Consider the following 115,343-nt stretch of genomic DNA (forward strand, 5'->3'; position numbering starts at 1 on the left):
AGGCGGTCCTTCATCTTGCCGCTCGGGTCCAGTTGCCACATGGTGTACTTGGCGTCGAAGTAGGTGCAGGCGCCGTCGTAGTAGCCGGACTGGATGAACACTTTCAGGTACGGATTGGCCGCCATCGCCAGGCGCAGGTTTTCACCCGTCTTCTCGTTCTTGAAGTCCCACGGATGAACGTCGCCGAACAGGTTGTATTTGACGTCGGTCTTGTAGCCGAGGTCATTGCGCAGGTACTGGTTGATGGCCGGCGTGAACGAGTGCAGCCACGAAGTCAGCTCGGCGTTGTAGTCCACCTTGTCGCCCGATTCGGTCTTGTCGATGCCGAGGTAGCGCGAGTCCAGGCGGCCCACGGTCTTGCCCTGCTTGCGCAGCAGCTCTTTCCAGAACTGCTCCGGCTGCACCGCCAGATTGTTCTGCACCACGTAGTCCACCGACAGGCCCGAATAGCGCGCCACCTTGGCGGCGATCTTTGCCTTCGTGGCCGCGTCGATAAAGCCGCCCTTGGCCAGCGCCGGCAGGAATTCATCGGTGGTGAAGGCTTCCACTTCCGGCAGCACGTCCTTCAGGTCCTTGGCTTGCAGGTCGGCCGGCAGCACTTTCTGATACCACGCGGTGGCCGCGTAGTACGGCAGCTTGAGCGCATCGTCCACGTTACCGTCGCGCTTCAGGCCCAGCTCCGTCGGCGACACCAGCACCACGCCGTTCAGATACATCCACTGCGCGTTCTGCAGTTCCAGCGCCAGGCCGGCCACGCGCGAGGTGCCGTAGCTTTCGCCGATCAGGTACTTCGGCGAAGTCCAGCGGCCTTCGCGCGACACGAAGGTGCTGACCCATTCGGCCAGGTACTGGATGTCCGCGTTCACACCGAAGAAGCGCGCACGGTCAGCCTTGCCGTCCAAAACGCGCGAGAAGCCGGTATTGACCGGGTCGATATAAATGATGTCGGCCACGTCGAGGATGGAATGCGGATTGTCCTTCACACCGTATGGCTGCACTGGATAACCTTCCGCATCCAGGTTCAGGACTTTAGGGCCGGTGTAGGCGATGTGCATCCACACCGAGGCCGAACCGGGACCGCCGTTGAACGAAATCACCAGCGGACGCTTGCCCTTGTCGCTCACGTCGCTGCGCTGGTAGTAGGTGTAGAACAGCGACGCCGACACCTTGCCGTCCTTGTCCCACACCGGCTGCGTACCGGCGGTGACTTTGTACGGCACAACCTTGCCTTTGATGGTGACCTGGCCGGTCTTGGTCACTTGTGAATCTGCTTTCAGCAAACGCTCGCTGGCCTGCAATTCTGCGGTGCGTTCTTTGCTGAGGGCAGGCGCCTTGTCGGCGTCTTGTGCGTAAGCGGCTGTGCTTATGGCCAGCAGCATAGCAAGGGCAAGCTTGGATTTCATGGCATCTCTCAAGGTTGAAAGAGCTTATAGTAAGGACCAAGTGCTATGGCGTCCAGTCCAGAACTGTAACTGCGGAAGGCGGCACAGAAGCCTGTCCTTCTCCATCAACTTGTTGAACTTTTTGGACGAATAAACTCAGTATTCCGTCGCGTCGCCACAACTCGGTGTCGTAACTCGGCTCCCATGCGCCGACCGAAGATGCGGTCAGATCCTGCACCTGCCAGACGCCATGCGCAACGTCGCGCACCTGCGCGACGGAGACCTTGCTGCCGCGTTCTTCGTCGCGGAACACCAGCAGCGCGCCGGCCTTGCCCACCATGATCTGCGGCCGCGCAATCGGGATCCGCTTGGTGCCCTGCCCGCCCAGCGTGAATGGCGTCTTGCGGAAGTCCAGCGCGCGCACCTGCCATGCTGCGCCGGTGTGATAGATGACGTGGTACTGCGGCACCATCGAACCGGCATCGCGCCAGTAGCTGGCGATGTAGGGACGGCCTTCGCTGTCGGCCGCCATCGAGGTCTGGTTAATCAACTCGCTGTTCTGCGGAATGCGCAGCGCATACTCGGCGCTGGCCGCGTTGATCGGCAGCGTGTACGGCGTGCCGTCCGAACGCTCCCACGTCACGCCGCCGTCGCGCGAGCGCGCGTAGGCCATGTCGTGATTGCTCGCCACGTCCGGCGACTCGCGCCACACCCACGACACATGCAGCGTGCCGCGATGATCGAGGAAAGCCTGCCAGTACGCATTGCGCTTGCCCTCGCCGCTGATCAGGTTGGTGTGCAGGCGCGTCCAGCGCTGCGTGGCGACGTCGTAGCGGTTGATGATCAAGTCGCCGCGCCCCGATCCGCCCAGGCGGTAGAAGAACAGCAGGTTCCCGTTTGGCAGGCGATGGAACTCCGGATACGAGACCTCGTTTTCATCGGCGCCCGTCATCGCGAGTTTGTCGCCCAGTTCCAGCGATCCCGGCGCCACGCTGCGCGCGTAGCGCAGCGGATTGTTGTGATGGTCCCACGACACGTGCAGGTAACCGGCGCCGTCCACCATGATGCTGATGGCGTTGTGCGCATCGGCCGCATTGCCCTGCCACGGCGTGCGGCGCGTGGTCCACTGGGTGCTGTCCAAGGCGCGCTTGCCCAGCACCAGATAGCGCTCGGCGTCGTAGTAGGCCACGTACTGCGTGTCGCCCTGCGTCACCAGCGAATTCTTGCGGAACACCACCGCGTTGACCGAGTTATTGGCCCAGCCCTCGCCCACCGTCGATGTAACAGGGGAAGCCCCTGCATGGAACGCTGTGGCCAGCAAAGCCGCCGAGATTAAACGTTTTATCATCCGCCCATGATATGCCAAAAAACATGTCACAGATCAATGCGGACGCAATTTCCATGCGGCAAACTATGCGATAATGCCTCCCGCAATACAAGGCGCCCAACAATCTTGACGCTATGACCACGCAACACGACCACACACCCTATCTCGACCAACTGAACGACGATCCGCACGCCTTCTGGGAATCGCGGATCAAGGCCAGCCGCTGGATGATCACCAAGACCTTCGCGCTAGGCGCGATGGCGGCCGCGCTCGGCGCGCTGGGACAGGGCTGGCTGGAAGACGGGGCGCCGCTGCTGCCCATCATCAGCCAGAACTACGGCCTGTGGCAGACCGCCTACGTGCTGGCGCTGCTGGTGATCTTCCTGCTGTGGGCCGCCGCCATGCGGCAGAAACTCGGCCTGCTGCACAACAGCAAGCAAGGCCTGGCCACGCAATATCGCATCGACGAGCAAAACGCCCGCCGCGAAGAGCGCATCCGCGCCGAGCGCGAGCGCCGCGAACAGCTGCGCGAAGAACGCGCCGAGCACACCATCTACCACAAGGCCGGCGGCCGCAGTAACAAGTTCGACTACTGAATTACTGACTTTCCCAATATCCGCGCCGCACCGCAATCGTCACCGCGTGCGTGCGGTCGCGCGCATCGAGTTTTTGCAGGATGGTTTTCATATGCGCCTTGATCGTATCTTCGCGCAGGCCCAGCTGCTCGCCCACGCGCAGATTGGAGTGGCCTTCGGCCACGTGGCGCAGCACTTCAATCTCGCGCTTGCTCAAGGCATCGCCGGCAAAATTGTTCACGATGGAGCAGGCCAGCTGCGGCGACAGCGAACGCTGGCCGGCGTGCACCGAGACGATGCAATTGGCCAGTTCAGTGCGCGCCATGTTCTTCAGGACATAGCCGTTGGCGCCCGCCTTCAAACCACGCGCCACCTGCACATCGCCGCCGAAGGTGGTCAGGATAATGATGCGCGCCTGCGGATTGTGCTCCAGGATGCGCCGGGTCGCGCTGATGCCGTCCAGTCCTGGCATCTGTAAATCCATCAGGGTGATATCGGGGCGGAAGCGCTGGTACAGTTGCAGCGCCGCATCGCCGTCGCCGGCTTCCGCCACCACCGAGAACCTCGGGTCATTTTCCAGCACGGCGCAGATACCGCTGCGCAGCAAGGCATGGTCGTCCGCAATCATCACGCTGATGGTGTCATCACGTTGGATTTCCATCATCGGGCTCCTTTTAAGAGAGTGTTTCACGCGAGCGTATCACCGCCAGCGCAGCCCGCCATCCCTCGATCCGGGTATACGCCATCGAGGCAGGCAACACCAGTTGCCACTCGGTACCGCTGCCGGCGCCGCTGCTCAGGTCCAGTCTGGCGTGGATCCGTGCCGCGCGCTCCGCCATGCCGCGCATGCCCCAGTGATTGGGGCGGCCGCCGTCGGCCAGGATGGCGTCGGCGATGCCGCTGCCGTCATCCCGGATCGTGCAGCGGAACTCGCGCGTTCCGTATTCCAGCACGACTTCAATGCGGCTCGCATTGGCGTGACTGTAGGCGTTGGCGACGGCCTCGCCGACGATGGCCAGGCTCTCGTCGAAAACAGCGGGATCGAGCTGCCGCTCGGCGCCTGTGATCGTCAGCTCCAACGGCGCCGCATCATCGGGCTGCAAGCGGGCAGCGGCGGCTCTCACTGCATCCGCCAAACTGCATGGTCCGGCATCATGCCGGCGCAGTTCGCCGATCCTGTCGCGGCCTTCGCCCACCACATCGTCCGCCTGCTGCAAAACGCGTTCAAGCTGCAGGCGGTTGGCATCCCTGGGCGGCAGCTTCGTCACCGCCGCATGCACGTGCAGGATCAAGCCCTGCACCGATTGCAGCAAGGTGTCATGCAGCTCGCGCGCAATGCGATCACGCTCGCCGGCCCGTTCCTGCAAACGCTCGGCCATGTGGCGGGCCATGCGCCGCATGTGCCAGCGGTATGCCAGTGCGGCAAGCGACAGCAGCAGCGCGCCGCACAGCGCCCGGAACCACCACGTTTCCGTCAGTGCCGGGGCGATGGCGAAATGCGCCGTGCTCTCCTGTCCGGACCAGTTGCCGTTGTAGTCCGATGCCGTCACCCGGAACACATAGTCGCCGGCGGCCAGATTGTTGTAGTAGGCGCTGCGGCGCGCACCCGCCTCCTGCCATGCCGTATCGACCGGATCGAGGCGATAGCGGAAGCGGATTTTTTCCGGCATCGACAACGACGGAATCGCGTAGTCGATCTGCAGCGCCGAGCTGCCGGCGGCAAAGCGCAACGCCGGCGCACGCAGCTGCTCCTCTCCCGCCGTACCAATGCGCTTGATGAGGACCGGCTGCAGCGGCGCGGGCGGCAGCGCTTCCGCCGGATTAAAGCGAAACACCCCGGTCGACCTGACCACCCACAGCCAGCCATCGGACGCCAGCACCATCGATGGCGACGGCGCCACGCGCGGTGCGCTGCCCTCCATGCCGTCGTGCTGGTCCAGCACGTCATAGCGCACGCGATAATCGGGCAGGCTGTTGAAGCGGGCGATTTCCGCAGCCGGAATGCGGAACAGGCCGGACAAGGCGTTGAGCCAGAGATCGCCGTTGTCCAGTTCGACGATGCCGGAAATGCCGTCGAAGTTCTCGCCATTGACGCCGCCGATGCGCCTGAAGCGGTCCCGGTCGCGGTCGAACCAGGCCAGTCCGTTATCGCCGCCGGCCCACAGGTGCTGGCCGTGCAGATGCAGCGCCATCACCAGGCCGATGTTCAGTCCCGCTTCCGCGCCGTAGCTGCGCCAATTGCTCCCATCCAGATGCGCGACCTGCGCCGGATAGCTGCCCAGCCACAGCCCTGCCGCATCGGAGCGCGCCATCACGCTGACTTCGCCCGGATAGACGTTGCGCTGCCATTCGCCATTCGGCTTCCGCCGGTACAGGCCGGGCCCGCGCGAGGCCACCAGCACACTGCCGTCGGGCTCGGCCAGCACGCCTTGCGCGACCACGCCGCCGGCCTCGGTAGGCAGAGCGATCTTGCGGCTGTCCTGGCCCTGCACGCGGCGCAGGGAACCGAAGGCCGCGCCCCACAGCACGCCGTCGCGGCCACGGCTCAAGCCGCTCAACAGATTCTCCCAGCCTTCGCCACCGGCAGGCCAGAGCGGCGTCAGCCGGGCTTGACCGCTGGCGTCGACGCTCACGTGATAGCCGCCGATCCACGCGCCACCGCTGTCGTCGGCCGCAATCGCCGCGCCTATGGCCGACTGCGGCAATACGATCCCGCGCAGCCGGCTGCGGCGGAAGCGGTCGATGCCGCTGAAGGTCGCGGCCCAGATATTGCCTTCCCGGTCCTGGAACATGGCGCTGACCGAGCGTCCGCTCAACCCCTGCGGCGACGCGGTCCTGGCCACGCCCTGCGCGCCGTGGTATTCCAGGCCTTCCTTGAAGCCGGCCCAGAGATGGCCGTCGCGGTCGAACAGCAAGCTGGTGGGATCGCCGAGGTGCTGCGGCAACTGCGCCGAGGCATCCGGCCCGGCGCCGGCCAACTGATGGAAGCGGCCCTTGGCGGCGTTCCAGCTCACCACGCTGCCATTGGGCAGATTGAACAGCACGCCGGTGCCGCTTTCGACCGGCGCCTTGCTGAAGTGCGTAGCGCCCGGCCGCAGCGCATACACGCCGGCGTCGCCCTGCGCCCACAGCACGCCCTGGCGGTCGCGCATCAGCGTCTTGTACCAGCCGCTGGCCAGTCCCCATGACGGCGCCGGTGCATGCCAGCGCTCGTTCTCCAGATAAAACATGCCCTGCGCGGTGGCGGCCCAGGTGCGCCCGTTGCCGTCCTGCTCCACGCTCCAGACGGCGCGGCCCGGCAAGCCGTCGCGCGCGTCGTAGTTGCGGATGCGTCCGCCCTGCAGCAAGCTGGCGCCGCCGGTGCGGTAGCCGATCCACAAGCCGCCGTCGGCGTGTGCGTTGACCACGCTGACGTTACGGCTCAGCAAAGGCGCATTGGCGGGTGTGAATTGCTCGAACTGGATGCCGTCGAAGCGATACAAGCCGGTGGGTCCGCCCAGCCATAGCCAGCCGTCGCGGTCCTGGGTCATCGCCAGGATCATGGCCGGGGCGCCGTCGCGGGCGGTCCAGCTGGTGTGCTGCAGATCGATGCCTGCGGCCCGGCCAAGCTCGGGGAGCAGGCCGCAGGCAACCATCAGCAAGGACAGCAAAAAATTATTCATGGAAACCGCGATTCTGAATTTTCCTGATGCGACGAATATTGTATAGAAATTAATCACCCGATAGTGTGTATATTCGGGGCCGGCACTGGCATATCCTGTTTTCTCTACCACAGGAGATCATCATGCAAGGGAAACTCACCAAGTTACTGTCACTGGCCGCACTGCTGTTTTGCACCGCACTGGGCGCGGCGCAGGCCGAGGCGCCGAAGAGCCAGTTTGCCGAAGCCAACGGCGTGCGCCTGCACTACCTGACCGCCGGCAAAGGCGATCCCATCATCCTGATGCACGGCTATGCCGAGACCAGCCACATGTGGCTGCCGCTGATCGCCGAGCTGTCGAAAGACCATCTGGTGATCGCGCCGGACCTGCGCGGCTTCGGCAAATCCGGGCTGCCGGCCGGCCCCTATACCAAATCGGTGATGGCGCAGGACGTGCATGCACTGGCGGTCAGCCTGGGCATCAAATCGGCCAAGATCGTCGGCCACGACATCGGCCTGATGGTGGCGTATGCCTATGCCGCGCAGTATCCGAAAGAAGTCAGCAAGATCGCGCTGATGGACGCCTTCCTGCCCGGCGTGGGCAACTGGAAAGACGTCTGGCTGCTGCGCGACCTGTGGCACTTCCACTTCTACGGCGAGACCCCGCTGGCACTGGTCAAAGGCCGTGAGCGCACCTACTTCGAACACTTCTGGAACGACTTCGCGGCCGACAAAACCAAATCGCTGAGCGAGGCCGACCGCAAGTTCTACGCCAACGAATACGCACAGGAAGGCCGCATGCGCGCCGGCTTCGAAGTGTTCCGCGCCTTTGAAAAAGATGCGGTAGACTTTGCCGGCTACGCCAAAACCCCGCTGACCATGCCGATGCTGGTGCTCACCGGCGAAAAAGCCTCGGGCGAATTCCTGATCCAGCAGGCGCGCCTGGTCGACAGCAACGTCGAAGGCGTGGTCATCAAGAACAGCGGCCACTGGCTGATGGAAGAAGCCACCGCGCAAGTGGTGCCAAAGCTGGTGCAATTCCTGAAATAAGGAGATCGGACATGGACCTGCAACTCAAGGACAAACTGGCGCTGGTGAGCGGCAGCACGGCCGGCATCGGCTACGCCATCGCCCACACGCTGGCGCGGGAAGGCGCCAGCGTCATCGTCAACGGCAGGACCCAGGCCGCCGTCGACGAGGCGGTGGAGCGCATCCGCGCTGATACTCAGGGCACGGTGCTGGGCTATGCCGGCGACCTGGGCAAGGCCGAGGCGGCGCAGGAAGTGGTGCGGCGCCATCCTGGGATCAACATCCTGGTCAACAACCTCGGCATCTTCGAGCCCAAGGCGTTTGAGGATATCCCCGACGAGGATTGGCTGCGCTTCTTTGACGTCAACGTCTTGAGCGGCGTACGCCTGGCGCGGCTGGTGCTGCCGGAAATGAAACGGGCGAACTGGGGCCGCATCATTTTCATCTCGAGCGAGAGCGCGGTGCAGATCCCCACCGAGATGATCCACTACGGCATGACCAAGACCGCGCAACTGGCGGTATCGCGCGGACTGGCAGAATCCGTGGCCGGCACCGGCATCACCGTCAACAGCGTGCTGCCGGGGCCGACGAAATCGCGCGGCGTCGGCGACTTCGTCGAAGACATGGCGCGCGCCGGCGGCAAGAGCTTCGAGCAGGTGGAAGCGGAGTTCTTCGACCACGTGCGTCCGACCTCGCTGATCAAGCGATTCGGCACCCCGCAGGAAGTCGCGTCGCTGGTGGCGTATGTCGCCAGCCCCCTCGCCTCCGCCACCACCGGCGCCGCGCTGCGGGTTGACGGCGGCGTGGTCAAGAGCGCGTTCTGAGGCAAGCTCAGGCAGCGCGGCGTTACCGCCCCAAAGCCGTCATTCCGGCGGAGGCCGGAATCCATAGGTCAGAAGTGTGCAGCCGAAGTATGGGCGAACAGGGGGCGGCCCCCAACCTTTTTTTTTGGGGGGGGGAGCCCGGCTCAATCCACCGGCACGGATTTCTTTGACCAAGGTCCGCTAAGGGCCTCAACCAGCCAACCTGGAGCTTCGCGCGTGTTTACTGATGTGCACTGCTCGAGTCATCGAGAGTCCAACGTCGTGAGCGATAATCAAGTGTGATGACACTTCCCATTAAGTCACGTAGGCCCAGCAGACCTGCGATTCTTTGCTTCGTGCTGAAATCGGGATGCTGGCAATAGGAAACCCGGAATTTTTTCAACTCATGGTGCAAGCCGATGACCAAGGGCCCCGGCTTTTCTGTCTCGAAACAGCTAATTTGTTTGCCCCAACTGTTGACTTTGTACTCGACAACGCCAGGACCAGCAACTGGAGGTTGGCCCACCAAATCTACCCATGCAGCCGCTGAAAGCGGACTTAGTCCGAAGCTTGTTGCCCCCGTATCCAGCATAGCGTACTTGATTTCACCGGACGGGACTCTCACTTCCACTAAAAGGTGGCCACCAACTTCATACCACTGAGCATAGATAAGCGGTTGGGCTTTTAATGATGAAGCCAGGACTGCGGCTTGTTCGAATTTGTATCGAGAATTACGTAAATCGAGAATGAGGCTCCCATTTTCGAAGAAGGCATTGCCAACCGAGGCAATTGTTTCGCAGTCGCCCTTACGGATTTGTTCCATATGCCGTTTGTCGGCAATGTATTCTTTGGCCACTCCCGCCACTTCAAATATTACCTGAGTCGACTCTCCGCTCGCATCACCATGCCATTGAAACGCTCCGTTCATGCCAGTGTCCAATTGCACGGTGCAGGGATATCCGTCAAATTTCGCAGGCAACGTTAGCGCAACGCGTTCCTTCGGACGCTCAGGAGTCACTTTGTCATATTCCCAGACGAAAGAACGCCAGTCCGCATCGGCATGCACTTGAATTGGAACCAGGCACAACGTGAGTAGCAATAAAATCAGCTGCATGAATTGCCCTATTATCGGGAAGTGATGTACTTGCTGTCCATGTCTGCCTCCGGTGCAGGAACTTATGCTTTTATTCTAATCTCCAGACCTATTTCTTGTGCGTCCAGGGCTCGATGGGCTTGCCGGATTTGCTCATCCTCGATACGCACTTTTCTCCAAAATTTCGGACGGATTTTGGAACTCGAGCAATTGGCGGATGGCGGTGCGCTTGTCCGGCGCGCGCTTCACGTAGGCTTCGGCGATTCGCATTCCGATCCAGTAACCGGCTTCATATGGCCATCCTTCCGGGGCGGCGCCGCAGTTGACAAACCATCTTTTGAATCGCGCGCTGCCCAGCGGATTTTGCTGCTCTGCGCTGCCTGCCTGCATCGCCTGCCGGTCGCGCTTGAATTCCTGCCATAGCCTCGCCTCCTGGCCGCGCGCCCATGCGTCGCGATTCGGATTGGGAATTTCACCGGTCACCAAGGTCGCAAGATAGTCCGCGACGCCTTCTCTGAGCGCCTGGTTCAGCAGGGGGTCGGCCAGTGCTTCCGGTGACTCGTCTCCCTGCCAGGTATGCACTGTCTCGTGCGCAAAGAAACCGCGCATGGTGGTCCGAAATTGCGCGAAGCTTGTGCCAGGGGGACAAGTGACTTCCAGTCCGATGACCTGCGTTTCGGGACTGGCCGTCCCCCGGGGTTAAGTGCGCCAAACTTCACGCCCACACTAGCGCCGTCGAGATACCCGCGCTGTGAGCGGATCGGTGCCGGCAAAAACGGCACTATTCCATACCGCAGTAATCGCTAGAACAAATTTTTAAGTTTCATGTTGTTTACTTGTAGGCATCGGGGCCAAGTCCCCCATGCCGGCCCCTGATACCCCAGTAGTGCAAACGGCACTCGGGGGCTACCGCACGTTGAAGATCAGACCTTCGCTTTACGAAGTGCATCTGCGATCGCCAGTTTGCAAATTGGTGGTGTGTCCGGGTTGAACGAAACGGAGAGCGATGACGACGTAGAGTTGAGAATTTGCATCCCCGCCCCATTCAGCTTACTCATACCATCTACAGCAATCGAGAATTTCTTGTCGCCGCCAGGTGAGGAAAAATCAAGCCTCAGTCCTACCATGCATGCACGATAATCGGACCGGCTATCCTTCTGTGACTTCAGTTTCAGCTTCTCAACGTAAACGTCCACGTAAAAATCAGGAGACGCGGCGGTTGATACACCATTTTCCGACAGGAGTTCGGATAACCAGGTTTTTACTGAGTTATTCGGATCTTTGTATGGCAGCTTCCTGAATCCCTGATATCGCCCCTCGTAGAACCCATGCCAAGAGTAATTGCTGAATTCTCCGTAGTTTTGATAGCCACCATCCGTAACCGTGCGCAACGAATATTTGGCGGACTTGTCGAACACCTTTCCTGCCTGTGGCAACGAGAAGTCAACAGCCGACTCCTGCATAAAATGCATTTGCTGAGTAGCCATACAGCCTGAGAGCACTATTGATGCGACCAACACGAATTTTAAGTTCTTCATCATTTATACAAGTGGTTAGTGAAAGTGAAATTACCAGAAGCCCAGCATTTACTCGTAGCGCAGGCAGTCCACCGGCAGCAGCCGCGACGCCCTGCGCGCCGGGTAGAAGCCGAAGAACACGCCCACCAGGCTGGAGAATCCGCACGCCACGATCACCGCACGCATGGTGATGATGACGTCGAATTTTCCGGTCGCCGTAATCGCCGCCGCCGCGCCGCTGGCGAACAGGATGCCGAACACCCCGCCCACCAGGCAGATCACCACCGCCTCGGTCAGGAACTGCAGCAGCACGTCGCGCGGCTTGGCGCCGATCGCCATGCGGATGCCGATCTCGCGCGTACGCTCGGTCACCGACACCAGCATGATGTTCATGATGCCGATGCCGCCCACCACCAGCGAGATCGCGCCGATCAAGCCAAGCAGCAGCGCGATGCCGGCGCTGATCTTCTGCGCCGTCTCGGCGAACGAGGCCAGGTTATCGATGCGGAAGTCGTCCGGCTGGTCGATCTTGATGTGGTGCCGGTCGCGCAGCGTTTCGCTGATGTCCAGGATCGCGTCCTGCAGGTTGCCGCCCGATTTACCCTGCGCCACCACGTAGTGCACATTGCCGGGGAAGGCGGTCTTGACCAGCCCCGCCGCTGCCGCCGTAATCGGCACGATCACGTATTCGCTCAAGTCGCCGCCGTCGACCTGCTTGCCCTCGCCGTACAACACACCCACCACCTGAAACGAGATGTTCTCGATGCGGATGTATTTGCCCAGCGGGTCCTGCTTGTAGAAGAACTGGTCGGCGACCTTGCGGCCGATGACCACCATACGCGAAGCGGCCCGCACATCGGCATCGCTGAAGGCGCTGCCCTTGTCGATCTTCCAGCCGCGTATCTTGAACATGGACGGCGTCACGCCGTGCACGGTCTTGGTGGCGTTCTCGTTGCCCACCGCGAGGTTGAAGCCGCCCTGCAGCACCGGCGCCGCGCCGGCCAGCGACGGCAGCTGATCCAGCGCTGCCGCGTCGCGTATCGTCATCGCCGGCTGCGCGCCGTTGCGCATGCGCTGCTGCTGCGCGCGGTCGCCGCCCGGCGAGATGAACAGCATGTTGGTTCCCAGCTGCTCCAGCTCCTTGGCAATGAAGCGCTTCATGCTGTCGCCCACCGCCAGCAGCAGCACCACCGACGTGATGCCGATGATGATGCCCAACATGGTCAGCAACGTCCGCAGGCGGTTCGCCATCATCGAGCGAAACGCCTCCACTACGATCTGTAAAAAATTCATATCATTTATACCGTTATGGCGTTCATTTGCTGCAGCCCTTCGGCGGATGGACCGTCGTACAGCACGCGGCCATCCTTCAGGCGCACCAGCCGCTTGCTGTAGGCGGCGATATCCGGTTCGTGCGTCACCAGCAGGATGGTGATGCCGCGCTCCTGGTTCAACTGCTGGAACGAGCGCATGATTTCCTCGCTGGTTTGCGTATCGAGGTTGCCGGTCGGCTCATCGGCCAGGATCAGCGGCGGGTCGCCCACCAGCGCGCGCGCAATCGCCACCCGCTGCTGCTGGCCGCCGGACAGCTGGTTCGGCGTGCGCTTGGCCATCTCCTTCAGGCCCACCCGCTCCAGTTCCAGCAAGGCCTTGGCGTGCGCCTTGGCGCGCGACACGCCGGCATAGATCAGCGGCAGCGCCACGTTCTCCGCCACGCTCATGCGCTTGATCAGGTTAAAGCTCTGGAATACGAAGCCGATGGTGCGGTTGCGGATGCTGGCCAGTTCATTGCGCGACAAGGTGAGCGTGTCGACGCCGTTGAGGAAGTAGCTGCCGCCGGTGGCTTGATCGAGGCAGCCGAAGATGTTCATCAGCGTCGATTTGCCGGAGCCGGACTGTCCCATCACGGCCAGGAAGTCGCCGCGCGGCACGGCCAGGTCGACGCCGAACAGCACCTGCGTTTCCACGCTGCCGGAGAAGTAGCTCTTGGTGACCTGCCGGATGTCGATCAGCAGTTCATTGGCGTGCCCGCTCACAGCTCGCTCTCTTTTTCAACGCCGATGGCGCGGGTGATGACCTGGTCGCCCTTCTTCAAATCGCCGCCGACAATCTCGGTGTAGCGGAAGTTGGAGACGCCGATTTTCACATCCAGCGCCTTCGGCTGGTTGTGCGCGTCCAGCGTGTAGATACGGAACTGGCGCGCCAGGTCTGCCTTGCTGCGGAAGCCGGTGTCGTCATCCTGCGGCACAGCGGCTGCGGCTGCGATGGCGCTTGCGCTGGCGGAAGCGGATGCGGATGCGGATGCGGAAGCAGATGCCGAAGCCGAAGCAGCGGCCAGCTTCTTCTGCTTTTCGATTTCTTCATCGCTCAAGCGGAAGCGCAGCGCGGCGGTCGGGATGCGCAGCACCTGCTGGCGATTCCCCACCAACAGCCGCACCTGCGCCGTCATGCCCGGCTTGAGCAACTCGTCCTTATTGTCCACGTCCAGCACCACGTTGTAGGTCACCACGTTCTGCACCACGTTGGCGGCGAGGCGGAACTGGCGCATGCGCGCGCTGAATTCCTTGTCCGGATACGCATCCACCACGAAGCGCGCCTCCTGCCCCTCCTTGAGCGAGCCCACGTCCGCTTCCGACACGCTGGTGTCGATCTGCATCTTGGTCAGATCGCGCGCGATGGTGAACAGCTGCGGCGTGGTGAACGACGCCGCCACCGTCTGCCCCAGGTCCACGGTGCGCTTGATGATCACGCCATCGATCGGCGCGCGGATCACCGAATTATTGAGGTCCGCCTGCGCACGCGCCAACTGCGCTTCCGCCAGCTGGATATTGGCCTGCGCCACATCGACCTCTCGCTTGGACTGGTCCAGCGCCAGCGGCGAGATGAAGCTCTGCGTCACCAGCGTTTGATTGCGCGAGTGTGTGGCCTGTGCCAATCGCAACGAGGCGCGCGCAGAGGCCAGTTGCGCCTCGGCCTGGCGGATCTGGGCGTTGAAGATGGTCGGGTCCAGTTTCAGCAGAACCTGCCCCTTGGTCACGCGGTCGTTGAAGTCCGCTTTCAGCTCGCTCACCGTGCCAGATACCTGCGAGCCGATGTTAATCAGCGCGACCGGATTGATGGTGCCGGTGGCCGTCACCGACTGCGTGATATTGCCGGTATCGACCTGCGCGGTGCGGAAACGTGGCACTTCCACCACAGGGGTCTTACTTTTGGAATAGTAGGCGCCGGCGCCGCCGACTATCACCAGCAAACCGACTGCCAGCGCGAGCTTCTTTTTGGTCAGGAAAGCCATTGTTTTCAGTGTGTCCCATAGTGAGATCCGGCACGGTGCGGATCGAATGGGCAAGTATCAGACAGTTTTATATTAAAAGCAACACGACGATGTCTTCTCCCCTATGGGGCAGGCACGCATACCTGTGTCGTGGGATATGCAAAATTGCAATTCGGCTTTGCAGGAATGTCCGTTCCCAGACTGCGTTTTCGTCCCTAAGATGGCCTCACTCAACCACGGAGGACACCATGTCAGAAACGCTCACCATCAAGGTCGCCGACGGCAGTTTCAACTGCTACGTAGCGCGTCCTGCCCATGCCGCCAGTGCACCGGTGATTGTGGTGCTGCAGGAGATCTTCGGCGTCAACGCCGGCATCCGCAGCATCGCCGACGACTATGCCGCCAAGGGTTACATCGCCGTGGCGCCGGACTTGTTCTGGCGCGCCGATCCCGGCCTCGATATGTCGGAAGCCGAACCGGGCGACTGGGCACGCGGCTTCGCGCTGTACAGCGCCTACAACTTCGACGGCGGCGTGGGCGACATCGCCGCCACCGTGGCCGCCGCCCGCACGCTGAAAGGCGCCAGCGGCAAGGTCGGCGTCACCGGCTACTGCCTCGGCGGACTGATGACCTACCTGACCGCCGCCCGCGCCGACGCCGACGCCTTCGTCTCCTACTACGGCGGCGGCACCGAAAAATACGCGGCAGAAGCAGGCAAGGTCGCCAAGCCGCTGCTGTACCACCTGGCCGAGGAGGATGAATACATCGGCAAGGAAGCACAAGCCACCATCGCCGCCGCCTTCAAGGGCAACCCGAAGATTGAGCTGCACAGCTACCCCGGTTGCAACCACGCCTTCGCGCGCCCCGGCGGCAACCACTACGACGCCGCAGCCGCCACGCTGGCCAACGCCCGCACCGACGCATTCTTTAAACAACACCTGTCTTAAACCTAGGAGAAAATCATGACCGAACAAATCAACCCATCCCGCCGCAACGCAATGGTCGGCACCGCAGTCGCCGCCGCTGCCACCGCAATGGCCGCAGTCAGCACCGAAGCCGTGGCAGCACCGGCCGGCAAAGTCACCAAGACCGTGGCCACCATCACCACCCGCGACGGCGTTGAAATCTACTACAAGGACTGGGGTCCGCGCACCGGCCAGCCAGTGATCCTGAGCCACGGTTGGCCACTGAGCTCGGACAGCTGGGAATCGGCCGCGTTCTTCCTGGCTAACAACGGCTTCCGCGTCATCACTCATGACCGCCGTGGCCACGGCCGTTCGAGCCAGCCTTGGGACGGCAACGACATGGACCACTACGCCGACGACCTGGCGCAGCTGATCGAAGCGCTGGACCTGAAGAACATCATCCTGGCAGGCTTCTCCACCGGCGGCGGCGAAGTGGCGCGCTACGTCGGCCGTCACGGCACCAAGCGCATCGCCAAACTGGGCCTGATCTCGGCGGTGCCGCCGCTGATGCTGAAAACCGACACCAACCCGGACGGCCTGCCGATCGAAGTGTTCGACGGCATCCGCGCCGGCTCGGTCAAGGATCGCGGCCAGCTGTACCTGGACATCGCATCGGGCCCGTTCTACAACTACAACCGTCCGGGCGCGAAACCGTCGCAAGGCATCATCCAGGCGTGGTACGCGCAGGGCATGCAGGGCGGCTTCAAAAACACCTACGACTCGATCAAGGCCTTCTCGGAAACCGACTTCCGCGACGACCTGAAAAAGTTCGACAAGCCGACCCTGGTCATTCACGGTGAAGACGACCAGATCGTGCCGATCAAGGCCGCAGGCATTGCCTCCGCCAAGATCGTCAAGGGCGCCAAGCTGATTACCTACCCGGGCGCACCGCACGGCTTGACCGACACCCACAAGGACAAGTTCCACGCCGACTTCCTTGCTTTCGCTAAGTCGTAAAACAAAAAAACCGCCTCCGGGCGGTTTTTTAATGTGGTATGGTTTCCCTCACCATGATGGAAATCTTCTCTACGCCTGACAATCCTTCCCTTATCCACTACGGCACCTACTCGCCGTTGCTGGTGATCCTCTCGATCCTGGTTGCCATATTCTCATCATGGATGGGATTGCAAGTCGCGGCGCAAGCGCGCCTTGGTGGCACGCGCGGCCTGCGTGCCATGATGCTAGTCACCGGCAGCCTGGCGCTCGGCTGCGGCGTTTGGGCCATGCACTTCATCGGCATGCTGGCCTTCGACCTGTGCATCAATGTCGACTACGACCGCGGCCTGACGCTGCTGTCGGTGCTACCCAGCCTTGCCGCCTCCTACGTCGCGCTGACCATCATCAGCCGCCGCCGCGTTACCCGGCTGTCGCTGGTGGTGGGCGGGGTGCTGGTGGGTGCCGGCATCGGCGCCATGCACTACACCGGCATGGCCGCGATGCAGATGGAACTGGCGCAGCGCTACGACCCGTTCATGTTCGGCCTGTCGATCGTGGTGGCAGTGGTGCTGGCCACGCTGGCCCTGTGGATCCGCTTCGGCCTGCGCACGCTGCGCCTGCCGCGCACGGTGCTGGGCGCGATCAGCGCCACGGTGATGGGCTGCGCCATCGCCGGCATGCACTACACCGGCATGGCGGCGGCGCGCTTCGTCGGCACGCTGCCGGTGGACGCCGCATCGCAAACCAACTCCACCTTCCTGGCACTGGCCATCACACTGATCACGGTGGCCTTCACCGTGTTCGTGATGGCGGCCAACGGCCTGCTGCGCTATCGCGAAATGTACCGCCAGCAGGCAGAGAGCGAAGCCTGGATGCGCGCCCTGCTGACCACCACCATCGACGGCGTGATCACGGTCGACCGCGCCGGCGTGATCCACGAATTCAACCTGTCTGCGGAACGCATCTTCGGCTGGAGCCGCGATGAAATCGTCGGCCGCAACATCCGCTTGCTGATGGCAGATACCGAGCGCTCGGAGCGCGACGGCTTCCTCAACTTCCTGCAGACCGGCGACGCCAGCGTGGTCGGGCGCGGCAGCGAAGTACTCGGCCTGCGCAAGGACGGCAGCCAGGTGCCGATCCGGCGCGCGCTGGGCCACGCGCGCATGGCGGAACGCGACCTGTTCGTACTGTTCATCACCGACATCAGTGAACGCCGCGCCATCATGCAGGCGCTGCGCGACAGCGAGCTGCAATTCCGCTCGCTGATCGGGAACATCCCCGGCATCGCGTTCCGCAGCAGCATGGCCTTCGACGCACCCCCGCTGTTCATCAGCGATAACATCGAACGCCTGGCCGGCTATCCTGCCAGCGATTTCGTCGGCGCCAACCGCACCCGCACGCTGGCCTCGCTGATCTGCGAGGAAGACCGCGCGCGCGTGGGTGCGGCAATCTCGCGCAGCATCGACAAGCTGGCCACCTATCAGATCGAATACTGTCTGGTGCACGCAGACGGCAGCAAACGCTTCATGTGGGAGCACGGCGCCGTCACTCAGGATGAAACCCATCCCGAGATCCGCTGGATCGACGGCGTGATCCTCGACATCAGCGAACGGCGCGAAATGGAGCTGCAGCTGCGCAAGGCCAAGGAGACGGCGGAACAGGCGGCGGCGGCGCGCGCCAGCTTCGTCGCCAACATGAGCCACGAGATCCGCACGCCGATGAACGCCATCCTCGGGTTCACCGACGTGCTGCTCGACACCCCGCTCGATGACGAGCAGCGCCGCCACCTCGACACCGTGCGCAAGGAAGGCCGCTCGCTGCTACGCCTGCTCAACGAAATCCTCGACACCGCCAAGCTGGATAAGGGCGCAATGGAGCTGGAGCCGGACGATTACAGCCTGCTCAACCTGATCGACGAACTGGCCTCCACCTTCGGCACCAACGCCCGCAGCAAGGGACTGACGATCGACATCAACTACGATCCCCTGCTACCGGCCTGGCTGCACGGCGACGAACTACGCATGCGCCAGATCCTCGGCAACCTGCTGGACAACGCCATCAAGTTCACCTCGGCCGGCAAGGTGAGCCTGAGCGCCTGCGAGAAGGAAGGCCAGTTGCATATCGCCGTGCAGGACACCGGCATCGGCATCGCGCCGGAACGCATCAACGCCATCTTCGATCCGTTCACCCAGGCCGACGCCTCTATGACGCGCCGCTTCGGCGGCACCGGCCTTGGCACCACCATCAGCCGCCAGCTGGTGGCGCTCATGGGCGGCAAGATCTGGGCCGAGAGCACGCCGGGCGTTGGCACCACCTTCCACGTGCTGCTGCCGCTGGAACCGGCGCGCGACGACGCGGCGCAGTTCAGCGAACGTAGCGACTATCCGCTGCCGCCGCTGCGCGTGCTCGGCGCGGACGACGTGCCGCAGAACCTGGAGCTGCTGGCGCTGCTGCTGGCCAAGCGCGGCCACACGCTGGCCAGGGCGCACGACGGCGCGGAGGCGGTGCGGATGACGGCCGAACAGCAGTACGACGTGCTGCTGATGGATATGCAGATGCCGCACATGGACGGTCTGGCGGCCACGCGCGCCATCCGCGCGCGCGAACTGCAGGACGGTACGCCGGCGCTGCCGATCGTGGCGATGACGGCCAGCGTGTTGACGGCGCACCGAGAGGCCGCCGCCAAGGCAGGCATGGATGGTTTCGCCTCCAAGCCGGTCGACTGGCACGCGCTGTCGCACGAAATAGCCAAGGTGCTCAAGCTGCCGGCGGTGCCATCCGCGCCGCCGCCATCGGAAGCACCGCGCCACCGTGTGCTGAACCAGAAAGCGGGCTTGCAGCGCTGGGCCGACAACGAGGAAGCCTATCATCAGGCGCTGCTCCGCTTCGTGGCCGACTACAGCACGGCGGCCGCCACGCTGGCCAAGCTGCTGGCCCATGCCAGCGAAGCGCGGCTGGCGGAAGCGCAGGCCTGGTGCCACAAGGTGCGCGGCGTGGCCGCCAACATCGGGCTGGAACAATTGAACGCCACGCTGGCGCAGCTGGAGAAGCTGTGCGGTTCGCCGCAGCGTAACGCCACAGCGCCGCAACACGGCGGCGCTGCAGCACCTGCGGATGCGGCGCGTGGCGATGGCACGGCGGCTGGAGCGGCGGCGCGCGGCGATGCGGCGGGTGGCGATGGCGCGGCGGCCGGAGCGTCGGCAACGGCGATCGCGCTGGGCAGCATTCCGGTGTCGCTGCAAACGGAACTGGCGCAGGCGCAGCGCACGCTGGCGGCGCAGCTGGATGCGGCGCTGAGCGCCATCCACGCCCTCGCCCCGCCGCGCGGTTCCAGCGCCAGGCTGGAAACACCGCCACCGGCAACGGGCTTCGCACCGGCAGCCGCGCGCCAGAAATCCGCCGCTCTGCTACCATTCCTGCAGCGCGGCGCCTTGAACGACGCCGCACTGACCGCGTTGACGGCCGCCCTCACCGGCGCGCCGCCGGCACTGGCGCAGCAACTGGGCGCGGTGCAAGACGCCTTGAACGATTTTGATTTCCCGCAGGCGCAAGCCGCATTAGAGGTGTTGGAGGCATCGCTGGCCAGCCTCGCCACGGAGTAACCATGAGAACCACGCATCATGCAAACCAGCCGCACATCCTGGTCGTCGACGACGAAGCCAGCAACCTGCAGCTGCTGCGCCATATCCTGCAAGACCAATACCGCCTGCTGTTCGCCAAGGACGGACCGCGCGCGCTGGAACTGGCGCGCTCCGAGCAACCGCAGCTGATCCTGCTGGACGTGATGATGCCGGGGATGACCGGCTACGAAACCTGCAAGCTGTTGAAGGCCGACGCGGCCACCGCGTCGATTCCCGTCATCTTCGTCACCGCCCTGAGCGACACCGACGACGAAGTGGTGGGCTTTGAAGCCGGCGCGGTGGACTACATCACCAAGCCGGTCAGCCCGCCCATCGTGCGCGCCCGCGTGCGCAACCACCTGTCGCTGGTGGGCATGGATGAATTGAAGAAGACCCGCCTGGAAATCGTCCAGCGCCTCGGCCTCGCCGCCGAGTACAAGGACAACGAAACCGGCTTGCACGTGATCCGCATGAGCCACTACTCGCGCATCCTCGGCCTGGCGCTCGGCATGAGCGAGGCGGAAGCGGAAGACCTGCTGCACGCGGCGCCCATGCACGACGTCGGCAAGATCGGCATCCCGGACAGCATCCTGCGCAAGCCGGCGGCGCTGGATCCGGATGAATGGAAGATCATGCAGTCGCACGCCACCATCGGCGGTGACATCATCGGCAAGCATCCGCATGGCATGCTGGCGATGGCCTACGACGTCGCCGTCACCCACCACGAAAAGTGGGACGGCAGCGGCTATCCGAACGGTTTGAAGGGCGAAGAGATCCCGCTGGTCGGCCGCATCGTGGCGATTGCCGACGTGTTCGACGCGCTGACTTCCGCGCGGCCGTACAAGGAAGCGTGGCCGGTGGAAAAGGCGGTCGCGCACATGGAGGCGCAGCGCGACCAGCACTTCGAAGGCCGGCTGGTGGACCTCTTCTTCAAACAGATGCCCGCGCTGCTTGAGATCAAGGAACGCTGGGCAGAGCATTAATTTAGCCGCTCGCCACGTCCCGCCAGGCGCGCCATCACGCTCACCGCGTGATCGATCTGCGCTTTGGTGTGACCGGCGTTCATCATGAAGCGCAGGCGCGCCTGTCCCACCGGCGCTGCCGGGAACTGGATCGCGTCCACATGCACGCCCTCGGCGCGCAGTTCCATCGCATAGCGCTGGCAGGTTTCGGCGTCGCCGATCAGCACCGGCAGGATCGGCGTGGCGGTCGAGATGATGGTGTAGCCCAGCGGCGCCATGCGCTCGATGAAGTAGCGCTGGTTGTCCCACAATTGCTGACGGCGCTGCGGCTCCTCTTCCAGCATATCCAATGCGGCCAGCAGCGCCGCTGCCTGGTCCGGCGGCGGCGGGCAGGTGAAGCCGTAGGCGGAGCTGGTCAGGCGGATCACGTCCGCCACTTGCTTGTCCACCGCCACAAAGCCGCCGATTGAACCGAGCGCCTTGCTCAAGGTCCCCATCTGCATGATGTTGCTGCTGTAGCAGTTGAAGTGTTCCGAGGTGCCGCCGCCGTTGGCGCCCAGGATGCCGGTGGCATGCGCGTCGTCGATGTACAGCAGCGCACCGAAACGTTCGGCCAACGCCACCAGCTGCGGCAGCGGCGCAATCGTGCCCTCCATGCTGAACACGCCGTCGCTGACGATGATCGGCGTGGTGCCGTCGGCGGCGCCGGCCTGCAGCAGCGATTCAAGATGGTCCATATCGCAATGGCGGTAGTTGTAGCGCAGCGCGCCCGACATCTGGATGCCTTCGCGGATCGAGATGTGATTGAATTCGTCCGAGTAGTAGGCGTACTTGTGGCGCTTCTTCGCGCGGAAGCCGTGCAGCCGCGCCAGCGTGGCCGCTTTCACGATCGACGACAGCACGCCGATGTTGGCCATGTAGCCGGTGACGAACAGCACCGCGTCGCTCTTGTGCTTGAGCGCGCCGAGGCGGCGTTCGAGTTCGCGGTATACCTCAAGGTCGCCGCCCAGCAGGCGCGATTCGCAATTGCCCACACCGTAGCGGTCCAGTCCCTGCTTGGCCGCCGCCACCAGACGCGGATGATTGGCCAGCGCCAGGTAGTTGTTGGTGCTGAAGGACACCACCGTTTCGCCTTCCGTTACAAAGGTCGGATCGGGCAAGGTGCTGTGCACCGAAGAGTCGTGGTGGATGGGATGGTGCTGCAGCCAGCTGGCGATGTCGCTTAAGTCGTGCATGATGTGTGAGACCGGATAGGATCAGTACATCATAGGAGTGCACGGCTTACCGCAAGCTTGCGGTCACATTACGAATCGGTTAGCCAGCCAGCGGCAGCACGATGCGCGCGACCAGTCCCGGCGCGCCGTCTTCCAGTACCAGCCGGCCGTCGTGCGAGGTGGCGGTGGCGCTGACGATGGACAGGCCGAGGCCATTGCCCGGCATATGGCGGCTCTTGTCGAGGCGATAGAAGCGCTGCGTCACCTTGTCGCGCTCACCGTCCGGAATACCCGGGCCATTGTCGTGCACCGCGATCGAGGCCTCGCCGTGGTACAGGCCCGCACGCACATGGATGGCGGCGCCGGGGCCGGCGTACTTGATGGCGTTGTCCAGCAGGCTGGCGACGGCGCTGGCCAGCAGGTTGCGGTCGCCGTCCACGTGCAGCGAATCCGGCGCATCCACGGTCAGCTTGATGTTGCTGTCTTCGGCGATGGCTTCGTACATCTCGCCGATATCGGCCACCACCCGGCCCAAATCAAGCCGCTCGAACAGGCGGCCGCGCATGCCCGATTCCGCTTCGGCGATTTGCAGCAGGCGTTCGAACAAGCGGATCAGGTCATCGATATCGTCGATGGCGTCATGCGCGGCGGTGGACAGCGTGGGTACCGTCATCTCGTGGCGCAGCGCGTCGTCCAGCCGGCCGCGTATGCGGCTCAGCGGCGTGCGCAAGTCGTGCGCGATGGCGTTGGAGACGTGGCGTATGCCCTCCATCAGCAGTTCGATGCGGTCCAGCATGCGGTTGATGTCGCGGTTGAGCAGCGCGAATTCATCGTTGCCGGTGACGGGGATGCGCGGGCTTAAGTCGCCGGCCTCGATCTGCGCCGCCGTGCGGCGGATCTCGCCGAGGCGCGCCTCGATGCTGCGCCGGAACAGCAGCGCGCCGGCGACCGTCAGCATCAGCGACACGCAAGCGCCGGCCGCCAGCGCGCGCCAGATCACTTCGCGCACCGCTTCCTCCTCGCTTAAATCACGGCCGACGATCAGCGTGCCGCCATCGTTTAAAGGCCGTATGTAGAGGCGCGCCGGAGAGCTGCGGCCGTTGCGCAGCACGGTGGTGGTGATGAAGTCCTCGGCGTCCGCCACGCTGGGCCACGAGCCAAGGTTGCCGCCGGCGGACGTGCCGTCGGCATTGAGGATCTGGAAAATCTCGCGGTCGCTGTCGATGCCGTCGCCAAGCTGGCGGCGCACTTCGGCCAGCAGTGCGGCGCGGTGGCCGCCGCCGACATTCGCCAGCAGGCGCTCGGTCTGCGCCACGATCTTGCCGTCGATGTTCTGGTCGATCACGCCGATGGTGCCGCTGTAGAACACCAGCGACACCGCCGCGATGGAGGCGATCCCCAGCAGGCCGTAGCCCAGCACCAGCTTGGCGGCGATCGAGGTGCGGAAGCGGAACAAGCGATTACTCCGACTCGTCCGGCGGCGTCACGCCCATGCGGTAGCCGACGCCGCGCAGGGTGTGGATCAGCTGCACCGGGAAGTCTTTATCCACCTTGGCGCGCAGGCGCGAGATCTGCACGTCGATCACATTGGTCTGCGGGTCGAAGTGGTAATCCCACACCGATTCCAGCAGCATGGTGCGGGTCACCACCTGGTTCTCGTTGCGCATCAGGTATTCAAGCAGGCGGTATTCGCGCGGCTGCAGCGTGATCACCTTGTTGCCGCGCGTGACGCGCAGCGTGCGCAGGTCGAGCTTCAGGTCGGCCACTTGCAGCTGCGTGCTGTCGGCGCCGGGCGCACTGCGGCGCAGCAGCGCTTCCACGCGCGCCAGCAGTTCGGAGAAGGCAAAGGGTTTGGACAGGTAATCATCCGCACCGCCGCGCAAGCCGCTCACGCGCGCGTCGATGGTGGTCATGGCGCTGACGATGATGACCGGGGTCTGCTTGCCCAGCGCGCGCAGCTTGTCGACGATGGACAAGCCGTCGATGCGGCCCGGCAGCATGCGGTCGAGGATGATGATATCCCAGTCCTCGCTGCTGGCGTAATCGAGTCCGGCCGGGCCGGTGGCGGCGGCAGTCACGACGTAGCCGGCCTCGCGCAAGCCCTTGCAGATGTAGTTGGAGGTTTCGGCTTCGTCTTCAATCACCAGGCAGCGCACGCGAGTCTCCGGTATTCAGTGGGGAGTGGATATTCTACCGCGCCTTGCCGGCCAGCTCGCGGTACAGCGCATGGTAGTTCTTCGCCATCGTCTCGGCGGTGAACAGCTCCCAGTAGCGTGCCTCGGCGCGGCGGCCCATGCCTGCCGCCAGCTCCGGCTGCTCCCACAGAGTGCGCATGGCCGCGCCCAGCGCCGCAGGATCGTCCGGCGGCACCACCAGGCCGGTGTCGTTGTCGATGTTGATGTAGGTGGTGCCGGTGCCGATCTCGCTCGAGATCATCGGCTTGCCGTACATCGCGCCTTCCAGCAGCGAGATGCCGAAGGCTTCCGAGCGCAGGTGCGACGGGAACACCATCGCGTAGCTCAGTTCCAGCAGCGCCGCCTTGTCGTCCTCCTCCACCGCGCCGATGAAATGCACGTGGGTCAGGCCGAGGCGCTGCGCGTGCTGCTTCAGCGCCTGCTCTTCCGGGCCGGCGCCGACGATCACCACCGGGTAATCGAGATTGGCCATCGCATCCAGCAGGATGTGCAGGCCCTTGTAGTAGCGCAGCACGCCGACGAACAGGAAGAAGCGCTCGCCAAACTGGGCGCGCCACTTGGCCTTCAACTCTTCGGAAGCCACCGGATAGGTCGACTTATCGAGGCCGTAGGTGATGGTGCGGGTCTTGTGCTCGAAGCGCTTGAGCACCGGCGACGAGGCCAGGTAGTTGGGCGAGGTCGCCACCACCGTATCCACGCTGCGCAGGAAGCGGCGCTTGAGCGGGCTATACACGCGCAGCAGGTTTTTCTGGCGCACGATGTCCGAGTGGTAGGTCACCACGCACGGCTTGTTAATGCGCGCCATGAAGTGGGCGATGTCCATGAACGGCCACGGGAAGTGGTAGTGGATCACATCCGCATCGCGCGCCAGGCGCGCCAGCTTGCGAATGGCTGCGAACGAAAAGCCGGTCGAGGCGACTTCAAAATCCAGCGGCACGCGGTGCACGGTGTGGCCGTCGATTTCGATTTTGGACGGGCCGCTGCGGCTCAGCGTCAGCACTTCGTTGGTCACGCCCAGGCGTCCGGTGCCCACGCACAGCTGGCGGATCACTTGTTCGATGCCGCCCCAGGTGTCGGGATAGTAGGTCTTGTAAAAATGGAGGACGCGCATGGGGCTTATTTCTTCAGTACTTCGTGATAAACGGCGACGGTGCGGCGTGCCGCTTCATCCCAGGTCAGTTCCAGCGCGCGGCGCCGGCCTGCGGCGATGCAGCGCGCACGCACCGCGTCGTCGCGCGCCAGCGTGGTCATGGCGGCGGTGATATCGGCCACCGACAGCGGATCGAATTCGACCGCTGCGCCGTTGGCCACTTCCGGCAGCGAGGTGGTATTCGAGCAGGCTACCGGCACGCCGGCGGCAAACGCCTCCACCAGCGGCAGGCCGAAGCCCTCGTGCAGCGACGGGAACACGAAGGCGCCGGCGCCGGCGTACACGTGGCGCAGGTGGCGCGCCTCGGTCAGCTGGTCGAGCCAGACCACGTTCTCGCCGCGCTGCTGCGCATCCTTGATGCGCTTGACCAGTTCTTCGCTGCGCCAGCCCGGCTGGCCGACGATCACCAGCTGGCGCGAGGCGCGCAGCACCGGCGGCAGGCCCAGATAGGCTTCCAGCAAACGCTCGACGTTCTTGCGCGGCTGCAGCGTGCCGACGAACAGGAAGTAGCCTGCACTCAGGCCATGCAGTTCCAGTGTGATATCGCGCTCCTCGGCGGACGGCGCGTCGAACCAATGCGCGGCCACGCCGTGGTGCACCACGCTGATCTTGTTTTCATCGACGCCGAAATGCTCGACCAGCTCGCGGATCGAGTAATGCGAACCGGTGATCACATGCTGCGCCTTGCGCGCGGCCTTGGCCTGCAGCCAGTTCTTCAGTTTGCGCAGCTTCGGGCTGGCCCATTCCGGATGCGAAATCGGCAGCGCGTCGTGCAGCGTGGCCACCACCGGGCAGTCCATGCGCACGATGCGGTAGTCGGTGGCGTGGAACAGATCAAGCGGTGCGGCGCCCTTCTCCAAGGCCACGCGTGTGCTCAGGTGCACCGACGACGGCAGGATCAAATCGCCCAGCGTCGCCAGCGGGAAGGACAGCGGCAGCGCGCGGCCCAGCGTCACTTTGCGCGCGTCGCCGTGCGGCGCGAACGACAGCGGCACCACCTCGGCGCCGGCCTGCGGCAGGTGGTCGAGCAGCGCACGGCTGTACACGCCGATGCCATCGAGGCGACCGTTGGTCAGCACCGGCTCCGCCGTCGTTACCGACAGGCCGGTGCGCAGGGTGGCTTGCGCGCTCACGCCGAATACATCCAGCGCAGCGTGTCGGCCAGCGGCACGATGTCCAGCGCACCGGCGGCGGCCACCAGGCGGCGGTTGTCGCCGACCAGTCGCACCACCTCATTGGCGCGCACGAAGGCGGGATTGACGTGGACGTTGATCTTGTAGCCGGCGATATCGGCCATCATGTCGAGTGCTTCGCCCAGCGAGTACGCGTGGCCGGAGCAGATGTTGAAAGCGCCACCTACCGCAACGGGCGCTGCCAGCAGCTTGCGATAGCTTGCTGCCACCATACGCACATCGGAAAAGTCGCGCCACACGTGCAGGTTGCCCAGCTCGATGTCGGCGGCCTTGCGGCGGAAGTGCGATACAATTTTCGGCAGCAGGAAGTTTTCGTGCTGGCCCACGCCGGTGTAGTTGAATGGACGGACCACGATCAGCGGCAGCTTGTCCTGCCACAGGCGCGCCATGTACTCCATCGACAGCTTGCTGACGGCGTAGTCGTTGGCCGGCGCGGCCGGCACGTCTTCATGGATCACGCCGACGTCGGTGTTGCCGTAGATATTGGCGCTGGACGCCAGCAGCACGGCCGACGGCTTCTTCGGCGATGCAGCCAGCGCTTCCAGCAGGTTGCGCGTGCCGACCACGTTGACGCGGTAGATTTGTTCGACATCGCCATGCGCGACGAAGGCGATGGCGGCCAGGTGCACCACCACATCCGGCTGCGCTTCCCGCACCACGGCGGCAAGGCCGGCGCGGTCATTCAGGTCGACCGCGTATTCACGCTCGCCCGGCGCGTGGCCGGGCGTGATGGTGCCGAAGACTTCATAGCCGGCGGCGCGCAATTCCTGCGCCACGTAATGGCCGGTGAAGCCGGACAAACCGGTAATCAGGGCGCGTTTGCCCGTGCCTTCAGCGGCCATCTGGACTCCTTAGAAAGAGAAGCCGGCTTTATTGCGGCGCAGGTCGGCTTCCACCATCATCTGGCACAGTTGTTCCAGCGTGGTCGACGGCTTCCAGCCCAGTTCCCTGGTGGCCTTGGCCGGATCGCCGATCAGCAATTCCACTTCCGCCGGGCGGTAGTATTTCGGATTCACGCGCACCAGCACCTTGCCGGTTTTCTTGCAGGTGCCGATTTCGTGGTCGGCCGCACCGCTCCACTCCAGCGCCACGTCAACCGCCTTGAAGGCCATCGCAACGAAGTCGCGCACGGTTTCGGTACGGTTGGTGGCCAGTACGTAAGTGTCCGGATGATCGGCCTGCAGGATGCGCCACATGCCTTCGACGTATTCCTTGGCGTAGCCCCAGTCGCGCTTGGCGTCGAGGTTGCCCAGTTCCAGCACGTCCAGCTGGCCGAGATGGATCTTGGCCACCGAATCGGTGATCTTGCGGGTGACGAACTCGCGGCCGCGCAGCGGCGACTCGTGATTGAACAGGATGCCCGAGCAGCCGAAGATGCCATAGGACTCGCGGTAGTTGACCGTCATCCAGTGCGCATACAGCTTGGCCACGCCGTACGGGCTGCGTGGGTAGAACGGGGTGTCTTCCTTCTGCGGCACGGCTTGCACCTTGCCGAACATTTCCGAGGTCGACGCCTGGTAGAAACGGATATTCGGATTCACGATGCGGATCGCTTCCAGCAGGTTCACCGGGCCGACGCCGGTGATCTCGGCGGTGGTCACCGGCTGCTCGAACGACACACCGACAAAACTCTGCGCGGCCAGGTTGTACACCTCGTCCGGCTGGGCGTTTTGCAGCAGGCGGATGCTGGAACCGAGATCGGTCAGGTCGTACTCGACCAGGTGCAGCTTCGGATGCGACTGGATGCCCAGTTCCTCGATGCGCCAGAAGTTGACCGAGCTGGTGCGGCGGTAGGTACCGGTGACTTCATAGCCCTTTTCCAGCAGCAGTTGTGCCAGATAGGCGCCATCCTGGCCGGTGATGCCGGTAACCAGCGCTTTTTTTATTTTCTGCATGGTGAATTGCAAATATCTTAGTAACCCAACATTGTAACAGAGCGCCAGAAGCCAATTTCTAACGAAAACCCGCGTTTTACATCACTTACACATTGTTACAGGGGAAATAAAAAAGCCGGTTACCGCCCCAAGACGATAACCGGCCCTGTTAAACCAGTTGAATTAGCGCTGAGCCACTGCATCCACCACGCACAGCGCGGTCATGTTGACGATGCGGCGCACGGTGGCCGACGGCGTCAGGATGTGCACCGGCTTGGCGCAACCGAGCAGGATGGGGCCGACCGCGATACCGTTGCCGGCCGCCGTCTTCACCAGGTTGTAAGCGATGTTGGCCGATTCGATGTTCGGCATCACCAGCAGGTTGGCGTCGCCGGTCAGGGTCGAGCCTGGCATGATCTGGTTGCGCAGCTTCGAGTCCAGCGCGGTGTCGCCGTGCATCTCGCCGTCCACTTCCAGCGACGGATCGCGCTGCTTGACCAGTTCCAGCGCCGCGCGCATTTTCTGCGCCGAAGCGTTGTTGGACGAGCCGAAGTTGGAGTGCGACAGCAGCGCGGCGCGCGGCGACAGGCCGAAGCGGCGCATCTCGTCGGCGGCCATGCAGGTGATCGCGGCCAGTTCGTTGGCGTCCGGGTTTTCGTTGACGTGGGTGTCGACCATCACCAGCTGGCGCTGCGGCAGCACCAGCACGTTCATGGCGGCGTACACGCAAGCGCCTTCGCGGCGGCCCAGCACCTGGTCGATGTAGTGCAGGTGCAGCTGGGTGGTGCCGAAGGTGCCGCAGATCATGCCGTCGGCGTCGCCCTTCTTGATCATCATGGCGCCGATCAGCGTGTGGCGGCGGCGCATTTCCAGCTTGGCGTACTCTTGCGTGACGCCCTTGCGCGCGGTCAGCTCGTAGTAATCCTGCCAGTAGTCGCGGTAGCGCTCGTCGTGGTCCGGGTTGATGACGTCGAAGTCGACGCCCTGCTTCAGGCGCAGGCCGAACTTGTTGATGCGCGCTTCCAGCACGGCCGGACGGCCGACCAGGATAGGCCGCGCCAGTTTTTCATCGCACACCACTTGCACCGCGCGCAGCACGCGCTCTTCTTCGCCCTCGGCGTAGACGATGCGCTTGACGTCCAGCGGCGCTTTCTTGGCGACCTGGAACAGCGGCTTCATGAAAGTGCCCGAGCGGTAGACGAACTGCTGCAGGCTTTCTTCGTAGGCTTGCAGGTCCTTGATCGGACGGGTGGCAACGCCGGAATCCTCGGCCGCCTTGGCCACGGCCGGGGCGATCTTGGTCAGCAGGCGCGGATCGAACGGCATCGGGATCAGGTAGTCCGGGCCGAACGACAGGTTGGTGAAGCCGTAGGTGGTGGCGACGATGTCCGACTGCTCGGCGTGCGCCAGCTCGGCGATCGCGTGCACCACGGCGATTTCCATTTCGCGGGTGATGGTGGTGGCGCCGCAATCGAGCGCGCCACGGAAGATGTACGGGAAGCACAGCACGTTGTTGACCTGGTTCGGATAGTCCGAGCGGCCGGTGCACATGATGGCGTCGCCGCGCACGGCTTTCACGTCTTCCGGCAGGATTTCCGGATTCGGGTTGGCCAGCGCCAGGATGATCGGGTTAGGCGCCATCGCCTTGACCATGTCCTGCTTCAGCACGCCGCCGGCGGACACGCCGAGGAAGATGTCGGCGTCCGGGATCACTTCGGCCAGGGTGCGGGCGTCGGTTTCGCGGGCGAAGCGTTCCTTGTCCGGATCCATCAGCTCGGTACGGCCCTTGTAGACCACGCCGGCCAGGTCGGTCACGTAGATGTTCTCCAGCGGGAAGCCGAGGTCGACGATCAGGTCCAGGCAGGCCAGCGCAGCAGCGCCAGCGCCCGAGACCACCAGCTTGCATTGCTTGATGTCCTTGCCGACCAGCGAGATGCCGTTCAGGATGGCCGCGCCAACGATGATGGCGGTGCCGTGCTGGTCATCGTGGAAGACCGGAATCTTCATGCGCTCGCGCAGCTTGCGCTCGATGGTGAAGCATTCCGGCGCCTTGATGTCTTCCAGGTTGACGCCGCCAAAGGTCGGCTCCAGCGAGGCGATGATGTCAACCAGCTTGTCCGGATCCGATTCATTGATCTCGATGTCGAACACATCGATGCCGGCGAATTTCTTGAACAGCACGCCCTTGCCTTCCATTACAGGCTTGGCGGCCAGCGGGCCGATATTGCCCAGGCCCAGCACGGCGGTGCCGTTGGTGATGACGGCCACCAGGTTGCCGCGCGCCGTGTATTTATAGGCGTTGGCCGGGTCGATGACGATTTCTTCGCAAGGCGCTGCCACGCCCGGGGAGTAAGCCAGCGCCAGGTCGCGCTGGTTGGTCAGTTGCTTGGTCGGGGTAACGCTGATTTTGCCTGGGGTCGGAAACTCGTGGTATTCCAGCGCCGAAGCGCGTAATTGTTGACGAATTGCTTCTTTTTTCTCAGGTGACGAATCCATGCTTTACAGCCTTCCCATATTTTTGCGATCGAAGGCCTATGATTTTATCAGACCAATTCTTTCAATTAAGTAGGTATTTTCACCAACTGACTTTACCTTTATCGGCATTTTTTATGCACTTGCCGGGCGTTAGCCGAATTTTTGCCTCAATGGACGAGGGATAGACGCAACATAATCAATTTTCCGAACTAATTACCTTTCGCTATCGATTGATGAAATTTGATTGAAATTGTTGATATTTCACGATGCGAAGCGTCCCCGTGCCGAATTCGACTAAGCTGATGCTATTCGCTAGTCTATGAAAATGAGGAGGTGGCATGTCTTCGTTGATCGTTTCCAAGCGTTTGCCCGAGCCGGCCGGCGCCTCGCCGCAGGGCGCGGCCTGGCAACAGCTGCTGCGCTGGCAGGAAGACCAGCAGCCACTGGGCTTCGTCTACAGCCGCTCGCAGGGCGGGCTGATCCATACCGGCCAGGGCAAGCTGGACCAGCTGACGCTGGACGCCGCCACCGTCGAGGCCGGCGCCAGCAAGCTGTACATCGTGCTGGCCGGTGCCACCTACGAAGCCGGGCCGCAGCTGTTCTTCACGCCGAATCTGCTGAGCCGCTTCCACGTCAACGGCGTGGCGGTGCGGCTGGCCAACCATGACTGGCTGTTCCTGTCCGATGAAAGCCTGTCGCCGCTGGGCGTGGAGGAGCTGATCAAGCGGCTACAATAGCGCATGCTCTCCGAATTCGACCTCATCAAGGAATACTTCCAGCGCCCTCACCACGCCGTGCGCGCCACGCTCGGCATCGGCGACGATTGCGCGCTGATCACGCCCACGCCCGGCCTGCAAACCGCCATCTCGTCCGACATGCTGGTCGAAGGCCGCCATTTCTTCGCCGGCGAAGACCCGCAGCGGCTCGGCCACAAGGCGCTGGCGGTCAACCTGTCCGACCTGGCGGCAATGGGCGCGCGCCCGGTCGGCTTCACGCTGGCGCTGGCGCTGCCGGAAGCCAGCCGCGACTGGCTGCACGGCTTTTCGCAGGGCTTGTTCGCGCTGGCCGACGCCTTTAACATCGAACTGATCGGCGGCGACACCACCAAGGGCCCGCTGAATATCTGCATCACCGTGTTTGGCGAACTGCGTCCGGGCCAGGCCCTGCGCCGCAGCGCGGCCAAGCCCGGCGACGACATCTGGATTTCCGGCACGCTGGGCGACGCCCGCCTGGCGCTGGCCGGCTACCGCAAGGAGCACCCGCTGGACGAGGCCGCGCTGCGCGCCGCCGCCGTGCGCATGCACACGCCGGTGCCGCGCGTGGAACTGGGCGTGCTGCTGGCCGAGCAAGGCATCGCCCGTGCGGCGGTCGATATCTCGGATGGACTGATTGGCGACCTCGGCCACATTCTCAAGCTGTCGCACGTGGGCGCCACGCTGGACGTGGACGCGCTGCCGGCCGGCGACGTGCTGGCCACCAGGGAAACCGGCCTGCGCCGCGCCTACACGGCGGCGGGCGGCGACGATTACGAGCTGTGCTTCACCGCACCGGCCTCATCGCGCGCAGCCATCCTTGCGGCGGCGGGCAGCGTGGCCACGCCGGTCACGCGCGTCGGCCGCATCGAGGCGGAAGGCGGCCTGCGGCTGGTGGATGCCGGCGGCGCCGCACTCGACCTCAAGCTCGCCAGCTTCGATCACTTCACTTCCTGAACCGCCGGCTGCAGGGCAGTCGCATCCTCCGGCTGCCCGGCCAGCTTGCCGCTGCCGTGCATCAGCCAATAGTGGTGGAACGCCAGCCGGATATTGTCGCGCAGCTGGGTGTCGTCCCACGGCTTGGTGTAGAAGCGGTAGATGGCGCCGCGATTGATCGAATCGAGCACGGACTCCAGCCCGGTGTAGCCGGACAGGATGATGCGGATGGTCTCCGGGTACATTTCCTTGACCTTGCTGAGGAACTCGGTGCCGCTCATCACCGGCAGGCGCTGGTCGCACACCACCACCTGCACTGAATGCAGGGCCAGCAATTCAAACGCCTCGATGGGCGTGGCGGCGCTCAGGATCTGGTAGCCGTCGCGGCGGAACAGGCGGTGCAGCGAGGCCAGCACATTCACATCGTCATCAACGATCAGCAGCGTCTGCGCCGGCTGGCTGGCCGCGCCCGGCGCCGGCGGCAGGCTGCGCGCCGAGCGCACCAGCTGGCTCAGCTCCTCCGGCGGCAGCGGACGGCTGAAGAAGTAGCCCTGGATTTCATCGCAGCGGCTGCGGCGCAGGTATTCGAGCTGGGCGCGCGTCTCCACCCCTTCCGCGATCACCTGCAGCTTGAGGCTGTGCGCCATGCTGATGATGGCCAGCGCGATGGCCGCATCGTTGGGATTGGTGGTGATCTCGCGCACGAAGGCGATGTCGATTTTCAGCTTGTCGATCGGGAAGCGCTGCAGGTAGGCCAGCGAGGAATAGCCGGTGCCGAAGTCGTCGATGGCGACCTTGATGCCAAGGGCCTTCAGGTTTTGCAGCACGGTGATGGTGCGTTCGGCGTTCGACATCAGCGCGGTTTCGGTCAGTTCCAGTTCCAGCAATTCGGGCGGCACCTGGTGGCGGCGCAGCGCGTCGCGCACCGTCAGTTCGAGGTCGCCTTCCACGAACTGGCGGCTGGCGACATTGACCGCCACCCGCACCGGGCCGGTACCGTCGGCCAGCCAGGCGGCGATCTGGCGGCAGGCGGCATCGACGATCCAGTTGCCGACCCCGGCCACCAGCCCCGTATCTTCCAGCACCGGCACGAACTCGGCCGGATACACCAGCCCGAAGCCGGGCCGCTGCCAGCGCAGCAGCGATTCGACCCCGGCCACCATGCCGGTGTGCAGGTTGACCTTGGGCTGGTAATGCAGGCGCAGCTCGTCGTTCTCGAAGGCGCGGCGCAGCGCCAGCTCCATGTCGAGGCGCGCCAGCACTTGCACATTCATGCCGGCGGTGAAGAAACGGTAGTTGTCGCGCCCGGCCTGCTTGGCGCGCGACATGGCGGTGTCGGCGTACTTGACTACGGTTTCCGGATCGGTGGCGTCGTCCGGATACAGGGCGATGCCGATGCTGGCGCTGAGCACGGCCAGCTGGCCGTCCAGCTCGAACGGCTGGCGCAGCGCGTCGCGCACCTCGTTGGCGGCGTTGACGGCGTCCTGCTGGTCGCGGTTCATGGTCAGGATCAGCGCGAACTCGTCGCCGCCGAGACGGCCGGCAGTGTCGCGGATGCGCACGCACTGCACCAGCCGGTTGCTGAACTGGCGCAGCAATTCGTCACCGCACGCCCTGCCGAGCGAGTCATTGATGCCCTTGAAACGGTCCAGCCCGATAAACAGCACGGCGACACGCCAGGACTTGTCCTGCGCCAGCGCGATGGTGTCGGCCAGCGCCTTGAAGAACAGCGTGCGGTTGGGCAGGCCGGTCAGGCTGTCATAGTGGGCCATGCGCTGCAGCAGCTCTTCGGACTGGCGGCGCTCGCTGATGTCGCGCGCCACCCCCAGCAGCACCGAGGGCTGGCCGGGCCGCTGCAGCAACTGCCAGTACAGCTCGACCGGCACGGTGATCAGGTCGCTGCGCATCAGTTCCAGCTCGGCCAGCTCCGGCGTCCGGGCCTGGCCGAGCGCCACTGCGTAGGCCGCCAGCCGCTCGGCCTGCTGGCGCAAGGCGTCCGGCGCACCGAGGCCGAGCCGGCTGGCGGTCTGGCCCAGCATTTCGCCGCGCGGATAGGCCAGCATGCGGCAGGCGCCGTCGTTGACGTCGACCAGTTCGGCGCTGTCGGTATCGAGCAGGAAGATGGCGTCGGCGGTGGCGTCCATCGCGCTGCGGAAGCGCTGCAGCTCGGCGGTGCGCTCGCGGACCGTCTGCTCGAGACGGGCGTTGTAGCCGCGCTCGCGGTTGTGCAACAGGCGCATCTCCAGCATGTTGCGGATGCGCGTCAAGGTCTCGACCGGATCGAAAGGCTTGCTGATGAAATCGCGCGCGCCGCACTCGAAGGCGCGCAGCTTGTGGTCGGGCTGGGCGGTGACCACCAGCACCGGCAGCCAGCTGTCCGGCTCCAGCGGCTTGAGCGCTTCCATCACCTCGAAGCCGTTCATGCCGGGCATTTGCAGGTCGAGGATGATCAGGTCGTAGGGCTGCTGCGCATGGCGGGCGGCTACCACGCGCGGGTCGGTGGTGGCGTCGACTGCCTTGTAGCCGGTGGAGGTCAGCAGGTATTCAAGCAACTCGACATTGACCGGCTGATCGTCGACGATCAGGATGCGGGCGTGATGGATGTCGGTCTGGCTGATCATTGCGCCTCCGAGGGAATCGAGCTCATCAGTTACTCTACCAGCCTGCACCAACAGTGGCGCACGGTTGCCACTATAACAAATTTCCGTGCGCCACTGGCATCGATATCGAAGGGCGTGGTAGAGTGGCATCAAGCCCCCAGGAACTAGCGAAGGAGTAGCCATGAGCAACAGCGACACCATCCTCGATCTCGCCGCGCAAGTCGGCAAAGCACTGCAGGACAAGGGCTTGATCCTGGCCACCGCCGAATCGTGCACGGGCGGCGGCGTGGCCCAGGCCATTACTGAAATCGCCGGCTCGACCGGCTGGTTCGACTGCGGCTTCATCACCTATTCCAACGCCTCCAAGACCGAAATGCTGGACGTGTCGGCCGCGCTGATCGCGCAGATGGGCAGCGTGTCGGAAGAAGTGGCGGCGGCGATGGCGTCCGGCGCGCTCGGCTCCAGCAACGCCCACATCGCGGTGTCCACCACCGGCATCGCCGGCCCCACCGGCGCGGTGCCGGGCAAGCCGGTCGGCACCGTGTGCTTTGGCTGGGCCAACAGCGACACCGTGCACACCGAGCGGCTGGTGTTCAGCGGCGACCGCCGCGCGGTGCGCGAGCAAACCGTGATCCACGCCTTGCAAGGGCTGCTGCGTTTCATAAATTAAGCCAGCAGGTTGCCTTCGCGCGGCAAAACAATTACTCTCGACGCATTCAAAAGCGTTTCGGGAGTAGTAGATGCAAAACACGGTACATTTTATTCTCCAGGGTAAAGGCGGCATCGGCAAGACCTTGGTCTCGACCATCCTTGCGCAGTGGATCGCCAGCAAGGACGTGGCCGAAGGCCAGCAGCCGCTGCGCTGCTACGACACCGACCAGGAGAATGCGACCTTCTCGCGCTACAAGGCGATGAACGTCAAGCATGTGCCGGTGATGACCGACAGCCGCACCATCGACAACAAGCGCTTCGACGCGCTGATGATCGACCTGCTGGAAGAAGACGGCAACTGCGTGATCGACAACGGCGCCAACACCTTCTCGCCGCTGATGGGCTACCTGATCGAGAACGACTGCTTCGCGCTGCTGCAGGAATCGGGCCGCAAGGTCTACATCCACACCATCGTCGGCGGCGGCGACACCCTGCACGATACCGCGATGGGGTTTGTGTCCACCGCCAAGGCCACCTCGGTGCCGCTGGTGCTGTGGGAAAACGAACACTTCGGCCTGCTGCAATCGGCGACCGGCAAGCAATTCATCGAATCGCAGACCTATGCCGACAACGCATCGCGCGTGGTGGGCCGGGTGGTGCTGTCGGCGCGCAACGCCGACACCTTCGGCGCCGACATCAAGAAAATGAACACCGCGCGCCTGACGGCGGCCGAGGTGCGCGAGAGCGACAAATTCAACGTGATGGAAAAGCAGCGCATCAAGGTCGTGTTCCGCGACCTGTTCGAGCAACTCGACAACGTGCAGTGGTAAGCCGACATGGACCAGCAAAAGCTGCGCAGCCTGGTATTTGAAAAGACCGGCGTCAAGATCGACGTGGACGACCCGGTGTTCGCGCTGGTGGCGCTGAACGAAGCGGTGCTGGAGGAAGCGGTGGAGCGCCACGTCGCGCGCATCGACGCCGCCTCGGAAAACCTGCTGCACGTGGCGCAGCAGCAAGGCCACGGGCATGGTCACGCCGCCGCCGAGCACCCGCCCGGCTACGTGCCGACGCCTTCGGCCGGCATGGTGCGGCCCATCGCCACGCAGTCATCCTCGATCACGCCACGCGAACTGCGCCTGCTGGCGATGGCGGCCGGCATCGCCATCCTGAGCGCCCTGCTGGTGCTGGGCGGCCAGGCCGCCTTCCACAAATCCGGCCTGAGCGCCGAGCAAGCGCAGGCGCTGCAAAAAGCCGAGCGCATCGAACGCGCCCTGCAACAACTCGATCCCAAACTCCGCGCCCAGCTGCCCGCCGAATTGCAAAAATAAGCGGCCCGCGCGTCGGGCCGGCAGTTTGTGCTAACATATGAACACCTATTCACTTGTTAGCATTCATGAGCTGCCAACACGATTATTCCCATTGCGATCCGCAAATCGCCCAGCTGGCCGATCTGTTCCACCTGCTCGGCGACCCTACCCGGCTGCGCATTGTGCTGGCCTGCATGCCGGCGCCGATTGCCGTCAGCGAGATCGCCGCTACACTGGAATTGAGCGGCTCGCTGGTGAGCCACCACCTGCGCCTGCTGCGCGCGGCCCGCATCGTCAAGTCCGAGCGCCAGGGCAAACAAGTTTTCTATTCCGCCGCCGATGCCCATATCAGCGGCGTACTCAACGATATGCTCGAGCATATCGCCGAACCTTCCACCGGGACCGACGCATGAGCAAGCACCACGATCATCACCACCATGACCACGATCATCACGATCACGGACATGGCCACCATCACGGCCACGATCATGCGCACGGCCATCACCATCATCACGGCGACCCGAACACGATGGGCCGCGCGTTTGCCATCGCCATCGTGCTCAACACGGCCTTCGTCGGCATCGAGTTCTTCTACGGCTTCCTGGCCAATTCCACCGCGCTGATGGCCGACGCCGGCCACAACCTGTCCGACGTGCTGGGCCTGATGCTGGCCTGGGGCGCCGCCATCCTCGCCAGGCGCGCACCGAACAAGCAGTACACCTACGGCCTGCGCAGCACCTCGATGCTGGCCGCGCTGTTCAACGCCATGCTGCTGATGGCGGCCTGCGGCGGCATCGCCTGGGAAGCCGTGCAGCAGCTGCTGCATCCGGATCCGGTGGCCGGCCTGACGGTGTCGGTGGTGGCCGGGGTCGGCATCCTGGTCAACGGCTTCTCGGCCTGGCTGTTCATGGCCGGCAGCAAGGACGACATCAATATCCGCGGCGCCTACCTGCACATGGCGGCCGACGCCGCCATCTCGCTGGGCGTGCTGGTGGCCGGCGTGATCGTGCGCTACACGGCGTGGAACTGGCTCGATCCGCTGGTCAGCATGATCATCGTGGCCTTCATCGTGACCAGCACCTGGTCGCTGCTCAAGCAGTCGCTGCGCATGATGCTGGCCGCCGTGCCGGACAATGTGGACCGCGCCGGAATCGAACAATTCCTGCGCCAGCAGCCGGGCGTGAGCGAGGTGTGCGACCTGCACATCTGGGCCATGAGCACCACCGAGAACGCGCTGACGGCGCAACTGGTCACGCCGTCCGGCTACCCGGGCGACGCCGCCATCGACGCCATCAGCAAGGAACTGCGCGAGGAGTTTTCCATCCAGCACAGCACCCTGCAGACCCGCCTCGGCGCCAGCGCGCAGGAATGCTGTTTAAAGCCGGAAGTGCACGCCCATTAATCGGCCAGATTGGCGTACAGGGCGGTACTCAGGTAGCGCTCGCCAAATGACGGGATCACCGTGACGATGATCTTGTTGGCACTCTCCGGCCGCTGCGCCACTTGCAGCGCGGCCCACAGCGCGGCGCCGGAGGAAATCCCCACCAGCAGTCCTTCCTCGCGCGCCGCCCGGCGCGCGGTCTCAAACGCATCCGCGTTCGACACGCAGACGATTTCGTCGTAGATGTGGGTGTTCAGCACGCCCGGCACGAAGCCGGCGCCGATGCCCTGGATCGGGTGCGGCCCCTTGGTGCCTTTGGACAGGATCGGCGAGGCTTCCGGCTCCACCGCCACGCAGCGGAAGTCCGGCTTGCGCGCCTTGATCACTTCGCCCACGCCGGTGATGGTGCCGCCGGTGCCGATGCCGGCCACCAGGATGTCGACCCGGCCCTCGGTGTCGTGCCAGATTTCCTCGGCCGTGGTGCGGCGGTGCACCTCCGGATTGGCGGGATTGTTGAACTGCTGCGGCATCAGGTAGCGCGGGTCGGACGCGACCAGTTCGTCGGCGCGGCGGATCGCCCCCATCATGCCTTCGCTGCCGGGCGTCAGTATCAGCTCGGCGCCATAGGCGCGCAGCAGCATGCGCCGTTCGCGGCTCATGGTGTCCGGCATCACCAGCGTGCAGCGATAGCCGCGCGCCGCGCACACCATCGCCAGCGCGATGCCGGTGTTGCCGCTGGTCGGTTCGAGGATGATGGTGTCGGGACGGATCTGGCCGGCCGCTTCAGCCGCTTCGATCATGGACAGGCCGATGCGGTCTTTCACGCTGTGGGCCGGATTGCAGTATTCGAGCTTGGCAAGGATTTGGGCGGTGCTGCCCTGGTTCAACCGGTTCAGCCGCACCAGCGGGGTGTGGCCGATCAGCTGCGTCACATCGTTGGCAATCTTCATGGAGAACCTCCGGGATGGGGACGGAGGTTCCAGTCTACGCCTTTATTTGACGTCCACCAGCTCTACGTCGAAGATCAGGGCGGAATTCGGCGGGATGTTGCTGCCCGGACTCGGGCGCGAACCGTAGGCCAGCTCCGACGGGATGATCAGGGTGCGCTTGCCGCCCACTTTCATGCCCTTGATGCCCTGGTCCCAGCCCTTGATCACGCGGCCGGCGCCCAGCACGAAGTCGAGCGGCTCGCCGCGCGGAATCGAGGTGTCGAACAGCTTGCCGTGCATATTCTTGGCCAGCGGGCGGTACAGCCAGCCCGAGTAGTGCATGAACACGGTGGCGCCGACGGTGGCTTCCTTGCCGGTACCGATCACGGTGTCGGTGATGATCAGCTGTTCGGCGGCCGGGCCCGGCGTGGCCGAGCCGACCACCACCGGCGCGGCCGGAACAGCAGGAGCCGCCGGAGCAGCTTCAGGCTGGGCTTGCTGCGCCTGCTGGGCCTGGGCGAGCGCAGCCGCCATCAACATTGCAACGAAAACGGAACGACGCTTCATGTGGTCTCTTTCGATGAGTTCTTCGGACAGCTCGGAATGATAGCAAACTAGACGGCGTCCGGGGACGCTGTCGGCAGTGCGCCATCGGCCAGCTTGCGCAGCGCGTGGCCGGCGCACACCATGCCGAAGGTGGCGGTGACCACCATCGCCGAGCCGAAGCCGGCGCAGTTCAGGCCGGTGACGCCACCGCTGCGGTCGTCGCCATCGACCGCGCACACCTCGCCGGTTTCCGGGAACTTCAGCGGTTCGGTCGAGAACACGGCGTCGATGTGGAACTTGGTCTTCTCGCCGCGCGGGAAGCCGTACTGGGCGCGCATGATCTTGCGCACCTTTTTCAGCAGCGGCTCCTGCTCGGTCCTGGCCAGGTCGCGCACCGAGATTTGCGCGGCGTCGGTCTTGCCGCCGGCGCTGCCGATGGTGATCACCGGCATGTCGTGGCGGCGGGCCCAGGCCAGCATGGCGGCCTTGGCCTTGACCGAATCGGTGGCGTCGATCAGGTAATCGTAGCGGCCGGCGCCCATCATCTGCTCCAGGTTGTCCGGATCGACAAAGTCCTCGATCTGGTTGACCTGACAGGACGGATTGATCTGGGCGATGCGCTCGGCCAGCGCACTGATCTTGGCCATGCCGACGGTGCTGCTCAGGGCCTGGATCTGGCGGTTGATGTTCGACTCGGCCACGTTGTCGAGGTCGATCAGCGTGAGCTGGCCGATGGCGCTGCGCGCCAGCGCCTCGACGATCCACGAACCGACGCCGCCGACGCCCACCACGCAAATGTGGGCGCTGCGGAAACGCGCCAGCGCATGGGCGCCATACAGGCGGGCGATGCCGCCGAAACGCCGCTCGAAGTCGACGTCATCAAACTGGGGAGAAGTATTGCTGTTCATGTCGCCATTTTAACGGACGTCGGCAAAATCAATGCTAATATCAAATTTGACAACATTCGTTCGAGAAAGGTTTGCCATGCGCCTGTGTCTGCCGCTCCTCCTCTGCTGCGCCACCGCCGTCGCCGCCGCGCCGGACAAACAAGACCAGGACACGCTGCAAACCCTGCGCATCCACCTCACCCGCTCGTTTGAACTATCGCCAGAGCTGCCGCTGGACGCCGACTTGCGCGCCCGCGCCAACGAACTGAGCGCCGCACACCTGGAACGCATCAGCGCCCTGCTGCCGGCATGGCTGGCGGAAGAACGCAAGCTGCAAAGCGCCAGCGGCAAACCGGCCGAGCCGTCCTATGTGTACTTTGCGCTCTGGGCCCGGCTGCTCAATGAACTGGCCTTGTGGCAGCTGGAGCCGGGCGACGCCGCCTACGAGCAAGCCACGGTGGCGGCGCTGGGCGCTTCGCCGCTGCAATGCAATCTGCACAATGACAGCCGCTTCACCGACTACGCCGCCCGCATCGCCCGCATCCAGCAACTGCCGGCGGCGCAGCGCCCCGCCATGCTGGCCGCAGAACGCGAATCGCTGGCGCGCTGGGGCCAGCCGCGCCCGGCGCCGGCCGCGTGGCCCGAACCGCTGCCGCAACAAGCCGCGCTGGCCTTGCTGGCGCCCGGCCAGAAAGACCGGCCAGCCTTGCCGCCCACGCTTGCGGCACAGCTGTTGAGCGAAAAGAAGGACTACGCCACGATGGCGCGCGAAGATCAGTGCCTGCTGCAACTGTGGTGGTTCAAGCGCAGCCTGCAACAAGGGGTGGCGCCGGCCATCGCCTTGAGCGCTTTCCGCTACGGCACCATGATCAGTGCCGACGTGCGCTTCGCCGGCATGTTCGAGCCGCCCAGCGCCGTCAGCAAACCGGCACCCGCAGCGGCCACCGGCAAGCCGCCCTTTCCGCCCATCGCCACCCGCTTCCAGGCTGGCGGCGCCACCGTCGTGCAGTTCAAGCAGGACGCCAGCGGCAAGACGCAGCAAGCCAGCGTGGTAGCCCGCAATATATCCGTACCGGGCATACGCGGCGTGCGGCCGGTCGCCTTTGAAACGCTGTTCGATGCGCAAACGCTGAAGTACGCGATGGACAACAAGCTGCCCGCCGGCGGCGCGGTATCCAAGCTCCAACTGGTCTGGAAAATGGAGGACAAACAGCCATGAAACTTCACCACATCTTGCCCGCATTGCTGTTGTGCGCGGCCGTCCCCGCCAGCGCCGCCTACGACTCGCCACTGCGCGAACAAGCGATCCAGGCGTTCTGGTGGGGCGACTTCGCCGCACTGGAGCAGCAGAACGCGGTGCTGCGCCAGCCCGGCCACATCAGCAGCGACGGTACGCAGGAAATCGAGTGGTTCCGCATCGGCGTGGATAAGGTCATCCACCAGGAAGCCAAGGATCAGGAGGCTTACCTGCAAGAACTTGAAAAACTGACGCTGCAATGGACCAAAGAGCATCCGCAGTCGGCGCTGGCGCATGTGCTGTATGCCAAGGTGCTGGTGGCGCACGCATGGGCCTATCGCGGCGGCGGCTTCGTCAAGGACGTGCCGCCGGCAGCGTGGAAGGATTTCGAGACCTATCTGCAGCGCGCCACCCAATACCTGCTCGATCATGGCGAGGTGGCGCTGAGCGACAGTTATGGCCACGACGCCCTGCTCACCATCGCCAAGGCGACGAGCTGGGATGACAAGCAACTATGGGACATTATCAATGACGGTCTGAAGCGCAATCCGGAAGACGCCAGCCTGTACTTCACCGCCCTGACGGCGGTGCTGCCCAAATGGGGCGGCGATGTGCGAAGGCTGGACAAGTTCATCCGCAAGGCCGCCGAACAGACCAAGGCGCAGTTCGGCACCGGCATGTACTCACGCTTGTATTCGCTCGCCGCCGAACAGGAATTCGGCCACGCACTGTTCCAGACCAGCCATGTGGACTGGCCGACCATGAAGCAAAGCTATGAAGACATGCTGGCGCGCTACCCCAGCGACGGCCGCCGCAACCGCTACGCCTACATGGCCTGCCTGGCCAAGGACAAGCCCACCCTGCTGACCCAGCTCGACCTGCTGGGCGATAAGGTCGCCCCCGACTCATGGGGTGCGAATCCGCAACGCAGCCTCGAAGGCTGCCAGCGCTGGGCCAGGGAGGGCTAGCCCGGCGCGGTGCAAGCGATTACTCTAGAATACCCCTGTTACCAGCCAGAGCCCCCTGCCATGAGCAATTCTTTGTACGACACCGCCCCCGATTTCAGCCAGCCGATCGCTGTGCTGAAGCATTGCCACGACCGCATCCGCAAGCAGCTGCAAACCATGCAGAACCTGCTCGGCCACCTGCCCAAGCACGGCGCCGATGCCGACGCGCAAAAGGCCGCGCAGGCGGTGCTCAAGTATTTCAACCACGCCGCCCACCTGCACCACGAGGACGAGGAACAAAACCTGATCCCGATGCTGCAGGCCACCGCGCGCGACGCCGATGCCGCGCTGTTGGCAGAGCTCACGCCCGCCATCCTGGCCGGCCACCAGCAGATGGATCAAGACTGGTCTATACTTAAATCGCAACTTGAGCAGATTGCCAATGGCGCCAGTTCCACCCTCTCGGCCAGCGATGTCGCCCGTTTCTGCGACACTTACGCGGCCCACATGGTGGTCGAGGAAAGCAATATCGCGCCGATGGCCAAGCGCCTGTTCAGCGCCGAGCAAATGGCGCAATTGGGCAGCGCAATGCAGGTGCGGCGCGGGATTACCCCCGACCTGCCGATCAGCCAGGTGCCCGAACAACAAGCCGCCCCGGTCAGCAACACGGTGGCCGACGGTGTGGTGCTGGCGGACTTGCGCCTCGATTACGGCCGCGCCAGCCTGACGGAACACGATGTGCTGGACGATCCGATCGCCCAGTTCGGCAAATGGTTTGAGGAAGCGCTGCACGCCAAGGTCAATGAACCGAACGCGATGAGCGTGGCGACGGTCGACGCGGATGGCAAGCCCAGTTCGCGCATTGTCCTGATCAAGCAATACGATCAGCGGGGCTTCACCTGGTACACCAATTACGAGAGCCAGAAAGGCCGGCAACTGCGCGACAACCCGCACGCCGCCTTGTTATTCTTTTGGAGTGAGCTGGAACGCCAGGTGCGCATCGAAGGCAAGGTGGTGCAGACCAGCGCCGAGGAAAGCGACAAGTATTTCTACAGCCGGCCGGTGAAGAGCCAGATCGCCGCGATCGCTTCGCAGCAGAGCGCGCCCATCGCCAACCGCGAGTTGATGGAAACTAATTACGATGCCGCCGCAGCTGCCAGCGGCGAACATCCGGTGCGGCCGGCGCACTGGGGCGGCTACCGCCTCGATCCGCAGCGGATTGAATTCTGGCAAGGTCGCCGCTCGCGCTTCCATGACCGGATTGTGTATGTCAAGCAGGCAGATGGCAGCTGGATCAAGGAGCGTTTGCAGCCGTAAGCAAGATGCCTCCTTTCTTGAGGAGGTTATCTTGTTCGTACAGAATCAACTGAGCAACTGGATCGACGGCATGCGTGCCCAGCTCACGCTGCCGCTGCGCATCGAATTGTGGAACGGCCAGCAGGTCGACCTGTCCAGCGAGACGCCGCGCGTGACCATCAAGCTGCCCAATGTGGCCGCCGCGCGCTATCTGCTGACGCCGTCGCTGTCGAATCTCGGCGCGGCGTATGTGGAAGGCGCCATCGAGGTCAAGGGCAAGGCGCGCGACATGATCGCGGTGGTCAACGCGCTGGCGCGCACCTCACTCAAGGCCGAGGGCAAGTTCGCACGCATGGTGCGCAGCTTCAAGCATAACAAGCAGCAGGATGCCGAAGCCATCCGCTATCACTACGACGTCTCCAACGAGTTTTACCAGCAATTCCTCGACCCGCGCATGGTGTATTCCTGCGCCTATTTCGAGAACGGCGACGAGGATCTGGCCACCGCCCAGCTCAAGAAGATCGACCATATCCTGCGCAAGATCGAGCTGCAACCGAACCAGACCCTGCTCGACATCGGCTGCGGCTGGGGCGCGCTGGTGATCCGCGCCGCCCAGCAATACCAGGCGCGCTGCGTCGGCATCACGCTGTCCGAAAACCAGTGCGCGCTGGCGCAACAGCGGGTGCGCGAAGCCGGGCTCGAACATCTGGTGGAAATCCGCCTGCAGGATTACCGCGATGTGCGCGGCCAGTTCGACCGCATCACCAGCGTCGGCATGTTCGAGCACGTCGGCATCCGTCACTTAGCCGACTACTTCAGCACCATCCATCAGTTGCTGGCGCCCGATGGCGTGGTGATGAACCACGGCATCACCAGCACCGATCCCGACAACGGCGAAACGCCCTACGGCGGTGGCGAGTTCATCGAGAAATATGTGTTCCCGCATGGCGAGCTGGCCCATATCGGCCATGTGCTCAAGGCCATGCAACAGGGATCGCTGGAAGTGAGCGACGTCGAAAACCTGCGCCGCCACTACGCCCGCACCTGCGCCATCTGGACCGATAATTTCGAGGCGCACGGCGAGCAGGTGCGCGCGCTCGGCGGCGACAAGCGCTACCGCATCTGGCATGTGTACCTGGCCGGCTGCGCCTACGCTTTCGAACAGGACTGGATCAGCCTGTACCAGATCGTTGGCCGCAGGGCAGGCCAGCGCACCACGGCGCTGCCGTGGTCGCGCCAGCACATGTACCCTACTTCAGGCGATTGGCGTAGGTCTTCCTGAACTTGTCCACCTTGGGCGCCACCACGAAGGCGCAATAGCCTTGCAGCGGATGCTGGCGGAAGTAATCCTGGTGGTAGTCCTCGGCCCGGTAGAACACCTGGGCCGGGGCCAGTTCGGTGACGATGGGCGCGTCCCACACGTGGGCCATTTCGGCGATCACCTGGCGCGCCATCGCTTCCTGCTGCGGCGACTGGGCGTAAATCACGGAACGGTATTGGGTGCCGACGTCGTTGCCCTGGCGGTTGAGGGTGGTCGGGTCGTGGATGGTGAAGAAGATTTCCAGCAGATCGCGGTAGCTGATCACCGCCGGATCGAATTCCAGCTGGACCACTTCCGCATGGCCGGTATCGCCGGCGCACACTTGCTCATAGGTCGGGTGCGCGACATGGCCGCCGGAATAGCCCGAAACGACCGACGTGACGCCTCTCACCTCCAGGTACACCGCCTCGATGCACCAGAAGCAGCCGCCGCCCAGTATCGCCGTTTCCGTCATGACTCCCCCTTTAGCCAGAGAACCCACCTCATGCTGTCACTGTAACGCAATCCCCGGCAATTCGCTACGGCAGCACAAACTTTGGCATAATGACAGACCATGAACACCACTTCTCCACGCGCCGAAGAGCGCAGCTTCGACACCGCCCATTTCCGCCAGGCGCTGGGCCAGTTCGCCACGGGCGTGACCATCATCACCACCCGCCTTGCGGACGGGACGTTTCGCGGCCTGACCGCCAGTTCGTTCAATTCGGTGTCGCTGGATCCGCCGCTGGTGCTGTGGAGCCTGTCCAACGGCGCCAACAGCATGCCCATCTTCACCGGCAACTCGCACTACGTGATCAATGTGCTCAATGCCGAGCAGGCCCATCTGGCCAAGAAGTTCGCCACCCGTGGCACCGACCCGTGGGACGGCCTGGAATACGAGTTGTCGCGCACCGGCCAGCCGATCATCAAGGGCGTGTCGGCGTGGTTTGAATGCCATAACCGCAGCCGCTACCCGGAAGGCGACCACGTGATTTTTGTTGGCGAAGTGGAATTCTGCGCGTTTTCGCCCAGCCCGCCCCTGATTTTCCACAGCGGCCAGTTCGCCGGCCTCGGCTAAGCCACGTCGAAAAACACAAATTGGTGTCGCTCTTTGAAAAGCCGGCACCGGGGCGGCGGCATAGAATGCTGGCAGCATTCATCATCATAATGAGAGACTATCTATGAGCCAAGCCCGCGCCCAATTCCACTGGGATGACCCTCTGCTGCTGGACCAGCAACTGACCGACGATGAGCGCATGGTGCGCGACGCCGCTGCCGCCTACTGCCAGGACAAGCTGCAACCGCGCATTCTTGAAGCCTTCCGCCACGAACAGATGGACACCTCCATCTTCCGCGAGATGGGCGACCTGGGCCTGCTGGGCCCGACCATTCCCGAACAATACGGCGGCCCCGGCCTCAATTACGTGGCCTACGGCCTGATCGCGCGCGAAGTCGAGCGCGTCGACTCCGGCTACCGCTCGATGATGAGCGTGCAGTCGTCGCTGGTGATGGTGCCGATCTACGAGTTCGGCACCGAAGCGCAAAAACAGAAATACCTGCCAAAGCTGGCCACCGGCGAGTGGATCGGCTGCTTCGGCCTGACCGAACCTAACCACGGCTCCGATCCGGGCTCGATGATCACCCGCGCCAAGAAGGTGGCGGGCGGCTATTCACTGAGCGGCGCCAAGATGTGGATCACCAATTCGCCGGTGGCCGATGTGTTCGTGGTCTGGGCCAAGGACGATGAAGGCGCGATTCGCGGCTTCGTGCTGGAAAAAGGCATGGCCGGCCTGAGCGCCCCGGCGATCCACGGCAAGTTCGGCCTGCGCGCCTCGATCACCGGTGAAATCGTGATGGACAACGTGTTTGTGCCGGAAGAGAACGCCTTCCCGGACGTGCGCGGCCTGAAGGGTCCGTTCACCTGCCTGAACTCGGCACGCTACGGCATCGCCTGGGGCGCGCTGGGCGCGGCGGAATCGTGCTGGCACACGGCGCGCCAGTATGTGATGGACCGCGAGCAGTTCGGCCGTCCGCTGGCGGCGAACCAGCTGATCCAGAAGAAGCTGGCCGACATGCAGACTGAAATCACGATGGGCCTGCAGGGCTGCCTGCGTTTGGGCCGTATGAAGGATGAAGGCACTGCCGCCGTCGAGATCACTTCGATGATGAAGCGCAACTCGTGCGGCAAGTCGCTGGACGTGGCACGCATGGCGCGCGACATGCTGGGCGGGAATGGTATCTCGGACGAGTTTGGCATCATCCGCCACATGGTGAACCTGGAGGTCGTGAATACCTACGAAGGTACCCACGACATCCATGCGCTGATCCTCGGACGAGCGCAGACCGGCATTCAAGCCTTCCAGTAAGCCTCAAAAAAAACCGCTGCCGAGGCAGCGGTTTTTACTTTTACCAACCTTTGAACGCGTAGCCGACGCTGACGTTCACTGCCAGCGGATCCAGTTTCACATCCTGGGTCTGGCCGGTCGAGTAGTGGGCCTTGGTTTTCAGCTTGGTCTTGATGACCGACGCATCCAGGAACCATTTGTCGTTGATCTTCACCGTGCCGCCGATCTGGAAGCTGGCGGTCAGCTTGTCGTCGAGCTTGAACGTGGCCGGCTTGCCGCCGGTGTTCAGCACGGCGGTCAGCTGGCCCGAACCACGCTCCTTCTGGAACATGGCGTAGGTGATGCCCAGGCCCACGTAAGGACGCACCACCGCGTCCGGCTTCAGGAAGCGGTACTGGATGAAGGCGGTCGGCGGCAGCACTTCCGAGGTCGCCAGCTTGCCGGTGCCGTTGATGGCGCCGGCGCCGTACAGGTCGTGCTTGTACGGCAGGCCCAGGTCGAGCTCGGCCGAAATGTTATCGGTCAGCATGTAGCCTATCGTGAAGCGCGGCTTGGTGTCCGAGCCCACGTCGGTCTTGGTGTGCGGCAGCGCCGGCGCCGACACGTCGCCCGAGTCCACTTTCGGGGTGATCTTGTTGGCGCCCAGCGTACCCAGCCAGGTGCCCTTTTCCTGTTGTGCCGATGCAGCCGAAGCTACCGTCATCGCGGCGGCCAGCGCCAGCAGTTTTACCGTGTTCTTCATATCGTCTCCGAATAGTGTTCTGTGATTACAGCCAGCCCTTGGTCACCAGCGCCATCGACACATAGCGTGCCAGCAGCAGGTGGTTGTACGGGGTTGGGTGCACATCGTCGGCGAAGGACCAGTGGCTGACGTCGCCCGATTTCAGGTTGCTGCCATTGCATGCCAGCGAGCTGCTCAACGCATTCTTGGTGGTGTCGGTGATGATGCAGGCGGTTTCGGAAACATTGGTCAGGCCGTACGGCGCCGGATTGGTCGCCTGGTCGTGGCTGACGGCAAACACGTCCACCAGCACCACTTTCGACTCGCCGCTCAGGCCGCTGGTCAGGGCGGTGTTGAAGGCGGTCACAGCGGCATTGATCAGGGCCTGGGTGGCGGCATCCTTGGCGCGGCCGGCCGGGGTGGTGGCCACGTCCGGCAGGTTGTTGACGACCACGTAGTTGGCGCCGTTGGCGATGATCTGGTTTTTCACCAGCGCCACCAGTTCACCGGCAGCCTTGCCCATGTTGGCGATCAGCTCGGGACCGTGGGCGGCAGCGTAATCCGCGCCGGCCTTGGCGCCAGCGGTGGTGGCGGTGGTCTTGGCCGTGGCCACGATAGGGCCGTAGACGGTTGGATCGGCAACGCTCGATGCGCCCGGCTGGATGGCGGCGGCGCCGATGGCAGTCAGGGTGATGCTTTCCTGGGTGCTGCCTGGGCGTGCGGCTTCAGCGCCGACGGCGGCGGTGATGGCAGCAGCAGCGGTGGCTGGATTGGTGGCCTTGGCAGCCAGCTGGCCGACCAGGCTCTGTACATACGCCTGGCCACCGGCGGTGGTGCCGGCAGCGGTCGCTGCGGCGCTCAGCTCGCCCAGTTGGGCCAGGATTTCGCCGCCGCCGCCAAACACCAGCACCAGCTCGTCACCCTTGAATTTGCCGCCGACGGCTTTCAGGTGGTTGGCGACCTGGGTCACCAGCGGATAGGTCAGCGCGCCGACCGGGCTGCCGGTCAGCTTGTGGCCGGAACCGACCGGATTGGTGATGCGGGCACCGCCCATCGCGTAGTTGTAGCAGCCGGCATTGGCTTTGGCCGGCACCGAGAAGCCCTTGGTGGCGTCGCCATCCAGGCCGGTCACGGCGGCGCAAGGCGCGGACAGGCCGATCTGGGCGGCCAGCAATTCGGTCCAGGTTTTGCCGGTGAAGGTGGCGTTGATCGCCGTGTTGTCGCCGTTGATGGTGAACTTGCCGCCCTTCAGCGCGGCAACCGTACCCACGGCATAGGAACCGACGTCGGACAGGCTGTCGCCGAACGTCACCTCGGCGCTGTATTTGACTTTGACGGATTGATTACCGGGCGCCGGATCGGTGCCGCCGCAACCCGCAAGGACGGCCAGGGCCATTGCAGCAAGTGCAAGTTTGGTTTGACGCATGTTGTCTCCTAAAGATATTTTTTTGTCTATTGATACGAACGGCCGTGCTATTCGCAACCCAACTAATATGCCAGTCCTGCTAGCGCTTGTATAGAGCGCAACACCTAAAAAACGGCGTTTGTGAGCAAAAAAGAACGCTTGCTCGGCGCTTATTAACCCATGTCAAATCCTCATTCACCGCGATGGTGCAGAATCGAGGAAGGCGCGCGCCTCGCGCAGGCAAAATGGCGCCACCAAGCCGGCGTGATAGGCGTCTTTGACTGCCTGGTCGGCAGCCTTGGTGCTGCCGGTGCGCTCCAGCGTCACACGCCGCACCAGCTCCTTGGCGACGCCAAATTCCGCCCGCGTGGTACGGAACGGACCGAAGAGCGAATTGTCGTCCACGTCCAGCACGGTCAGCTGCAGGCTGGTGCTGCCCTGCGCCCGGAAATAGGCTGCGGTGGCGCTGGTGTTGGTGTAGGGCACCAGCGGATCGGCTTCGCCACCGCAAAGAAATAGCGGCGCGTTCGGCGTGTAGGTGCGCAAATCATTCTTCACCAGCCACTTGCGCAGCGCTTGCGCCGGCGCGCAGTTAAGTGGTGTGTCGACGCTGGCGTTGCATGGGTTGGCCTTGAGATCGGCCAGGTAGGCGTCGCGGTAGCTGGTCTTGAACAAATGGTCGGGACCGAAGAAGCTGCCGTAGCCGGCCGCCTGCGGCAGCGAATCGGAAGCAAACAGCACATCATCCGGCAGCTTGCCGGCCGCGACCAGTTCGCCGAGGCTCTGCGTGCCTGGCAGCAGGCTCTCGATGCCGCCGGCGTACTTGCTGTCGTAGACTTCCGCGGTGCTGGCGTACAGGGCCGCGCCGGCGCGCTGGCCGGCGTTGATCAGCATCGGGATGAAGCCGGCCGAGCCGGTGGTCGGCGCGCCGCCGAAAATGCCGTCGCCGAACTGGCTCAGTGCGTACGGGCCGGACAGCGGCGCCGCCGCCGTGACGGTGAATTCCGATGCATGCTTGGTTTGCATGGCGCGCTGGGTCGCCAGCGCTACAAAGCCGCCCTGCGAGTAACCGCTCACCATCAGCCGCGCCGAAGCGCTGGCGTTGATGCTGCCGAAAGCGCTGCGGGCGGCGCGCAAGGCGTCGATCATGTCGGCCGATTGCTGCTCAGCGTCCAGGTAGGGATGGTAGCCGGCGCTGGAGCCGGCGTAGCCGACGTAATTGGGCGCGACCACGATGTAGCCCTGGGCCGCGAACATGGCGGCAATCAGGCGCGGTTCATTGGAAGCGAGGTTGGCCATGTCGGTGCTCTTCTGCACCGAGGTGCCGTGCGCGTACAGCAGCACCGGGCGGCCGCCCTGGCACGCCGCGTTGCTACCGGAGGGAACGTAGATGGCGGCGCCGGCCGGCGTATCGGCCGCCAGCGAGTCGATGGTGTGGTACTTGATCGAGTAGACGGTGATGGCGCAGGTCGGGTTGCCGGTGACGGCGGTGCCGAGGTCGATACCGGTCTCGATCAGCTTGGTGAGCGCGGCCGGCTCCACAGTGTTGGCCGTGACGCTGCTGCCGATCGTGACCGGCGCCAGCGTGGCGCTGCCGATCAGCTGCCCGCGCAGCGACACCGGCGGGGAAGGCGAGACGATCACGCCGCCAGTCTGGCTGCCGGCGCTACCGCCACCGCCGCAGGAAGCCAATAAAAGCGTCAGGGAAAACAGGGCCAAACGAGCGTCGCGCATAATGCATCCTTGCAAGATGGCCGGGCGAGGTTTTCGGCCGGCAACGAATTCATCTTAGCAGGAAAGCAATGTGCGCACGACACCCCGCCGGGCAAGAATGCCAGTCTATTTTTGCAGCAACTGGTCGATGATGCCGGCCGAGCCGAACACCGAGCGGCGCAGGCGGTCGTTGACGCCCAGCCAGGCGCTGTCTTGCGGCGGCGTTTCGACCAGGATCAGGTCGGAGCCGGTCTGGTCCATGTCGCGCAAGGCGGCGTACAGGCCGTAGGCGTAGCCGGCCGGATCGGCAGGCAGCTGGCGATGGACCGCTACCGGCGCGCTCAATGCGTGGCTAATCAGCGCGACTTTGAGGCCTTTGGCTTGCAGTTTGGCCAGCACATCCGGCAGCGCAGTGGCCGCCAGCATGGTGACCGCGGTGCGCGGCGCGTAGTGCGATTCCAGCGTGCCTGAAGCGCGCGGCGCGGCCTGGTCGGGCGCGGCCGGCAGCATGCCGATCACATCGGCAATCTGCTGCGCGCTGATGTGGCCGGGACGCAGCAGCACCGGGCCGTGCGTGGCCAGGCGCGACATGTCGACGATGGTCGATTCGATGCCGACCTGGCTGGCGCCGCCTTCCAGCACCACGCTGAGCGCGGAAGCCGAGCAGGCGGCGTCGCCGTTGAGGGCGCCGTCGTCATGGGCATCGAGGCCGAACTCGTCGCGCACGTGCTGCGCGGTGGTCGGGCTGACGTTGCCGAACTTGTTGGCCGACGGCGCCGCCACGCCGCCCTTGCCGCCCTTGAAAGCGCTCAGCAAGGCGATCGCCACCGGGTGCGACGGGCAACGGATGCCGACCGAATCCTGCCCAGCCGAGACGGCGTCAGGAATTTGCGGATGGCGTTTCAGGATCAGCGTGAGCGGGCCGGGCCAGAAAGCTTGCACCAGCTTGCGCGCTGCTTCCGGCACGTCGGTGGTCCAGTAATCGAGGTCGGCGCCGGGCGCGACGTGCACGATCACCGGGTGGTCGTGCGGACGGCCCTTGGCTTCGTAGATGCGCGCCACGGCCGCCGGGTTTTCCGCATCCGCGCCGAGGCCATAGACGGTCTCGGTCGGGAAGGCGACCAGGCCGCCCTCTTCCAGCACGGCCGCCGCTTCAGCGATGGCCGCCTGGCCGGCGACGGTTGCGGATGGCTGCTTCACGCTGCCGCCTCGGCCGCAATGCCCAGAATCGCGCAAGCAGCGTTGAGCTGCTGCTGCGCTTGTGCCAGCGTCGGCGCGATGAAGGTCAGGTGCCCCATCTTGCGGGCGCGGCGTGGATCGTCCTTGCCGTACAGGTGCAGGTTGGCGCCAGGCAGCGCCAGCACTTGATCCCATGCCGGTTCACGCGCATCGTTGCTGTCGCCTTCGAACCAGACGTCGCCCAGAATATTCAGCATGACGGCCGGCGAATGCTGGCGCACATCGCCCAGCGGCAGGCGCGCCATCGCGCGCACTTGCTGCGCGAACTGGCTGGTGACGCAGGCATCCATCGTGTAGTGGCCGCTGTTGTGCGGACGCGGCGCCATTTCATTGACCACCAGCGAACCGTCGGTCAGCACGAAAAACTCGATGCACAGCACGCCCACGTAGCCCAGTTCGGCCACGATGGCTTGCGCCGCCTGCTGCGCCTTCAGGGCACTTTCGTCGGACACGTTCGGACCCGGCACGGTAGTGGTGAACAGGATGCCGTCGCGGTGCACGTTCTCGGCGATCGGGTAGACCACCGATTCACCGTCATGGCCACGCGCGGTCAGCACCGAGACCTCGTAGGCCAGCGGCAGCATTTTCTCCAGCAGGCAGGTGACCTTGCCCATCGATTCAAACGCAGCCTGCACGTCGGCGCGCGACTTCACGCGCACCTGGCCCTTGCCGTCGTAACCCATGCGCACGGTTTTCAGGATGCCCGGCAGCAGGTTGTCATCGATGGCGTCGATGTCTTCCTGCGAGGCGATCACCTTGTGCGGCGCCGGCATCACGCCCGACTTGGCGGCGCAGCCGACGAAGAAGCTCTTCTCGGCGATGCGGTCCTGCGCCACCGACACGCCATGCGCGTTGGGCGCCACGAACACCGATTGCGCCAGGCGCGACAGGCTGTCCGCAGGGACGTTTTCAAACTCGGTGGTGACGGCGGCGCACTGCGCGGCCAGCGCGTCGAGGCCGGCGGCGTCGTTGTAGCCGGCGTTGACCAGGCGCTGCGCGACCTGGCCGGCCGGACAGGCGTCCGACGGCTCCAGCACAGCGACCTGGTAACCCATCGCCTGTGCGGCCTGGACAAACATGCGGCCCAACTGGCCGCCGCCCATCACGCCCAGCCAGGCTGGTGGATTGGCTTGCGGAAGGATGGGCTTCAACTTCGAATCACTCATTATTCAAGCGGCAGTTTCATGGCCTTGGCGGCCTCGGTTTGCGATACGCGGAAGGCTTCCAGCTTGGCGGCCAGTGCATCATCGGTCGATGCGATCATGGCGACGGCGGTCAGCGCTGCATTGGCGGCGCCCGCTTCGCCGATGGCGAAGGTCGACACCGGCACGCCTTTCGGCATTTGCAGGATGGACAGCATGGAGTCTTCGCCGCGCAGGTATTTGGACGGCACAGGCACGCCCAGCACCGGCACGATGGTCATGGCGGCCACCATGCCCGGCAAGTGCGCCGCACCGCCGGCGCCGGCGATGATGGCGCGCAGGCCGCGCGCGCGGGCGCTCTTGGCGTAGGCGTACATCTCGTCCGGCATGCGGTGCGCCGAGATCACTTGCGCTTCAAACGGCACGCCGAATTGCTTGAGGATGTTGACCGCGTTCTGCATCACGTCCCAGTCCGAGGACGAGCCCATGATGACGCCAACCAGTGGTTTAGTATCGCTCATCTCAGGCCTTCAGCTTTTCGCCGGTCAGGCGTTCGATGGCTTCGAAGTACTTGGCCTGGGTTTTGTTGATAACGTCGGCCGGCAGCGCTGGTGCAGGCGCGGTCTTGCCCCAGTCCAGGGTTTCCAGGTAGTCGCGCACGAACTGCTTGTCGAACGATGGCGGCGAGATGCCGGTAGCGTACGAATCGGCAGGCCAGAAGCGCGACGAGTCGGCGGTCAGCACTTCGTCCATCAGGTGCATGACGCCGTTTTCGTCCAGGCCGAATTCAAACTTGGTGTCGGCAATGATGATGCCCTTGGTGGCCGCGAATTCCGACGCTTCGGTGTACAGCTGGATGGCAACGTCGCGCATCTTGGCGGCCAGCTCGGCGCCGATACGGCTTTCCATTTCGGCGAAGCTGATGTTTTCGTCGTGTTCGCCCAGGTCGGCCTTGGCGGCCGGGGTGAAGATCGGCTGCGGCAGTTTTTCCGCTTGCTTCAGGCCTTCCGGCAGCTTGATGCCGCAGATCGAGCCGGTGTCCTGGTAGTCTTTCCAGCCCGAGCCAATGATGTAGCCGCGCACCACGGCTTCCACCATGATCGGCTTCAGGCGCTTGGCCACGACGGCGCGGCCTTGCACCTGCTCCACTTCGTCAGCCGCAACCACGGACTCTGGCGCTACGCCGGTCAGGTGGTTGGGGACGATGTGGCCCAGCTTCGAGAACCAGAAATCGGTCATCTGGTTCAGTACCTTGCCCTTGCCGGGAATCGGTTCATTCATGACAACATCGAAGGCCGACAGGCGGTCGGAAGTGACGATGAGGATTTTGTCATCACCGACAGCGTAGTTGTCGCGGACTTTGCCGTGGCCGAGGAGTGGCAGGGACTTGATGGAAGACTGGTAGAGGCTGTTCATAGCAGGGGAATGTAATGAAAAAGCAAAAACCGGCAAAAGAGGAAACCCTCGTTCGCCGGTTGAAAGAGGTTAATCCAAAGGGACTAACCCGTTATTTTACTTCACAATCTGGGCCAACTCGCCGGCGGCGTAACGCGCAGCCATTTTTTCCAGCGGGATGACCTTGATTTTCGAGGCCTGGCCTTCGCAGCCGAATGCCTGGAAGCGGGCGCGCACCACTTGCTCGGCGGCAGCGCGGGCTGGCTTCAGGAAGTCGCGCGGGTCGAACTTCGATGGGTTCTGGAACATGAATTGACGCACGGCGGCAGTCATGGCCAGACGGATGTCGGTGTCGATGTTGATCTTGCGCACGCCGTGACGGATGCCTTCCTGGATTTCTTCGACTGGCACGCCGTAGGTTTCCTTCATGTCGCCGCCGAATTCGCGGATGATGGCCAGCAGTTCCTGCGGCACCGACGACGAACCGTGCATCACCAGGTGGGTGTTAGGGATGCGGGCGTGGATTTCCTTGATGCGGTCGATGGCCAGGATGTCGCCGGTTGGCTTGCGGGTGAACTTGTAGGCGCCGTGCGAGGTGCCGATGGCGATCGCCAGCGCGTCGCACTGGGTGCGCTGCACGAAGTCGGCGGCCTGGGCCACGTCGGTCAGCAGCTGTTCGCGGGTCATGGTGCCGTCGGCGCCGTGGCCGTCTTCCTTGTCGCCCTTCATGGTTTCCAGCGAACCGAGCACGCCCAGTTCGGCTTCCACCGTCACGCCGATGGCGTGCGAGAACTTCACCACTTCTTTCGACACTTCGACGTTGTACTCGTACGAAGCGACCGATTTGCCGTCGGCTTCCAGCGAGCCGTCCATCATCACCGAGGTGAAGCCGGAGCGGATCGCGGCCTGGCACACCGCCGGCGACTGGCCGTGGTCCTGGTGCATGACGACCGGGATGTGCGGGTAGGCTTCGACGGCGGCGTCGATCAGGTGGCGCAGGAAGGCTTCACCGGCGTACTTGCGGGCGCCGGCCGACGCTTGCATGATCACCGGCGCGTTGAGGGCGTCGGCGGCAGCCATGATGGCCTGCACTTGTTCCAGATTGTTGACGTTGAACGCAGGGATGCCATAGCCGTTTTCAGCAGCATGGTCCAGCAATTGACGCATGGATACGAGGGACATGGTAATACTCCAATAACAATAAAAAAACCTGTCACGTCGTCGCCCCGGCGCAGGCCGGGGCCCCATGCTTCAGCTGCCATTCCGGCGCAGCATTGGGTTCCGGCCTGCGCCGGAACGACAACGACTTAACTAAATTCGCCGACCTTGACGATACGCAGCGCGTTGGTGCCGCCCACCTGGCCCATCGGCGAGCCCCAGGTGACCACGATGGTGTCGCCTTTCTTGACGATGCCATTGGCTTCCAGCAGCTGCTCAGCCTTCTTCAGCACGGCGGTACTGCCGCCTTCCTGCGCCAGACTATAGCCCTTGACGTTGCGGTACAGCGCCACCTTGCGCAGCGTCGTGGTCGACGGCGTCAGCGCGAAAATCGGCGTATCGATGTTGTGGCGGCTCATCCAGAGCGCGGTCGAGCCGGACTCGGTCAACGCCACGATCGCCTTCACGTCCAAATGGTGCGCGGTGAACAGCGCCGCGTAGGCGATCGACTGGTCGATACGGGTGAAGGTCGCATTCACGAAGTCGGCGTCGAGCTTGTTGTACTCGGACTGCTCGGCTTCCACGCAAATGGCGGCCATCATTTCTACAGTTTCAATCGGGTAGCGGCCCGATGCGGTTTCGGCCGACGTCATCACGGCGTCGGTGCCGTCCAGCACGGCGTTGGCCACGTCCGATACTTCGGCGCGGGTCGGCACGGCGTTGAAGATCATCGACTCCATCATCTGGGTCGCGGTGATCGCCAGCTTGTTCGACTCGCGCGCCATGCGGATCATGCGCTTCTGCAGCGCCGGCACGGCGGCGTTACCCACTTCCACTGCCAGGTCGCCACGCGCCACCATGATGCCGTCGGAGGCGTCGAGGATCTCCTGCAGCAGCGGGATCGCTTCGGCACGCTCGATCTTGGCGATCATCAGCGGCTTGTGGCCGAATGGCTCGCCGGCGATGTTGGCCAGCTGGCGCGCCATTTCCATATCGGTTGCGCTTTTCGGGAACGAGATCGCCAGGTAATCGCACTGGAAACTCATTGCCGTCTTGATGTCTTCCATGTCCTTGGCGGTCAAGGCCGGCGCGGTCAGGCCGCCGCCGAGGCGATTGATGCCCTTGTTGTTGGACAGTTCGCCACCGATTTTCACGGTGGTGTAAATCTCGCTGCCGACCACCTTGTCGACCACCAGCACGATCAGGCCGTCGTTCAGCAGCAGCTGGTCGTCCGGGCGCACGTCCTGCGGCAGCGCCTTGTAGTCCAGGCCGACGCGCTCCTGATTGCCCAATTCACCGTTCTCGCCCCACTTGGCGTCGAGGATGAACTTGTCGCCCTTGGTCAGCTCGATCTTACCATTCTCGAATTTGCCGACGCGGATTTTCGGGCCCTGCATGTCCGCCATGATCGCCACTTCGCGGCCGCATTCGGCGGCAGCCTCGCGCACCAGCCTGGCGCGGTCGATGTGGTCCTGCGCCTTGCCGTGCGAGAAGTTCAGGCGCACGACGTCGACACCGGCACGGATCATTTTGACCAGTACGTTGAAGTCGGTAGAAGCTGGGCCGATCGTGGCGACAATTTTGGTGCTACGAGACATAGTATTCCTTAGCGGTAGGTCATGCGAACAGTTTCCGCGCGGCGCGGAAACCAGGAAGCTGCGTTTATTGTGATTCAGCCATCAAATCTGTAGGTTTGCTACAGATTTGATGCCCTTCACAGGCATTACCCGGATTCTACTGTTAATTTGCTACAAAGCACGACCGTGCTATTAACTGCTCCTTACTTTGCTGCGGCGCGCTGGGTCAGGATCTCGACCGCAGGCAGGATTTTGCCTTCCAGGAATTCCAGGAAAGCGCCGCCGCCGGTGGAGATGTAGCCTACTTGCTCGCTGATGTCGTACTTGGCAATCGCGGCCAGGGTGTCGCCACCGCCGGCGATCGAGAAGGCTTTGGAGGCGGCGATGGCCAGCGCCAGCGTCTTGGTGCCTTCGCCGAACTGGTCGAACTCGAACACGCCGACCGGGCCGTTCCACACCACGGTGCCGGCGGCAGCGATTTGCTGGGCCAGCTGGGCGGCGGTTTTAGGACCGATATCGAGGATCATGTCGTCATCTGCGACGTCTTTGACGTCTTTGACGGTAGCAACAGCGGTCGGCGAGAATTCCTTGGCGCACACCACGTCCACTGGAATCGGCACTTGCGCGCCGCGTTTGGCCATGATGTCGATGATGGCCTTGGCTTCGTCCACCAGGTCGTTTTCCACCAGCGACTTGCCGATGTTCAGACCGACGGCTTTCATGAAGGTGTTGGCGATGCCGCCGCCGACGATCAGGTTATCGACCTTGTCGGCCAGTGCTTTCAAGATCGACAGTTTGGAGGAAACTTTCGAACCGGCCACGATGGCCAGCAGTGGGCGGGCTGGGGCGCCCAGCGCCTTGCCCAGCGCGTCCAGCTCGGCGGCCAGCAGCGGACCGGCGGCAGCGACTGGCGCGAACTTGGCGATGCCGTGGGTAGAGGCTTCCGCGCGGTGGGCGGTGCCAAAAGCGTCATTGACGTAGATATCGCACAAAGCGGCCATTTTCTGGGCCAGTTCGTCGCTGTTCTTCTTTTCGCCCTTGTTCACACGGACGTTTTCCAGCAACACCACCTGACCGGCTTGCAGGCCTTCCAGGCCGGCGCCGTCCACCCAGTTCTGCTTCAGCTCAACCGGCTGGCCCAGCAGCTCCGACAGGCGCTTGGCGACTGGCGCCAGGCTGTCTTCCGGCTTGAACTCACCTTCGGTCGGACGGCCCAGGTGGGACGTGACCATGACCTTGGCGCCGGCGGCAACTGCTGCCTTAATGGCCGGAACCGACGCGCGAATGCGCGTATCTTCGGTGATATTGCCGGCATCATCCTGCGGCACGTTCAGGTCGGCGCGGATGAAAACGCGCTTGCCTTGCAGTGCGTTTTGATCGATGAGGTCTTGCAGACGGATGAAGTTCAGAACAGCGGACATGGCTACCCAAGGTCGAGTTGTAGGAAGAGCGCTATTTTACCGCAAGCCTGCTGTGATTTTTCTGTTATTAAGTTACATGCATCAGTCGTAATGCCGTGAAGAAAGCCATGCCGAAGATGATGGTCTCCAACATATTGCGACGCAGCAAATAATAGATCGTGGCGACAATGCCGGACACCAGTTTCAGGTTGCTGATGTCGAGCAGCGGCTGGCCGTCCGCAGCGAGGATCAGGTCCGGCGCGACGATGGCGGCCAGCGCGCAGGCGGGCGCGTAGCGCAGCATTTCCTGCACCCGTTTCGGAATCGTGATGTGCTGGCCGACCAACCAGAACGAACTGCGCGTGCAGGCGGTAGCCAGCGCCAGCACCAGGATCACCAGCCAGATTTCCCAGTCAGCCACGCTTGCTCCTCCATTTTTCAGCGGTTTCTTCAATGACCATCGCGGTCAGCATGCCAAGCAGCACCGCCAACAGCAGGCCCAGTTTGTACGGCAGCCCCGCCGCCAGTACCGACACCGCGCCCGCCACCAGCACGCCGCACAAGGCCGGACGCCCCACCATCAGCGGGATCATCACGCAAATGATGGCCAACGTGCCGGCAAAACTCAGGCCCCACTCCGGCGGCACTGTGCTGCCGAGAAAGATGCCGGCGATGGAACCGACCTGCCACGAACCCCAGTTCGGGTACAGCAAGCCCTTCAGATACGACAATTTGCCGACTTGCGGCGCTTCGGACGGGTATTTTTGCAGGAACAAGGCCACCGTCATGTCGCCGGCGACGTAGCCCAGCGCCAACCGCTGGCGCCACGGCAGATGGGCGAAATGTGGGGCCAGCAGCGCGGAAAAGATCACAAAACGCAGGTTCACCACCAGAGCGGTGGCGAAAATCACCCAAATCGGCGCATCCGCCGCAATCAGCGGCAGGGCGGCCAACTGGGCCGAACCGGCAAACACCACCAAGGTCATGCCCAGCGCCTGCGGAATCGTCAGCCCGGACTTGACCATCGCGATGCCGACCACCAAGCCCCACGCACCGATGCCAAATAGCGACGGCAAGCCGGTTTTGACGCCTTCGCGCCAGGAGGGTTCGTGGTGGGCCGCGACGCAGGGCGCGCTGGCTGTACTGCTTGAATCAGTCATGAATAGCTTGTGGCATTCCTGCCACAGGAGGGGCGGCGCCGGGGTTGTGGAGGCGCTATTTTACCGACGATTTTTGCTCAGTGCGCGAATCCGTTAAAATCGTGCTTTTCTCTCAGCCATCTGGAGCCACAAGAAATGACCACCCCAAACACCGCCAACGCCGTAGAACTCGATGGCAAGGATCTGCCGGCCCACTGCCCTAACCCAGCCATGCCGCTGTGGTCGTCGCACCCGCGCGTGTTCCTGGAATTCATCCACGGCGAAGCCAAGTGCCCATACTGCGGCACCGCCTACCGCCTGAAGCCGGGCACCGTGGTCGGCCACCACTAAGCCAACCACGCACCGGACGCCACCATGCCAGCCAAGAAAGCGCACTACGGCAGCGCCGCTGAAACCGAAGCGGCTTTCTATGACGCGCTCAACCGGGCTGACCTGGAGGCGTTGATGGCCCTGTGGGCCGACGACGACGAGATCGTCTGCGTGCACCCGGGCGGTCCGCGCCTGATCGGGCACGCGGCGATCCGCAAGTCCTGGGCTGCCATCCTCGAACATGGCGGCCTGCACATCCTGCCGTCGCAGCTGCACGAAACCCATACATTGATGAGCTCGGTACACGTTGTGATCGAAGGCAGCACCGCCGCCACCGGCGAGCCGGCGCATCTGGTCGCCACCAATGTGTACGCGAAAACGCCACGCGGCTGGCGCATCGTACTGCATCATGTCTCGATCGCGCCCGGCCCGGCACCGGTTGATACCAGCACGCAAATCCTGCACTGAACCCTGTATTGAGTCCTGCCGTGAAGTACACCGCACCGTTCTGGCTGCCCAGCGGCCATCTGCAAACCATTTATCCGGCCGTGGCGATCGCCAAACCGGCGGTGCGCTTTCGCCGCGAGCGCTGGGATGCGCCGGACGGCGACTTCATCGATGTCGACTTTGTCGACGGCCAGCCGGGCAAACCGTTCGTGGTGCTGTTCCACGGGCTGGAAGGCTCGTCCGACAGCCATTATGCGCGCGCCCTGATGGCCGACGTGCAGGCACGCGGCTGGTCCGGCGCCGTGCCGCACTTTCGCGGCTGCTCGGGCGAAGCCAACCGCGCGCCGCGCTTCTACCATTCCGGCGACGCCGCCGAGATCGACTGGATCATCCGCCGCCTGCACGCCCGCCGCGCTGCCGACAGCGGCAAGTTCTACGCCACCGGCGTCTCGCTGGGCGGCAACGCCCTGCTGCGCTGGCTGGGCGAATCACAGCACCGCGCCGACTTTGTCGATGCCGCTTGCGCGGTATCGGCGCCGCTGGACCTGGCGCAAGGCGGGGTGTCGCTGTCGAGCGGTTTCAACATGGTCTACACGCGCATGTTCCTGCAAACGCTGAAGCCGAAGTGCGTAGCCAAACTACAGCAGTTCCCCGGCCTGTTCGATCTGGACGCGCTGCACGCCGCGCGCGACCTGTATGCCTTCGACAACGTGGTGACCGCGCCGCTGCACGGCTACCGCGACACCGACGACTACTGGCACCGCGCCAGCGCCAAGCACGTGCTGACCGACATCACCGTGCCGACGCTGGTGCTCAATGCGAAGAACGACCCCTTCCTGCCGGGCCGCCACCTGCCGCAACGTGCGTCATCGCGCGTGGTACTGGATTATCCTGAGCATGGCGGCCATGTGGGCTTTGCCGTGGGCGGGCCGCCGGGGCGCATCAACTGGCTGCCCAAGAAGCTGATTCACTTCCTCGAACAACATGGATGACATCGTCAAACAGGCATTGGCCAAGTGGCCCAACGTGCCGCACTGCTACGGCTGGCTGGCGCTCGATGCGCGCGGCAACTGGCGCATGCGCGACGAACGCGCCCAGCACTTCAACCTGCCCGGCGACAAGCTGAACAACGCGGCGCTGGTCGGCTTCATCACGCGCAATTACGCGGTCGATGAGCGCGGCTGCTGGTATTTCCAGAACGGTCCGCAGCGCGTGTACGTGCAGCTGGAAGCGACGCCCTACATCGTGCGCACCGATCCGGCCGCCGGCTGGCTGCTGCACACCGGCGCGCCGCTGGGCACGCCCGAGGCCGCCCTGCTGACCGACAGCGGCGCGCTGATCCTGCAGCGCGGCGACGTGGTGGCGCAACTCGACGACCGCGATTTTGCCCACGTGCTGCCGCAGCTGCGCATGGACGGCGCGCCAGTGGAAGATGAGGTGCTGCTGGAATGGATGGAAGGCACCGATGGCACCGGCGCGCTGACGCTGGACGGCCTGGCCGTCGAGCGCATCGCCGCCGATCAGCTGGCGGCGCGTTACGGCTTCGTCTGCGTGCCGTCGGCGCCGAACGGGTCCTGACGGAAACGGTCGAGCGGGCTGGCAAACGGATTGCCGCTGTTCTTGTTGCGGTCTTCCGGGCCTGACTTGAGCTCGGCCTTGAACGCCGGGCGCGACTCCGCCAAATCCTTCTTGCCCTTGTCGCCCATCTCTTCGCGGCGACGCGCTTGCAGTTCGCGTTCGCGCGCATCGATCAGCGACTGGTCGTAGAACGATGCATCGGGCGCCTTGCGCGCCAGCCCCAGCTGATCCAGCGCCGACAGCGTGCCGCCCTGCAAGGCATACGATTCCGCCAGCGCGATGTGCTGCAAGGCCAGCTTGCCCTGCTGCGAATACACGCGCGCCAGAATGTCGTAGACCTCGATATCGTCGCGGTACAGCTGCGCCTGGTCACGCAGGTACACGCCCGCCTGGTCCAGCTGGCCGGCAGCCAGCATCGCTTCGCCGTACTGATGGGCGATGCCGCGCGACAACGGGAACTTCAGGTGCGCCGCTTCCGCCTCCTTCACCGCCTTGGCCAGCACCGCCTTGTTGTCCGTCTGCGCCAGCTTGATCTCGATCGAGGTGGCGGTGAAGATCGCTTCCGCCTTGTCACGCTTGGCCATGCCCAGCACGCCGGCCGGCGGCGGACGGTTGACGGTTTCCTGCGCCTTCTCTAGCCAGCTTTGCGCGGCCACCGGGTCGCCCTGCTTCATGCTCAGGAAGGCCAGACCGTACTGGCCTGCAGCCTTTTGCTGCCAGCTCTCCTGCAGGATCTGCGACTGGAAAAACTGCCGGGATTCGTTATAGCCGCTGGTGGTCTGGTCCTGCAACACGCGGGCGCGCGAGCGCACCAGGAAAAAGTCCAGGCTGTCGGCGCGCTGCTTGTAGGGCTGCTCGCGGATACGGGCCTGGATGTCGGCGATACGTTCGCTGGTCAGCGGGTGGGTCAGCAGCCAGGCCGGCACCAGATCGCTGTAATTGCGGGTCGAGGCCTGCATCTGCTGGAAGAACGCCACCATGCCCGAGGTGTCGAAGCCGGCCTCGCCCATGATCTGGAAACCGATGCGGTCGGCTTCGCGTTCGGCTTCGCGGCCGAAGTTCAGCTGACGCTGGATGGCCAGGCCCTGGCCGCCGAGGAACACGCCGATGGCCGCGTCGCCGCCCTGGCGCGAGGCCAGCGCCGCCAGGATCATGGCCGCCAGCGGGATCAGCGCATCCTGCTTCTGCTGACCGATGGAACGGGCGATGTGGCGCTGTACCACGTGGCCGATCTCGTGGCCCAGCACCGAGGCCAGCTCGGACTCGGTCTGGGCCTGCAGCAGCAGCGCCGAGTGCACGGCAATGAAGCCGCCCGGCAGTGCGAATGCATTCAGCTGCGGGTCGCGCACCACGAAGAAAAAGTAATCGTACTTGGCTTCGCCACGCGCGCCGGGACGGGCGTCCACCAGCGCATTGCCGAAGTTGTTCATGTACTCGAGGATGGGGGCGTCGTCGAGATAATCGCGGTCGCGGCGGATATCGCGCATGATCTCCTCGCCCAGCTTGCGTTCCATCAGCGGCGACAGATCCTGGTTCTCGGTGCCGCCGAGCGAAGGCAGGTTCGGGATCTTGGCCGGCGCGATGACGTTTTGCGCCATCGCCATCGGCATGGCGACCAGCAGGGCGGCGGCGACCGCGCGCAGGCGGAATGGGTAGGAGGATTTTGCTTTCACGGTGATATGATATCCGCAACTGGGTAGCTAAAGCTTAGCGCCAGATTATGACTCATTTTACGCCGCCACCATGACCACCGAACACCTGACTCACTTTGACGCCGCCGGACAAGCCCACATGGTGGACGTCGGCGCCAAAGCGGAGACCCACCGCATCGCCCTCGCCACCGGCTCGATCCGCATGAAGCCGGAGACCCTGGCCCTGATCCTGAGCGGCACGGCCAAGAAAGGCGACGTGCTGGGCATCGCCCGCATCGCCGCCATCATGGCCTCCAAGCGCACCGCCGACCTGATCCCGCTGTGCCACCCGCTGGCGCTGACCCGCGTGGCGGTCGAGTTCGAGACCGACGTTGAGAATTCCAGCGTCCACTGCAAGGCGCAGGTCGAAACCTACGGCAAGACCGGGGTTGAAATGGAAGCCCTCACCGCCGTGCAAGTCGGCCTGCTGACCGTGTACGACATGTGCAAGGCGGTGGATCGCGGCATGGTGATGTCCAATATCCGCGTCACCGAAAAACATGGCGGCAAGTCCGGCGACTGGAGTGCGACTAGCTAGTTGTATTGTCTGATTGTTACCCTAACTTGGCGGGTATATAATTAATGTCGCAGGGACAATTTTTCACGAGAAAGATCTGAATGAGCAGCAACCCTCCGCCAAGCGAAGCCAAGACTCAGGAGTACGAGTTCGAGCAAATGAACCTGCAGGTGGGCGGCAGGATACAGTTCATCACTCATCGCACCATGAAGCCGATCCAGCATTTCTCGACGCTGATCGGCTGGGTCAAGGATGAGTACATGATCGTCAAGGTGCCGTTCGAGAACGGCGCGCCGATCGCGCTCAACGATGGCGACAAGCTCACCATTCGGGTGTTCTCCGGCGTGAACGTGTGCTCGTTCTCCTGCGTGGTCCAGCGCGTGTTTGCGCGGCCGCTGTTCTATGTGCACCTGAGCTTCCCGGTTTCCATCCAGGGCACCAGCTTGCGCGCAGCGATGCGGGTCAAGGTCGATATCCCGGCGCAGGTGACCAGCGCTTCCGGCGCCTCCACCTCGGTGTTCCTGGTCAACCTCAGTGTGTCCGGCGCGCTGATCGAGTCGCCCAAGCAGCTCACCGACGGCGACGCCCAGGTGGCGCTGTCGTTCTACCTGATTGCCCAGCCCGGCAACCGCCAGGTGCGCGTCAATCCGAATGCCACCATCCGCAACATCAACGTGGTCAAGCCGGCCGCCGGCGACAAGCCGGAAGTGTTCACCTACGGCGTGCAGTTCATCGACCTCGACCCGGTCCACTACACCATGCTGCAAAACCTGACCTACGAAGCGCTGATCGCCGACCGCCAGAAGATCGTTTAAGCAAAAAAAAACCGGGCCTGAGCCCGGTTTTTTACGTCATCAAGCGGATTACTTCGAGTTCTTCTCGATCGCGTCTTTGACGGTGGTGCTGGTGAAGTTGGCGGCTGCAATCGTCCACGACACGTTGGTGTTGGCAGCAGCGCCGGCAGCAGCTTCGTTTGGCGTGAAGGTAATGGTGGCGCCGGTACCCAGCTTGGCGGCATTGTCCAGGGTCAGCACGATCACGCCGTCGGTAACGGTGGCGGAAGCGACTTCCTTGGTTGCGGTGACGCTGGCAGGGATGCCGTTGCTGCCGCCGGTGCAACCAGCTTTGGTGCCGCCATTTTCTTGCATGCACAGTGCAACTGCGGTCTTCAGCGGGTCAGCTACGCCGACGGCGTTGGCAGCCTTGGCCTTGGAGGTGTAGTCGCTGTATGCAGGAATCGCCACAGCGGCCAGAATGCCGATAATCGCCACGACGATCATCAGTTCGATCAGGGTAAAACCGGCTTGGGCTTGTTGCTTCATCATTTTCATGGATTTCATTTTGCGACTCCTTCAGGATTAAACACATTGTTGGGTGGTACACCTCCCTTAGTGCAAGCGCTGTGCCAGCCTGTTTTTGCTCAAATTTTCAGCAAAAACCACCCTGAAGTGCCATTTTTTGTCAGTCCCGAGCGCCACAATTTGTCATGCCGGGCCCGATTGACAATTATTGTCAGGCGATGCGGAAGGCCATTTGCGTCCCGCTGAGGTCGATCACATCGCCGTCGCTGAGACGCTCGGCAGTCTGCGGGTCGAGCGCCACGCCGTTCAGCAGCGGCGCCGCCTCGCCCTCGGTGTGGGTGACGGTGTAGAAGTCGGGATAGCGGTGGATCACCACCACCTGCACACCAGTGCGGCCCAGCGTGGTCTGCGGCTTGGTCAGCGCCACGTGCTTGCCGGCGTTGTTGCCATTCAGGATAGCGATTTCTGCCAGCACCGGCTGCGCGGCGGCCAGCGGGCGGATGCCGTCGGCGATGAACTGCAGCTCGAACTTGGCCATCTTGATCACGTCCTGGTGCTGCAGGAAGTGCTTGCCGATGCGGTGGCCGTTCACAAACGTGCCGTTGGTGCTGTGCAGGTCTTCGAGGAAGGAGTCGTCGAGGATGGTGACGATGGCGCCGTGCTCGCCGCTCACAGCCGGGTGCTGCAGCACGATATCGTTGCGCGGGTGACGGCCCAGCGTCATGCGCTCTTTGCTCAGTTGAATTTGCTGCTCTACTTGTCCGTTGCGCGAGATGATGAGCTTGGCCAAACCGCAATCTCCAAAAAAATAAAGGGGAGCACGAGGCTCCCCTTTATTATTCCACAATCGAAATTACAGCATTGCTTTCAGCAGGCGTGCCATTTCCGATGGGTTCTTGGTGGCTTTGATGCCGCACTCTTCCATGATGTCCAGCTTGGCTTGCGCGGTGTCAGCGCCGCCCGAGATCAACGCGCCGGCGTGGCCCATGCGCTTGCCTGGAGGAGCGGTAACGCCGGCGATGAAGCCAACCACCGGTTTCTTCATGTTGTCTTTGACCCAACGAGCAGCGTTGGCTTCGTCCGGACCGCCGATTTCGCCGATCATGATGACCGCGTCGGTATCAGGATCTTCGTTGAACATGCGCATCACGTCGATGTGCTTCAGACCGTTGATTGGGTCGCCGCCGATACCAACTGCCGACGATTGGCCCAGGCCCAGTGCGGTCAGCTGACCCACTGCTTCATAGGTCAGGGTGCCCGAACGCGACACCACACCGATACGGCCTTTCTTGTGGATGTGGCCTGGCATGATGCCGATCTTGATTTCGTCAGGGGTGATCAGGCCTGGGCAGTTAGGGCCCAGCAGCAGGGTTTTCGAACCGGCTTTGGCCATGCGATCCTTCAGGGCCATCATGTCACGGACAGGGATGCCTTCGGTGATGCAAATTGCCAGTTCCAGTTCGGCTTCAACAGCTTCCCAGATGGCGGCAGCGGCGCCTGCTGGCGGCACGTAGATCACCGACACGGTGGCGCCGGTGTTCGATGCGGCTTCTTTCACCGAACCGAAAATTGGAATGCCTTCGAAGTCTTCGCCGGCTTTCTTCGGGTTCACGCCAGCGACGAAGGCGTTTTTGCCGTTCGCGTATTCGCGGCACATGCGGGTGTGGAACTGGCCGGTTTTACCGGTGATACCCTGGGTGATGACTTTGGTGTCTTTGTTGATCAGAATAGACATATCGGTTCCTTAATTATTTACCAGCAGCGGCGGCAACAACGCTCTTAGCTGCATCTTCCATCGTGTCAGCGGCGATGATCGGCAGGCCGGAGTCCGCCAGCATCTTCTTGCCCAGGTCTTCGTTGGTGCCCTTCATGCGGACCACCAGCGGTACTTGCAGCGAAACTGCTTTCGATGCGGTGATCACGCCTTCGGCGATCACGTCGCAACGCATGATGCCGCCGAAGATGTTGACCAGGATGGCTTTCAGGCCTGGGTTTTTCAACATGATCTTGAAGGCTTCGGTAACTTTCTCGGCCGTAGCGCCACCGCCCACGTCCAGGAAGTTGGCTGGCTCGCCGCCGAACAGTTTGATGGTGTCCATCGTGGCCATTGCCAGGCCGGCGCCGTTCACCAGGCAGCCGATGTTGCCGTCCAGCGAGATGTAGGCCAGGTCGAATTTCGATGCTTCAACTTCAGCTGGATCTTCTTCGTCCAGATCGCGGTAAGCGACGATTTCTGGTTGACGGAACAGCGCGTTGGCGTCGAAGTTGAACTTGGCGTCCAGGGCGATGATCTTGCCCGAACCGGTGACGATCAGCGGGTTGATTTCGGCCAGCGACGAGTCGGTTTCCCAGTAGGCTTTGTACAGGCCTTGCAGGTTGGTGACGGCATCGGCGATCGAGCCTTCCGGTACGCCGATTTTCGCGGCGATGCCAGCGGCTTCAGCGTCGGTCAGGCCCACGGCTGGATCGATAGCGATCGAGTGGATTTTTTCTGGGTGGGATTCAGCAACTTCTTCGATGTCCATGCCGCCTTCCGACGAGGCCATCAGCACAACGCGCTGGGTTACGCGGTCGGTCACCAGCGAAACGTACAGTTCTTGCTTGATGTCCGCGCCTTCTTCGATCAGCAGGCGGCGTACTTTTTGACCTTCCGGGCCGGTCTGGTGGGTGACCAGCTGCATGCCCATGATCTGGTCAGCGTATTCTTTGACTTGTTCCAGCGACTTGGCAACTTTCACGCCGCCGCCTTTACCACGGCCACCGGCGTGGATCTGTGCTTTCACAACCCAGACTGGGCCGCCCAAGGTTTCAGCAGCTTTCACTGCTTCTTCTACGGTCAGGCACGGAATACCGCGCGGTACCGTCACTCCGTATTTCCGGAGAATTTCTTTGCCTTGATACTCATGGATCTTCATGCTGGCTTCCCTTCTGATGCTGATGTGTATGAATCGGTTGAATGATTAAGCAGATAATTTGAGCTACGCGCTACCCGGTGCTGCTTTGTCCACCCAGCGCGGGTACAACTGTGCCGCTGCGCCGCGATGCGGGCTCAGGGCTGGAAATTTGGGGTGCTTGATGCAGAGGGGGCCGCCAATATCCCGCGCGCCACCCTTGCTGAAGGTAGCACTTGCGCGCGTGAGCCGCAGCGCACGTCGGATAACTGGAGTTAGCAGAGACATAAGATCGATACCGTTCTCACGGCATTTCTATTAGTTAGCAGCCTGGCGCATTTCTCTTATTAAAAACGCACGTTGCCGCAGCTTCTACGGACAACCACCGCACCCGCGGTGCTGCAAAAACCCATAAAGTGTAGCACACCCCGGACCGAAGGGAAATTACTCGTCGAGGTCGGCGCCTTTGATGACCTTCTGCACCACACGTTGCGAGAAGCCACGCTGCAGCAGGAAACGGATTTGTTTGTTGCGTTCTTGAGGGTCGTTGGCGACGGTGCCGAACTTGCGCTGCCAGACGTCATGCGCGCGCGCCAGTTCGCTATCGGCCAGGTTGGATTTGAGTTCTTGCAGCGCTTCGCCGTTGACGCCGTGGCTTTGCAGCTCGGCCACGATGCGGCTGTTGCCGTAGCGCGCGGCACGGCGGTGGATCAGCGATTCGGAGAAGCGTTCTTGCGACAGCCAGTTGTTGTTTTCCAGCAGGTCGAGCAGGGCGTCGACATCGTCGCCCTCCTCGGCATACTTGGCCAGCTTGCGGCCCAGTTCCAGCCGGCTGTGCTCGCGCATGGACAAGAAGCGCAGCGCGCGTGCTTTCAGGCTGAGTTGTGGTGCTGGCATAAATTCCCCGCAGCGCGTCGCCCCGGCGGAGGCCGGGGCGACGATTACGCGGCGTCGGCTTCAGGCTTGGCCGGCTTCAGCTTGACCACGGTGTTGTCGGTGGCCAGTGGCGGCAGTGCGCGCACGCCCAGCGATTCGCGCACCTTGTTTTCGATTTCCCACGCCAGCTCCGGACGCTCTTGCAGGAACAGGCGTGCATTGTCCTTGCCCTGGCCGACGCGCTCGCCGTTGTAGCTGTACCACGAGCCCGATTTCTCGACGATCTTCGCTTCCACGCCCAGGTCCAGGATCTCGCCTTCGCGCGAGGTGCCGGCGCCGTACAGGATGTCAAAGTGCGCTTCCTTGAACGGTGGCGCGATCTTGTTCTTGACCACCTTGACCTTGGTTTCGTTACCGATCACCTCGTCGCCCGATTTGATCGAGCCGGTGCGGCGGATGTCCAGGCGCACCGAGGCGTAGAACTTCAGCGCGTTGCCGCCGGTGGTGGTTTCCGGCGAGCCGAACATCACACCGATCTTCATGCGGATCTGGTTGATGAAGATCACCAGGGTGTTGGTGCGGTTGATCGAGCCGGTCAGCTTGCGCAGTGCTTGCGACATCAGGCGTGCTTGCAGGCCTGGCAGGGAGTCGCCCATGTCGCCTTCGATCTCGGCGCGTGGCGTCAGCGCGGCGACCGAGTCGACCACCACCAGGTCCACCGAACCGGAGCGCACCAGCGCGTCGCAGATTTCCAGCGCTTGTTCACCAGTGTCCGGCTGCGAGATCAGCAGTTCGTGCAAGTTGACGCCCAGTTTTTGCGCATAGCCGACGTCCAGCGCGTGCTCGGCGTCGATGAAGGCGCAGGTGCCGCCCAGTTTTTGCATCTCGGCGATGGTTTGCAGGGTCAGCGTGGTTTTACCCGACGATTCCGGACCGTAGATTTCCACCACGCGGCCGCGCGGCAGGCCGCCGACGCCCAGCGCCACGTCCAGGCCCAGCGAGCCGGTCGACACGACTTGCACTTCTTCAATCGGGGCACTGGCGTCCATGCGCATGACGGAGCCTTTACCGAATTGCTTCTCGATCTGGGCCAGCGCCGCTGCCAGCGCCTTGGCTTTTTCAGATGCAGGTACTACGCCTTTTTTATCGTCCATGATGTGCTTTCCGCCAGTGGGGTTGTTCAATTCAGGTAGCACTGTATAAAAAAACAGTGCTTAATGCAAGCGGGATTTTGATCTTTCTTTGCGAAAGAACAAAAAGTCGCACAAAATAGGGTCTTGTGCTGCCGGAGTGTTCACCATGCGTATTTTACTAGCCGAGGACGATAGCGTGCTGGCCGACGGGCTGACCCGCTCGCTGCGCCAGTCGGGCTACGCCATCGATTGCGTGCGAAACGGGCAGGAGGCCGATACCGCCCTGTCCACCCAGGAATTCGATTTGCTGATCCTCGACCTCGGCCTGCCCAAGCTGTCCGGACTGGAAGTGCTGCGCCGCCTGCGTTCGCGCGGCTCGCTGCTGCCGGTGCTGATCCTCACCGCCGCCGATTCGATCGAGCAGCGCGTCAACGGCCTCGACCTCGGCGCCGACGACTACATGGCCAAGCCCTTCGCCCTGTCCGAACTGGAAGCGCGGGTGCGCGCCCTGACCCGGCGCGGCGCCGGCGGCGGCGCCACCGTCATCAAGCACGGCCCGCTCAGCTACGACCAGGTCGGCCGCAGCGCCTACATCAACGAGCAGATGCTGGACTTGTCGGCGCGCGAACTGGGCTTGCTGGAAATCCTGCTGGCCCGCACCGGCCGCCTGGTGTCGAAGGAACAGCTGGTCGACCACCTGTGCGAATGGGGCGAGGAAGTCAGCAACAACGCCATCGAGGTGTATGTGCACCGCCTGCGCAAGAAGATTGAAGTCGGCGGCGTGCGCATCGCCACCGTGCGCGGCCTCGGCTACTGTCTCGAAAAATTCAACGACGCCCGCGCCAGCGCGGAAGCCGGGGACAGCCACAAGTGAACCCGTCGCCGGAAGCCGAACTGGAATATCAGCCACCGCCGCCCGAGGCCGATGAAGATATCCAGCACTCGCTGTTCGGCGAAATCCTCGACTGGATGCTGGCCCCGCTGCTGCTGCTGTGGCCGATGAGCATCGCCATCACCTACCTGGTCGCCAAGTCGATCGCCAACCAGCCGTTCGACCACGCGCTGGAAGACAGCGTCACCGTGCTGGCGCAGCAGGTACGCTCGGTGGACGGCAAGGTGATCAAGAGCCTGTCCGGTTCGGCGCGCGACATCCTGCGCGCCGACGATATCGACAACGTCTATTTCCAGATCCAGGGCCCGCGCGGCGAGCACGTCGACGGCGACCGCGACATGCCGCAGCCGGTGCTCGACGACGAGGACAAGACCAGCTCCGGCGGCGTGCGCTTCCGCAACGACAATATGCACGGCACGCCGGTGCGTATCGCCTTCGCCTACGTGCAACTGGAGCGCAGCGACGGCAGCACGCCGCAGCTGGCGCTGGTGCAGGTGGCGGAAACGCTGGAGAAACGCGCCCAGCTGGCCAACGCCATCATCAAGGGCGTGATCCTGCCGCAGTTCATTGTGCTGCCGATTGTGCTGGCGCTCGTCTGGTTTGCGCTGGCGCGCGGCCTGTCGCCGCTGGCGCAGCTGCAGGAGCGCATCCGCGCGCGCAGTTCGGAGGATTTGAGCCCGATCGGCTCCAACCAGGTGCCGGAAGAGATCACACCGCTGGTGCGCTCGCTCAACGAGATGCTGTCGCGGCTGTCGCTGACCATCGACATGCAGAAGCGTTTCATTGCCGATGCGGCGCATCAGATGCGCACACCGCTGGCCGGCATGCGCATGCAGTCCGAGCTGGCCTTGCGCCAGACCGACAAGGGCGAGATCCACCGCTCGCTGGAACAACTGGCCAAGAGTTCGGAGGCGGCCACGCGGCTGGTGAACCAGCTGCTGGCACTGGCACGCGCCGAGAATCATCCCCAGACCGGCAGCGCGATGCAGCCGCTGGACCTGGGCGAACTGGCGCGCAATGTGGTGCAGGACTGGGTGCAGGCATCGTTCGCGCATCGCATCGATCTGGGCTTTGAAGCGCCGGCCGCGCCGTTGACCATCACCGGCAATCCGACCATGTTGCGCGAGCTGTTGTCCAACCTGATCGACAACGCCATGCGCTACACGCCCGGCGGCGGCAGCGTCACGGTGCGGGTGCGTAGCGACGAGCTGGAGCACGCCTACCTCGAAGTGGAAGACACCGGCCCCGGCATCGCACCGGCCGAGCGCGAGCGGGTGTTCGAGCGCTTCTACCGCATCCTCGGCAACACCGCCGAGGGCAGCGGCCTCGGGCTGGCCATCGTGCGCGAGATCGCGCAGCAGCACGGCGCCGAGGTCGACATCTTCAACAATCCGCGCGCCACCCAGGCCAAGCTGCCGGGCGCGCTGTTCCGCCTGACCTTCCCGCTGCCGCAGGCACCGCAGGAAGACGATGAAGAAGCGCCTTACTATGGATAAGCTCTCCCGCCAACAACACTGGCAACGCACACGCCGCCTGACCGCGCTGCTGCTCACGCTGTGGCTGCTGACCGGCTTCTGCGCCGTCTTCTTCGCGCGCGAGCTGGCCGGGCTCAGCGTGTTCGGCTGGCCGCTATCGTTCTACCTTGCCGCGCAGGGCGCTTCGCTGGTCTACCTCGCCATCCTCGGCTTCTATGCCTGGCGCATGCGCAAACTCGACCAGGAGCCGCGCGCTTGAAACCGCAACGTAGCTACTTCCAGCGCCTGCGCTATTACTACAGCCTGTTCACCGGCGGCTTCGCCTGCTTCCTGATCGCGCTGGCCGCGCTGGAACAGGAAGGCATGCCGCGCGTGTGGATCGGCTACCTGTTCATGTTTGCCACCATCGTGCTGTACGCGCTGATCGGCGTCATCAGCCGCACCTCCAATGTGCTTGAATACTACGTGGCCGGGCGCCGCGTGCCGGCCATGTTCAACGGCATGGCCACCGCCGCCGACTGGATCTCGGCCGCCAGCTTCATCAGCCTGGCCGGCGGCCTCTACCTGCACGGCTTCGACGGCCTGGCCTACATCATGGGCTGGACCGGCGGCTACTGCCTGGTCGCGCTGCTGATCGCGCCCTACCTGCGCAAGTTCGCCCAGTACACCATCCCCGACTTTTTGGCCGAGCGCTACGGCGGCGCCGAGCAGGCCGAGCATGGCGGCCGCGCGGTGCGCATCCTGGCCGTGATCGCCACCATCATGGTCTCCTTCACCTACGTGGTGGCGCAGATTTACGCGGTGGGCCTGATCGCCTCGCGCTTCACCGGCGTCGATTTCTCGGTCGGCATCTTCCTTGGCCTGGCCAGTATCCTGGTGTGTTCCTTCCTTGGCGGCATGCGCGCCATCACGTGGACGCAAGTGGCGCAGTACATCATCATTCTGGTGGCGTTCCTGATTCCGGCCATTTGGCTGTCGGCCAAACATAGCGATAATCCGATTCCGCAAGTCGCCTACGGCAAGCTGCTGCCCAAGCTCAGCGCGCGCGAGCACGTGCTGCAGGAAGATCCGAAAGAAGCCGAAGTGCGCGCCATCTACCGCCAGCGCGCGGCCGACTACGAGGCCCGCCTCAAGACCTTGCCGGCCTCGTGGGAAGCCGGCCGCATCGACCTGCAGCGCAAGCTCGACAGCGTCAAAACCCGCAACGCCTCGCTGCTGGAAATCCGCAGCGCCGAGCGCGAGCTGGTGGCCTATCCGAAAAGCGCCGACGACGCCGAACGCGCCTGGACCGAAGCGCGCGAGCAAAACCTGCAGCGCGCCGAACCGATCACGCCGCACGCCACGCCCTACCCCGGCGACCAGGAAACTTCCGACATCAAGCGCAACAACTTCCTGGCGCTGGTATTCTGCCTGATGCTGGGCACGGCCGCGCTGCCGCACATCCTGATGCGCTCCTACACCACGCCGTCGGTGCACGACACCCGGGTGTCGGTGTTCTGGACCCTGTTCTTCATCCTGCTGATCTACCTGACCATTCCGGCGCTGGCGGTGCTGGTCAAGTACGATATCTACAGCGCACTGGTCGGCACCGATTACAACCACCTGCCGAACTGGGTCTCGTACTGGACCAACGTCGACAAGCTCAATCCGCTGTTCAGCATCAGCGACATCAACCATGACGGCGTGGTGCAGCTGGCTGAAATCGCCATCGACGCCGACGTGCTGGTGCTGGCCACGCCGGAAATCGCCGGCCTGCCCTACGTGATCTCGGGACTGGTGGCGGCCGGCGGCCTGGCCGCCGCGCTGTCGACGGCGGACGGCCTGCTGCTGGCGATCTCCAACGCGCTGTCGCACGACGTCTACTACAAGCTGGTCGACCGCAGCGCCTCCACCCAAAAGCGCGTGACCATCTCCAAGCTGCTGTTGCTGGCCGTGGCCTTCATCGCCGCCTACGCCGCCTCGACCAAGCCGGGCGACATCCTGTCGCTGGTGGGCGCGGCCTTTTCGCTGGCCGGCTCGACGCTGTTCCCGGCGCTGGTACTGGGCGTGTTCTGGAAGCGCGCCAACCGCTACGGCGCGCTGGCCGGCATGACCACCGGCTTCCTGGTCTGTATCTACTACATGCTGCACACCAATCCGGTGCTGGGCGGCAGCGCGGCCGGCCAGTGGTTCCACATCGCCCCGATCTCGGCCGGCATCTTCGGCGTGCCGGCCGGCCTGCTCACCATCATCGTGGTCAGCCTGCTGACGCCGGCGCCTGGCCGCCCGACGGCGGCGCTGGTCGACTACATCCGCGCCCCCGAACAACCGTGATCACCCCAAAGAAAAATACTTGCGCTTCACCATCCTGATGCTTCTGGATTTGATAACTTGATGCTATTGTGCACTAATTACCAATTTCACAACCAGCACCATGAAACTGAGCATCACCATTGCCGTACTGGGCGCGCTGGCGGCACTGCCGGCCGCCGCGCAAACCACCGCGCCAGCCGCCATCCCGGCGGCGTCGTTCTTTGACAACCCGACGTTCAGCAATCCGATTATGTCGCCGGACGGCCGCCTGGTGGCCATCAAGGTGGCCAGCAAGAATGGCCGCGTACGGCTGGCGGTGGTCGACGTGGCCAACCGCAAAACCAAGGTGGTGGCCGCGCTGGAAGACGCCGACGTCGACCGCTACCACTGGGTCAACGACCAGCGCCTGGTGTTCAACGTGGACGACCTCGGCGTGCCGGAGGGCGAGGCGGAATGGGGCGGCGGCCTGTGGGCGGTCAATGCCGACGGCAGCGAGCTGCGCCAGCTGGTGCGGCGCGACAGCAGCCACAACGACACGCTCACGCCCTACCAGAACAAGCTGCTGCCGTGGAGTACCTTCATGTACAGCGGCATCGGCAATCTCGACAGCGACGACATCCTGGTCACGCAATACGAATACGGCGGCACCGGCTGGATGAACCAGATCGCTTTGCTGCGCCTCAATACCGTCACCGGCAAGTACAAGACCTACGGCCATCCGGCCGACACCATGCGCTGGATCGTCGACCGCAAGGGCGAACCGCGCATCACGGTGGCCTATCGCGGCAACCAGCAAGTGATTTTCCATCGCGAACGCGACGACCAGCCGTGGACCCAGCTGGTCAGCTTCGCCATGTACCCACAGGCCAAGGAGCACTTCGATCCGGCCGCCTTCGGCCCGGACGGCACCTTGTACGTGCGCACCAGCATGCAGGGTGCGGACGCGCTCTACCCCTACGACATCGCCACCCGCAAGCTCGGCGACAAGCCCGCCATCAGCACGCCCGGCTACGACTTCCGCGGCCATCTGGTCTACGACCAGGACAAGGTGCAGGGCTATACCTACGAGGTCGATGCCAAGGGCACCTGGTGGATCGACGCCAAAATGAAGGCGGTGCAGCAGGCGGTCGACGCGCTGCTGCCGGCCACCAACAATATGATCGACACGGCGCTGCGGCCGGCCGGGCCCCATGTGCTGGTGACCTCGAGCTCGGACTTGCAACCTCCGGTCTACCGCCTGTACAACACCGAGACGCGCAGCCTGAGCATGCTGGGCAGTTCGCATCCGGCGATCGCGCCCGAGCTGATGTCGTCCAAGACGATGGTGCGCTACAAGGCGCGCGACGGGCTGGAAATCCCGGCCTATCTGACCACGCCCAAAGCCGGCAACGGCAAGAACCTGCCAATGGTGGTGCTGGTGCACGGCGGCCCCTGGGTGCGCGGCGTGCACTGGGACTGGGACGCCGAGGTGCAGTTCCTGGCCTCGCGCGGCTACGCCGTGCTGGAGCCGGAGTTCCGCGGCAGCACCGGCTACGGCAACGCGCTGTTCAACGCCGGCTGGAAGCAATGGGGCCTGAAGATGCAGGACGATGTCGCCGACGGCGCGCGCTGGGCCATCGCCCAGGGGATCGCCGACGGCAAGCGCATCTGCATCGCCGGCGCCAGCTACGGCGGCTATGCCACGCTGATGGGACTGGTCAACGACCCCGACCTGTACAAATGCGGCGTGGCCTGGGCCGGCGTGACCGACCTGAAGATCCTGCGCGACGGCCACTGGAGCAGCGAATTGAGCTGGTCCAGCGGCGGCGCCTTCGAGCGCTACGGTTTCAAGATGCTGATCGGCAGCGACGCGGACCAGCTGGCCGCCACCTCGCCGCTGCAACAGGCGGCCCGCATCAAGCAGCCGCTGCTGCTGGCGCACGGCGGCGCCGACCGCGTGGTGCCCATCATCCACGGCACGGCATTCAAAGAGGCGGTGAGCAAGAACAACGCTGGCGTGGAATGGATTTATTACGCCGACGAGGGCCACGGCTGGTACTTGCAGAAAAACCGCATCGACTTCTGGGGCAAGGTGGAACGCTTCCTCGACAAGAATATCGGCAAGCCCTGAAGTTCGCGCTATAGTGAGCGGATCACTTCACACCTGAGAAGGAGCGAGCATGTCGTCGGGAAAAATTCTGGTCGCACAGGGAGGCGGTCCGACCGCCGTCATCAACCAGTCGCTGGCGGGCGTGGTGCTCGAGGCGCGCCGCTTCCGCGACGTGACGCGGGTCTACGGCGCGCTGCACGGCGTGCGCGGCATCGTCAACGAAGACCTGGTCGACCTCACGCGCGAGACCAGCCACAACCTCGAACTGGTGGCGGCCACGCCCTCCTCGGCGCTGGGCTCGACCCGCGACAAGCCGGACGAAGCGTATTGCAAGGAGATCTTCAAGGTCTTGCAGGCGCACCAGATCGAGCAGTTCTACTACATCGGCGGCAACGATTCCTCGGACACGGTGCGCATCGTCAGCGAACAGGCGCAAGCGGCGCGTTACGCGCTGCGCTGCATGCACATTCCCAAGACCATCGACAACGACCTGGTCGGCAATGACCACACGCCGGGCTTCCCGTCGGCCGCGCGCTTCGTGGCGCAAGCGTTTGCCGGGGCCAATCTCGACAACGCCTCGCTGCCGGGCGTGTATGTGGGCGTGGTGATGGGCCGGCATGCCGGCTTCCTCACCGCCGCCGCCGCGCTGGGCAAAAAATTCCCGGACGACGGTCCGCACCTGATCTACCTGCCCGAGCGCGTGTTTTCATTGGAGCAGTTCCTGGCCGATGTGAAAGCGGTGTACGAACGCTATGGCCGCTGCGTGATCGCGGTATCGGAAGGCATCCACGATGCCAGCGGCGAAGCGATAGCGTCCTTGCTGGCGAAAGAAGTGGAACGCGACGCGCACGGCAACGTGCAGCTGTCCGGCACCGGCGCGCTGGCCGATTTGCTGTGCGACGAAATCAAGGCCAAGCTCGGCATCAAGCGCGTACGCGGCGATACGTTTGGGTATTTGCAGCGCTCCTTCATCGGCTGCGTGTCGGACGTCGACCAGCGCGAGGCGCGCGAAGTGGGCGAGAAGGCGGTGCAGTTCGCCATGTGGGGCAAGCAGGATGGCTCAGTGGCCATCAAGCGCACCGGCTTCTACTCGGTCGACTACGAACTGCTGCCCTTGAACGCCGTGGCCGGCAAAACGCGCGTGATGGAGGACGAGTTCATCAGCGCCAGCGGCACCGACGTCACCGACGCCTTCCGCATGTACCTGCGCCCCCTGCTCGGCTCCGGCCTGCCCGACGCCTTCCGCCTGCGCCCGGCGCCAGTGGAGAAAATCCTCAAGCGCTAATTTACCGGGCTTTACTGCGCCTTGACCGCAGCTAACAGGTGCGCGCAAGATAATGGCGGTTCTTTGTTATCGGGAGTTTTCATGAAGTTGATTAAGCACTGGATGTTGTGCGCGGCGCTGGCCGTTTGCGCAGTGGGCGCCTCGGCGCAAAATGGTCAACGTCCGGACGGTCCGCCGCCGGATGGCAAGCCGCCGGGTCCGCCGCCTGAAGCCATCGCCGCCTGCAAGGGCAAGGCCGAAGGCGCCAAGGCCGAATTCAAAGGCCGGCGCGGCGAAACCGTCAAAGGCACCTGCAAGAAACTGCGCGAGGCCTTCGCCGTCCTGCCGGACGGCGCCCCACCGCCACCGCCGCCGCAAGATCGCAAATAAAAAAAGCGGACCAGATGTCATCTGGTCCGCTTTTCTTTTGTGCCGTTGTAAATTACACGACGATAGTCTGGTGCTCGTCACCGACGCGGGCGCGGATTTTGCCGATGGTGTAGACGGTCTCGCCGGCCGCTTCCAGCTGGGCTTTGGCCGCAGCCGCGTTTTCCGCCGACACGATTACGGTCATGCCGATGCCGCAGTTGAACACGCGGTGCATTTCCGCGTCAGCCACGCCGCCGTGCTGTTGCAGCCACTGGAACAGCGGTGGCAGGGTCCACGACTTCGAGTCCAGCTCGGCCACCAGGCCAGGCTGCAGCACGCGCGGAATGTTCTCGACCAGGCCGCCGCCGGTGATGTGCACCATGCCTTTGACTTCGATCGCTTCCATCAGCGCCAGCAGCGGCTTGACGTAGATGCGGGTCGGCGCCATCAGCACGTCGGCCAGCGGACGGCCGTGGAAGTCGCCCGCCAGGTCAGGCTTCGATACTTCAATGATCTTGCGCACCAGCGAGTAACCGTTCGAGTGCACGCCCGACGAGGCCAGGCCCAGGATCACGTCGCCCGGCGCAATCTTGGTGCCGTCGATGATTTTCGATTTTTCCACCGCGCCCACCGCGAAACCGGCCAGGTCGTACTCGCCGTCCGGGTACATCGATGGCATCTCGGCGGTTTCACCGCCGATCAGCGCGCAGCCGGCTTGTTCGCAACCCTGGGCGATGCCCTTGATCACGTTCGAGGCGGTCGCCACGTCCAGCTTGCCGCAGGCGAAGTAGTCGAGGAAGAACAGCGGCTCGGCGCCCTGCACCAGGATGTCGTTGACGCTCATGGCCACCAGGTCGATGCCCACGGTGTCGTGGCGATTCAGCTCGAACGCCAGGCGCAGCTTGGTGCCCACGCCGTCGGTGCCGGACACCAGCACCGGTTCCTTGTACTTCTTGCTGATCTCGAACATCGCACCGAAACCGCCCAAGCCGGCCAGCACGCCTTCGCGCATGGTGCGCTTGGCGTACGGCTTGATTGCTTCGACTAAGGCATCACCCGCGTCGATATCGACGCCGGCGTCACGGTAGGACAGGGAAACATTAGTAGTTTGGCTCATGGTGTATTTCGCAGCGGAGGCGGTAAAATAGAAGGCGGAGACCGATTTCGTGACAAAATCACACGAAAATATGCAATAAAACCCGGTCAATCCGCTATTTTATCAAAATTGCCCCGTCCAACCGCCTTTTTAACCATCAAATACATCCTCCATGCCATTTCCCCTCACGGTAGAGCAAAAGCAAACGGCATTCTGGCTGGCGGTGTGGGCGGCATTCTTTTTCCTGCTGGTGACGCTGGGCCCGGTGCTGACGCCGTTCCTGGCGGCCGCGATTTTCGCCTACGCGCTCAATCCCGGCGTTGACCGGCTCGACCGCATCCGCTTCGGCCGCCGCTTCAACATGCCGCGCGCGCTGTCGGTGGTGATCGTGGTGACGCTGTTCTTCGCCGCCATCACCACGCTGGTGCTGATCGTGGTGCCGGTGCTGCAAAAGGAAATCCCGCTGCTGCAGGCGCAGATCCCGGCCTTCCTGGCCAAGGCCAACGACCTGCTCGCGCCCAAGCTGCAGGAACTGGGCGTGAAAGTGCGCATCGACAGCGCCGGCATCAAACAACTGGCCTCGGAACAAATGGCCGCGTCCGGCGACGCCATCTGGTCGGCGGTACTGAATTCGGCCCGCATCGGCGGAACGGCAGTGCTGGGCTGGCTGGCCACGGTGGTGCTGATCCCGGTGGTGCTGTTCTACCTGCTGCTGGACTGGCACGCCATGCTGGCGCGGATCGCCGGCGCCATCCCGCGCCGCTACATCGCCGCCACGCTGGTCATGGCCAACGAAGTCGATACCTTGCTGGCGCAATACCTGCGCGGCCAGCTGCTGGTGATGCTGGTGCTGGCGATCTACTACTCGGCGGCGCTGGCCATCGCCGGCTTCGACGTGGCGCTGCCGGTCGGGATCATCACCGGCCTGCTGGTGTTCATCCCCTACCTCGGCTTCGGCCTCGGACTGGTGCTGGCGCTGATTTCGGCGGTGCTGCAATTCGCGGACTTCAGCGGCGTGATCGCGGTGGCCGTGATCTACGGTTTCGGCCAGGTGCTGGAGGGCTTTTTCCTGACGCCGCGCCTGGTGGGCGAGCGCATCGGCCTCAATCCGCTGGCGGTGATTTTCGCTTTACTGGCCTTCGGCCAGCTGTTCGGCTTCGTCGGCGTGCTGCTGGCATTGCCCGCGTCGGCGGTGCTGATGGTGGCCTTTAAACACCTGCGCCGCCACTATCTAAGCAGCAGCTTTTATAATGCATGATGTGAAACACGAAAACGTTATGCAAAAGACCACAAGGCGAACGCCATGAAACAACTGGTGCTCGATTTAGGCGCGGAACCTACGCACAGCCTCGCATCGTTCGAGGTAGGACAGAATGCCGAAGCGGCAGCGCTGATGAAGCAATTCGCCAGCCGCACGTCGCGCGAGCATTTCGCCTACCTGTGGGGCGCGGTGGGCGTCGGCAAGTCGCACTTGCTCAAGGCGCTGGCCAGCGCCGGCAGCGAGGACGAACAGCTGCGCGCGCGCTATATCTCGCCATTCTCCATCGAATCCGAATTCGTGTATTCGCCGGAGGTGGACCTGTACCTGCTCGACGACTGCGAAAAGCTGTCGCCGCTGGCGCAGATCGACGCCTTCGCCCTGTTCAATGAAATCCGCGCCAACAACGCCTTCATGGTCTGCAGCGGCAACGTGGCGCCGGCCGTGCTGCCGGTGCGCGAAGACCTGCGCACGCGCATGGGCTGGGGCCTGATCTACCAGATCCACGGCCTGACCGACGAAGAGAAGAGCGCGGCGCTGGCCGCCGCCGCCGCCGCGCGCGGCTTGACGCTGTCGGCCGGCGTGATACCCTACTTGCTGTCCCACTTCCAGCGCGACATGCGGTCGCTGTCGACCATCCTCGATTCGCTGGACCAGTATTCCCTAGAAACCCATCGCCCGATCACTCTGCCGCTGCTGCGCGAGTGGCTGCAGGCGGAAGCGAAAGAATAATGAATCTCGCCCTTTTTGACCTCGACCACACCCTGCTGCCGATCGACTCCGACTTCGAGTGGGGCCAGTTTTTAGTGCGCACCGGCGCCGTCGACGCGGTGGAATACGACCGCCGCAACCGCGAGTTCTTCGCCCAATACCAGGCCGGCACGCTGGATCCGGTAGAATATCTTGAGTTCACGCTGGGTACTTTGGCCGCCTTCCCGCGCGCCAGGCTGGATGAAATGCATGCGCAGTACATGGCCGAAGTGGTAACGCCGGCGCTGCGCCCGGCGGCGCGCGCCCTGCTGCAAAAGCACCTGGACGCCGGCGACCTGGTGGCCATCGTCACCGCCACCAACCACTTCGTGACCGCGCCGATTGCCAAAGCGCTGGGCGTGGAGCACCTGATCGCGGCCATGCCGGAAGTCGACGCCGAGGGCAACCTGACCGGCAAGCTGCTCGGCACGCCGACCCAGGGCGCGGGCAAGATCGTCCACACCAAGGCGTGGCTGGAAAAAATGGGGAAGAAGCTGGAAGACTTTGACACCGTCCACTTCTACAGCGATTCGCACAACGATTTGCCGCTGATGTCCATCGTCAGCCATCCGGTGGCGACCAATCCGAACGAAAAACTGAAAACGCACGCCGCCGCCAACGGCTGGCCATTAATTGAGCTGTTCAATGATTAAGAAACTGATCCGCAAAATCCTCGGCACCAAGAGTAAAGCGGCCCGCGACGCCAACACCCCGGTGGTGCTGGGGCCAGAAGCCCACGGCATCGATCCGCGCCTGCTGTCCAACAATGCCGTCCGCGTCACCAGCACGCTGCAGGAAGCCGGCTACGAAGCCTTCGTGGTCGGCGGCGCGGTGCGCGACCTGCTGCTGGGCGTGAAGCCGAAAGACTTCGACATTGCCACCAACGCCACGCCGGAGCAGGTCAAGCGCCTGTTCCGCCGCGCTTTCATCATCGGCAAGCGCTTCCAGATCGTGCACGTCATGTTCGGCAACGACCTGCTGGAAGTGACCACCTTCCGTGGCACCACCTCGGCCAACGCGCCGAAGGATGAGCATGGCCGCGTCCTGCGCGACAACACCTTCGGCTCGCAGGCGGAAGACGCGGAGCGCCGCGACTTCACCATCAACGCCATGTACTACAACCCGGCCAACCAGCAGGTGCTGGACTACCACGGCGGTATTGAAGATATCCGCGCCAAGACGCTGCGCATCATCGGCGTGCCGGAAGCGCGCTACCGCGAAGACCCGGTGCGCATGCTGCGCGTGGTGCGCTTTGCCGCCAAGCTGAAATTCTCGATCGAGCCGGAAACCGGCGCACCGATCAAGGTCATGGCGCCGCTGATCAACAACGTGCCGGCCGCGCGCGTGTTCGATGAAATGCTCAAGCTGCTGATGAGCGGCCACGCGCTGGCCTGCCTGCAGCAGCTGCGCAAGGAAGGCCTGCATCACGGCCTGCTGCCGCTGCTGGACGTAGTGCTGGAACAGCCGCTGGGCTTCAAGTTCGTGACGCTGGCGCTGGAATCGACCGACGCCCGCATCCATGCAGGGAAGACCGTGTCGCCGGGCTTCCTGTTTGCGTCGCTGCTGTGGCATCAGGTGCTGGAGAAATGGGAAGCCTACCGCGCGGCGGGCGAGCAGACCATCCCGGCGCTGCACCTGGCGGCCGACGACGTGCTCGATTCGCAGACCGAAAAGCTGGCCTTGCAGCGCAAGATCGGCTCCGACATGCGCGACATCTGGGCCATGCAGCCGCGCTTCGAACGCCGCACCGGCAAGGCGCCGGCCAAGCTGCTGGAACACCAGCGCTTCCGCGCCGGCTACGACTTCCTGCTGCTGCGTTGCGCCTCGGGCGAGATCGATGCCGAAATCGGCGAATGGTGGACCGCCTTCTACGAAAGCGACGAAGCCTCGCGCGAAGATTTGATTTCCTCGGCCAGCCAGCCTTCTGGTGGCGGCAGCGGCGCCGGTGGCGCAGCGAAGCGCAAGCGCGGCCCACGTCGCGGCGGCCGCAATCGTAGCGGCCGCGGCGGCGAAGGCGGCGGCTCCGACGGCGGTGGCGACAGCGCATCGCACGACGGTGGCGGCGACTAAGCACGCCCTCTTCGCATCATGAATACCGACATCATAGCGGGCCTCGCGCCCGCAGCGCCGCAGGACGACAAGGCGCCATTTGCCTTCACCCTGGCCTACATCGGCATCGGTGCGAATCTCGGCGACGCGCGCGCCAATGTGCTGGACGCGCTGGAACGCCTGCAACGCCAGCCCGGCTGCACCCTGATGGCGTCATCGAGCCTGTACCGCACCGCGCCGATCGACTCCAGCGGCGACGACTACATCAACGCCGTGGCACGCATCGCCACCACGCTGGATGCCGAAGCGCTGCTGCAAGCGCTGCAAGCCATCGAGCAGGCGCACGGGCGTGAACGGCCGTATCGCAACGCGCCGCGCACGCTCGATCTCGATCTGCTACTGTATGGCGACGCCACCATCAACAGCGCCACGCTGACCGTGCCGCATCCGCGCATGACCGAGCGCGCATTTGTGCTGGTGCCGCTGCTGGAACTGGCGCCATCGATTCATATTCCAGGTCACGGAGCGGCGTCGCAGTACGCGGCCGGCGTGGCCGACCAGGGCATCAGCCCGATTTAATAAGCAAAGGATTTACCATGTCTGGATACCTGCAAGGAACCGAAATGGCCGCGAGCCAAAAGCCCGCCGACGCCAACGCACCTGCACCGGCCAAAGCGGTCGTATCGAAAGCCGTCACCGTCAACACCCTGGCCACGCTGCGCAACGCTGGCGAGAAAATCACCATGCTGACCTGCTATGACGCCAGCTTCGCCTCGTTGATGGATCGCTGCGGCGTTGAGATCCTGCTGATCGGCGACTCGCTGGGCATGGTGTGCGCCGGCCACCAATCGACGCTGCCGGTCACCATGACCGACATCGTGTACCACACCGCCTCCGTGGCACGCGGCACCAAGAACGCCATGATCGTAGCCGACCTGCCGTTCGGCGCCTACGGCACGCCGGAAACTGCGTACGCCAACGCCGTGCAGGCGATGCAGGCCGGCGCGCACATGGTCAAGATCGAAGGCGGCGCATGGGTGGCCGACACCATCAAATTCCTGACCGAGCGTGGCGTGCCAGTGTGCGCGCACTTGGGCCTGACGCCGCAGTCGGTGCACCAGCTAGGCGGCTACAAAGTGCAAGGCAAAACCACCGAAAGCGCCGACCTGCTGAAAGCCGACGCACTGAAGATCCAGGCAGCCGGTGCATCGCTGGTGGTGCTGGAGGCGATTCCTTCGGCCTTGGGCAAAGAGGTAACGGACATGCTGTCGATTCCAACGATTGGTATCGGCGCGGGTCCGGACTGCTCGGGCCAGGTACTGGTGATGCACGACCTGCTGGGCGTCTTCCCAGGTCGAAAAGCGCGCTTCGTGAAAAACTTCATGGACGGCCAGACCAGCATCGACGCCGCCATCACCGCCTACGTCACCGCCGTCAAAAACGTCAGCTTCCCGGCGCTGGAACACTGCTTCTAAGGGGTACAGCGACTACACAGCCACCAGCGCCTGACAACGCACCCCGCAAGACAGTCCTCAAATGCAGCCAATAACTGCTGCACATCCTCAGTGCTGGTCTGAGGGCAGACCAGCAGCATATTGTGAAAAGGCGTGATGAGCAGACCGCGGTTGAGCAGGTAGAGGTGAATCGCCTGCTCAAGTTCACTGTCCATCGCCGCTTGCGCTTCGGTGCCGTTGCGCGGCGCTGAGGGCGTAAACTGGAATTCGGTGCGGGCGCCGATTTGGGTGACGCACCACGGCAGCTTATGCCACACAATCACGTCGCGCAGCCCATCCGCCAATTGCGCCGCGAGCGCGAACATGTGCCGGTAGGCTGCCTCAGTCATCACCTCCTCCAGATTAGCCCGCATCGCGGCCATTGCGAACATGTTGGCGCTCAGCGTGGTGCCTATGCCCGAATGGCCCGGCGGTGCGCTGCGCTTGGCGTGCTCCACCCGGCGCGCCAGTTCTTCCGTAAATCCGTACACCGCGCAGGGGATGCCGCCGCTGATTGGCTTGCCGACCACCAGCGCGTCCGGCTGCATGCCGTGGGCACGGGAGTAGCCTCCAGGGCCGCTGCTGATGGTGTGCGTTTCATCGATCACCAGTAACGCGCCATGCTGCTTGATGAGCTGCTGCGCGGCTTCCCAGAAGCCTTCCTGCGGCAGCACCATGCCGACGTTGGTCATCACCGGTTCGGCCAGCACGCAGGCGATATCGCCCTGCTTGAGCGCTTCTTCCAACGCCGGCAGGTCGTTGAACTCGACCACTACCGTGTGATCCGTCAGTGTGTGCACTTGCCCGAGCAGGCTGTCGCGCTGCGTCGGCACGCCGTCGACCAGGTCGACGAATACATCGTCCACCGTGCCGTGGTAGCAGCCGTTAAAGACCAGCACCTTGCTGCGCCCCGTCGCGGCACGCAGCCAGCGCAGAACGAAGCGGTTGGCGTCGGAGGCGGACAAAGCAAACTGCCAGGACGGCAGGCCAAAACGGCGCGACAGTTCGGCGGCCACGGGGCCAGCATCCTCCGACGGCAGCATGGCCGTGTAGCCGCGCGCCGACTGGCGGGCGATGGCCTGCGCCACCGGCTGCGGCGCGTGGCCGAACATGGCCCCGGTGTCGCCGAGGCAGAAGTCCACGTAGTCATGGCCGTCCGCATCGCGGAAGCGCGCGCCCGATGCTTCGCGTATGGTCAGCGGAAACGGCGTAGACCAGTCATTCATCCAATGCATCGGCACGCCGAACAGCATATGCCGCCCGGCCTGCCCTGCCAGCCGCGCCGACGCAGGATTGCGCGCCACGTAATGCGCGCGCTCGTCGGCCACCAGCGCCTGCACGCGCTGCCAGTCGAGGCCTGTTCGGGTACTCATACCAGCAGCATCAAATGCTCGCGTTCCCACGAGCTGATTACGCGGCTGTAGGTGGCGAACTCCAGTTCCTTCACCTCGCAGAATGCCTGTACGAACAGCTCTCCCAGCATTTCGCTTAACGGCTTGCACTCGCGCAGGCGCAGGATGGCGTCCTCCAGATTGCGCGGCAGCTGATCGTGCACATGCTCCGCGCTGCCGGATGTTGGCGCCGATGGTTTAATGCCTTCAACCATGCCGAGATAGCCGCAGGCCAGCGTGGCCGCCATCGCCAGGTAGGGATTCACGTCCACGCCGGGTACGCGGTTCTCCACGCGACGATTCAAGGGCGCCGAGTTGGGGATGCGGATGCCGCAGGTACGGTTGTCATAGCCCCAGTGCACATTGGTCGGCGCGGACATGAAGCGCGACAAGCGGCGGTAGGAATTCACATGCGGCGCAAACAGCAGCGTGGCCGGCGCGATGTACTTTTCCAGTCCCGCGATGTAGTTGAAGAATAAATCGCTGGCGTCGCCGTCCTTGCGCGAGAAGATATTTTGGCCGCTGGTGGTATCGAGCACGCTCTGGTGAATGTGCATCGCGCTGCCCGGCTCCGTCTCCATCGGCTTGGCCATGAAGGTAGCGAAGATGCCATGCCTCAGCGCCGTCTCGCGCACGGCGCGCTTGAACAGGAACACGCGGTCGGCCAGTTCCAGCGCCTCGCCGTGGGTGAAGTTGATTTCCATCTGCCCTGCGCCGGCTTCGTGAATCAGCGTTTCGACGCCAAGATCGTGCTGCTTGCAGAAGGTCGACAGCTCAAGGAAGAAGGGATCGAAATCGTTCACCGCATCGATGGAGTAGGACTGGCGGCCGGATTCTGGCTTGCCGCTGCGGCCCAACGGTGGCGCCAGCGGTTCGTGCGGGTTGCTGCTGCGGGCGACCAGATAAAATTCCATCTCCGGCGCCACCACCGGCTGCCAGCCACGATCCTCGTACATGCGCAGCACCTTGCGCAGCACGGCACGCGGCGACAGGCCGACCGGGGTTCCGTCGAAGTTCTGGCAATCGTGAATCACCAGCGCGACGTTTTCCGCCGCCCACGGCACTTGTCGCAACGTGGCGAGGTCCGGCACGCAGATCATGTCTGGATCGGTGGCGCCGACGTAGGGTGTGTTGTTGGGCTGCTCGCCGTTGACGGTGTTCAGCAGGACGCTTTTCGGCAAGCGCATTTCACCTTCGCTCAGGAACAGATCCTTGGGCAGGATTTTGCCGCGCGCGATACCGGTCATGTCGGCGATGACGCACTCCACTTCGTGGATATTCCGCTCGCGCAGAAAGTCTTTCATGGTCTGGCTCATCGCGGTCTCCGGTCTAGAAGCGGTTCAGGTAGCGTTCAGTTTCCCATGCACTCACATGCTGGCTGTACTCGATCCATTCCGCACTCTTCAGCGCGGCGAATTCGTGGACGATGGCGGCGCCCAGCGATTCAGTGAGCACGGCGTCTGCCCGCAGCGCTTCCGCTGCCGCGCCGAGGTTTTGCGGCAGCAGCTTCAGTCCCAGCTCGGCGCGCTGTGCGGCGCTCATGTCATAGACGTCTTCATTGACCGGCTCACCGGGATCGAGCTGGCGGTCGATGCCATCCAGACCCGCAGCAATCACACCTGCCAGCGCGAGATAGGGATTGGCCGAACTGTCGGGCAAGCGCCATTCGACGCGCCCGTGGACGGTGCGCGCCACCACGGTGCGGTTGTTGTCGCCGTGGCCGATGAAGGCCGGCGCCCAGCTGGTGCCGGACAGCGATTCGCCGCACATCAGGCGCTTGTACGAATTGACGGTCGGTGCGCACAACGCCGTCAACGCCGGCGCGTGGTGCAGCAGGCCGCCGAGGAAATGCTCGCTGATTGCCGACACCGGATTGCCATTGTCATCGGCCAGCGAGAGATGGAAATGCAAGCCGCTGCCCGGCCGCTCTGCGAACGGCTTGGGCATCATGGAGAACAGCATGCCCTCTTCTTCCGCAATGTGATGCGCCGCCATCTTGAACAGCATGAAGTTGTCCGCCGCGCGCAGCGCATCGGCGTAGTGGTAGTTCACTTCGAACTGGCCGGTCGCATCCTCATGGTCGCTCTGGTAGACGCCAAGGCCACACTCGTTGAGCGACGTCGTGAGCTTGTCGAGGAAGGAGCGGCGACGCAGCAGGCTTTTGGTGTCGTAGGATGGTTTTTCCAGCGTGTCGCCGGCTTCGGCGTTGCCGTGTTGGAGCAGGAAGAATTCCGGCTCAAGGCCAGCGTTCAAGATCCAGCCGCGCGCGGCCAGGCGGGCGACCTGCTTGCGCAGAACCTGACGCGGGCACGCGTCGAACGGCTCGCCGGCGACGTGGCCATCCAGCACCACGCGCGCATAGCCGGGCAGCCACGGCATCGGCTGCAGCGTGGTGAGGTCTGCGCGGCCGTAGTACTCCGAACGCGGACCGTTGCGCGGCAGGCCGGTCCCCCAGATCGACGGACCGGAGAAACCAGCGCCTGGCGACACGATATCGCCAAGATGCGCTAGCGGCACCAGCTTGCCCTTGGCCGCGCCGTGGATATCCGTGAACTGCGCAAACACATAACGCACGCCCTGCGCCGCCAGTTCGCCCTGCAGCTCTTCTAACCTACCTGTATCCATGTTGTCTTCAATTCCGTGTATTTATCGAATGCGTGCAGCGACTTGTCGCGGCCATTGCCGGACTGTTTGTAGCCGCCGAACGGCACCGTGATATCGTCACCGTCGTACTGATTGACGTGCACCGTGCCGGCACGCAGCGCACGCGACGTCTGGATCGCCTTGCTCAGGTCCGCCGTCCACACGGCGGCATGCAAGCCATACGGCGTATCGTTCGCCTGCCGCACCGCGTCCTGCACATCGGTAAAACTCAGCACCGACAGGACTGGACCAAAGATCTCTTCACGCGCGATCTTCATATTGCTGTCCACCTGATCGAACAGCGTCGGCTCGACGTAGTAGCCGCCGGTCTCGGTACGTACCTGCTTGCCGCCCGCCAGCAGGCGCGCGCCATCCGCATGGCCGGATTCGATGTAGCCCATCACCGTCTTCAATTGCGTGGCATCGACAATCGCGCCCATGATAGTGCTGTCATCCAGCGGATCGCCCGGCGCGTAATTCGGTACCAGCGCCAGCGCCTTCTCGATAAAGCGGTCCTTGATCGACGCCTCCACAAACAAGCGTGAAGGCGCATTGCAGCTCTCGCCCTGATTGAAGAAGATGGAGCCGATCGCCGCCTCGACCGCCGCGTCGAGGTCCGGGCAATCCGCGCAAACGATGTTGGCCGACTTGCCGCCCAACTCGGTCCACGCACGCTTCAGGTTCGACTGCCCCGCCATCTGCATGATCTGCTTGCCCACGCGGGTAGAACCGGTAAAGCCGATGCAGTCCACATCCATGTGCAGTGCCAGCGCCGCACCGGCCTCGTGGCCAAAGCCCGGCAGCACATTGAACACGCCCGGCGGCACGCCAGCTTCCAGCGCAATCTCCGCCAAGCGCAACGCCGTCAGCGGCGACTTCTCGGACGGCTTGAGCACCACGCTATTCCCCGCCGCCAGCGCCGGCGCAATCTTCCACGACGCCATCAGCATCGGGTAGTTCCACGGCACGATGGCCGCCACCACGCCCACCGGCTCGCGCGTGATCAGCGCGAGACTGTTGGACGGCGTTGGCGCAATCTCATCGTAGATCTTGTCGATCGCCTCGCCGTACCAGCGGATACAGTTGGCCGCACCGCCCACGTCCACCGTCTGGCTGTACTTGATCGGCTTGCCCATATCCAGCGTTTCCAGCAGCGCCAGCTCCTGGCCGTATTTCTGCATCAGGTCCGCGAACTTGATAAGCACCCGCTTGCGCTGCGCCGGCGACTTGCCCGCCCAGCGGCGATCCTCGAACGCCGCGCGCGCGGCAGCGACAGCGATATCCACATCGGCGCCATCGCAACGCGCCACCATGCCCAGCTTGCGCCCGTCAACAGGCGACAGGTTGTCAAACTGCTGTTCCGATTTCGCCCATACCCGCTCTCCGCCGATGAAGGCGCGGCCGTCCGCTTGCAGCGCGGCGGCTCGTTCATGCCATGTCGTCATCATCTTCTCCTTACAGCCAGCCGCGCTCTTTGACGTCGGCATAAGTCAGGTCGAGGCAATGGCGGATCAGCGCCACCATTTCATCGATCTGCGCCGTGGTCATGATCAGCGGTGGTGCGATAATCATGCGGTCACCGACGGCACGCATAATCATCCCGTTGTTGAACATATAGCCCCGGCACACCATGCCGACAGCCAGCGATTCGTCGAAGGCCACGTTGTCGTGCACCGTCGCGCCTTTGCTGCGCACCAGATTCAAGCCCGCCACAAAGCCGCAGCTGTTGGCGTAGCCGACTAGCGGATGGTCCGCCAGTTCGGCAAAGCGCTTCTTCAGGTAAGGACCGGTTTCCTCGGCCACGCGCTCGATCAGATTTTCATCTTCGATGATGCGGATGTTTTCCAGCGCCGCCGCACACGCCACCGGATGGCCGGAATAGGTGAAGCCGTGATTGAATTCGCCGCCTTGCTCGATCAGCACCTTGGCCACGCGGTCGCCCACCAGCACACCACCCAACGGCACGTAGCCCGAGGTCACGCCCTTGGCGAACGTAATCAAATCCGGCTTGATGCCGAACAGCTCCGACGCGAACCAGCGGCCCGTGCGTCCAAAACCGCAAATCACTTCGTCCGCGATCAGCAGGATGCCGTACTTGTCGCAGATGCGCTGGATCTCCGGCCAGTAGGTGGACGGCGGAATAATCACGCCGCCCGCGCCCTGAATCGGCTCGCCGATAAACGCCGCAACCTTTTCTGCGCCCACCTCCAGAATTTTCTTTTCCAGCCACGAAGCAGCTTCGATGCCGAACGCCTCCTCGGTCATGCCCTTGCCGGATTCCAGATAATTCGGCTGGCCGATATGCACAATGCCAGGAATCGGCAAGCCGCCCTGCTCGTGCATGCCCGACATGCCGCCCAGCGACGCCCCGGCCATCGTGCTGCCGTGGTAGGCGTTGTGGCGGCTGATGATGGTGTGGCGATCCTTGTAGCCCAACACGTCCCAATAGCGGCGCACCATGCGCACATTGGTGTCGTTGCCTTCCGAGCCGGAGCCGGTGAAGTACACATGATTGAACTGCGGCGGCGAGATCTGCGCCAGCTTCGCCGCCAGCTGCACCGCCTGCACATTGGTGGTGTTGAAGAAGCTGTTATAGAACGGCAGCGTCTCCATCTGCTGGTAAACCGCTTTCGAAATGCTGGTGCGGCCGTAGCCCACGTTCACGCACCACAGGCCGGACATGCCGTCGATGATCTTCTTGTCTTCCGAATCCCACAAGTAGATGCCATCGCCGCGTACCATCACGCGCGCGCCCTTTTCGCCCAGCGCCTTGTGATCGGTGAACGGGTGCATGTAGTGCGCCGTGTCCAGCTTCTGGATTGCCTTGGTATCGAAGTTGCTCATGGCGGGCTCCTTAAACGTGCAGCAGCAGGTGCTCGCGCTCCCACGGGCTGATAACAGTCATGAATTCCTGATGTTCCAGATCCTTGATCGCCGCGTACACGTCGATGAAGCGGTCGCCCAGCACGGTGCGCAGCTTGTCCTCGGCGCGCAGCAGCTGCAGCGCTTCCGGCAAGCCTTGCGGCAGCTCGACTTTCAAATCGTAGGCGCTGTCCGTGGTCATTGGCGTCGGCTCGATCTGATCGATCATGCCGAGGTAGCCGCAGGCCAGCGTCACCGCCAATGCCAGGTAGGGGTTGGCGTCCGCGCCGATGATGCGGTTCTCCACGCGGCGATCCTGCACGCCGGATTCCGGCACGCGGAAGCCCACGGTGCGGTTGTCCATGCCCCACTGGATGTTGATCGGCGCGGCCGTGTGGCGCACGATGCGGCGGTACGAATTCACATACGGCGCCACAATCGCCATCGCCGACGGCATGTAGCGCTGTAAGCCGCCGATGTAGTGCTTGAACAGCGCCGAAGCCGAACCGTCCTCGGAGCTGAAGATATTCTTGCCGGTCTTGGAGTCCACCACGCTCTGGTGCACGTGCATGGCCGATCCGGGCTCGCCGGCCATCGGCTTGGCCATAAAGGTGGCGTACATATCGTGCTTGAGCGCCGCTTCGCGCAGGGTGCGCTTGAAGAAGAACACCTTGTCGGCAAGGCCCAGCGGCTCGCCGTGCAGGAAGTTGATCTCCATCTGGCCGGCGCCGATTTCGTGAATCAGCGTGTCGACGTCGAGGCCCATCAAATCGCAGTAGTCGTAGATGTCTTCGAACAGCGGATCGAATTCATTCACCGCGTCGATGCTGTAGACCTGACGGCTGGTTTCGGCGCGGCCGCTGCGGCCGATCGGCGGTTTCAAAGGCAGGTCCGGATCGCTGTTCTTCGCAGTCAGGTAAAACTCCAGTTCCGGCGCCACCACCGGCTTCCAGCCTTTGTCCGCATACAGCTTGAGTACGCGGCGCAGCACGGAGCGCGGTGCAAAGTCGACCAGGCGGCCATCGGAAAAATAGCAGTCGTGGATCACTTGCGCGGTTGGATCGGTGGCCCACGGCACCATCGTGATGGTGGTCGGATCAGCCTTCAAAATCATGTCGCGGTCAGTGGTGGAGATGGCTCGGTCGTAGCCCGCATCCTCGGTTGGGTAGTTGCCGGTTACGGTCATGCCCAGCACCGCTTCCGGGATGCGCATGCCGCGCTCCTGCGTGAATTTACCGCGCGGGAGAATCTTCCCGCGCGCCACGCCGGTCAGGTCGGGGACTAGACATTCAATCTCTGTGACGCGCTTCTCGTTCAGCCACAGGTCCATATCGGTGTAGGTAAAGTTTTCGCGAATTGCCATTTGCTTCTCTCGTTGTTGTTATCGGGTGGCCTTGTAGGCGCGGCAGGCGTCGCCAAAGGCTCTGAATAATTTGACGGAATCCGGATTCTCGGAAAAGCGCCACTCAGGGTGCCACTGTACCGCCAGCGCAAATCCCTTGGCGTCCGCCACGCGGTAGGCTTCCACCAGTCCATCGTCGGCGCGCGCTTCCGCGACAAGGCCAGGCGCAAGCTGGTTGATGCCTTGCCCGTGCAGCGAGTTCACTTGGATCTCGGCTGCTCCATCCAGTATCTGCGTCAGTCGCCCTCCGGGATCCAGCAACACGCGGTGCGACGGCGCGTATTGCTGGTCCAGCGTGTGTTCCTTGTTCTCGCGATGATCGGCCATGCCGGCCACCGCATGCACGGCTTGATGCAGCGTGCCGCCCAGCGCTACGTTCACTTCCTGGAAGCCGCGGCAGATCGCCAGCAGCGGGATGCCGCGCTTGATGGCGGCTCGGATCAGCGGCAGCGTGGTGGCGTCGCGCGCGGCGTCCTGCGGCAGCGATGGGTCCAGCACCTCCTCGCCGTACAAACTGGCGTGGACGTTGGAGGGTGAGCCGGTCAGCATCACGCCATCGGCCAGCGACAGCAACGCTTCAAAGTCGGTGGCTGCGCCAAGCGCCGGCACGATCAGCGGCGTGCAGCGCGCGCCGTCCGCCACGGCGGCCACGTATTTGAGCTGCGCGGTGTGATACGGATGCGCACCTATCCGGTTGACGCATGCGGGGACCAAAACGATGGGACTACGCATAGAAGCTTTCATCTATTTGATTTAACTAAATGATATGCCTATTTTGGTATTATGTTGAGTGCCACTTTTTGATCTTTGATAGAACCACTTTCGTAGATGTCCCCGACTTCCGACCTGCTGGCCACCGCGCTGGCGCAATCCGGCTTCCATCCCCGTCTCTCCCAGCAGCGCAGACTGTACGAAGCCGCCAAGGCCGCGATCCACCAGCAGCGGCTGGGCGCGGGCAGCAAACTCCCGTCCAGCCGTGACCTGGCGCGGGATCTGGGCATTGCGCGCAACACGGTGATTGCGGCGTTCGAGCAGCTTGCAGCGGAGGGCTACGTCATCACGTCGAAAGGCAGCGGCACCTACGTGGCCGATTTGCAGGCGCACAGCGCGTCGATGCGCGGTGTTGGCTCCGCGCCACAAGGGCGCACCGCGTCACGCACAGCGCCTGACGTACGTCTTTCACGCCGAGGGCAGGAGCTCACCAGCTATGCGGCCGGTCCGCAATTCGAAATACAGCCGTTCGCGCCGGGCGATCCTGATTTCTCGTCGTTCCCGTTCAAGCTGTGGCAACGGCTGCAGAACCGCGTGTGGCGCGAGGCGCGCAACGATTTGCTGGACTACGGCCAGTCCGGCGGCCACCTGCCGCTGCGCCAGGCCATTACCGAATATCTGCGCATATCGCGCTCGGTGAAGGTGGAAGTGGAGCAGGTCATCATCACCGCCGGCACGCAGCAGTCACTGGACCTGTGCGCGCAATTGCTGGCCGACGCCGGCGATACGGCGTGGGTGGAAGACCCGTGCTACTGGGGCGCGCGCCGCGTGTTCCAGGCGCGGGAACTGAAGCTGCGCCCCATCACCGTCGACAGCGACGGCATGGCCCTCAGCGACAAGGATCTCGCCACCAAGCCACGCCTGATCTACGTCACGCCATCGCACCAGTATCCGACCGGCGCGGTGATGAGTCTCGCGCGCCGCCGCGAACTGCTGGAGGTGGCCGTGCGCAAGGATGCGTGGATACTGGAGGATGACTACGACAGCGAATTCCGCTACACCGGCCGCCCGCTGGCGGCGCTGCAAGGCCTCGATAACGACGACCGCGTGCTGTACATGGGCACCTTCTCCAAGGTGCTCTACCCCGGCATCAAGGTCGGCTACCTCGTGGTGCCGCCGGCGCTGATTCCCGCCTTCCGCAGCGCGCTGTACGACTTGCAGCGTCCCGGTCAGCTCACCGTGCAAGCCACGCTGACCGACTTCATCACCTACGGCCATTTCACCACCCACGTGCGCAAGATCCGCCAGACCTACGGCGCGCGGCGCGAACTGCTGCGGCGCATGCTGGCGCGGGCGTTGCCGGCCAGCGTCACTATCTCGAAAGAAGAATCCGGCCTGCATCTGGTGGTCGAACTGCCCGACAGCGTGGACGACGTAGCGCTGGCGCAGCGCGCGGCGGCGCTGGATATCTCGGTGAAGGCGCTGTCCACCTACTACCTCAAGCCGCAGGTGCGGCGCGGCCTGTTGGTCGGCTATGCTTACTGCACACCCGAACAGATCACCGACTACGGCCGCCAGCTGGGCGCCATCATCGCGGCGGAGGTGCAAGCATGAAGAACATGCCCTGGCGCGATTTCACGGCTTTGGTGGCCAGCATCGGCGTGGTCGGCCTCGGGCTGGGCGCGACCATTCCACTGACTGCGCTGACGCTGGACCAGCGCGGCATCGGTTCCGGCATCATCGGCGTCATTACCGCCATCAGCGCGTTCGGCATTCTCGGCGCGGCGCCTTTCGTCTCGCGCTGGGTGGCCGGCCACGGACCGCGCGGCTGCATGATCGGCGCCATTCTCACTGCCGCGCTGTCCACCGCGCTGATGGAAACCACAGACAACCTGCTGGCATGGACCCTGCTGCGTTTCATATTCGGTGCGTGCATGGGCGTGTTATTCACCATCGGCGAAGCATGGGTCAACAAGCTCGCGCCGGAAAACTCGCGCGGCCGGGTGGTGGCGATCTACACCACCGCTTTCACGCTGTTCCAGCTGATCGGGCCTGCAATGGTGGCGGCGTTTGCGGACAAGGTGGCGCTGCCCTTCGCCTGCTGCGGTGCGCTGTTCTTGCTAGCGCTGCCCGGCATGCTGCTGATTGGCGGCGGCGCGCAGGGCCACGAAGACGAACCGCACGTGCCGTGGCAACGCATCCTGCCGCGCATGTGGATGATTGCGATTGGCGCGGCCTTCTTCGCCATGTTTGATACAGTGGCACTGAGCCTGCTGCCACTGTACGCCATGCGCCACGGCATAGCGACCGAGCTGGCGGTGCTGTCAGCCACGGTGGTGCTGGTGGGCGACACGGCGCTGCAATTTGCGTTCGGCTGGCTGGCGGACCACGTGGGGCGGCGCAAGGTGCACGTCGGCTGCGGCGTGGCCTGCTGCGTGCTGCTGCCGCTGCTGCCTTTCGCGGCGGGCACGCCGTGGCTATGGTGGACGCTGCTGCTGGTGCTGGGCGCGGTGGCTGGCGCGATCTACATGCTGTCGCTGGTGGCGTGCGGGGAGCGCTTTGAAGGCCAGTCGCTGGTCGCGGCCAGCGCGGTGGTCAACGCCAGCTGGGGCATCACCAGCGCCGGCGGACCTTTGGTGACGGGGGTATTAATGCAAACGGCCGGCGTGAATGCACTGCCGGCCGTTCTGTGGGTTGGCGCGGCAATATTCATTGCCAGCGCAGGGCTAGAAAAGCCGGACAGGGACTAGCCTTTGGCCGCAGCCGCCAGCTGTTTGGAACGCAGGCGCTCGGCTCGGGCGATGTAGAGGCTTGAGGCGATCACGCCGATCGACACGACCAGGATAGTCAGGGCAGCTACCGCATTTACACGTGGATCTAACCCCAGACGGGCACGCGAGAAGATCACGATCGGCATGGTCGACGAGCCGGGGCCGGACAGGAAGGCCGACAGCACTACGTCGTCCAGCGACAGCGTAAACGTCAGCAGCCACGCCGAACCCAATGCCTGCTTGATGTTCGGCAGCGTCACCAGGAAGAACACCTGGAACGGACGGCAACCCAGATCCATCGCCGCCTCTTCCAGCGACTTGTTCATCTCCTGCAGGCGCGATTGCACCACCACCGTCGCATAGGCCATGCCCAGCAAGGTGTGGCCCAGCCAGATGGTCACCAGGCCGCGCTCCGGGAAACCGAACATCTTCTGCACCGACACCAGCATCAGCAGCAGCGACAAGCCGATAATCACTTCCGGCATCACCAGCGGCGCGCTCACCATGCCGGTGAACAGGGTGCGGCCGGCGAAGCGCTGGTAGCGGTCCAGCACAAACGCGGCAAACGTGCCGAGGATGACCGAGCCGCACGCCGTCAGCAACGCAATGCGCAGCGACAGTCCGAAGCCGCTGATAATCTCCTGGTCGTTCAGCAGCGCCGCATACCATTGCAGCGAGAAGCCGCTCCACACCATGTCCTGGCGCGAGCTGTTAAACGAGAACACCACCAATACCACGATCGGGATGTAGAGGAACAGGTAGCCGAGCGACAGCCAGCCGCGCCCGAACCAGCGATGCAGGAACTGCGTCATTTGCGCGCCTCCTGTTCCGCCTGATATTTATTGAAGATCGCCATCGGCACAAGAATCAGCAGGATCACCACTACCGTCACCGAGGACGCCAGCGGCCAATCGTTATTGGTAAAGAATTCGTCCCACAGCTGGCGGCCGATCATCAGCGTTTCCGGGCCGCCCAGCAGCTCAGGAATCACGTACTCGCCCACCGCCGGGATGAACACCAGCATGGTGCCGGCGATGATGCCCGACTTCGACAGCGGCACGGTCACGCGCCAGAAGGTCTGCCACGGCGTCGCGCCCAGATCGGCCGCCGCCTCGATGAAGCGCACGTCCATCTTCACCAGGTTGGCGTACAGCGGCAGGATCATGAACGGCAGGTAGGCGTACACCATGCCGATGATCAGCGAGAACTGCGTGTTCATCAAGTGCAGCGGCTCCGCGATCACACCGATATCGATCAGGAAGCTGTTGAGGATACCGTTGTTGGCCAGGATGCCCTTCCATGCGTAGATACGCAGCAGGAAGGAAGTCCAGAACGGCATCATCACCAGCATCAGCAGCACCGGGCGCAGGGCCGGCTTGGCGCGCGCCATGAAGTAGGCGAACGGATAGCCGATGGCCAGGCACAGCGCCGCCGTGATCGCGGCGAACTTGATCGAGTTCAGATAGGTAATCGCATACAGCTCGTCCTGCGCGATGTACAGGTAGTTGGCGATCTTCACCTTCAGCGTGATCACGCCATCGACCACCGTCATCAAGGTGCCGAACGGGCTGCCATCGCCGGAATCCAGATCGGTAAAGCTGATGCGCAAGACGATCAGGAACGGAATCAGGAAGGCAAAGGTCAGCCACAGGAACGGCACGGCGATGACCGTGCTGCGTCCCGGATGCTTGAACAGGTTCTTGAGGAAGTTCATGCCCGCCCTCTTAGCTGGTCAGCACGACGACGTCGGCGCCGTCCCACCACGCGAACACGCGCTGCTCGCGCTTGAGCGCCGCGTCATCATGACGTGCCACGTTGGTGCGCGAAGCCTTCAGCACCATGCCGCTGTCCAGGGTGATGTGGTAGCTGGTCTCGTTGCCGAAATAGGAGATGCCGGTGACGACGCCCTGCACGCAGTTGTAGCCATGTTCGGCTTCCTTGGCGCGCTGCTCCTGGGTTGGGGCTTCCGCCTGCACGGCGATTTTTTCCGGACGCACTGCCACCGACACCGGCATGCCCAGCGTGCCGGTAATGCCGTGGGTGACGTAATGCTTGCCTTCCGGCGTTTCGATGATAACGTGGTCCGCCTCATCCACCGCCACGCTGCCGTTGAACAGGTTCACGCTGCCGATAAAATCGGCCACGAAGCGGCAGTTTGGCGTTTCGTAGATTTCATCCGGCGCGCCAACCTGCAGGATGCGGCCCGCGCTCATGACGGCGATGCGGGTGGCCATGCTCATGGCTTCATCCTGGTCGTGGGTGACCATCACGCAGGTCACGCCCACTTCCTCGATGATGCTGACCAGTTCCATCTGGGTGCGCTCGCGCAGCTTCTTATCGAGCGCGCCGAGCGGCTCGTCCAGCAGCAGCAACTGCGGACGCTTGGCCAGCGAACGCGCCAGCGCCACGCGCTGCTGCTGGCCGCCGGACAGCTGGTGCGGCTTGCGCTTCGCATACTCGGTCAACTGCACCAGCGACAGCATCTTTTCCACGCGCGATGCGATTTCGTCTTTCGGCAGGCCGTCGCGGCGCAGGCCGAAGGCGATGTTGTCCCACACGCTCAGGTGCGGGAACAGCGCATACGACTGGAACATCATGTTGATAGGACGCTGGTACGGCGGCACGCTCACGATGTCCTGGCCGGCCAGCGTAATGGCGCCCGACGTCGGCGTTTCAAAGCCCGCCAGCATGCGCAACAGGGTCGACTTGCCGCAGCCCGAGCTGCCCAGCAGTGCGAAGATTTCGCCCTTGTTGATCGTAACCGATACGTCATTGACGGCACGGACGCCGTCGAATTCCTTCACCAGGTTCTTAATCAGGAGGAAAGGTTCAGCCGCTCGCTCTATGGTCATGTTGTTAGAAAGGTAAAAGGATATTAGCCAAACCTGTGATTATAAAGGCAGTGCTCAAACATGGAGCAATAAGTGTTCCCGTTCCCACGGGCTGATAACGGTCATGAACTCCTGATGCTCCAGCTCTTTGATCGCGGTGTAGACGTCGATGAAGCGCTCGCCCAGCACGTCGCGCAGCCGGTCCTCCTGCCGCATCATGGTCAACGCCTGCGGCAGGCCTTGCGGCAGCTCGTACACATGGTCGTAGGCGCTGCCGGTGTACATCGGCGTGGGCTCCAGCTGGTCGACCAGCCCGAGGTAGCCGCAGGCCAGCGTCACCGCCATCGCCAGGTAGGGATTGGCGTCGGCGCCGATGATGCGGTTTTCGACGCGGCGCTGCTCGACGCCGGAAATCGGAATGCGAAAGCCCACGGTGCGGTTGTCCATGCCCCACTGGATGTTGATCGGCGCCGCCGTGTGGCGCACGATGCGGCGATACGAATTCACATACGGCGCCAGAATCGCCATCGCCGCCGGCGTATAGCGCTGCAAGCCGCCGATATAGTGGCGGAAGTGCGGCGACGGCGAACCGTCGGGCAAATTAAAGATGTTTCGGCCGGTGGCGGCGTCGCTCACGCTCTGGTGCACATGCATGGCCGATCCGGGTTCGCCCGCCATCGGCTTGGCCATGAAGGTGGCGTACATGGAGTGCTTGAGCGCCGCCTCGCGCAAGGTGCGCTTGAAGTAGAACACATTGTCGGCCAGCGCCATCGCGTCGCCATGCTGGAAGTTGAGGCCCATCTGGCCGGCACCGGTCTCGTGGATCAGCGTGTCCACATCGAGATTCATCAGCGCACAGTAGTCGTAGATGTCTTCAAACAGCGGATCGAATTCATTGACGGCGTCAATGCTGTAGACCTGGCGGGTGGTTTCGGAACGACCGCTGCGGCCTACCGGCGCTTTCAACGGCAGGTCGGGATCGATGTTCTTCTCGGTGAGGTAGAACTCCAGTTCCGGCCCCACCACCGGCGTCCAGCCTTTGTCGGCGTACAGTTTAAGCACGCGGCGCAGCACGGAACGCGGCGCGAAATCGACCAGCGTGCCGTCGGCGAAGTAGCAATCGTGGATCACTTGCGCGGTCGGGTCGATGGCCCACGGCACGGTGGTGATGCTTCCGGGGTCCGCGCGCAGGATCATGTCGCGGTCGGTGTTGGAGATGGCGCGGTCGTAGGCTGCGTCTTCGGTCGGGTAGTTGCCGGTGACGGTCATGCCCAGCACCGCTTCCGGGATGCGCATGCCGCGATCCTGCGTGAATTTGGCGCGAGGGAGAATCTTCCCGCGCGCCACGCCCGTCAGGTCGGGCACCAGGCATTCGATTTCAGTGACACGGTTCTCGTTGAGCCACTGGTCCATATCGGCATCGGAGAAGTTTTCACGGATAGACATGATGCGCTCAAGGTTGCGATCGACAAGCCTAGCTTACCATAATCGCAACCTTTTTTATTGAGCCTCTGCTGCTTCCACGCGGGTTTGCACCAGTATCTTCTTGATCTCCGGGACGCAGGAACCGCAATTGCCGCCGGCCTTCAGGCAGGCCGTCACTTCCGGCACCGTCTTCAAGTCCTTCTCGAGGATGGCGTTGCAGATGGTGTTGCGGCCGACGCCGAAGCACGAGCACACGGTAGGACCGGTGTCCGCGCCCTTCTCCACCGGCATGCCGACCAGCAGGCCGACGCGATCGATCTCGCTCAACTGCTCTTTGGCGAACAGGCTGGCCAGCCATGCACGCGACGGCATGTCCTGGCGCGGCGAGACGAAGATGCACTGGTCGATGCGGTCGTTCACCACGTGCACGGCGCGGTACACGCCGGCGGTGCGGTCTTCGTATTCCAGCCAGTCGGCATCGAGGTCTTCGACGCCGAGCAGCTCGCGTGCCCAGGCCGGATAGTCCTTGATGGTGTTGCGGCCGGCCAGTTCGTAGCGCGCGAATTCGCGGCCCTGGATGCGGGTCCAGTGCGCCACGCTGTCGAGGTTCACTTCCGCGCGGCTCAGGATGAAACCGTGCCAGTTGACGCGGAACTGCTCCACGCGCACCGGCGTGTGCTTGAACTCAGGCTCGCCCGATACCGGGTCCACCACCGGATTCACCACCGCGCCAACGCGCGCATCGGATGCGGTCTGGCCGTTCCAGTGAATCGGAATGAACACGCTGCCGCGCGGGATGCCGCCGCCATGCTGCACGCGCGCCACCATCGCGCCCCACGCGGACGTGATGCGCGCCAGTTCGCCCTCGCGCACGCCGCTCAACAGCGCGTCCTGCGGATGCATGTCGACAAACGATTCGGCGATGTGGTCGGCCAGCGTGGCGGACTTGCCGGTGCGGGTCATGGTGTGCCACTGGTCGCGCACGCGGCCGGTATTGAGCGACAGTGGATAGTCTTCGCTGACAGCGTGCATGGGCGCGCGCGGCGCTGTGGCGATGAAGCGCGCCTTGCCGTCCGGGTGGGCGTACACATTGTCCTTGAACAGGCGCGTTTCCACTTGCAATTCGCCGGACGCGGTACGGCGCACCGGCCACTGGGTTGGCTCCATGTCGTCGTACTCGCGCTGCTTGAGGCCACCGAGGCCGGACATGTCGAACGCGCGCGGCACATCGCCGACGGCGTTGCGGAAACCGCTCAGGCGCGCGTGCTCGTCGAACACGCCGTGCGGGCCGCAGAAATCGAAACCTTCATAACCCATGCGCTGCGCGAACAGCGACAGGATTTTCCAGTCCGGCAGTGCTTCGCCCGGCGCCGCCAGGAAGGCGCGCTGGCGCGAGATGCGGCGCTCGGAGTTGGTCACGGTGCCGTCCTTCTCGCCCCAGCCCAGCGCCGGCAGCAGCACGTCGGCGTAGGCGGTGGTGTCGGTGTTCTGCATGATATCGGAGGAGATCACCAGCTCGCACTTGTCCAGCGCGCGGCGGACCTGGTCGGCATCCGGCAGGCTGACCACAGGATTGGTGGCGATCACCCACACCGATTTAACCTTGCCTTCTTCAATCGCTTTGAACAGGTCCACCGCTTTCAGGCCGCCCTTGTCGGCCATCGCAGGCGACTCCCAGAAAGTCTGCACCACATTGCGATGGTCAGCGCGTTCAAGGTCCATGTGCGCTGCCAGCATATTGGCCAGACCGCCAACTTCGCGTCCGCCCATCGCATTCGGCTGGCCGGTGATCGAGAACGGGCCCATGCCCGGCTTACCGATACGGCCGCCGATCAGATGGCAGTTGATGATGGCGTTGGCCTTGTCCGTGCCAGCCGACGACTGGTTCACGCCCATCGAATAAGCGGTGATGGTCTTGCGGGTGGAGGCGAACAGTTCGTAGAACTCCAGCAGCAGCGGCAGTTCGATACGGCAGATCTTGGCGACGACGGCCGGATCGGCGCAATCGGCATTGGCCACGCCCAGCGCGTTTTCAAAGCCGTTGGTGTGGTTCTCGATGAAGCGCGGATCGACCGCGCCGATGCGCGACAGGTAGCTGAGCAAGCCATTGAACAGCCACACGTCGGTGCCGGCTTTGACCGGCAGGTGCAGGTCGGCCAGCTCGCAAGTGGCGGTGCGGCGCGGGTCGATCACCACCAGCTTCATCTCGGGCCGCGCTTCCTTGGCTTTCAAAATGCGCTGGAACAGGATCGGGTGGCACCACGCGGTGTTGGAACCCACCAGCACGATCATGTCGGCCAGTTCCAAATCGTCATAGCAGACCGGCACCAGGTCTTCACCGAAGGCGCGCTTGTAGCCCGCCACGGCGGACGACATGCACAGGCGCGAATTGGTGTCGATGTTGGCGCTGCCGACGTAGCCCTTCATCAGCTTATTGGCGACGTAGTAGTCCTCGGTCAGCAACTGGCCGGAGACGTACAGGGCCACCGCGTCCGGGCCGTGTTCAGCGATGATGGTCTTCCACGCGTCGGCCACTTTGCCGAGCGCTTCGTCCCACGAGGTGCGGCGCAAACCGCTCTCGTCGCGCACTTGAGGATACAGCAAGCGGCCTTCCAGCCCCACGGTTTCGCCCAGCGCAGAACCCTTCACGCACAGGCGGCCCTTGTTGGCCGGGTGCTGCTTGTCGCCGGCGATGGCGATCGTGCCGTCGGCCAGCGGCGTGGCCTGCACACCGCAGCCTACGCCGCAGTATGCACAGGTAGTACGGATAGCCAGATGGTCGGTGGACAGGTTCAAGATATTCCTTCAGGCGGCCCGGTTGGACAGGGCTTCACCAAATAACAGGGTTTGCCGGATTGGCGTAATGTCGGCGCGGTTCTGGATCAAGCCGAAGTACCACGGACCGTCCTTCACGTCGCCATACAGCACGGCGCCGGTGACGCGGCCATCCTTGATCACCAGCCGCTTGTAGACGCCGCGACGCGCATCGCGCAGCACCAGGTCTTCGCTGCCTTCGCCGCCGATGAAATCGCCGACCGAGTACAGATCTACGCCGGTGACTTTCAGGCGCGTCGGCGAGGTCGATTGCACGTAGCGGCGCACGCCGGCGCCGGCCAGGTGGGCGCCGCAAACGCGGGCCTGGTCCCAGATCGGTGCCACGAGGCCGAAGGTGGCGCTGCGGTGCTGCACGCATTCGCCGACGGCATACACGCGCGGATCGTAAGTTTGCAGCGTGTCGTCCACCACGATGGCGCGTTCGCAATGCAGGCCGGCTTCTTTCGCCAGTTCGATGTTGGGACGCACGCCCGCCGTCATCACCACCAGATCCGCCGGGATCTCGGTGCCGTCCTTGAAGCGCACGCCAGTCACGCGGTCCGTGCCGAGAATCGACTCAGTCTGCGCTTCCATCATGAACTTGAGGCCTTTCGCTTCCAGCGCTTTTTGCAGCAGCAGCGCGGCAGGCTTGTCGAGCTGCTGGTTCATCAGCGCATCGGTCACGTGCACCACGGTGACGGACATGCCCTGGCGTTGCAGGCCGTTGGCCGCTTCAAGGCCCAGCAGGCCGCCGCCGATCACCACCGCGTGGCGATGATTGCGCGCCATCGCCAGCATGGTCTCCACGTCCTGAATGTCGCGGAAGGCCAGCACGCCGTCCAGCTTATGGCCCGGCACCGGAATGATAAAGGGCTTGGAACCGGTGGCGATCAGCAGACGGTCATAGCGCACCTCAAGGCCCGACTGCGCGCGCACGACGCGCTTGCGGCGGTCGATGTGTACCACCGGGTCGCCGGCATGCAGCGTGATGTTGTGCTGGACGTACCACTCGCGCGTGTTGAGCATGATGTCGTCGATGCTCTTCTCGCCCGCCAGCACCGGCGACAGCAGGATGCGGTTGTAGTTACCGTGCGGCTCGGCGCCGAACACGGTAATGTCGTACATGTCCGGCGCCAGCTTGTACAGTTCTTCCACCGTACGCATGCCGGCCATGCCGTTGCCAATGACGACCAGCGCGGGTTTCATAAACCTACCCAGATCTTGCCGCCGTCGATACGGGCCGGGTACGTGGCGACCGAGTGTTCCGGCGCTTCCAGGCACTCGCCGGTTTGCAGGTCGAAGTGCTGCTTGTAGATCGGCGAAGCCACCACGATGCGCTCACCCAGCGAACCGACCAGACCGCGCGACAGCACGGAGGCTTCCGAATTCGGATCGTAGTTGTCGATGGCGAACACGCGCGGGCCGCCGTCGTCGACGTGGAACACGGCCACTTGTTCGTCGTTCAGCAGCGCGCACACGCCGGTGTTAGGAACGATATCGTCCAGGTTGCAGACAGCGACCCATTTATCGGTTTGAATATCACGGTGCATAATCTTCTCCTCAAGCTGCCTTGACTGCGATAGGGATAACGCGCTTGCGTTCTTCAATAGTGGCCGGGCGAATCTGGCCGCGTTCTTCCATGAACAGCACGTTCTGGTCGCCCTTGTCGCTGTTGACGAAGTGGCGGAAGCGTTTGCGGGTCTCTGGATTCTCGACCGCTTCTTTCCACTCGCAAGCGTAGGTGCTGACCACGTGCGCCATATCGGCTTCCAGCTCGGCGGCGATGCCCAGTTTGTCATCGATGATGACGCTCTTCAGGTAATCCAGGCCGCCTTCCATGTTTTCGCGCCAGGTGCTGGTGCGCTGCAGGCGGTCACCGGTGCGGCTGTAGAACATCAGGAAGCGGTCGATGTACTGGATCAGCGTTGCCTTATCCAGTTCGGTGGCGATCAGTTCCGCGTGGCGAGGCTTCATGCCGCCGTTGCCGCACACGTACAGGTTCCAGCCTTTTTCGGTGGCGATCACGCCCACGTCCTTGCCCTGCGCTTCGGCGCACTCGCGGGTGCAGCCGGAGACGCCGAACTTGATCTTGTGCGGCGTGCGCAGGCCCTTGTAGCGGTTCTCCAGTTCCACCGCCAGGCCGATCGAATCATCCACGCCGTAGCGGCACCAGGTCGAACCGACGCAGGACTTCACGGTACGCAGCGACTTGCCGTAAGCGTGGCCGGATTCGAAACCGGCGGCGATCAGCTCTTCCCAGATCAGCGGCAACTGCTCAACGCGGGCGCCGAACATGTCGACGCGCGCACCGCCGGTGATCTTGGTGTACAGCCCGTACTTCTTGGCCACCATGCCGACAGCGATCAGGCCATCGGGCGTTACTTCACCGGCCGGCATGCGCGGCACCACCGAGTAGGTGCCGTCCTTCTGGATATTGCCAAGGAAGTAGTCGTTGGTGTCCTGCAGGCTGGCGTGTTCCTTCTTCAGCACGAACTCGTTGTTGATGGTGGCGAGGATGCTGGCGGCCAGCGGTTTGCAAACGTCGCAGCCCAGGCCTTTTCCATGCTTGTGCAGCAAATCGCCGAAGGTGCTGATCTTGCCGACTTTGATCAGGTGGAACAGCTCCTGGCGCGAGTACGCGAAGTGTTCGCACACATGGTTGTTGACTTCCATGCCCTGCTTCTTCATCTCGGCCTTCATCACCTGCGTGACGAGCGGTACGCAGCCGCCGCACGCGGTGCCGGCGGTGGTGCACGACTTCAGTTCACCGATGGTGCAGGCGCCGTTGGCGACAGCGGCGCACAGCTGGCCCTTGGAGATGTTATTGCAGGAGCAGATCTGCGCCGAATCCGGCAACGCATCCACGCCCAGCGCCGGCCTGGCCGCACCGTCCGATTGCGGCAGGATCAGGAACTCCGGCGATTCCGGCAGTTCGATCTTGTTGAGCATCATTTGCAGCAGGGTGCCGTATTCGCTGGCGTCGCCCACCATCACGCCGCCCAGCAGGTATTTGCCGCAACTGGACACCACGATCTTCTTGTAGATCTGTTTGCGCTCGTCGATGAACTGGTAGGAGTGGCTGCCCTCTTCCTTGCCGTGCGGGTCGCCGATCGAGGCCACGTCCACGCCCATCAGTTTCAGCTTGGTGCTCATGTCGGCGCCGGCGAATTCCGCCGCTTCGCCCAGCATGTGTTTCACGGCGACGCGCGCCATTTCATAGCCCGGTGCGACCAGGCCGAAGATCATGCCGCCCCACAGCGCGCACTCGCCGATGGCGTAAACGTGCGGGTCGGAGGTGACGCAGTTGTTGTTGATTTCAATGCCGCCGCGCGGGCCGATGGTCAGGCCGGCTTCTTTCGCCAGCATGTCGCGCGGGCGGATACCGGCCGAGAACACGATCATGTCGGCATCCAGATGGCCGCCGTCGGCGAACTCCATGCGGTGGGTGCCATCCACGCCGTCGACGATGGCGGTGGTGTTTTTACCGGTGTGGACGGTCACGCCCAGTTCTTCGATCTTACGGCGCAGCACACGGCCGCCGCCATCATCGACCTGCACCGCCATCAGGCGCGGCGAGAATTCGACCACATGGGTTTCCAGCTTCATGTCGCGCAGGGCCTTGGCGCATTCGAGGCCGAGCAGGCCGCCGCCGATCACCACGCCGGTCTTCGAACGCTTGCCGCATTCCAGCATCGCTTCCAGATCCTCGATGGTGCGGTAGACGAAGCAGTCCTTGCGCTCCTTGCCCGGCAGCGGCGGCACGAACGGGAACGAGCCGGTGGCGATTACCAGTTTGTCGTAGGCCAGCACTTCGCCGTCGGCGGTGCTGACGGTCTTCGCCTTGGTGTCGATGGCGGTGGCGCGGGTGTTCAGGCGCAGCACCATGCTGTCGTTTTGTTCGAAGAAGCCTGGCTTCACCAGCGACAGGTCTTCGGCCGATTTACCGGAAAAGAATTCGGACAGGTGCACGCGGTCGTAGGCGGGACGCGGCTCTTCGCACAGCACCGTCACTTGCAGGTTCGGCGTGCCGCTATTGGCCAGGCTTTCCAGGAATTTGTGACCTACCATGCCGTGGCCGATGACGATAATTTTCATGATGCGATTCCTATTAAGCGGTGGCGATTGCGGATTGTTCTACGGTGTCGGCGCTGAAGCGTGCGGCCAGCGCGCACAAGGCGGAGATGGCGACCAACACACCGAGGATGCTCAGCGTCTGCTGCACGTCGCCGGTGCCCTTCATCAGGAAGCCGGCTGCGACTGCGCCCACGTTGCCGCCGGCGCCGATGATGCCGGCCACGCCGCCCAAGGCGCGTTTATCGACGAAAGGCACCACGGCGTAAGTCGCGCCGCAAGCCATGTGGGTGAACAGGCCGAAGAACAGCATGGCGGCGATGGCCAGCATGGCGTTACCGGCATGGGCAAACATCAGCAAGCCGGCGCCTTCGCCCAGCATCAGCACAAACAGCAGGGTCACGCGGTTATTCAGGTTACCGGCAGCGGCGAATTTGTCCGACACCCAGCCGCCCAGTGCGCGGGCGAACAGCGCCAGCAAACCGAAGCTGCCTGCCGCCATACCGGCTTGGGCAAGCGTCAGCTTGAAGTGATCGACGTAGTAGGTCGCGGCGATGTTGTGGATGAAGATCTCGATGCCGAAGCAAGCGCCGTAGGTGATGAACAGCAGCCATACGCGGTAGTTGGCAGCGGCCAGCTTGAACGAATCCCAGCCGCCTTTCTTGCCGCCTTCGATGACGATGCCGGCAGCGCGCAGCTCTTTGTAGTTACCTTGCGGGCAGTCTTGCGTGAAGCGGTAGTAGACGCCAGCCATGATGATCATCAGGACGCCCGGCACGATCAGGGCAGCGCGCCAGCCGAAGCCTTCGCCGACGCCCAGCATCACCATCGCGGCCATCAGCAGCGGCATGGCGGCTTGCGCTGCACCGCCGCCGGCGTTGCCCCACCCTGCGGCCGCCGCGTTGGCGGTGCCCACCACTTTCGGTGCGAACATCACCGAGGTGTGGTACTGCGTGATGACGAAGCTGGCGCCGGCCGCGCCGATGGCAAGGCGGAAGAACAGGAAGCTTTCGTAGCTCTGTGCAAAGGCTACACCGATCACCGGGATGGAACCCAGCAGCAGCAAGCCTGTATAGGCTTTGCGCGGGCCGAAGTGGTCGCACAGCGGACCGATAATCAGACGCACGACGATGGTGACTGCAACAGCAGCGATATTGATGTTGGCGATTTGCGCCACCGTCAAACCGAATTCACCTTTAATCACCGGCATCAGCGGCGCGCAGGCGAACCAGGCGAAGAAGCAGACGAAGAACGCCATCCAGGTCAAGTGGAACGCCCGCATCTGAGGCGTTGAAATCGAGAAGAGCTTGATGCTGGTAGCTTTGCTGGCCATTTTTTTATCCCGTTCAGAAAACAAAAAGGCGTCCGCGCAACCGCAGGCCTAAGGCCGGGTTGGGCGGACGCCGTTGTCCTGCCAGTCCGTCCTTGGACCAGCTATGAATTCGTGTGTTTCTGGGAGATCGCCGTTGATCCCTTGCCCTATCCATTGCAAGAGCTGTGCCAGCCCTCAAAAAAGCCCGGCTACAGAGGGAAACGACTAAAAAATGCGGTCTGGCGGGAAGCCGATAAAATTGGTGCACTGCGATGTTGCGGTGCACAGCGCACGCTATCGGTGCAACAAGATGGTGCTATCCTCCCGATATGAGCGCTGCTAAATTTGAAACGATTGACGCCTACCTGGCGTCTGTGGATGAGACCAAGGCCGGAACCCTTCGGTCCATCATCGACTTTGTCCTCGCCGAGTTCCCGGCGCTCGATGTCAAGATGGCCTGGAACGTCCCGCATATTCATCGGGACGGCCAGTATGTGATGGGACTTGCCGCCTATAAGAAGCACCTGACAGTTTCACCGTGGAGCGTGTTTGTCATGGAGGACTTCAAGGCGCGTCTCGCGCCGCTGGTCGTGTTCAAGAACTGCTTCCAGATCCCCGTCGACTGGGAAATCGACCGGGATCTCCTGCGCGACCTGGTACGCGCACGGCTGGCGGAACTGGCCTGATTCACCCCGCCGCAGCCAACGCGGCGGCCACCATCTCGTCGATTTCGCCGCTGATGTTGGAGAGGACGCCCGCCACCACCGAGAATTCCTTGCCCGCCTGCCCTGCGCGCGCCGCGACGATGCGGGCGTTGAAGGCCACCATGCGCGCCTGGCGGTTGATGGTTTCAATATCGGTAATCACGCCGCGCAATTGTTTTTTCATCAGTCTTGCATGCAGCTTGGCCTGTTCTTCATAGATGCCGGTGATCTGGTTCAGGATCGCCAGCGTGGGCGTAGTGATGCGCACCAGCTCCGCCAGCAATTCGGCACTGTCACTGGCGTCGTTGCCAATCGCGCGCAGCGTGCGCTCGGCCAGGTCGGCAAACGCCGTGATGGCGCGGTCGCCTTGCGGCTTGCCGAAGTAGGCCTGCTCCAGCTCCGGGCAGAACACGCCCGGCAAGCCGTCGCCATCGGTCAGCAGCGATTTGTGCGCCCCACGGAACAGTGCCAGCGCTTCCTGCGCTATCGCCGCCGCGCCGTCCTGCTGCTGCGATGCCAGCACGGCGTACAGCACCAGCCGCTGCGAGGTGAAGCGACGACGCCCGGACAGATTGATCAGGGCGCCGAAGACTTCTCCCGGCAAAGGCTTGCCGCCGTGGGATCCGGCAGCGGGTGCGATAGGCGCGTGCATGTGCATCTTGGTTCTCCTTTGGTTAAGCGGCTTTGGCGGGATGCGCTTGTTTCCGATACAGGAATTCCAGCACCGCGGTGCGGTACTCCATGTACCGTGCATCCGATGCCAGCGCCACGCGGTCGCGTGGACGCTCCAGCTGCACATCGACGATTTCGCCGATGGTGGCGGCCGGGCCGTTGGTCATCATGACGATGCGGTCGGACAGCAGCACCGCTTCGTCTACATCGTGCGTCACCATCACCACCGTGGACTTGGTGGCGGCGACAATCTTCAACAGTTCATCCTGCAGGTGGGCGCGGGTCAGTGCGTCCAGTGCGCCGAACGGTTCGTCCATCAGCAGCACTTTCGGCTCCATCGCCAGCGCACGGGCGATGCCGACACGCTGCTTCATGCCGCCCGAAATTTCATGCGGGCGCTTGGTTTCAGCGGGCGTCAGGCCCACCAGCGCCAGCGCGGCCAGCGTGCGTTCCTTGAGCTGCGCCTTGGTTTCAGTCGCGCCGAACACGCGCTCCACACCGAGGTAGATGTTTTCGTAGCAGGTCAGCCAAGGCAGCAGCGAATGGTTCTGGAACACCACCGAGCGTTCCGGCGACGGGCCGGCGATCTCGCGGTTGGCGCACAGCAGCACGCCGTCGGTCGGCTTGAGCAGGCCGGCGATCAGGTTGAGCAGGGTGGACTTGCCGCAGCCCGAGTGGCCGATCAGCGTGATGAATTCGCCCTTGGCGACTTTCAGGTCGATTTCACGCAGCGCGTGGAATACACCCTTCTTGGTGTGGAATACCATCTCCACGCCTTCGATATCGATGAATTTATCTTCCATGATCGCCGCTCCTTAGTTGGACACTTGTTCGTAGGTGAAGGCACGGGCCAGCGCCACCAGCGCCTGCTCGAGCAGCAAGCCAACCAGGCCGATGGCGCCGATGGCGATGATGATGTGCGGGACGTTCAAGTTGTTCCACTCGTCCCACACCCAGAAGCCGATACCTACGCCGCCGGTCAGCATTTCGGCCGCGACGATCACCAGCCACGCGGTGCCGATCGACAGGCGCACGCCGGTCAGCACGAACGGCAGCGCCGATGGCAGCAGGATCTTGGTCAGGATCTTCCACTCGGACAGGTTGAGTACCCGCGCCACGTTCATGTAATCCTGCGGCACGCGCTGCACGCCGATGGCAGTGTTGATAATCATCGGCCAGATCGAGCAGATGAAGATCGACCAGATCGCGGCAGGGTTGGCGGACTTGAACACCAGCAGGCCAATCGGCAGCCAGGCCAGCGGCGACACGGGTTTAAGCAGGCTGATAATCGGGCCGAACATGGCGCCGACAAACTGCACACGGCCAATCAGGAAACCCAGTGGAATTCCCACCAGCGCCGCAAGGCCGAAGCCCACACCCACGCGCTGCAGGGACGCCAGCAGGTTCCAGCCGATGCCCTGGTCGTTAGGGCTGTTGCGATAGAACGGATCGGAGAACAGCTTGATCGCTTCTTCCAGCGTGGCCGCCGGCGTCGGGAATGAACTGTTCTTCACGGTGATGATCTGCCAGACCAGCACCAGCAAGGCGGCGCCCAGCAACGGGGCGACGATTTTCAGCGCGGTCGAGGAGATCTGTGCGCGCACACGCGCCGTGGTGTTGGCGGCCAGCGGACGGCGTGGGCGGCGCGGGGATGTGGCTGGTGCGGCTGGTGCAGCGGCAGCGACGGCAGCGACGACTGGTTCGGCGCTGTCGGGTTTGAGCATGGCGTTCATGGCATCCTCCGGTCATCAGGCTTTGATCTTGAACGAGGCGGCGAACGCTTTCGGGTTCTTGCCGTCCCACACGGAACCATCCATCATCTTCGACGTACGCAGCGGGCTCTTAGGCACCGGCGTCTTGGTCATGGTGGCAGCGTCCTTGTACAAATCGATCTGGTTGACCGAGGTGGCCACCGCCAGATAATCAGGATCGTCCTTCAGCAAGCCCCAGCGGCGGTGCTGCGTCATGAACCACATGCCGTCCGACAGGTACGGGAAGTTGACCGCGCCTTCGTTATAGAACTTCATGTGATTCGGATCGTCCCAGGTCTTGCCCAGGCCATTCTGGTAGCGGCCCATGATGCGCTGGTCGATCGCATCCTTGCTGGTGTTGACGTAGGATTTATCGGCGATGGTTTCAGCCATCTTGTTCTTGTTGGCCAGCGAGGAGTCGATCCACTTGCCCGCCTCGAGGATCGCGGCCATCATGGCGCGGCAGGTGTTCGGATATTTCTTGGCAAATTCCAGCGTGGAGCCCAGCACCTTCTCCGGGTGGTCCTTCCAGATTTCCTGGGTGGTGGTGGCGGTGATGCCGACACCGTCCATGATGGCGCGGTGATTCCACGGCTCGCCCACGCAGAAGCCGTCCATATTCCCGACGCGCATATTGGCCACCATCTGCGGCGGCGGTACGGTGATCACCTTGGCGTCCTTCATCGGGTTGATGCCATTGGCTGCCAGCCAGTAGTACAGCCACATGGCGTGAGTACCGGTCGGGAAGGTCTGCGCGAAGGTGTATTCGCGCGGGTCGCTGCGCATCAGCTTTGCCAGCGAGGCGCCATCGACGCCGCCCTTGTCCGCTACTTTTTTCGACAGCGTGATGGCCTGGCCGTTGTTATTGAGGCCCATCAGCACCGCCATGTCCTTCTTCTGGCCGCCGATGCCCATCTGGACGCCGTAAAGCAGGCCATACAACACATGGGCCGCATCGAGATCGCCGT

At 63.5% G+C, this 115,343-nt stretch carries 105 protein-coding genes (2 of these 105 cut by a window edge); 42 read left to right on the forward strand and 63 right to left on the reverse strand.

The window, feature by feature from the left end:
* Together BMZ70_RS16025 and BMZ70_RS16030 are read right to left on the reverse strand one after the other, a co-directional pair.
* Positions 1–1,403 carry the 5' portion of a S10 family peptidase gene (locus BMZ70_RS16025; protein WP_092276271.1) on the reverse strand. The gene continues 130 nt to the left of window position 1, outside the view, so 1,403 of the gene's 1,533 nt are visible here — the first part of the coding sequence; it begins with the start codon at positions 1,401–1,403; its stop codon lies off the left edge, out of view.
* A gap of 43 nt (positions 1,404–1,446) precedes the next feature.
* Positions 1,447–2,730, reverse strand: coding sequence for a BNR repeat-containing protein (locus tag BMZ70_RS16030; RefSeq protein WP_092276273.1), 1,284 nt, complete (start codon positions 2,728–2,730; stop codon positions 1,447–1,449).
* 113 nt (positions 2,731–2,843) lie between these two features.
* Here BMZ70_RS16030 and BMZ70_RS16035 point away from each other — a divergent pair, with 113 nt between their 5' ends.
* On the forward strand, positions 2,844–3,305 hold the full coding sequence (locus BMZ70_RS16035; RefSeq protein WP_092276276.1) for a hypothetical protein: 462 nt from the start codon (positions 2,844–2,846) through the stop codon (positions 3,303–3,305).
* Position 3,306: 1 nt separating this feature from the next.
* On the opposite strand, the gene BMZ70_RS16040 is transcribed toward BMZ70_RS16035, so the two are convergent.
* Complete coding sequence (locus BMZ70_RS16040) at positions 3,307–3,948, reverse strand: response regulator transcription factor (protein ID WP_229205426.1); 642 nt, start codon at positions 3,946–3,948, stop codon at positions 3,307–3,309.
* A gap of 10 nt (positions 3,949–3,958) precedes the next feature.
* Complete coding sequence (locus BMZ70_RS16045; protein WP_092276279.1) at positions 3,959–6,946, reverse strand: sensor histidine kinase; 2,988 nt, start codon at positions 6,944–6,946, stop codon at positions 3,959–3,961.
* Between the two features lie 122 nt (positions 6,947–7,068).
* Here BMZ70_RS16045 and BMZ70_RS16050 point away from each other — a divergent pair, with 122 nt between their 5' ends.
* Both BMZ70_RS16050 and BMZ70_RS16055 read left to right on the forward strand, forming a co-directional pair.
* Positions 7,069–7,974: an alpha/beta fold hydrolase gene (locus tag BMZ70_RS16050; protein ID WP_092276281.1), complete on the forward strand. Its 906-nt coding sequence runs from the start codon at positions 7,069–7,071 to the stop codon at positions 7,972–7,974.
* Positions 7,975–7,985: 11 nt separating this feature from the next.
* Complete coding sequence (locus BMZ70_RS16055; RefSeq protein WP_092276284.1) at positions 7,986–8,777, forward strand: SDR family NAD(P)-dependent oxidoreductase; 792 nt, start codon at positions 7,986–7,988, stop codon at positions 8,775–8,777.
* Positions 8,778–8,997: 220 nt separating this feature from the next.
* Here BMZ70_RS16055 and BMZ70_RS16060 read toward each other — a convergent pair whose 3' ends face one another.
* The 6 genes from BMZ70_RS16060 to BMZ70_RS16085 form a co-directional block, all read right to left on the reverse strand.
* Positions 8,998–9,870, reverse strand: coding sequence for a hypothetical protein (locus tag BMZ70_RS16060; protein WP_092276287.1), 873 nt, complete (start codon positions 9,868–9,870; stop codon positions 8,998–9,000).
* Between the two features lie 132 nt (positions 9,871–10,002).
* Complete coding sequence (locus BMZ70_RS16065; protein ID WP_092276290.1) at positions 10,003–10,458, reverse strand: gliding motility protein GldB-related protein; 456 nt, start codon at positions 10,456–10,458, stop codon at positions 10,003–10,005.
* Between the two features lie 314 nt (positions 10,459–10,772).
* Positions 10,773–11,336, reverse strand: a complete 564-nt coding sequence (locus BMZ70_RS16070) for a hypothetical protein (protein ID WP_175500782.1) — start codon at positions 11,334–11,336, stop codon at positions 10,773–10,775.
* Between the two features lie 99 nt (positions 11,337–11,435).
* Complete coding sequence (locus BMZ70_RS16075; RefSeq protein WP_092277908.1) at positions 11,436–12,620, reverse strand: ABC transporter permease; 1,185 nt, start codon at positions 12,618–12,620, stop codon at positions 11,436–11,438.
* A gap of 44 nt (positions 12,621–12,664) precedes the next feature.
* The gene (locus BMZ70_RS16080; protein ID WP_092276296.1) at positions 12,665–13,402 is read right to left on the reverse strand and encodes an ABC transporter ATP-binding protein; all 738 of its coding nucleotides are present in this window, start codon (positions 13,400–13,402) and stop codon (positions 12,665–12,667) included.
* Positions 13,399–14,658: an efflux RND transporter periplasmic adaptor subunit gene (locus BMZ70_RS16085; protein WP_092276299.1), complete on the reverse strand. Its 1,260-nt coding sequence runs from the start codon at positions 14,656–14,658 to the stop codon at positions 13,399–13,401. The genes BMZ70_RS16080 and BMZ70_RS16085 overlap by 4 nt, the downstream gene beginning before the upstream one ends.
* A gap of 227 nt (positions 14,659–14,885) precedes the next feature.
* Here BMZ70_RS16085 and BMZ70_RS16090 point away from each other — a divergent pair, with 227 nt between their 5' ends.
* From BMZ70_RS16090 to BMZ70_RS16105, 4 genes are read left to right on the forward strand one after another with little or no spacing between them, the layout of a single operon-like run.
* Entirely contained in the window at positions 14,886–15,584 is a 699-nt protein-coding gene (locus tag BMZ70_RS16090) for a dienelactone hydrolase family protein (RefSeq protein ID WP_092276302.1), read from the forward strand.
* A 15-nt stretch (positions 15,585–15,599) separates the two neighbouring features.
* Positions 15,600–16,559 carry an alpha/beta fold hydrolase gene (locus tag BMZ70_RS16095; protein WP_092276305.1) on the forward strand — a complete coding sequence of 320 codons (960 nt, stop codon included), beginning with the start codon at positions 15,600–15,602 and terminating at the stop codon, positions 16,557–16,559.
* Between the two features lie 38 nt (positions 16,560–16,597).
* A complete protein-coding gene (locus tag BMZ70_RS16100; RefSeq protein WP_092276308.1) occupies positions 16,598–20,140 on the forward strand; it encodes an MHYT domain-containing protein in 3,543 nt (1,180 codons plus the stop codon).
* 2 nt (positions 20,141–20,142) lie between these two features.
* Positions 20,143–21,141 (forward strand): response regulator, encoded by a 999-nt coding sequence (locus BMZ70_RS16105; protein ID WP_092276311.1) that lies wholly within the window; start codon positions 20,143–20,145, stop codon positions 21,139–21,141.
* Here BMZ70_RS16105 and BMZ70_RS16110 read toward each other — a convergent pair.
* The 8 genes from BMZ70_RS16110 to BMZ70_RS16145 all read right to left on the reverse strand — a co-directional run bounded on the left by BMZ70_RS16110 (position 21,138) and on the right by BMZ70_RS16145 (position 31,242).
* Positions 21,138–22,355, reverse strand: a complete 1,218-nt coding sequence (locus BMZ70_RS16110) for an aminotransferase class I/II-fold pyridoxal phosphate-dependent enzyme (protein WP_092276314.1) — start codon at positions 22,353–22,355, stop codon at positions 21,138–21,140. The two genes, BMZ70_RS16105 and BMZ70_RS16110, sit on opposite strands and share 4 nt — an antisense overlap.
* A 79-nt stretch (positions 22,356–22,434) precedes the next feature.
* Entirely contained in the window at positions 22,435–23,790 is a 1,356-nt protein-coding gene (locus tag BMZ70_RS16115) for a HAMP domain-containing sensor histidine kinase (protein WP_092276317.1), read from the reverse strand.
* 4 nt (positions 23,791–23,794) lie between these two features.
* On the reverse strand, positions 23,795–24,490 hold the full coding sequence (locus BMZ70_RS16120) for a response regulator transcription factor (RefSeq protein WP_092276320.1): 696 nt from the start codon (positions 24,488–24,490) through the stop codon (positions 23,795–23,797).
* Positions 24,491–24,524: 34 nt separating this feature from the next.
* A complete protein-coding gene (locus BMZ70_RS16125) occupies positions 24,525–25,640 on the reverse strand; it encodes a glycosyltransferase family 4 protein (protein ID WP_092276323.1) in 1,116 nt (371 codons plus the stop codon).
* 5 nt (positions 25,641–25,645) lie between these two features.
* Positions 25,646–26,812, reverse strand: a complete 1,167-nt coding sequence (locus tag BMZ70_RS16130) for a glycosyltransferase family 4 protein (RefSeq protein WP_165403461.1) — start codon at positions 26,810–26,812, stop codon at positions 25,646–25,648.
* Complete coding sequence (locus BMZ70_RS16135) at positions 26,809–27,714, reverse strand: GDP-mannose 4,6-dehydratase (protein WP_092276329.1); 906 nt, start codon at positions 27,712–27,714, stop codon at positions 26,809–26,811. Before BMZ70_RS16135 ends, BMZ70_RS16130 begins: the two co-directional genes overlap by 4 nt.
* Before the next feature lie 9 nt (positions 27,715–27,723).
* Positions 27,724–28,767, reverse strand: coding sequence for a GDP-mannose 4,6-dehydratase (gene gmd, locus BMZ70_RS16140; protein ID WP_092276332.1), 1,044 nt, complete (start codon positions 28,765–28,767; stop codon positions 27,724–27,726).
* Positions 28,768–28,929: 162 nt separating this feature from the next.
* Positions 28,930–31,242, reverse strand: coding sequence for an NADP-dependent malic enzyme (locus tag BMZ70_RS16145; RefSeq protein WP_092276334.1), 2,313 nt, complete (start codon positions 31,240–31,242; stop codon positions 28,930–28,932).
* Between the two features lie 317 nt (positions 31,243–31,559).
* On the opposite strand from BMZ70_RS16145, the gene BMZ70_RS16150 reads away from it, so the two are divergent.
* Together BMZ70_RS16150 and thiL are read left to right on the forward strand one after the other, a co-directional pair.
* Positions 31,560–31,958, forward strand: coding sequence for a hypothetical protein (locus tag BMZ70_RS16150; protein ID WP_092276337.1), 399 nt, complete (start codon positions 31,560–31,562; stop codon positions 31,956–31,958).
* 3 nt (positions 31,959–31,961) lie between these two features.
* The gene (thiL, locus tag BMZ70_RS16155) at positions 31,962–32,930 is read left to right on the forward strand and encodes a thiamine-phosphate kinase (RefSeq protein ID WP_092276340.1); all 969 of its coding nucleotides are present in this window, start codon (positions 31,962–31,964) and stop codon (positions 32,928–32,930) included.
* On the opposite strand, the gene BMZ70_RS16160 is transcribed toward thiL, so the two are convergent.
* A complete protein-coding gene (locus BMZ70_RS16160; protein WP_092276342.1) occupies positions 32,915–35,530 on the reverse strand; it encodes an EAL domain-containing protein in 2,616 nt (871 codons plus the stop codon). The two genes, thiL and BMZ70_RS16160, sit on opposite strands and share 16 nt — an antisense overlap.
* 160 nt (positions 35,531–35,690) lie before the next feature.
* Between BMZ70_RS16160 and BMZ70_RS16165 the strand changes: the two genes are divergently transcribed.
* From BMZ70_RS16165 to BMZ70_RS16185, 5 genes are all read left to right on the forward strand, one after another.
* A complete protein-coding gene (locus BMZ70_RS16165; RefSeq protein ID WP_092276345.1) occupies positions 35,691–36,179 on the forward strand; it encodes a CinA family protein in 489 nt (162 codons plus the stop codon).
* Between the two features lie 70 nt (positions 36,180–36,249).
* Positions 36,250–36,990, forward strand: a complete 741-nt coding sequence (locus tag BMZ70_RS16170) for a P-loop NTPase family protein (RefSeq protein WP_092276348.1) — start codon at positions 36,250–36,252, stop codon at positions 36,988–36,990.
* A gap of 6 nt (positions 36,991–36,996) precedes the next feature.
* The gene (locus BMZ70_RS16175; RefSeq protein WP_092276351.1) at positions 36,997–37,488 is read left to right on the forward strand and encodes a hypothetical protein; all 492 of its coding nucleotides are present in this window, start codon (positions 36,997–36,999) and stop codon (positions 37,486–37,488) included.
* A gap of 65 nt (positions 37,489–37,553) precedes the next feature.
* On the forward strand, positions 37,554–37,880 hold the full coding sequence (locus BMZ70_RS16180; RefSeq protein WP_092276354.1) for an ArsR/SmtB family transcription factor: 327 nt from the start codon (positions 37,554–37,556) through the stop codon (positions 37,878–37,880).
* Positions 37,877–38,869, forward strand: coding sequence for a cation diffusion facilitator family transporter (locus tag BMZ70_RS16185; RefSeq protein WP_092276357.1), 993 nt, complete (start codon positions 37,877–37,879; stop codon positions 38,867–38,869). The genes BMZ70_RS16180 and BMZ70_RS16185 overlap by 4 nt, the downstream gene beginning before the upstream one ends.
* Here the strand turns inward: BMZ70_RS16185 and cysK are convergent.
* Genes cysK through tcdA form a run of 3 tightly spaced genes read right to left on the reverse strand, consistent with a single transcriptional unit; the run spans position 38,866 to position 41,231 of the window.
* Positions 38,866–39,798, reverse strand: coding sequence for a cysteine synthase A (gene cysK, locus BMZ70_RS16190; protein ID WP_092276360.1), 933 nt, complete (start codon positions 39,796–39,798; stop codon positions 38,866–38,868). The two genes, BMZ70_RS16185 and cysK, sit on opposite strands and share 4 nt — an antisense overlap.
* A 42-nt stretch (positions 39,799–39,840) precedes the next feature.
* Positions 39,841–40,344, reverse strand: a complete 504-nt coding sequence (locus tag BMZ70_RS16195; protein WP_229205427.1) for an FKBP-type peptidyl-prolyl cis-trans isomerase — start codon at positions 40,342–40,344, stop codon at positions 39,841–39,843.
* 47 nt (positions 40,345–40,391) lie between these two features.
* On the reverse strand, positions 40,392–41,231 hold the full coding sequence (gene tcdA, locus BMZ70_RS16200) for a tRNA cyclic N6-threonylcarbamoyladenosine(37) synthase TcdA (RefSeq protein ID WP_092276366.1): 840 nt from the start codon (positions 41,229–41,231) through the stop codon (positions 40,392–40,394).
* Between the two features lie 76 nt (positions 41,232–41,307).
* Between tcdA and BMZ70_RS16205 the strand changes: the two genes are divergently transcribed.
* From BMZ70_RS16205 to BMZ70_RS16220, 4 genes are read left to right on the forward strand one after another with little or no spacing between them, the layout of a single operon-like run.
* Complete coding sequence (locus tag BMZ70_RS16205) at positions 41,308–42,429, forward strand: hypothetical protein (RefSeq protein WP_092276369.1); 1,122 nt, start codon at positions 41,308–41,310, stop codon at positions 42,427–42,429.
* Positions 42,426–43,415, forward strand: a complete 990-nt coding sequence (locus BMZ70_RS16210) for a DUF4034 domain-containing protein (protein ID WP_092276372.1) — start codon at positions 42,426–42,428, stop codon at positions 43,413–43,415. Before BMZ70_RS16205 ends, BMZ70_RS16210 begins: the two co-directional genes overlap by 4 nt.
* Positions 43,416–43,475: 60 nt before the next feature.
* A complete protein-coding gene (pdxH, locus tag BMZ70_RS16215; protein WP_092276375.1) occupies positions 43,476–44,711 on the forward strand; it encodes a pyridoxamine 5'-phosphate oxidase in 1,236 nt (411 codons plus the stop codon).
* Positions 44,712–44,742: 31 nt separating this feature from the next.
* Positions 44,743–45,972: an SAM-dependent methyltransferase gene (locus tag BMZ70_RS16220; RefSeq protein WP_092276378.1), complete on the forward strand. Its 1,230-nt coding sequence runs from the start codon at positions 44,743–44,745 to the stop codon at positions 45,970–45,972.
* Here BMZ70_RS16220 and msrA read toward each other — a convergent pair.
* Entirely contained in the window at positions 45,941–46,465 is a 525-nt protein-coding gene (msrA, locus tag BMZ70_RS16225; protein ID WP_092276380.1) for a peptide-methionine (S)-S-oxide reductase MsrA, read from the reverse strand. The two genes, BMZ70_RS16220 and msrA, sit on opposite strands and share 32 nt — an antisense overlap.
* A gap of 99 nt (positions 46,466–46,564) precedes the next feature.
* Here msrA and BMZ70_RS16230 point away from each other — a divergent pair, with 99 nt between their 5' ends.
* On the forward strand, positions 46,565–47,068 hold the full coding sequence (locus BMZ70_RS16230; protein WP_092276383.1) for a flavin reductase family protein: 504 nt from the start codon (positions 46,565–46,567) through the stop codon (positions 47,066–47,068).
* 103 nt (positions 47,069–47,171) lie between these two features.
* Positions 47,172–48,356 (forward strand): acyl-CoA dehydrogenase, encoded by a 1,185-nt coding sequence (locus tag BMZ70_RS16235; RefSeq protein ID WP_092276386.1) that lies wholly within the window; start codon positions 47,172–47,174, stop codon positions 48,354–48,356.
* Between the two features lie 40 nt (positions 48,357–48,396).
* Here the strand turns inward: BMZ70_RS16235 and BMZ70_RS16240 are convergent, their stop codons facing one another.
* From BMZ70_RS16240 to BMZ70_RS16295, 12 genes are all read right to left on the reverse strand, one after another.
* Positions 48,397–49,077 carry an OmpW/AlkL family protein gene (locus BMZ70_RS16240; RefSeq protein ID WP_092276389.1) on the reverse strand — a complete coding sequence of 227 codons (681 nt, stop codon included), beginning with the start codon at positions 49,075–49,077 and terminating at the stop codon, positions 48,397–48,399.
* A 25-nt stretch (positions 49,078–49,102) separates the two neighbouring features.
* Complete coding sequence (locus tag BMZ70_RS16245; protein ID WP_092276392.1) at positions 49,103–50,482, reverse strand: SGNH/GDSL hydrolase family protein; 1,380 nt, start codon at positions 50,480–50,482, stop codon at positions 49,103–49,105.
* Positions 50,483–50,656: 174 nt separating this feature from the next.
* A complete protein-coding gene (locus tag BMZ70_RS16250; protein ID WP_229205428.1) occupies positions 50,657–52,195 on the reverse strand; it encodes an alpha/beta hydrolase in 1,539 nt (512 codons plus the stop codon).
* A 105-nt stretch (positions 52,196–52,300) separates the two neighbouring features.
* Positions 52,301–53,374, reverse strand: a complete 1,074-nt coding sequence (locus tag BMZ70_RS16255; RefSeq protein ID WP_092276395.1) for an L-threonylcarbamoyladenylate synthase — start codon at positions 53,372–53,374, stop codon at positions 52,301–52,303.
* On the reverse strand, positions 53,371–54,579 hold the full coding sequence (locus BMZ70_RS16260; protein WP_092276398.1) for a 5-(carboxyamino)imidazole ribonucleotide synthase: 1,209 nt from the start codon (positions 54,577–54,579) through the stop codon (positions 53,371–53,373). Before BMZ70_RS16260 ends, BMZ70_RS16255 begins: the two co-directional genes overlap by 4 nt.
* Positions 54,579–55,076 carry a 5-(carboxyamino)imidazole ribonucleotide mutase gene (purE, locus tag BMZ70_RS16265; RefSeq protein WP_092276400.1) on the reverse strand — a complete coding sequence of 166 codons (498 nt, stop codon included), beginning with the start codon at positions 55,074–55,076 and terminating at the stop codon, positions 54,579–54,581. Before purE ends, BMZ70_RS16260 begins: the two co-directional genes overlap by 1 nt.
* A gap of 1 nt (position 55,077) precedes the next feature.
* Entirely contained in the window at positions 55,078–55,971 is an 894-nt protein-coding gene (locus BMZ70_RS16270; RefSeq protein WP_092276403.1) for a phosphoribosylaminoimidazolesuccinocarboxamide synthase, read from the reverse strand.
* A 96-nt stretch (positions 55,972–56,067) separates the two neighbouring features.
* Positions 56,068–57,132, reverse strand: a complete 1,065-nt coding sequence (gene fba, locus BMZ70_RS16275) for a class II fructose-bisphosphate aldolase (RefSeq protein ID WP_092276406.1) — start codon at positions 57,130–57,132, stop codon at positions 56,068–56,070.
* Between the two features lie 125 nt (positions 57,133–57,257).
* Positions 57,258–58,706, reverse strand: a complete 1,449-nt coding sequence (gene pyk, locus BMZ70_RS16280) for a pyruvate kinase (RefSeq protein WP_092276409.1) — start codon at positions 58,704–58,706, stop codon at positions 57,258–57,260.
* A 182-nt stretch (positions 58,707–58,888) separates the two neighbouring features.
* Positions 58,889–60,106 (reverse strand): phosphoglycerate kinase, encoded by a 1,218-nt coding sequence (locus BMZ70_RS16285; RefSeq protein ID WP_092276412.1) that lies wholly within the window; start codon positions 60,104–60,106, stop codon positions 58,889–58,891.
* A gap of 67 nt (positions 60,107–60,173) precedes the next feature.
* The gene (locus tag BMZ70_RS16290; protein WP_092276415.1) at positions 60,174–60,506 is read right to left on the reverse strand and encodes an AzlD domain-containing protein; all 333 of its coding nucleotides are present in this window, start codon (positions 60,504–60,506) and stop codon (positions 60,174–60,176) included.
* Entirely contained in the window at positions 60,499–61,245 is a 747-nt protein-coding gene (locus BMZ70_RS16295) for an AzlC family ABC transporter permease (RefSeq protein ID WP_092276418.1), read from the reverse strand. Before BMZ70_RS16295 ends, BMZ70_RS16290 begins: the two co-directional genes overlap by 8 nt.
* A gap of 135 nt (positions 61,246–61,380) precedes the next feature.
* On the opposite strand from BMZ70_RS16295, the gene BMZ70_RS16300 reads away from it, so the two are divergent.
* Genes BMZ70_RS16300 through BMZ70_RS16315 form a run of 4 tightly spaced genes read left to right on the forward strand, consistent with a single transcriptional unit; the run spans position 61,381 to position 63,579 of the window.
* Positions 61,381–61,575, forward strand: a complete 195-nt coding sequence (locus BMZ70_RS16300; protein WP_092276422.1) for a zinc-finger domain-containing protein — start codon at positions 61,381–61,383, stop codon at positions 61,573–61,575.
* Positions 61,576–61,599: 24 nt separating this feature from the next.
* Positions 61,600–62,022, forward strand: coding sequence for a YybH family protein (locus BMZ70_RS16305; RefSeq protein WP_092276425.1), 423 nt, complete (start codon positions 61,600–61,602; stop codon positions 62,020–62,022).
* Positions 62,023–62,042: 20 nt separating this feature from the next.
* Entirely contained in the window at positions 62,043–62,993 is a 951-nt protein-coding gene (locus BMZ70_RS16310) for a YheT family hydrolase (protein WP_092276428.1), read from the forward strand.
* Positions 62,986–63,579: a DUF2946 family protein gene (locus tag BMZ70_RS16315; RefSeq protein WP_092276431.1), complete on the forward strand. Its 594-nt coding sequence runs from the start codon at positions 62,986–62,988 to the stop codon at positions 63,577–63,579. The genes BMZ70_RS16310 and BMZ70_RS16315 overlap by 8 nt, the downstream gene beginning before the upstream one ends.
* On the opposite strand, the gene BMZ70_RS16320 is transcribed toward BMZ70_RS16315, so the two are convergent.
* On the reverse strand, positions 63,537–65,189 hold the full coding sequence (locus tag BMZ70_RS16320) for a beta-barrel assembly-enhancing protease (protein WP_165403557.1): 1,653 nt from the start codon (positions 65,187–65,189) through the stop codon (positions 63,537–63,539). The genes BMZ70_RS16315 and BMZ70_RS16320 overlap by 43 nt on opposite strands.
* Positions 65,190–65,322: 133 nt before the next feature.
* Here BMZ70_RS16320 and moaC point away from each other — a divergent pair, with 133 nt between their 5' ends.
* Together moaC and BMZ70_RS16330 are read left to right on the forward strand one after the other, a co-directional pair.
* On the forward strand, positions 65,323–65,808 hold the full coding sequence (gene moaC / locus BMZ70_RS16325; RefSeq protein WP_092276434.1) for a cyclic pyranopterin monophosphate synthase MoaC: 486 nt from the start codon (positions 65,323–65,325) through the stop codon (positions 65,806–65,808).
* Positions 65,809–65,888: 80 nt separating this feature from the next.
* On the forward strand, positions 65,889–66,602 hold the full coding sequence (locus tag BMZ70_RS16330; RefSeq protein ID WP_092276437.1) for a flagellar brake protein: 714 nt from the start codon (positions 65,889–65,891) through the stop codon (positions 66,600–66,602).
* A gap of 48 nt (positions 66,603–66,650) precedes the next feature.
* Here the strand turns inward: BMZ70_RS16330 and BMZ70_RS16335 are convergent, their stop codons facing one another.
* From BMZ70_RS16335 to recA, 6 genes are all read right to left on the reverse strand, one after another.
* Positions 66,651–67,127: a pilin gene (locus BMZ70_RS16335; RefSeq protein ID WP_207231501.1), complete on the reverse strand. Its 477-nt coding sequence runs from the start codon at positions 67,125–67,127 to the stop codon at positions 66,651–66,653.
* 172 nt (positions 67,128–67,299) lie between these two features.
* The gene (locus BMZ70_RS16340) at positions 67,300–67,878 is read right to left on the reverse strand and encodes an FHA domain-containing protein (protein ID WP_092276440.1); all 579 of its coding nucleotides are present in this window, start codon (positions 67,876–67,878) and stop codon (positions 67,300–67,302) included.
* A 63-nt stretch (positions 67,879–67,941) separates the two neighbouring features.
* Positions 67,942–68,823, reverse strand: a complete 882-nt coding sequence (gene sucD, locus BMZ70_RS16345; protein ID WP_092276443.1) for a succinate--CoA ligase subunit alpha — start codon at positions 68,821–68,823, stop codon at positions 67,942–67,944.
* 13 nt (positions 68,824–68,836) lie between these two features.
* A complete protein-coding gene (gene sucC, locus BMZ70_RS16350) occupies positions 68,837–70,003 on the reverse strand; it encodes an ADP-forming succinate--CoA ligase subunit beta (RefSeq protein ID WP_092276446.1) in 1,167 nt (388 codons plus the stop codon).
* Positions 70,004–70,423: 420 nt separating this feature from the next.
* The gene (recX, locus tag BMZ70_RS16355; protein WP_092276449.1) at positions 70,424–70,876 is read right to left on the reverse strand and encodes a recombination regulator RecX; all 453 of its coding nucleotides are present in this window, start codon (positions 70,874–70,876) and stop codon (positions 70,424–70,426) included.
* Positions 70,877–70,920: 44 nt separating this feature from the next.
* Entirely contained in the window at positions 70,921–72,009 is a 1,089-nt protein-coding gene (recA, locus tag BMZ70_RS16360) for a recombinase RecA (protein WP_092276452.1), read from the reverse strand.
* A gap of 145 nt (positions 72,010–72,154) precedes the next feature.
* Between recA and BMZ70_RS16365 the strand changes: the two genes are divergently transcribed.
* The 7 genes from BMZ70_RS16365 to BMZ70_RS16395 all read left to right on the forward strand — a co-directional run bounded on the left by BMZ70_RS16365 (position 72,155) and on the right by BMZ70_RS16395 (position 80,390).
* Positions 72,155–72,862, forward strand: a complete 708-nt coding sequence (locus BMZ70_RS16365) for a response regulator (protein ID WP_092276455.1) — start codon at positions 72,155–72,157, stop codon at positions 72,860–72,862.
* On the forward strand, positions 72,859–74,376 hold the full coding sequence (locus tag BMZ70_RS16370) for a sensor histidine kinase (protein WP_092276458.1): 1,518 nt from the start codon (positions 72,859–72,861) through the stop codon (positions 74,374–74,376). Before BMZ70_RS16365 ends, BMZ70_RS16370 begins: the two co-directional genes overlap by 4 nt.
* Positions 74,369–74,614, forward strand: coding sequence for a DUF4212 domain-containing protein (locus BMZ70_RS16375; RefSeq protein WP_092276461.1), 246 nt, complete (start codon positions 74,369–74,371; stop codon positions 74,612–74,614). Before BMZ70_RS16370 ends, BMZ70_RS16375 begins: the two co-directional genes overlap by 8 nt.
* Entirely contained in the window at positions 74,611–76,668 is a 2,058-nt protein-coding gene (locus BMZ70_RS16380) for a sodium:solute symporter family protein (protein ID WP_092276464.1), read from the forward strand. Before BMZ70_RS16375 ends, BMZ70_RS16380 begins: the two co-directional genes overlap by 4 nt.
* A 100-nt stretch (positions 76,669–76,768) precedes the next feature.
* Positions 76,769–78,757 (forward strand): alpha/beta hydrolase family protein, encoded by a 1,989-nt coding sequence (locus BMZ70_RS16385; RefSeq protein ID WP_092276467.1) that lies wholly within the window; start codon positions 76,769–76,771, stop codon positions 78,755–78,757.
* 49 nt (positions 78,758–78,806) lie between these two features.
* Positions 78,807–80,021, forward strand: a complete 1,215-nt coding sequence (locus tag BMZ70_RS16390; RefSeq protein WP_092276470.1) for a 6-phosphofructokinase — start codon at positions 78,807–78,809, stop codon at positions 80,019–80,021.
* Positions 80,022–80,102: 81 nt separating this feature from the next.
* The gene (locus tag BMZ70_RS16395) at positions 80,103–80,390 is read left to right on the forward strand and encodes a hypothetical protein (RefSeq protein WP_092276472.1); all 288 of its coding nucleotides are present in this window, start codon (positions 80,103–80,105) and stop codon (positions 80,388–80,390) included.
* Between the two features lie 52 nt (positions 80,391–80,442).
* Here the strand turns inward: BMZ70_RS16395 and purM are convergent, their stop codons facing one another.
* Positions 80,443–81,486, reverse strand: a complete 1,044-nt coding sequence (gene purM / locus BMZ70_RS16400; protein WP_092276475.1) for a phosphoribosylformylglycinamidine cyclo-ligase — start codon at positions 81,484–81,486, stop codon at positions 80,443–80,445.
* A 151-nt stretch (positions 81,487–81,637) separates the two neighbouring features.
* On the opposite strand from purM, the gene BMZ70_RS16405 reads away from it, so the two are divergent.
* Genes BMZ70_RS16405 through panB form a run of 6 tightly spaced genes read left to right on the forward strand, consistent with a single transcriptional unit; the run spans position 81,638 to position 86,997 of the window.
* Positions 81,638–82,723: an AI-2E family transporter gene (locus BMZ70_RS16405; RefSeq protein WP_092276478.1), complete on the forward strand. Its 1,086-nt coding sequence runs from the start codon at positions 81,638–81,640 to the stop codon at positions 82,721–82,723.
* A 45-nt stretch (positions 82,724–82,768) separates the two neighbouring features.
* Positions 82,769–83,455 (forward strand): DnaA regulatory inactivator Hda, encoded by a 687-nt coding sequence (gene hda / locus BMZ70_RS16410; RefSeq protein WP_092276481.1) that lies wholly within the window; start codon positions 82,769–82,771, stop codon positions 83,453–83,455.
* Positions 83,455–84,126, forward strand: coding sequence for a histidinol-phosphatase (locus tag BMZ70_RS16415; protein ID WP_092276484.1), 672 nt, complete (start codon positions 83,455–83,457; stop codon positions 84,124–84,126). The genes hda and BMZ70_RS16415 overlap by 1 nt, the downstream gene beginning before the upstream one ends.
* Positions 84,119–85,543: a polynucleotide adenylyltransferase PcnB gene (gene pcnB, locus BMZ70_RS16420; RefSeq protein ID WP_092276487.1), complete on the forward strand. Its 1,425-nt coding sequence runs from the start codon at positions 84,119–84,121 to the stop codon at positions 85,541–85,543. Before BMZ70_RS16415 ends, pcnB begins: the two co-directional genes overlap by 8 nt.
* An 18-nt stretch (positions 85,544–85,561) precedes the next feature.
* Complete coding sequence (gene folK / locus BMZ70_RS16425) at positions 85,562–86,101, forward strand: 2-amino-4-hydroxy-6-hydroxymethyldihydropteridine diphosphokinase (protein ID WP_092276490.1); 540 nt, start codon at positions 85,562–85,564, stop codon at positions 86,099–86,101.
* Positions 86,102–86,145: 44 nt separating this feature from the next.
* Complete coding sequence (panB, locus tag BMZ70_RS16430) at positions 86,146–86,997, forward strand: 3-methyl-2-oxobutanoate hydroxymethyltransferase (protein ID WP_092276492.1); 852 nt, start codon at positions 86,146–86,148, stop codon at positions 86,995–86,997.
* Here panB and BMZ70_RS16435 read toward each other — a convergent pair.
* Genes BMZ70_RS16435 through BMZ70_RS16465 form a run of 7 tightly spaced genes read right to left on the reverse strand, consistent with a single transcriptional unit; the run spans position 86,994 to position 96,045 of the window.
* On the reverse strand, positions 86,994–88,388 hold the full coding sequence (locus BMZ70_RS16435) for an aspartate aminotransferase family protein (protein ID WP_092276495.1): 1,395 nt from the start codon (positions 88,386–88,388) through the stop codon (positions 86,994–86,996). The two genes, panB and BMZ70_RS16435, sit on opposite strands and share 4 nt — an antisense overlap.
* Entirely contained in the window at positions 88,385–89,722 is a 1,338-nt protein-coding gene (locus tag BMZ70_RS16440) for a glutamine synthetase family protein (protein WP_092276498.1), read from the reverse strand. The genes BMZ70_RS16435 and BMZ70_RS16440 overlap by 4 nt, the downstream gene beginning before the upstream one ends.
* A 13-nt stretch (positions 89,723–89,735) precedes the next feature.
* Entirely contained in the window at positions 89,736–91,031 is a 1,296-nt protein-coding gene (glnT, locus tag BMZ70_RS16445) for a type III glutamate--ammonia ligase (protein ID WP_092276501.1), read from the reverse strand.
* Entirely contained in the window at positions 91,013–92,494 is a 1,482-nt protein-coding gene (locus tag BMZ70_RS16450; protein WP_092276504.1) for an aldehyde dehydrogenase, read from the reverse strand. Before BMZ70_RS16450 ends, glnT begins: the two co-directional genes overlap by 19 nt.
* Positions 92,495–92,504: 10 nt before the next feature.
* Positions 92,505–93,893 (reverse strand): aspartate aminotransferase family protein, encoded by a 1,389-nt coding sequence (locus BMZ70_RS16455; RefSeq protein WP_092276506.1) that lies wholly within the window; start codon positions 93,891–93,893, stop codon positions 92,505–92,507.
* Between the two features lie 10 nt (positions 93,894–93,903).
* The gene (locus BMZ70_RS16460; protein WP_092276509.1) at positions 93,904–95,274 is read right to left on the reverse strand and encodes a glutamine synthetase family protein; all 1,371 of its coding nucleotides are present in this window, start codon (positions 95,272–95,274) and stop codon (positions 93,904–93,906) included.
* Positions 95,275–95,292: 18 nt separating this feature from the next.
* On the reverse strand, positions 95,293–96,045 hold the full coding sequence (locus BMZ70_RS16465) for a gamma-glutamyl-gamma-aminobutyrate hydrolase family protein (RefSeq protein WP_092276511.1): 753 nt from the start codon (positions 96,043–96,045) through the stop codon (positions 95,293–95,295).
* Between the two features lie 96 nt (positions 96,046–96,141).
* Between BMZ70_RS16465 and BMZ70_RS16470 the strand changes: the two genes are divergently transcribed.
* Entirely contained in the window at positions 96,142–97,638 is a 1,497-nt protein-coding gene (locus BMZ70_RS16470) for a MocR-like pyridoxine biosynthesis transcription factor PdxR (protein ID WP_092276514.1), read from the forward strand.
* The gene (locus tag BMZ70_RS16475; RefSeq protein ID WP_092276517.1) at positions 97,635–98,774 is read left to right on the forward strand and encodes an MFS transporter; all 1,140 of its coding nucleotides are present in this window, start codon (positions 97,635–97,637) and stop codon (positions 98,772–98,774) included. Before BMZ70_RS16470 ends, BMZ70_RS16475 begins: the two co-directional genes overlap by 4 nt.
* On the opposite strand, the gene BMZ70_RS16480 is transcribed toward BMZ70_RS16475, so the two are convergent.
* The 9 genes from BMZ70_RS16480 to BMZ70_RS16520 are packed head-to-tail and all read right to left on the reverse strand — an operon-like array spanning position 98,771 to position 111,269.
* Positions 98,771–99,607, reverse strand: coding sequence for an ABC transporter permease (locus BMZ70_RS16480; protein WP_092276520.1), 837 nt, complete (start codon positions 99,605–99,607; stop codon positions 98,771–98,773). The two genes, BMZ70_RS16475 and BMZ70_RS16480, sit on opposite strands and share 4 nt — an antisense overlap.
* A complete protein-coding gene (locus BMZ70_RS16485) occupies positions 99,604–100,509 on the reverse strand; it encodes an ABC transporter permease subunit (protein WP_092276523.1) in 906 nt (301 codons plus the stop codon). The genes BMZ70_RS16480 and BMZ70_RS16485 overlap by 4 nt, the downstream gene beginning before the upstream one ends.
* Positions 100,510–100,519: 10 nt before the next feature.
* Positions 100,520–101,647: an ABC transporter ATP-binding protein gene (locus BMZ70_RS16490; RefSeq protein ID WP_092276526.1), complete on the reverse strand. Its 1,128-nt coding sequence runs from the start codon at positions 101,645–101,647 to the stop codon at positions 100,520–100,522.
* A gap of 54 nt (positions 101,648–101,701) precedes the next feature.
* Positions 101,702–103,072, reverse strand: coding sequence for a glutamine synthetase family protein (locus BMZ70_RS16495; protein WP_092276529.1), 1,371 nt, complete (start codon positions 103,070–103,072; stop codon positions 101,702–101,704).
* A gap of 54 nt (positions 103,073–103,126) precedes the next feature.
* Positions 103,127–105,847 (reverse strand): nitrate reductase, encoded by a 2,721-nt coding sequence (locus BMZ70_RS16500; protein ID WP_092276532.1) that lies wholly within the window; start codon positions 105,845–105,847, stop codon positions 103,127–103,129.
* Between the two features lie 9 nt (positions 105,848–105,856).
* The gene (locus BMZ70_RS16505) at positions 105,857–107,071 is read right to left on the reverse strand and encodes an NAD(P)/FAD-dependent oxidoreductase (RefSeq protein WP_092276535.1); all 1,215 of its coding nucleotides are present in this window, start codon (positions 107,069–107,071) and stop codon (positions 105,857–105,859) included.
* Positions 107,068–107,415, reverse strand: coding sequence for a nitrite reductase small subunit NirD (gene nirD / locus BMZ70_RS16510; protein WP_092276538.1), 348 nt, complete (start codon positions 107,413–107,415; stop codon positions 107,068–107,070). Before nirD ends, BMZ70_RS16505 begins: the two co-directional genes overlap by 4 nt.
* A gap of 10 nt (positions 107,416–107,425) precedes the next feature.
* Positions 107,426–109,960 (reverse strand): nitrite reductase large subunit NirB, encoded by a 2,535-nt coding sequence (nirB, locus tag BMZ70_RS16515; protein WP_092276541.1) that lies wholly within the window; start codon positions 109,958–109,960, stop codon positions 107,426–107,428.
* A 13-nt stretch (positions 109,961–109,973) separates the two neighbouring features.
* Positions 109,974–111,269 (reverse strand): MFS transporter, encoded by a 1,296-nt coding sequence (locus tag BMZ70_RS16520; RefSeq protein ID WP_092276544.1) that lies wholly within the window; start codon positions 111,267–111,269, stop codon positions 109,974–109,976.
* Between the two features lie 308 nt (positions 111,270–111,577).
* On the opposite strand from BMZ70_RS16520, the gene BMZ70_RS16525 reads away from it, so the two are divergent.
* Positions 111,578–111,934 carry an iron chaperone gene (locus BMZ70_RS16525; RefSeq protein WP_092276547.1) on the forward strand — a complete coding sequence of 119 codons (357 nt, stop codon included), beginning with the start codon at positions 111,578–111,580 and terminating at the stop codon, positions 111,932–111,934.
* Position 111,935: 1 nt separating this feature from the next.
* Here the strand turns inward: BMZ70_RS16525 and BMZ70_RS16530 are convergent, their stop codons facing one another.
* The 4 genes in view from BMZ70_RS16530 to BMZ70_RS16545 are tightly spaced (at most 16 nt apart) and all read right to left on the reverse strand, a layout consistent with a single transcriptional unit that may run on beyond the window.
* A complete protein-coding gene (locus BMZ70_RS16530) occupies positions 111,936–112,610 on the reverse strand; it encodes a methyl-accepting chemotaxis protein (RefSeq protein WP_165403460.1) in 675 nt (224 codons plus the stop codon).
* A gap of 16 nt (positions 112,611–112,626) precedes the next feature.
* Positions 112,627–113,427, reverse strand: coding sequence for an ABC transporter ATP-binding protein (locus BMZ70_RS16535; protein ID WP_175500783.1), 801 nt, complete (start codon positions 113,425–113,427; stop codon positions 112,627–112,629).
* 12 nt (positions 113,428–113,439) lie between these two features.
* Positions 113,440–114,357 carry a nitrate ABC transporter permease gene (ntrB, locus tag BMZ70_RS16540; RefSeq protein ID WP_092276553.1) on the reverse strand — a complete coding sequence of 306 codons (918 nt, stop codon included), beginning with the start codon at positions 114,355–114,357 and terminating at the stop codon, positions 113,440–113,442.
* Between the two features lie 15 nt (positions 114,358–114,372).
* Positions 114,373–115,343 carry the 3' portion of a CmpA/NrtA family ABC transporter substrate-binding protein gene (locus BMZ70_RS16545; RefSeq protein ID WP_092276556.1) on the reverse strand. Its footprint extends 202 nt past the window's final position, so the window shows 971 of its 1,173 coding nt (coding positions 203–1,173); its start codon lies beyond the right edge, outside the window; it ends in the stop codon at positions 114,373–114,375.

This window comes from Duganella sp. CF402 (assembly GCF_900109645.1).
Classification (GTDB): Bacteria; Pseudomonadota; Gammaproteobacteria; order Burkholderiales; family Burkholderiaceae_D; genus Rugamonas.

Coding starts and splice junctions, on each gene's coding strand:
- BMZ70_RS16485 (WP_092276523.1), bottom strand. CDS start 100,509: ATGAACTTCCTCAAGAACCTGTTCAAGCATCCGGGACGCAGCACGGTC.
- BMZ70_RS16440 (WP_092276498.1), bottom strand. CDS start 89,722: ATGAGCCAGACCATGAAAGACTTTCTGCGCGAGCGGAATATCCACGAA.
- BMZ70_RS16250 (WP_229205428.1), bottom strand. CDS start 52,195: ATGCGCGACGCTCGTTTGGCCCTGTTTTCCCTGACGCTTTTATTGGCT.
- BMZ70_RS16465 (WP_092276511.1), bottom strand. CDS start 96,045: ATGCGTAGTCCCATCGTTTTGGTCCCCGCATGCGTCAACCGGATAGGT.
- BMZ70_RS16175 (WP_092276351.1), top strand. CDS start 36,997: ATGGACCAGCAAAAGCTGCGCAGCCTGGTATTTGAAAAGACCGGCGTC.
- BMZ70_RS16205 (WP_092276369.1), top strand. CDS start 41,308: ATGCGCCTGTGTCTGCCGCTCCTCCTCTGCTGCGCCACCGCCGTCGCC.
- gmd (WP_092276332.1), bottom strand. CDS start 28,767: ATGCAGAAAATAAAAAAAGCGCTGGTTACCGGCATCACCGGCCAGGAT.
- BMZ70_RS16245 (WP_092276392.1), bottom strand. CDS start 50,482: ATGCGTCAAACCAAACTTGCACTTGCTGCAATGGCCCTGGCCGTCCTT.
- glnT (WP_092276501.1), bottom strand. CDS start 91,031: ATGGATACAGGTAGGTTAGAAGAGCTGCAGGGCGAACTGGCGGCGCAG.
- BMZ70_RS16050 (WP_092276281.1), top strand. CDS start 7,069: ATGCAAGGGAAACTCACCAAGTTACTGTCACTGGCCGCACTGCTGTTT.
- BMZ70_RS16330 (WP_092276437.1), top strand. CDS start 65,889: ATGAGCAGCAACCCTCCGCCAAGCGAAGCCAAGACTCAGGAGTACGAG.
- BMZ70_RS16295 (WP_092276418.1), bottom strand. CDS start 61,245: ATGACTGATTCAAGCAGTACAGCCAGCGCGCCCTGCGTCGCGGCCCAC.
- BMZ70_RS16530 (WP_165403460.1), bottom strand. CDS start 112,610: ATGCACATGCACGCGCCTATCGCACCCGCTGCCGGATCCCACGGCGGC.
- BMZ70_RS16435 (WP_092276495.1), bottom strand. CDS start 88,388: ATGAGTACCCGAACAGGCCTCGACTGGCAGCGCGTGCAGGCGCTGGTG.
- purM (WP_092276475.1), bottom strand. CDS start 81,486: ATGAGCCAAACTACTAATGTTTCCCTGTCCTACCGTGACGCCGGCGTC.
- BMZ70_RS16460 (WP_092276509.1), bottom strand. CDS start 95,274: ATGGCAATTCGCGAAAACTTTACCTACACCGATATGGACCTGTGGCTG.
- BMZ70_RS16105 (WP_092276311.1), top strand. CDS start 20,143: ATGAGAACCACGCATCATGCAAACCAGCCGCACATCCTGGTCGTCGAC.
- BMZ70_RS16415 (WP_092276484.1), top strand. CDS start 83,455: ATGAATCTCGCCCTTTTTGACCTCGACCACACCCTGCTGCCGATCGAC.
- BMZ70_RS16060 (WP_092276287.1), bottom strand. CDS start 9,870: ATGCAGCTGATTTTATTGCTACTCACGTTGTGCCTGGTTCCAATTCAA.
- BMZ70_RS16125 (WP_092276323.1), bottom strand. CDS start 25,640: ATGCGCGTCCTCCATTTTTACAAGACCTACTATCCCGACACCTGGGGC.
- BMZ70_RS16480 (WP_092276520.1), bottom strand. CDS start 99,607: ATGACGCAGTTCCTGCATCGCTGGTTCGGGCGCGGCTGGCTGTCGCTC.
- nirB (WP_092276541.1), bottom strand. CDS start 109,960: ATGAAAATTATCGTCATCGGCCACGGCATGGTAGGTCACAAATTCCTG.
- BMZ70_RS16180 (WP_092276354.1), top strand. CDS start 37,554: ATGAGCTGCCAACACGATTATTCCCATTGCGATCCGCAAATCGCCCAG.
- BMZ70_RS16335 (WP_207231501.1), bottom strand. CDS start 67,127: ATGAAATCCATGAAAATGATGAAGCAACAAGCCCAAGCCGGTTTTACC.
- BMZ70_RS16450 (WP_092276504.1), bottom strand. CDS start 92,494: ATGACGACATGGCATGAACGAGCCGCCGCGCTGCAAGCGGACGGCCGC.
- BMZ70_RS16110 (WP_092276314.1), bottom strand. CDS start 22,355: ATGCACGACTTAAGCGACATCGCCAGCTGGCTGCAGCACCATCCCATC.
- BMZ70_RS16095 (WP_092276305.1), top strand. CDS start 15,600: ATGACCGAACAAATCAACCCATCCCGCCGCAACGCAATGGTCGGCACC.
- BMZ70_RS16160 (WP_092276342.1), bottom strand. CDS start 35,530: ATGATCAGCCAGACCGACATCCATCACGCCCGCATCCTGATCGTCGAC.
- BMZ70_RS16235 (WP_092276386.1), top strand. CDS start 47,172: ATGAGCCAAGCCCGCGCCCAATTCCACTGGGATGACCCTCTGCTGCTG.
- BMZ70_RS16470 (WP_092276514.1), top strand. CDS start 96,142: ATGTCCCCGACTTCCGACCTGCTGGCCACCGCGCTGGCGCAATCCGGC.
- BMZ70_RS16165 (WP_092276345.1), top strand. CDS start 35,691: ATGAGCAACAGCGACACCATCCTCGATCTCGCCGCGCAAGTCGGCAAA.
- BMZ70_RS16230 (WP_092276383.1), top strand. CDS start 46,565: ATGAACACCACTTCTCCACGCGCCGAAGAGCGCAGCTTCGACACCGCC.
- BMZ70_RS16150 (WP_092276337.1), top strand. CDS start 31,560: ATGTCTTCGTTGATCGTTTCCAAGCGTTTGCCCGAGCCGGCCGGCGCC.
- BMZ70_RS16490 (WP_092276526.1), bottom strand. CDS start 101,647: ATGACCATAGAGCGAGCGGCTGAACCTTTCCTCCTGATTAAGAACCTG.
- BMZ70_RS16365 (WP_092276455.1), top strand. CDS start 72,155: ATGCGTATTTTACTAGCCGAGGACGATAGCGTGCTGGCCGACGGGCTG.
- BMZ70_RS16315 (WP_092276431.1), top strand. CDS start 62,986: ATGGATGACATCGTCAAACAGGCATTGGCCAAGTGGCCCAACGTGCCG.
- BMZ70_RS16075 (WP_092277908.1), bottom strand. CDS start 12,620: ATGATGGCGAACCGCCTGCGGACGTTGCTGACCATGTTGGGCATCATC.
- folK (WP_092276490.1), top strand. CDS start 85,562: ATGAATACCGACATCATAGCGGGCCTCGCGCCCGCAGCGCCGCAGGAC.
- BMZ70_RS16455 (WP_092276506.1), bottom strand. CDS start 93,893: ATGAGCAACTTCGATACCAAGGCAATCCAGAAGCTGGACACGGCGCAC.
- BMZ70_RS16195 (WP_229205427.1), bottom strand. CDS start 40,344: ATGAAGCGTCGTTCCGTTTTCGTTGCAATGTTGATGGCGGCTGCGCTC.
- moaC (WP_092276434.1), top strand. CDS start 65,323: ATGACCACCGAACACCTGACTCACTTTGACGCCGCCGGACAAGCCCAC.
- nirD (WP_092276538.1), bottom strand. CDS start 107,415: ATGCACCGTGATATTCAAACCGATAAATGGGTCGCTGTCTGCAACCTG.
- BMZ70_RS16375 (WP_092276461.1), top strand. CDS start 74,369: ATGGATAAGCTCTCCCGCCAACAACACTGGCAACGCACACGCCGCCTG.
- BMZ70_RS16090 (WP_092276302.1), top strand. CDS start 14,886: ATGTCAGAAACGCTCACCATCAAGGTCGCCGACGGCAGTTTCAACTGC.
- BMZ70_RS16285 (WP_092276412.1), bottom strand. CDS start 60,106: ATGTCCGCTGTTCTGAACTTCATCCGTCTGCAAGACCTCATCGATCAA.
- BMZ70_RS16045 (WP_092276279.1), bottom strand. CDS start 6,946: ATGAATAATTTTTTGCTGTCCTTGCTGATGGTTGCCTGCGGCCTGCTC.
- BMZ70_RS16065 (WP_092276290.1), bottom strand. CDS start 10,458: ATGCGCGGTTTCTTTGCGCACGAGACAGTGCATACCTGGCAGGGAGAC.
- recA (WP_092276452.1), bottom strand. CDS start 72,009: ATGGACGATAAAAAAGGCGTAGTACCTGCATCTGAAAAAGCCAAGGCG.
- BMZ70_RS16495 (WP_092276529.1), bottom strand. CDS start 103,072: ATGTCTATCCGTGAAAACTTCTCCGATGCCGATATGGACCAGTGGCTC.
- msrA (WP_092276380.1), bottom strand. CDS start 46,465: ATGACGGAAACGGCGATACTGGGCGGCGGCTGCTTCTGGTGCATCGAG.
- BMZ70_RS16100 (WP_092276308.1), top strand. CDS start 16,598: ATGGTTTCCCTCACCATGATGGAAATCTTCTCTACGCCTGACAATCCT.
- purE (WP_092276400.1), bottom strand. CDS start 55,076: ATGAGCGATACTAAACCACTGGTTGGCGTCATCATGGGCTCGTCCTCG.
- BMZ70_RS16270 (WP_092276403.1), bottom strand. CDS start 55,971: ATGAACAGCCTCTACCAGTCTTCCATCAAGTCCCTGCCACTCCTCGGC.
- BMZ70_RS16210 (WP_092276372.1), top strand. CDS start 42,426: ATGAAACTTCACCACATCTTGCCCGCATTGCTGTTGTGCGCGGCCGTC.
- BMZ70_RS16260 (WP_092276398.1), bottom strand. CDS start 54,579: ATGAGTGATTCGAAGTTGAAGCCCATCCTTCCGCAAGCCAATCCACCA.
- cysK (WP_092276360.1), bottom strand. CDS start 39,798: ATGAAGATTGCCAACGATGTGACGCAGCTGATCGGCCACACCCCGCTG.
- BMZ70_RS16170 (WP_092276348.1), top strand. CDS start 36,250: ATGCAAAACACGGTACATTTTATTCTCCAGGGTAAAGGCGGCATCGGC.
- pdxH (WP_092276375.1), top strand. CDS start 43,476: ATGAGCAATTCTTTGTACGACACCGCCCCCGATTTCAGCCAGCCGATC.
- recX (WP_092276449.1), bottom strand. CDS start 70,876: ATGCCAGCACCACAACTCAGCCTGAAAGCACGCGCGCTGCGCTTCTTG.
- BMZ70_RS16320 (WP_165403557.1), bottom strand. CDS start 65,189: ATGCCGATGGCGATGGCGCAAAACGTCATCGCGCCGGCCAAGATCCCG.
- BMZ70_RS16520 (WP_092276544.1), bottom strand. CDS start 111,269: ATGGCCAGCAAAGCTACCAGCATCAAGCTCTTCTCGATTTCAACGCCT.
- BMZ70_RS16535 (WP_175500783.1), bottom strand. CDS start 113,427: ATGGAAGATAAATTCATCGATATCGAAGGCGTGGAGATGGTATTCCAC.
- sucD (WP_092276443.1), bottom strand. CDS start 68,823: ATGTCTATTCTGATCAACAAAGACACCAAAGTCATCACCCAGGGTATC.
- BMZ70_RS16085 (WP_092276299.1), bottom strand. CDS start 14,658: ATGGCTTTCCTGACCAAAAAGAAGCTCGCGCTGGCAGTCGGTTTGCTG.
- BMZ70_RS16035 (WP_092276276.1), top strand. CDS start 2,844: ATGACCACGCAACACGACCACACACCCTATCTCGACCAACTGAACGAC.
- ntrB (WP_092276553.1), bottom strand. CDS start 114,357: ATGAACGCCATGCTCAAACCCGACAGCGCCGAACCAGTCGTCGCTGCC.
- BMZ70_RS16390 (WP_092276470.1), top strand. CDS start 78,807: ATGTCGTCGGGAAAAATTCTGGTCGCACAGGGAGGCGGTCCGACCGCC.
- BMZ70_RS16405 (WP_092276478.1), top strand. CDS start 81,638: ATGCCATTTCCCCTCACGGTAGAGCAAAAGCAAACGGCATTCTGGCTG.
- BMZ70_RS16135 (WP_092276329.1), bottom strand. CDS start 27,714: ATGGCCGCTGAAGGCACGGGCAAACGCGCCCTGATTACCGGTTTGTCC.
- BMZ70_RS16055 (WP_092276284.1), top strand. CDS start 7,986: ATGGACCTGCAACTCAAGGACAAACTGGCGCTGGTGAGCGGCAGCACG.
- sucC (WP_092276446.1), bottom strand. CDS start 70,003: ATGAAGATCCATGAGTATCAAGGCAAAGAAATTCTCCGGAAATACGGA.
- BMZ70_RS16475 (WP_092276517.1), top strand. CDS start 97,635: ATGAAGAACATGCCCTGGCGCGATTTCACGGCTTTGGTGGCCAGCATC.
- BMZ70_RS16305 (WP_092276425.1), top strand. CDS start 61,600: ATGCCAGCCAAGAAAGCGCACTACGGCAGCGCCGCTGAAACCGAAGCG.
- thiL (WP_092276340.1), top strand. CDS start 31,962: ATGCTCTCCGAATTCGACCTCATCAAGGAATACTTCCAGCGCCCTCAC.
- hda (WP_092276481.1), top strand. CDS start 82,769: ATGAAACAACTGGTGCTCGATTTAGGCGCGGAACCTACGCACAGCCTC.
- BMZ70_RS16185 (WP_092276357.1), top strand. CDS start 37,877: ATGAGCAAGCACCACGATCATCACCACCATGACCACGATCATCACGAT.
- fba (WP_092276406.1), bottom strand. CDS start 57,132: ATGTCCCTCGTATCCATGCGTCAATTGCTGGACCATGCTGCTGAAAAC.
- BMZ70_RS16395 (WP_092276472.1), top strand. CDS start 80,103: ATGAAGTTGATTAAGCACTGGATGTTGTGCGCGGCGCTGGCCGTTTGC.
- BMZ70_RS16505 (WP_092276535.1), bottom strand. CDS start 107,071: ATGAAACCCGCGCTGGTCGTCATTGGCAACGGCATGGCCGGCATGCGT.
- BMZ70_RS16240 (WP_092276389.1), bottom strand. CDS start 49,077: ATGAAGAACACGGTAAAACTGCTGGCGCTGGCCGCCGCGATGACGGTA.
- tcdA (WP_092276366.1), bottom strand. CDS start 41,231: ATGAACAGCAATACTTCTCCCCAGTTTGATGACGTCGACTTCGAGCGG.
- BMZ70_RS16040 (WP_229205426.1), bottom strand. CDS start 3,948: ATGATGGAAATCCAACGTGATGACACCATCAGCGTGATGATTGCGGAC.
- panB (WP_092276492.1), top strand. CDS start 86,146: ATGGCCGCGAGCCAAAAGCCCGCCGACGCCAACGCACCTGCACCGGCC.
- pcnB (WP_092276487.1), top strand. CDS start 84,119: ATGATTAAGAAACTGATCCGCAAAATCCTCGGCACCAAGAGTAAAGCG.
- BMZ70_RS16385 (WP_092276467.1), top strand. CDS start 76,769: ATGAAACTGAGCATCACCATTGCCGTACTGGGCGCGCTGGCGGCACTG.
- BMZ70_RS16300 (WP_092276422.1), top strand. CDS start 61,381: ATGACCACCCCAAACACCGCCAACGCCGTAGAACTCGATGGCAAGGAT.
- BMZ70_RS16525 (WP_092276547.1), top strand. CDS start 111,578: ATGAGCGCTGCTAAATTTGAAACGATTGACGCCTACCTGGCGTCTGTG.
- pyk (WP_092276409.1), bottom strand. CDS start 58,706: ATGTCTCGTAGCACCAAAATTGTCGCCACGATCGGCCCAGCTTCTACC.
- BMZ70_RS16145 (WP_092276334.1), bottom strand. CDS start 31,242: ATGGATTCGTCACCTGAGAAAAAAGAAGCAATTCGTCAACAATTACGC.
- BMZ70_RS16030 (WP_092276273.1), bottom strand. CDS start 2,730: ATGATAAAACGTTTAATCTCGGCGGCTTTGCTGGCCACAGCGTTCCAT.
- BMZ70_RS16070 (WP_175500782.1), bottom strand. CDS start 11,336: ATGGCTACTCAGCAAATGCATTTTATGCAGGAGTCGGCTGTTGACTTC.